A 115,343-nucleotide genomic window follows, 5' to 3' on the forward strand; every position below is an offset into this window, starting at 1 on the left:
ACCGCGCGGCGCGACATTCCGTTCCCCATTGTCGAATGGGCGTTCAGCTCGGCTTTTCACCTGCCTGCGAGGGCCTCACAGGCAACCACGAATTTCGGTGAGCACCGACACAGCAACGGTTCTTTTCACAGCGAGTTAGCCTCATTTCGAAGCTGAGCCGATGACCAGTTCAATATCGGCAAATGCCTTCGCATTTCACCTGCACCCCATCCAGTTTTTCAGGTAAAGAGGCACCGCCATGAGACGAATCATTCGTCGTTTGCCGCACACCGCCGCGATTCTGGCGGCGGCCGCGTTCGTCACACTCGGCATGAATACCGGTGTGGCGCACGCGGATTCCGGGTCCCACTCCTCCGACACCGTGGGTTACGGTCCGGAGTTCCGGGACGAAGCGGCCGCCGTGGCCTACGGCCTCGCGAATCCCGATGTCGCACCACAGGGTTCCAACGACTGGAACTGCAAGCCCGACGCGGCCCATCCGCGTCCGGTGGTGCTCGTGCACGGCACCTGGGCCAGCGCGTTCAGCGCCTACTCGTATATGTCGCCGCAATTGGCGCGGGCCGGGTACTGCGTCTTCACCTTCAATTACGGGCGCGCGAACGCACCCGGCGCGGGGCTCGTGCAGCCGACCATCGGGGCCACCGGCTACATCGAGGACTCCGCGCGACAGCTCGCCGACTTCGTCGATCGGGTGCGGGCGGCCACCGGAGCCGCCCAGGTGGACCTGATCGGGCACTCGCAGGGCGGCGTGGTGGCGCGCGAATACCTGAAGTTCGACGGCGGCGCGGACCCGGCCGACCCGAGCGACAACAAGGTGGCGAACCTCATCACCTTCGGGGCCACCAATCACGGGACCACCCTGGCCGGGCTCGGCAATCTGCTCGGGCCGCTGTCGGGACTGCTGGGCGTGAACCTCACGCAGCCGACCGAGGATCTCATCGGGCACGCCGGTATTCAGCAGCTCGTGGGGTCACCGGTGCTGACCGCGCTCAATGACGGCGGGGACACCGTGCCGGGCGTGCACTACACGATCGTGGCCGACCAGCTGGACGAGGTGTCCACGCCCGCGCCCCAGACGTTCCTGACCGCCGGGCCGGGCGCGACCGTCGACAATGTGACACTCCAGGACGGTTGCGGCGCAGACACTTCCGACCACAATTCGATGCTGTTCTCGCCGCGGGCGGTGTCGATCGCGCTGCACGCGCTGGATCCGGTCGCGCATCCGGATCTGGTGTGCTCGACCAATCCCTGGCTGCTCTGAACCGGCCGCGGGGCCGCAGACGTGATGTGCGTCTCCGGCCCTGCGGCGTATGCCGTGCGTCGCTTTCCATTGCCAGGGCCACCTGCGGTGATGTTTTCTGACTATCACGGTTGGCGCCAGCCGCTTCCACAGCTCGAGATCCTCCGTCAGGAAAGCGAGTCGATATGCGGGTTCGTACGATTGTCGCCGTCAGTGCCTTCGCGGGCCTGTCCGCCGCCGGTGTTCTCGCGGCCGGAAGTGCTTCCGCCGCAACACCTATCGCCATTCCGGAGGTGGGCGCGGTCGGAGTTGCCCTGTCCCCCGGTGAAACCCAGGCCCTGGCCAATGGCCCGGTGCCCGCGCTGGTCGAGAAGTACGCGCCCCGGGACGCGCTCTCGGTGAGCCTCGCACCCGATTCGGCACTGCCGGAAGAGGATTCGCGGATCTACGCGGACATGCCGGAGATCATCCGTGAGGCGGCCTCGCATCCGAACGGATCCATTGCCGTGGTCGCCGTGCCCGATGGCGTGGTCATCGTCCAAGACTTCTAGCACGCACCCGGGTGTGGCCCTCACCAGAAGGTGAGGGCCACACCCGTTTTCAGGGGACCAGGACTTCCAGTGCGCCGGGGAGGGCGCGGAAGGTGGCGGGGAGCATGCCCGCCGGGTCACCGTCGGCGGTGGCGGGGGCGTCCGGGGCCGTCAGTTTGATGCGGGCGGCGCGGTATTGGACGGTGGCCGGGTGGTCGATGCGTTTGCCCGAGGAGAGGGCGGGCAGCAGGCGGAGCATATCCAGGCGGGACATGGCGCCGACCACCGTCAGATCGAGCAGGCCGTCGTCGATGACGGCGTCGGGGCAGATGAGCATGCCGCCGCCGTAGGTGCGGGTATTGCCGACCGCGACCATGACGGCGGGCAGTTCGAAGACCGTGCCGTCCCGGTGATCGGGGGAACCGTGCAGTTCGATGCGGTACGGGACGGCGAGCTTGCCCGCGAGTTCGATGAGCGCGGCGGCGGTGTAGCGCAGCGGGCCCTTGGGCCAGCGCATGTGATTGGCGCGCAGGGTGACTCGCGCGTCGAGACCGGTGCCGGTGACCGTCGCGAACCAGGTCGGGGACGCTCCCGCCTCGGTTTCGACGGCGCCCAGGTCGATGGTGCGGGTGCGGCCGCCGAGCACCACGTCGATGGCGGCGTCGGTGCCGTCGGGGACGCCGACCTCACGGGCCAGGTCGTTACCGGTGCCGCCGGGCACCAGGCCCAGCGGGACGCCGGTGCCGACCAGGGCCTGCAGGACCACGCCGACCAGGCCGTCGCCGCCGGCCGCCACCACGGCGTCCGGACGGGTGACCGGGTCGGCGAGGGCCGCGCGCACCAGGCGTTCGGTATCGGCGGCGGAGTCACCGCAGAGTTCGGTGACCTCGATGCCGCGCGCGGCGAATCCGTTCGCGGCGTCGACGGCGACCAGGGCGCCCTTGCCCGCGCCGGAGAGCGGGTTGGTCACCAGGGCGATGGAGCGGATGGTGCGGTTCGTCACGGGATCAGTTTCCCCGGGTTGAGGATTCCGGTGGGGTCGATGGCCTGTTTCACCGCGCGCAGCACCCGCACGCCCAGATCGCCGATCTCGTCGGTCATCCACGGGCGGTGGTCCGCGCCGATGGCGTGATGGTGGGTGATGGTGCCGCCCGCGGCCACGATGGCGTCACCGGCGGCGCGTTTGGCCTCGGCCCACTGCGCGATCGGATCCGCGGCCTGCTTGGCGACAATGGTGAAGTACAGCGAGGCGCCGGTCGGGTAGGTGTGCGAGATGTGGCACATGACCAGGGCCGGTGCGCCGCCCTTGGTGAGCGTGTTCACCAGGGCCGCGGTGACTTCCGCCTTCAGGTGGGCGAGATTGGTCCAGCTGGTGGCGGTTTCCAGGGTTTCGCAGAGAATTCCCACGTCCAGCAGGGAGTCTCGGAGATACGGCGCGGAGAAGCGGCCGTGCTCCCATTCCGCGGCGGGGGTTTCACCGAGCGCCTTGCCACCGGCGGCCTCGAGCAGGGCGTACGCCTCCGCGCTGCGGGCGGCCACGTGCGCGGCCGTGCCCTCGAAGGTGGTGACGGCCAGGCAGCCGCCGACGGCCGCGCCGCCGATATCTCCGGCGCGGGCCAGGTTGAGGCCGGTTTCGGCCTCGTCGGACAGGCGCATGACGGTCGGGGCCGCGCCCGCCTGGATGACGGTGCGCAGGGCGTTCGCGCCGGTGGCGAAGTCGGGGAAGGACCAGGCCTGGTAGGCGGTGGTTTCCGGGACCGGGTGCACGCGCAGGGTGACCTCGGTGATGATGCCGAGGGTGCCCTCGGAGCCGGAGAAGAGTTCGCGCAGATCGGGTCCGGCGGCCGAGGCGGGGGCACGGCCGAGGTCGAGAGTGCCTGCCGGAGTGGCGATCCGGAGCCGTTCGATCATGTCGTCGAAGCGGCCGTAGCCGGCCGACGCCTGGCCCGAGGAGCGGGTGGCGGCGAAACCGCCGATGGTGGCGTATTCGAAGCTCTGCGGGAAGTGGCCGAGTGAAAGGCCGTGCGCGGCAAGCAGTTCCTCGGCCTTCGGTCCGGTGAGTCCGGCGCCGAGGGTGGCGGTGCCGCTGATCGGGTCGATATCGGCGACGGTTTCGAGGCGGCGCAGGTCCACGGCGATGACGGCGGCGAAATCCGCACGCACCGGGTCGAGTCCGCCGACCACGCTCGTGCCGCCGCCGAAAGGCACTACGGCGATGGCGTTTTCAGCGCAGTGCACGAGCAGGGCGCGAACCTCGTCGTGGTCGGCCGGGAAGACGACGGCGTCGGGGGCGTCCTGTTCACCGGAAGCACGGCGGCGCAACAGGTCCGGGGTGGACTTGCCGCCCGCGTGGCGCAGCCGGTCGAGGTTGCCGGTCGATACGTTCTCGGCGCCGAGCAGCTCGGTGAGTTCCGCGAGCTGCGCGGGGGTGAGGGCCGATGCGCGCAGCGGTACGTCGCCCTCATCGCGACGGGCCACCGGCTCACCGGACACCCCGAATACCTGTGCGAGCAGTCCCCGAATCTGATCGGACAGCGGCTTGTGTCCGGAGGGGGAGCCCCAGGCGTCCCACACCATACTCGGGCGGGCTTGCGGCTCGCCCGGGTTTGCCGCCGATGGGGAGGGTGCTGAAGTGTCGACCATGCGTTACAGTGTGACATAGAATGTCAAGCAGTAACGAACACTAGGCTCCGGTGGTGCTACCTATGGCTTCGACCGAACCCTCCTCCGCCGTCGACCAGGCAATCCTCGATGCGGCGCGCGCGTGCGTGGCCGAATTCGGCGTGCGCCGGACCACCCTCACCGAGGTCGCGCGGCGCGCGGGCGTCAGCCGCCCCACCGTGTACCGGCGCTGGGCCGACACCGGCTCCCTGGTGGCCGACCTGCTGGTGCGGGAACTGCGCGAGATCATCGCCGAGGCCGTGCCCGCCACCGGCACCGGCCGCGCGCGCCTGACCGCCGCCATCGTCGGCGGCGCCGCCACCATCCGCCGGAACCCGCTGTTCGCCAAGATCTTCCGCGCCGACGCCGACGTCATGCTCACCTACGTCTTCGAACGCCTGGGCCGCAATCAGCGCGCCCTCATCACCCTGTTCGCCGACGGAATCCGCACCGGCCAGCAGGACGGCTCCATCCGCGCGGGCTCCCCCGACCACCTGGCCACCATGCTCCTGCTCATGGCCCAGTCCGCGGTCCAGTCCGCGGGCACGGTGGCCGATCTGCTCGACTCCGACAGCCTCGACGCAGAACTCACCCACGCCATCGACAGCTACCTATCTCCACCGCGAAAGGCCACATCATGACCGCGAACTCCCTCAACTCGCGCGGCGCTCTGAACGCCGCGCAGCGGCGACGGGATCTACAGGCGCTCGGCGACGGCGCGCAGATCGATGTGCTGGTGATCGGTGGCGGGATCACCGGTGCGGGTGTGGCGTTGGACGCGGCCTCGCGGGGCCTGCGGACCGTGCTGGTGGAGAAGCATGATCTGGCGTTCGGGACCAGCCGGTGGAGTTCCAAGCTGGTGCACGGCGGGCTGCGGTATCTGGCCAGTGGCGGGGTGGGGATCGCACACGAGAGCGCGGTGGAGCGCGACCTGCTGCTGACCCGCAACGCACCGCACCTGACGCGGGCGCTGCCGCAGGTGGTGCCGCTGCTGCCGAATATCGGTGTGCTGCAGAAGCTTCTGGTGCGGGCCGGATTCGTGGCCGGGGACGTGCTGCGGCGCACGGCGGGAACGTCGTCGGCGGTGCTGCCGCGCTCGCGGCGGGTGGCGGCGGCCGAGGCGGCGCGGTTCGCGCCGACCGTGCGCCGGTCCGGGCTGCGCGGCGGATTGCTGGCCTGGGACGGGCAATTGGTGGACGACGCCCGCCTGGTCGTGGCCATCGCGCGCACCGCGGCACGGCATGGAGCCCGGGTGCTCACGCGCGTGGAGGCAACCGAGGTGACCGGCACGGGTGCGACGCTGCACGATGGTCTGACCGGTGAAAGCTTCACCGTCACAGCGCGTTCGGTGGTCAATGCGACCGGCGTGTGGGCGGATCAGGTGGATCCGAGCATCGAGCTGCGCCCGTCGCGCGGCACGCACCTGGTGTTCGACGCGGCGGCCTTCGGCGGCCTGTCGGCCTCGCTGACCGTGCCGATTCCGGGCAGCACCAGCCGTTTCATCTTCGCGTTCCCCGCCGCGCACAATCGCGTGTATCTCGGGCTGACCGACGAGGAAGCTCCCGGCCAGGTCCCCGATGTCCCGCACGCCACCGACGGCGAGATCGACTTCCTGCTCGACACCGTCAATACGGTGCTGCGCAAACCCCTCACCCGCAATGACATTCGCGGCACCTTCGCGGGTTTGCGCCCGCTGCTGCGCACCGGCGACAACAGCACCGCCGACATTTCCCGCGAGCACGCCGTCCTCACCTCCCCGACCGGCGTGATCACCGTCGTCGGCGGCAAACTCACCACCTACCGCAAGATGGCCGAGGACACCGTGGACGCGGTCATCGCCCACACCGGTCTGACGGCCTCCCCCTGCCGCACCCGCGACCTGCCCCTGGTCGGCGCGGTCTCCGGCGCGGCCCGCGACCGAATCCAGGCCCCCACCCGCCTGATCGAACGCTACGGCAGCGAAGCCACCGCCATTGTCGAACTGGCCCAGGCGAATCCGGCCCTGGCCGAACCCGTCGCCCCCGGAATGGACGTCATCGCCGCCGAATTCGTCTACGCCATCACCCATGAGGGCGCTCTCGAAGCCGACGACATGCTCGACCGCCGCACCCGCATCGGCCTGGTCGAGGAAGACCGCAAGGCCGCCACCCCCGCCGCCGAAGCCGCCTTCGACCAGATCTGACCGCACTCAGCCGAACACGTTGCAGCCGGAACCGGCGTTGACGCCCGTCTCCACGTGCACATCCACATACGGGACGACATCCGCGCCGGGCACGGACTGCTGCAGGATCTCGATGCGATGCGCGCCCGTGGTGGCGGGCATCCACTTCGCTTGCGCCAAGCCACCCGACGGCTTGGCCACGGCGAAGAGGACGCCATTGTCGTAGAACCCGACCGGAGTCGACGGGTCGTCGACGTACCCGTTCACGGTGTAGGTGCAGCTGGTCCCGTAATTCGTGGCCATGCCGAAGCTGATGCCCGGTTCCAGGCCGACCCGGGTGGCGGTCGCACCGGCCGGGGCCGCCACGGCGGTCAGGGCGGCGACCGTTCCCAGCGCCAAGAGGGTTGCCCGTGCGTGATTCGCCTTCGTGTTTTCGATGATCGTGCCCATAGGTGCTCGTCCTCATCGGTGCTGCCGGGGCCGAGTGCACCGGCGCGATTCCTCGATCCTCGCGCCCGGCAGGCCGCAAGGGAAGGTATTGCCACCAATGTGCTCACTGTGTCGCGTTTTCACACTGCCTGCGCCGAATGCCGGAACCGACCTATGCTTGGCTGCGACGTTGTGAGCGCCGGCAGAGGGAGGCGCGCATGGGCCGCATTCCGACCACAGTGGGACTGGCTCGCGGGGAGGGCCTGGTAGCCCGGTTCGGGGAGGTCGTGATCTTCCTGGCCGGTGAGAGTTCGTCCACGGAGCGGATTCTCGGCGCCGCGGAGACCGCGGCCGCCTCCGACGATCCGGGGGTGGCGATCGCGCAGAGACTCGCGGCGACCGTCTTCAGCAGCGGATCGGCGCAACCGCCCGCCTTCGGCGTGGTCGCACCCACCCAGGGCGGCATCCTCATCCTGCTGCGCGGCCCGGTCCGCGCCCTGGCCGAGGGCCCGGAAGGCGCGCACCGCCTTTCCGGCGAACGCGCCATGACCTGGACCGACGAAATTCTGCGCGACCCGGTCCGCCGCATCACCGTCACCGCCGACGGCGACAAGGCCATCGCCCACACCGATCTGCGCGCGGGCGTCGTCCCGGCGGGCGGCTTCGTGCTCCTGTCGCCGGTCAGCGGCCTTGCGGCGCAGGCGAGATCCGGCAGTGGCGCGATCCCGAAGGCCGGAGCGTCGGCGGAGTCCGGCCCGATACCGCGCTCCGGCGCCGCCGCGCGATCCGGCGGCGAGGCCCGGCAGTCACCCAGCGGCCCGATCGTGAAACCGGTCGGCTCCGACGCGTATCCCGCCCCGGACACCACCCAGCGCGCACCGATTCCGACACCCTCGCGTACGCGCTTCAATGTCCCGGGCAGCCCGTCCGAGCCGATCGACCGCAGCTCGAGCACCGGCTCCGAGCCCATTTCGCGCGGCAAGGGCAGTTCGTCCGATGCGGTTTCGCGCGGCTCGGCCGGATCATCCGAAGCCGTGTCGCACGGCTCCGGGCAGAACACCACCGCCGATCTGTCCGATGTCTCGCCCGCCTTCGCGCAGACGGTAGGGGTCTTCCCCGATTTCCCCGGCGGCGCCGCGCCTTCCGGCCCGCAGGGCACGGTGGGCACGTCCCGCGAGGACGCCACCAAGCCGGCTCCGCAGAATGGCACGGCCGCCGAGCGCGGGCAGGCCGAGCCGTCCGCCTCGCCCTATGCGGGACCGACCACCCCGGCTGTGGGAGCGACGCGGTCGCCTGGGCGCGAACGATCCGCGGGCGGAGCGAATCTCAGTAAATCCGGCTCCTCGCCGGAATACGCGACCACACAGCGTCGGACTCCGGCCGATCCGGCGTCGGGCGCCATGCACCAGCCCGTCGGCGATGCGGAGCCGGAAATCGCTGTGACGCAGCGGGACAACCGTCCCGACCCGGATGAGCAGCCGGCGACCGCCGCCTTCGATGCCAGGCGCGCTGCCGCGGAAGCCGATGAGCCCGAGCCGAAGGCGAGCCGGGAGTCCGGTCCGATCGGTGCGGGCGGGCGGCCGATCAGCAGCGGGCGCAATCCGCTGGCCGGCGCGCCGGAAACCAGCGCGCTCAGCGCGATCGGTTCCCTCACCAGTTCCGATGGCGCGGTGTATCCGCTGGATCGCCCCTATGTGATCGGCCGGGACCCCATGATCGACGAGTCGGTGCGCCGGGCTGCCGCCTCCCCCATAGTGATTCCGCGCGACCGCCATGTTTCCCGGGTCCACGCGCACATCTCGATCGAGGGCAGCGCCATCTTCATTCGCGACGCCGGCACCCCCGGCGGCACCTTCGTGGCCGCGCCGGGCGCGCAGGATTGGATCCGTGTCGGCCAGCGCCCGGTCGAGCTGAAACCCGGCTGGAGCCTGCGGATCGGCGGCCGCGTCCTCACCTATCGCGTGGAGCAGCCCCGGATCTGACTCACGAAACCCCTACCTGGTGGCCGGAATTCAGCGCCGACCAGTCGCCCGTGCGCAGAGTTGCGCGGGCGGCGGGTGAGAGAAGTCGGCGGGCTCGGACCGCTTGCTGAGCAGCGGCCACATCGGCGGGATGGTGGCCCAGAACCGTTGCGCCGACAGCCCGTTCGCGGGAGATGATGAGTCGGCGGTAGGAGGGGATGGCGGGCTGTTCGAAGACTATGACCTCGTCGCCGGGATGCGGATCCACGCGGCCGATGCCGAACAGTTCCAGGCCAACGCCTTTCAGGATGGTGGCCGGGGTTTCGAGGGTGAGGATCCGGTTGCCGCCCAAGGCGTTCACGGCGGCGGTTTCGGCTTGTTCGGCGGCGATGGGCCACAGGCCGAGGACCTGGTCACGGTGTTCGGCCACATCGCCTGCCGCGTAGACGCCGGGGACGGGGGTGGCCATGCGGTCGTCGACCAGGATGCCGCGGTTCACCGGCAGACCGGCCCGGCGGGCCAGGTCGGCGTTCGGGCGAATACCGGTGGCGGTGAGGAACAGGTCGCAGGGCAGCACGGTGCCGTCGGTGAGAATGGCGGAGCGGACAGCGGGAGCGCCGGTGAGCCGGGCGGTTTCGGCCTTGTGGCGGACGTCGATGCCGGTGCGGGCGAAGTGCCGCAGCACCAGGGCCGAGCAGCGCGGATCGAGTTGTTTGCGGAGCAGGCGGTCGCCGCGTTCCAGCACGGTGACGCGTAATCCCAACTGGTGCAGTGCATAAGCAGCCTCCAGGCCGAGCAGTCCGCCGCCCGCCACCACGGCGCGGGAGCAGCCGTGCTGCTGGGCGTAGGCGCGGATGCGCAGGGCGTCCTCGGCCTCACGCAGCACGAAACTGCCTGGGCGGCGCAGATCTTCGATGGCGGGTAAGGCAGCGGCCGAACCCATGGCGAGGATGAGCCGGTCGTAGGGCAGGAGGTCGCCGGTGCCGAGGTGAACGCGCTGGGCGCGCAGATCGAGCCCGGTGGCGAGGGTATTGAGCCAGGCGGTGACCTGATGGTCGTCGTACCACTGGTCGGGCAGCAGGTGCAGGCCCTGCATGGCGGAGCGGCCGTAGACCAGGCGGGAGATGCCCATGCGGTTGTAGAGGCCGTGCGATTCCCGTCCGATGAGGTGGATTTCGCAGTCGGGGTGCCCGCGGCGCACGAAATCGGCGGCGGTGACTCCGGCAATGCCATCGCCGATCACCACTACGCTCACGATGGATCGGTCGAAATAGGCTGGGGCGGCGCCGTTTCCGGTGCCGGGCTGCGGTGTCAACGCGATCCGGACGTCACCGCCGGTGACGCGGGCGCAGCAGGCCATGCGGGTGTTGTCGGCGAATCCCAAGCGGCGCAGGGTCTTGCGTTCGTCGGCGGCGGGTTCGCAGAGCTGGTCGGCGCCGGCGAGCACCGCCACGGGGTCGGCGCCGCACACGCCCATGCGGCAGCCCGCTTCCAAGGGGAGTGCGCCCTTCTCGGCGATGTCGAGCAGGCTCATGCCGAGGTCGGCGGCCACGCGGGTGCCGACAGGGTCGAAGGTCACCGAAGCCGCTGCGGGAACGGTTCTTTCGGCCGTGCTCGCACGGATCCCGGGCAGCGGCAACAAGACCGGTGCGGTGCGGGTGCCGGTGTGCAGCGCGTAGTGGAGTTCGCTCACGCGGGTGCGGGCCAGCCACACCACCGTGGCCGCGAAGATCGCCACGCTGAGCGGCCAGCGCAGCCACGCGAGCGGCAGTCCGGTGATGGTCGTCGCCGCACCGGCCAGGATCGGTCCGGCGAACCAGTAGAAGATGTTCAGCGCCACCGCCGCGTATCCGGCGGTGAGCATGGCGGTGCTCACCGGTGTCGTCGATTCCAGGGCGAAGAACACGCCGATCGCGGCCAGCAGGGACACGGCGAGCAGCGCATACCTGTGCCAGACCGGCACTTCCCCGTGCCCGGCGAGCAGGAAGAACCCGAGCACCACTCCGGGCAGTGTGGCCGCGAACAGTTTCCGGGGTGCGATCCACCCGCGATCCCCGCTGCTCAGATCGGCTTGATAGGCCCCGCGCGGGGAGAAGTCGTAGCAGTTCTTGGCGCAGCCGACGCACGGCGCACAGTGATTGTTGGCGACCGTCACGAACGGCGTCTGCCCGTAGGCGCGTTGCAGCGGGAACAGCGGGCAGATGCTGCTGCACCAGCCGCTCTTGCCCTTGAACACCAGACCGCCCAGGAAGGCCGCGGTGATGGCGGCGAGCAGGACGAGCCCGGTGGCGGCGCCACTGCGGTCCAGCCCCGCGAGCCTTGCCGCGACGATCCCGAAGAACAGGGTGACGGCGATGAGATACCCGCGCTCCCGCAACCATTCGGGCGGATTCAGCGCCCGCGTGAACCCGAACAGGCGGGGCGTCTGATTGCTCGCCGCCAGCGGACATGTATTGCGCCACAAGCCCGGTGCGATCAGGAACAGGCCCGGCAGCACCGGCACTATCACCTGGAAGAACACGAACAGTCCGGCGGCGGGCCGCACGAACAGCAGCAGGATCAACCCGAGATGGCCTGCGACCGTGGCGGCGCGCACCCCCTGCCACACGCGCAGCGGTACGCGCGAAGACGACCGGCCCGTCGAGCACCCGCCGCCGCACCGGCCGCCCCCACTCGCGAATCTCGATCAGTGGCTGCCCCACCATCCCCGCACCCTCCGTCCCCCCAACCGAACCTGGTGTCGTCCTGCCTATCGGCGCAAACCCCCTTTACCGCAACACCTGTCGCGGCCCGTCCCCCGGCAGCGCCGGGCTCAGGTCAGCTCACGCTGCCGATGCAGCCGCACATACCGATACCGCTTCCCCACCCGTCGGCAGCCCATGGCCAGCGCGAACCCGGCCGCCGCGCCGCCCACCGCACCCAGCACCAGCGTGGTCACGGTCGGCTCGTGCCCGAACAGAATCCACGAGACCCCCATGGCCGCCACACCCAGCAGCCCGGCCGACACCGTGAGCCCCACGGTCGCCGCGAACCGCGCACTCCCCCGCCGCAGACTGCGCGCATTCGATTCGGCATACGCGAGCGCGAACAGCGCCAGTAGCACTATCCCCGCCGCCAGCGCGGTGGTCACCGACCGCTGCGTCGACCGCACCCCGAACCGATAGGCAGCCACCTCGGATCCATTGCGAGACAACGTGAGCTCCCCCGTCAAATCCCCCGCGGCCACATACGGACTCAGCGGCACCGGCACCGCCGTCTCCCCCTGCAACGGCGTCTCCGCTCCCCCGACCCGCTGCCCCAGCACATTCCATGACAGCCGCGCCGAATCCGCATCGACCCCACTCACCGTGATGGGCACCGCCTTCGACAAATCCAACTCCACCGGCGTCCCCACCGCAGGATCCACCCCCGCGACCCGAACTGCCCCCGCCGCAGGCAAATTCCGCTCCGGCGCACCCCCGACCCCGAGCACCGCCGCCCCACCCACCAGCAGCGCCAGCGCAGCCGCCGCAAAGAACGGCATCCGAGGCGAGGGCAACTTCACCACCTGCTGAATGGGAACCAGATCGCTCCGCTCGACATCGACGAGCCGAACTCCCTGCCGCTGAATGGGTTCCAACGGCCGCACTCGCACCATCGGCCCCGCCGCCCAGCCACCCTGACCGAAGCCTGGGCCGCCCGGTGTACCCGGCGCGGTGAACCGATGCGTCGCCGCCGAACCCGCACCGCCGCGCGAGAACGCTGCAGTCGCGGCCGATCCGGCATCACCCGCGCGCATGGTCCGCTGCGCCCCACCGATTTCCGGGTCGGGCGTCGGATATCCGCGGGTGGCGGCAGCCGGTCCGGATCCCTGCGGCGGCGGCGCGTGCGGCGGCCTCCCGGGCCGTTGCTCCGGCATCGAACGCGGCGGCGTGCCGTGGCCCGCGCCGGGCACAGCATGATTCGGCCCGCCGCGAGCACTTCCCGGTGCGGGATGCTGCGGCGCAGCGTCTTCCGGCCCGGCACCGGAGAAGGCGGCAGGCGGAGTACCGCCGCTGGGCGAGGTCCCGCGGACTGTGGCCGACGTGGCGGCAGGCCGGCCCTGACCGCCTGTGAACGGTCCGCCGGGCGGGGCGGTATGCGCTTGGCTGCCCGGCAGCGGGGTTCGGTTGTCCGGGTAACCGCTTGTGCGGCCGTGGTTTTGTGGGGTGACGGGGCCGCTGGGCAGCGGGGACTCGCCGGTGTCGCCGTAGGGGTCGGGGAGGGGGCGCGGGGGTGGGGTGAAGGGGGTGGCGAGGGGGCGGGCGGGGGTGCGGGAACCGGTGGCCGCGGCGACTATGGTGTCGGCGCCTACTACGGGGATGCCCACGGGGGTGAGCCAGCCTGTGCCCCAGCAGAAGGCGGCGGGTTCGGCGAGGGCGACGCCGAAGGATTCGGCGGAGTCGAAGCGGGAGTCCGGGTCGGGGGCCAGGCCGCGCATAACGACGTCGGCGATGGGTTGGGGGATGGTGGGGGCCACGGTGTCGAGGGGGACGGGTTCGCCGTAGGCGTGGGCGAACAGCATGGCCAGGGTGTCTTCGGCGGGCGGGAAGGGAAGGGTGCCGGAGAGCAGCTGGTAGAGCATGGTGGCCAGGGCGTAGACGTCGGTGGCCGGGGAGAGTTGCTGGCCGCGAACCTGTTCGGGGGCGATGTAGGAGGGCGTGCCGAGGATTTCTCCGGCTCGGGTGACCAGCGTTTCGTCGCCGCCGACGATCTTGGCTATGCCGAAGTCGGTGAGTTTGAGGGTGCCGTTGCCGGAGAACATGAGGTTGGAGGGCTTCACGTCGCGGTGCAGAATGCCCTGGCGGTGCGCCACATCCAGGCCCGCCGCGCAGGACAGGGCCACCGCTACGGCGGCTGTCGCCTCGAAACCGGCTGTGACGAAACGCTGTTCGACCGTTCCGCCGGGCAGGAACTCCAGCACCAGCAAGCACATGTCGTCGTGCTCGATGTAGTCGTATACGGGCACCACGTGCGGGTGGTCCAGCGCCGCCATCATGCGCGCCTCGGCGACGAAGCGCCGCCGCACCGCCATATCGCCGGCGAACTGCGGCGGAATCTGTTTGATGGCGACCCGCCGGTTCAGCCCGCGGTGCACGCCCGCCAGCACCACCCCGCACCCGCCACGCCCGATCTGCCCGCCGACCTCGTATCCGGGCAGCGCGGCCCGAACTCGTTCGATGTCAGTGCTTTTCAGGTCACTCACGCTCATGTGTGCTCGCTCCCCCTGCGCGTCGTCGCACCGCGTCGGAATCCACGCCCTGCACGGTGGTGTCGTCGAATTCGGCGGGTTTGCCGATCACCACGCCGGGTCCGGTATCCCTGGCATGTGCACCCGATTCCGCTGCGCGACGCCGAATCTCACCCGAATCCAGATTTACTGTGGGCGTACTCGATCCCGCGGGTGCGGTGCGGATGGTGGGTTCGTCGTCACCGCTGCCGAAGACACGGGCCGGCCCCGTCGCGGGTCGCCCGCCCTGCGCCCCGAAGTTGACCGTGGTCCCGAATTCGCCGGAGCCGGGTGCATATCCGCGCGGCTCCGGCATGTGGTGGTAGCCGGACGGCCCGGCCGGCGAGTAATCCGGGAAGGGGGTGCCGCCGGCCTGAGCGAAGTCGGGCGCGGCGCCACCGACGGGAGCGAGATCCGGCCGGGTGCCGCCGGGCGCTGCGCGGCCGTCGAGTTCGAGGGCGGCGGCGAGTTCGTCCTTGTCCAAGCCGAGGTCATCGTCGTCGCGCGGCGTGGGCGACAGATACCCGGCGAGGAAGAACAGGGTGGCGAAAACCCCGGCCAGGGCCAGCCACAGGCCGGTGCCGGGCACCCACCAGCGGGCCACGGAGGCGGTGAAGCCGATCATCAGGCCGATGCCGATACCGGGGGCCAGCAGGCGCAGCCCGCGCTGCCAGCGGTTGACCGAAAGCCGGTGCCGCGCAACGGTCAAGGCCGAATCGGCGATGGCGAGCCCGGTCAGCACCGACAGGATGATGCCGAACAGGCCGTATACCGAGACCAGGGAGCCGCGCACATCGACGACGGTGTGCACGCTGGTGACCGGATCACCGGCGGAGTTGATCAAGGTGAGATCGGAGCCGATCAGCCCGGTGGCCTGCCCGTCGAGCCCGGCCGGATCGAGCCGATAGGTGAGTTTCTCGGTTTTGCCTGCGGCGACGGTCAATTCGACCGAGGTCGAGTAGGAGAAGAAGTTCAGGCCGAGCACGTGACCGGTGAAATCCACGCGCCGCAGCGTGACCGGATTCGCCGTCTCGTTCTTGACCTCGATGACGACCGGCGTCACCTTGTTCGGGTCCAGCCGAACCGGATTGGCGGCATTCGCGCCCGCGATCGGCTTGCCGTCGATCGTGGCGGTGGCGCTCACCGAGCCCGCCGCCGATGCGGTAGCGGCCCCGAATAGTGCTGTGCCCCAGAGAACAACGGCGGCTACGAACAGTACGGCGAACATCGGCACGAGGATCGTGTGGAAGCGGCTGCCGTTCATCGAATCCTCCGAGCGGGCAGATGGGAAACCAGCCGGTGACCGTAGAACCAGCCACCGATGAGCAGGAAGAACAGCAGCACCGTGGCGGTGGTCGTCGCGCCGCCCACCCGGCTCACCAGCACGATATCCAGCGGCGCGGCAAGGGTTTTGCCGCACGCGGCGGTCACCTGGTGATGCCCGATGGCGGTATTGCCGGTGGCGAGCTGGGCGTCGAACGCTCCGTCCGAGCGCGCGGTGGTATCCCCCACCTTGGTCCCGCCGATCGAAATCTGCACCGCCGCATGGGGATCGCAACCGGTACCGCTGGCGGTCACCGCACCGCCGGGCGCGGTCGCGGGCGGGTCGAGCCGCAACCCGGACGCGGCCACCGGTGTCGCACCGGTATCGGGCTGCGGAGCCGTGGGGCCACCGGTATCAGGCTCCGGCACGGTTACTTCCGGTGTCCCCGGAGTCTCCGGCTGCGGATTCGGCTGCACCGGATTCCCGTTCCCACCACCAGAACCGGTCCCATTGCCGCCGCCGTTCCCGCCGGGATTCCCGATATCAGGACACTTCCCCTCGGCCGGTTGGGGAGTCCCGTCAGGGCACTTCTCCACCTGCGGAGTCGTCACGCAACCACCGGCGGGCTTGGGCGTACCGTCAGGGCACTTTTCGACCTGTGGCGTCGTCACGCACACACCACTGGACGGCATGGTGCTGCCGTCCGGGCACTTGCACACCCCGTCCGAGGGCATCTCACTGCCGTTCGGGCAGTACTTCTTCACGACGCACACCCCGGTGGACGGCATGGTCGTGCCGTCCGGGCAGACGCACAGACCGCTGGAAGGCATCTTGCTGCCGTCCGGGCAGTACTTGATCACCTCGCACACCCCGCTCGAAGGCATGGTCGTGCCGTCCGGGCAGACACACAGTCCACTGGAAGGCATTTCACTGCCGTCGGGGCAGTACTGCGGTGTCACCTTGCAACCGGTGGCGGGCTTCACGCTGCCGTCCGGGCAGTATTCGATCACTTTGCAGACCCCGTTCGAGGGCATCGCGCTGCCGTCGGGGCAGTAGCAGCCGCTGGAAGGCATGACGCTGCCGTCCGGGCAATACTGCGGCGTCACCTTGCAACCGGTGGCGGGCTTCACGCTGCCGTCCGGGCAGTACTCGATGACCTTGCAGCCGCCGGGCGGGGCGATACTGCCGTCGTCGCAGGTCTGTTCGCAGGAGGTGCCGCAGCCCTGCGTGTTTCCGGGGCCGCCGTCGTGGGTTCCGCTGCCGTCGCAGCCGGGGCCGGGTGTGCACTGCCCGTTGACATCGGGCTGCTGGGTGCTGCCGTCCTGAGTGCCGCCGCCGTCCGGAACCTGCTGGGAGGTGATCAATTCCGGTGCGTAGACCGCGCCGGGCGGTTGCGCCTGGGCCTGCGGCACGCTGGTAATCACCGGTGGCGCAGCGGTTTCCGGCTGTGCCGAGCCGGGACCGGCGGGTACGGCGAGGGCGAAGGCGAGCGCGAGCGCCGCTACGGCGGCGGCCAGCAGAACACCCACGCGGCTCGAATATCGCAGGCCGCGTAGTAGTTTCGGATGCCGGGCATGCACGCCGGCACGCCGACTCTTCTGTGCACGTGTCATCATCCGGCGTGACCTCGCTCGTTCGATGGTAAGTCCCGGGTCCCCCGGCTCGGACCTTTCTCACCCAGGCGTTACACACTTGGACGCTATCGGCGGTCGCGGCCCTTGACTTGGCGCGCCGGCTACTCGGGTTCGCTGTGTTATCGCGCCGAGCGGGCGACACGTTCATCCGGGCACGGCCCCCGATCCCGGGGGCACGGCCCGGGGATACGATCCTGGAAGCGACTCAGACAGGGTCATCCCGGAAGGACACTGGTCCCATGCATCGTTCCGCGCCGAAGGACGATATCGACGAGTCCGCGCTGTCGGTCACCGAACCGAAGACCGAGGCCGCGGGCGTCAAAGCCGTCACGGTGGCCCTGGAGCGGGCCGTCGAGGAGATGGGTGTGGTGCGCACCGCCCGCACCCTGGCCCGGGTGAATCAGCGGCACGGCTTCGACTGCCCCGGCTGCGCCTGGCCGGAACCGACCGGTACGCGACGCGTGGCGGAGTTCTGCGAGAACGGCGCGAAGGCGGTGGCCGAGGAGGCCACGCTGCGCACCGTCACCCCGGAGTTCTTCGCGCGGCATCCCATCGAGGACCTGGCCGGCAAGTCCGGTTACTGGCTCGGCCAGCAGGGGCGCATCACCCATCCAATGGTGTTGCGCCCCGGCGACACTCATTACTCGCCGATCGAATGGCCCGCGGCCTACCGGATCATCGCCGACCACCTGCGCGGCCTGGCCTCCCCGCACGAGGCCGTCTTCTACACCTCCGGCCGCACCGCCAACGAGACGGCCTTCCTCTACCAGCTGCTGGTCCGCAGCTTCGGCACCAATAATCTGCCGGACTGCTCGAACATGTGCCACGAGTCCTCCGGCACCGCGCTGACCTCGTCCATCGGCATCGGCAAGGGCTCGGTGACGATCGACGACTTCAAGCACGCCGACCTGATCATCGTGGCCGGGCAGAATCCGGGCACCAATCATCCGCGCATGCTGTCCGCGCTGGGCGAGGCGAAGCAGCACGGCGCCAAGGTGATCGCGGTCAATCCGCTGCCGGAGACCGGGCTGATCGGATTCAAGGATCCGCAGACCGTCAAGGGGCTCACCGGCGGCATCAGCATTGCCGACGACTTCCTGCAGATCCGGCTCGGCGGCGATATGGCGCTGTTCCAGGGCCTGGGCAAACTGCTGTTCGAGGCCGAGGACCGCGCACCCGGCACGGTGGTGGATCGCGCCTTCGTGGACGCGCACACCGCGGGCTTCGACGACTACGAGAAGCAGACGCGTGCGGTCGATCTCGGCGTGGTCGAACAGGCCACCGGCCTGACCCGCGCCGACCTGGACCGCACGGCGAAACTGCTGGCCGAGTCCAAGGCCGTGATCATCTGCTGGGCAATGGGTTTGACCCAGCAGGTGCACGGTGTCGCCACCATCCAGGAGGCCACCAACCTGCTGCTGCTGCGCGGCATGATCGGCAAGCCGGGCGCGGGCGTGTGCCCGGTGCGCGGACATTCGAATGTGCAGGGCGACCGCACCATGGGCATCTGGGAAAAGATGCCGGAGACCTTCCTCGCCGCCCTCGACGACGAATTCGGCATCCACAGCCCGCGCGAACACGGTTGGGACACCGTCGATTCCATTCGCGCCATGCGGGACGGCCGCGGCAAGGTATTCTTCGGCATGGGCGGCAATTTCGTCTCCGCCACCCCCGACACCGAGGTGACCGAGGCCGCGCTGCGCAATTGCGAACTGACCGTGCAGGTTTCGACCAAGCTGAACCGCAGCCACGTCGTGCACGGCCGCACCGCGCTCATTCTGCCGACCCTGGGCCGCACCGACGAGGACCGGCAGGACGGTGTGCGCCAGCAGGTTTCGGTGGAGGACTCGATGTCCATGGTGCATCTGTCCACCGGTCGCCTGCAGCCGGTGAGCGAGCACCTGCGCAGCGAGGTGGCCATCGTGTGCGAGCTGGCGCAGGAACTGTTCGGGCTCGGGCATCCGGTGCCGTGGGCGCGCTTCCAGCGCGACTACGACAAGATCCGGGACGCCATCGCGAAGGTCGTGCCCGGCTGCACCGATTACAATGCGAAAGTCCGGGGCCGCAATGGTTTCCAGCTGCCGCACCCGCCCCGGGACGCCCGCGAATTCCGGACCTCCACCGGCAAGGCCAATTTCGGTATCAACGAGCTGCACTGGCTGCCGGTCCCCGAGGGCCGCCTCATCCTGCAGACCCTGCGCAGCCACGACCAGTACAACACCACCATCTACGGCCTCGATGATCGCTACCGCGGCATTCACAACGGCCGCCGGGTGGTGCTGGTGCATCCCGAGGACATCGCCGCGCTCGGATTCGCCGAAGACGATCTGGTGGACCTGATCTCGGAGTGGACCGACGGCAGCGAACGCCGTGTCGAAGGCTTCCGGGTGGTCGGCTACTCCACACCGCGCGGCAATGCGGCCGCCTACTATCCGGAGACCAATCCGCTGGTGCCGCTGGATCATGTTGCGCGGCGGTCGAATACCCCGGTGTCCAAGGCCGTCACCATCCGGCTCGAACGGCACGTGCATCACTCATGAGCGGAATCACGTAATGAGCAGAGTCACCGCCCGCCGCCGCACGCTGCGCATCTCCCCCACCGGGGTCGTGCAACGCCCCGACACCCTGGTCGTCGAAGAGCCCCTCGAAATCCGCACCGCCGGAGAGTCGCTGACGGTCACCATGCGCACCCCCGGCGCGGATATCGATCTGATCCACGGGTTCCTGTTCACCGAGGGTCTCATCACCTCGGCCGAGGACATCGTCACCGCCCGCTACTGTGCGGGCACCGACGAGAACGGCCAGAACACCTACAACGTGCTCGACGTGCAGTTCCGCAGGCCGATTCCGGTGCGGCCGCGCAACTTTCTCACCAATAGCGCGTGCGGCCTGTGCGGGAAGACGGCGCTCGACGAAGTCCGCACTCGCACGCATTTCCCGCTTCCCGCGCAGGGCCTGGAGGTCGGCACCGCCGTCCTCGCCCGGCTGCCCGGCGAATTGCGTTCCCGCCAATCGGTTTTCGACGTCACCGGCGGGCTGCACGCCGCCGGTCTGTTCACCGCCGATGGGGAGGTCCTGGCGGTTCGCGAGGATGTGGGCCGTCACAATGCCGTCGACAAGCTCATCGGCTGGGCGCTGCGCGAGAACCGCATTCCCGCCCACGACCTGATCCTCATGGTGAGCGGGCGCGCCTCCTTCGAACTGGTGCAGAAGGCCGTCATGGCCGGGATTCCGCTGCTGGGCGCGGTCTCGGCCCCCAGTTCGCTGGCCGTCGACCTGGCGGCCGAATCCGGCATGACCCTGGTCGGCTTCCTGCGCGGCGACTCGATGAACGTCTATTCCGGCTTCGACCGCGTGGCCGTCGACGGGAGCGACGCGGTGCGTTCACACTGACCCGGCCACCGGTACCGCTCATCGAGGCGACCCCTGCGCCCGCGACTACCACACTGCTAGGCTCCGACTGAAACTTGTTTCATTTTCTTGGGAGTATCGATGGCAGTGCAGCCCCGTGACGTGGCCGAACAGTATGTGAAGTTGGTGGCCACCGGGCCGACCGAGGATATCGTCAACCTGTACGCGGCCGACGCCGTCGTCGAGGATCCGATCGGCAGCGAACCGCGCCGCGGCCACGAGAAGATCCGCGAGCTGTACACCGCCCTCGAGGCCATGGAACGCGAGACCGAACTGCACACCGTCAAGGTGGCCGGCAATCACGTGGCCGTCTCCTTCACCATGGTCGGCAAGTTCAACGGCCAGCAGATGACCCTCGACCCCATCGACGTCATGGAGTTCGACGACGCGGGCAAGATCATCAGCATGCGGGCCTACTGGGGCCCGGAGAACCTGCGAATGGACCAGCTCTGAGCTGAGCCTTGTCCCCTCCCGCCCACCGAATTACCGTGAAACCGGATCGATTCGGCGAGGGACGGGAGGGGCCGATGCGGATCTCGTTGCGCGGCACCGGCGACGGCATACAGGTGCGCATGCGGCTGGAGGTCAATCGCCGCAGATGGATCGCCCTGCTGATCATGCTGGGGCTCTTGACGTTTCAAGCGCTGGTCGTCGGCTGCTGGGCCACCTTCGCCCCCGAATCCTGGTACGACAGCTTCCCCGGCCTCGGCATGCGCTGGGTGCGCGGCGACGGCCCGTACAACCACCACCTGACCGCAGACGTCGGCGCGTTCTTCCTGGCACTGGGCGCCATCACCGCGGCCGCCCTCTGGTATCGCGACAGCATCCTGGCCCGCGCCGCCGGACTGGGCTGGCTGGTCTTCGGCGTACCGCACTTCCTCTACCACCTCTTCCACCCGGCCGACGGCGTCACCGGCGTCAGCCAGGTGCTCAATGTGATCGCCACCCTGGCCATCCCCGCTCTGGGCCTGGCCTGCATCCTCGTCGCCCCACGCGAGCGCTACCCGGTCCCCGAACCGGCCCCTTTCAATGTGAAATTTCCTCGCCGGAAGCCGCCCGCAAGCCGATGAATTCTGTGGCGCCGCACCGTCGTAACAGGTGTAGCGCCCGCTCCGATTTTCGGAGCAACGGAGTAAAGGTTCAACGGCGAACCATGGGGGATCAACGAGGATCCCCGGACAGGGCGCGATCGGCACCCACCGATCGTCACCGACTCCGGAGCAGTGACGCAGCGCACAGGCGGGCACCCGTCACGTACGGCGGCCCGGTCTCGTCCAAGGGGTGAAAGCAACCGCTCGGATCGGAGACGTCATGGCCGACACTCGCATTCCCGCCGTCAGCCCACAGCAGGCGGGCCTGCTCACCCGACTCACCTACTGGTATGCCAAGCGCCGCTTCGGCGAGGTGCCCGAGCCCTTCGCGGTCCTCGCCAATCACCCGAAACTCATGCGGGCGGCCGGAATTCACGAAACCCTCGTCGAACGCGGCACGAAGGCGATCCCCGAGCACATCTACGAGATCGCCGTCTACCGGGTGGCCCGCACCGTCGGCTGCTCCTGGTGCGTCGACTTCGGCACCATGCTCATGCGCCTGTCGGAGCTGAACGTCGAGAAACTCCAGCACATCGACGACTACGCCACCTCCCCGCACTACGACGAGGACGAGCGCGCCGCCATCGCCTACGCCGACGCCATGACCGCCACCCCGCCGGAGGTCACCGACGAACAGGTCACCGACCTGAAGAAGCGCTTCGGCACCCAGGCCCTCATGGAATTGACCTACCAGATCGCCCTGGAGAACTCCCGAGCCCGCACCTACTACGCCCTCGGCATCACCGACCAGGGCTTCTCCAAGGGCGACGCCTGCCGAGTCCCCTGGGCGTAGCAAGATCAAGGAGCTCTGGTGGCGGCGAACCGGACAAATTCCCGCCACCAGAGCTCCCTCACCGGATGTGCGCTGGAAATGCGAAGCGGCCCCGCGATATTCGCGGGGCCGCTGCTCGTTCTCGCCTCCTATGCCGACTTCTCGCGGCGCTCGGGGCCGGACTGGCGCTTGCGGGGGACGATGGTCGGCAGGACGTTGTCGTTCACCGTGTCGGCGTTGACGACGACCTTGGCCACGTCATCCCGGCTGGGGATGTCGTACATGACCGGGAGGAGCACCTCCTCCATGATGGCGCGCAGGCCGCGAGCGCCGGTGCCGCGCAGGATCGCCTGATCCGCAACGGCTTCCAGCGCGTCCTGGGTGAATTCCAGGTCCACGCCGTCCATTTCGAACAGGCGCACGTACTGCTTGACCAGGGCGTTCTTCGGCTCGGCAAGAATCCGGACCAGGGAGTCCTTGTCCAGGTTCGTCACCGAGGCGACGATCGGCAGACGGCCGATGAACTCGGGGATCAGGCCGAACTTGATCAGATCCTCGGGCATGACGTCGGCGAAGTGGTCGATGGTGTCGACCTCGGACTTGGAGCGGACCTCCGCGCCGAAACCGATGCCGCGCTTGCCGACTCGATCCTGGACGATCTTCTCGAGACCGGCGAAGGCGCCCGCCACGATGAAGAGCACGTTCGTGGTGTCGATCTGGATGAATTCCTGGTGCGGGTGCTTGCGGCCGCCCTGCGGGGGCACCGACGCCTGCGTGCCTTCCAGGATCTTCAGCAGCGCCTGCTGTACGCCCTCACCGGAAACGTCACGGGTGATGGACGGGTTCTCCGACTTGCGGGCGATCTTGTCGACCTCGTCGATGTAGATGATGCCCGTCTCGGCGCGCTTCACGTCGTAGTCGGCGGCCTGGATGAGCTTGAGGAGAATGTTCTCGACATCCTCACCGACATAGCCGGCCTCGGTGAGCGCGGTGGCGTCGGCGATGGCGAACGGCACGTTCAGCATCTTGGCGAGGGTCTGGGCGAGGTAGGTCTTGCCACAGCCCGTGGGCCCGAGCATGAGGATGTTGGACTTCATCAACTCGACCGCTTCACCGCGGGAGTCCCGGCCCTTGTCGCCGGCCTGAATGCGCTTGTAGTGGTTGTAGACCGCGACCGCGAGGGTGCGCTTGGCCGGGTCCTGACCGATGACGTACTGCTCGAGGAAGTCGCGGATCTCCGCCGGCTTCGGCAGTTCATCGAGTTTGACTTCGCTGGACTCGGCCAGCTCCTCCTCGATGATCTCGTTGCACAGATCGATGCACTCGTCGCAGATGTACACCCCTGGTCCCGCAATGAGCTTCTTGACCTGCTTCTGGCTCTTTCCGCAGAACGAGCACTTGAGCAGATCGCCGCCATCACCGATGCGCGCCATCTCTTGGGTCCCTACTTCCTTGTCCGCGTGCAACCGTCTAACTCAGGCTGCCGGCGAGCTGCCACCTATAAAGCGTATGCCGTTCCCCCGTGGCTGTAACTCCCACACTTCGGGATCGGGCGATTCGGCGTTGTTCTAACCGAGGAGAGCCGACAACCACGAGCAAAGGTCCCTAGAGTGACCGTACCCGCTGAGCGCGACCGAGGTCGACAACTTGGGCACGTTTCTCGCCGGACATGTGCGTGGACTCACCCCTGCCCGGGTGGGCGGGACCGGAACCAATCCCGCCACCCGATACATCTTCACAGCACGTCGGAATGTTTACTTCTGGGCGCTGAGCTTGCGGTATTCGAAGACCGTGTCGATGAGGCCGTACTCCTTGGCCTCGTCGGCGGTGAGGATCTTGTCGCGGTCGGTGTCCTTGCGGATGACGTCCGCGTCCTTGCCGGTGTGCCGCGCCAGCGTGGTCTCCATGAGCCGGCGCATGCGCTCGATCTCGGCGGCCTGGATCTCCAGGTCGGAGACCTGACCCTGGATGCCGCCCGAGGTGGACGGCTGGTGGATCAGCACGCGGGCGTTGGGCAGCGCGGCCCGCTTGCCGGGGGCGCCGGCGGCGAGCAGCACGGCCGCGGCCGAAGCGGCCTGGCCCAGGCAGACGGTCGCGACATCGGCGCGCACGTACTGCATGGTGTCGTAGATGGCCATCAGCGCGGTGAAGGAACCACCGGGCGAGTTGATGTACATGGTGATGTCGCGGTCCGGGTCCAGGGATTCCAGCACCAGCAGCTGCGCCATGATGTCGTTCGCGGAGGTGTCGTCCACCTGCGCGCCGAGGAAGATGATGCGCTCCTCGAACAGCTTGTTGTACGGGTTGGACTCCTTCACGCCGAAGCTGGAGTGCTCGACGAAGGACGGCAGGATGTAGCGCGCCTGCGGCATCTGCATGCCATTGGAACCAGCGGCGGCGAAGGTGATGCCCGCGGCCCGGGGGTCGATCTGGTTGGACATAGATGTCTCCAAAGTCTGTGTGTGGCTGCGGACTAGTTGGCCTGGCTCGCGTGGGCGACCACGTGGTCGATGAAGCCGTAGTCGAGGGCCTCGGCCGCGGTGAACCAGCGGTCGCGGTCGGCGTCGGCGGTCACCTGCTCGATGGACTTGCCGGTGTGCAGCGCCTGCAGCTCGTTGAGTTCGCGCTTGGTGTAGGCGAACTGTTCGGCCTGGATGGCGATGTCGGCGGCGGAGCCACCGAGGCCGGCCGACGGCTGATGCATCATGATGCGCGCGTGCGGCAGGGCGTAGCGCTTGCCCTTGGTGCCGGCGGCGAGCAGGAACTGGCCCATGGAGGCGGCGAGGCCCATGCCGACGGTCTTGATGTCGCAATCGGCGAACTGCATGGTGTCGTAGATGGCCATGCCCGCGGTGACCGAACCGCCGGGAGAGTTGATGTAGAGCGAGATGTCCTTGGTCGGGTCCTCGGCCGACAGCAGGAGAATCTGGGCGCACAGCTTGTTGGCGATGTCGTCGTCGACCTGCGTGCCCAGGAAGATGATGCGCTCGCGCAGCAGGCGCTCGTACACCGAATCACTGAGGTTCAAACCAGCAGTCGCGGATGTCATGCGCACCCCTGCCTGATTGTTTGTCACGGATACCTGCCCTCTCTCAACGGCTCGGTTACAAGCCCCTACATGATCACTTAGATGTCGCAGCGCTGACACAAACCCTAACGAAGCAGGGCGGCACCGAACTCCCGGTACCGCCCTGCTTCGCTCACAGCGCAAAACTACAACGCGCTGTCTCTGATGTCTTACTTGGCCTCGGCCTCTTCGGTCGCGTCGGCGACCTCGGCGAGTTCCAGGGCGGAAACTTCCTCGGCCTCGTCGGCCGGGGTGCCGAACATTTCGGCGGTGTCCACGGTGTTGCCGGCGGTGTCGGTGACGGTCGCCTTGATCACGACGCCCGCGAGCGCCTTGCCGCGACGCACGTCGGCGAAGACCGCGCCGAGCTGGCCGGCCTGCTGGATCTGCTGGATGAACTGATCGGGCGACATGCCGTAGCGCTGCGCCTGGAAGATGATCCGCTCGTACAGCTCGTCCTGGCCGACCTGGGTGTTCTCGGCCTCGGCGACGGTGTCCAGCAGCAGCTGGGTCTTGACCGACTTCTCGGCGGCCTGCTTGGTGTCGGCCTTGAACTCCTCGAGCGAGGAGCCCTGCGCCTCGAGCGCCTCGGCCAGCTTGGCCTCGTCGTGGTCGAAGCCGTGCACGGCGTCGTGCTCGACGGCGTCGATCTCGGCCTGGACGACCTTCTCCGGCAGCGGGATCTCGGTGGCCTCGAGCAGGGCCTCGAGCACCTTGTCGCGGATCTCGCCGGCCTGCTGCACCTTCTTGACCCGCTCGACGCGGCCCTTGAGGTCGCTCTTCAGCTCGTCGATGGTGTCGAATTCGCTTGCCAGCTGGGCGAATTCGTCATCAGCCTCGGGCAGCTCGCGCTCCTTGACCGACTGCACGGTGACGGTGATGACGGCTTCCTTGCCCGCGTGCTCACCGGCGACCAGCTTGGAGGTGAAGTCCTTGGACTCGCCCTCCTTGACGCCGATCAGGGTCTCGTCCAGGCCCTCGATGAGCTGGCCGGAGCCGACCTCGTGGGACAGGCCGGTGGTGGAGGCCTCCTCGACGGCCTCGCCGTCCACGGTGGCGGACAGGTCGATGGAGACGAAGTCGCCGTTCTCCACGCCGCGCTCGACGCCCTTGAGGGTGCCGAAGCGCTGACGCAGCGAGGTCAGCTGCTCCTCGATGTCCGCGTCGGTGATCTCGATCGGATCGACGGTGACGGCGATGGAGTCGAACGCGGGGAGGGTGATCTCCGGGCGGACGTCGACCTCGGCCTTGAACGCCAGCTCCTGGCCGTCTTCAATCTTGGTGATCTCGATCTCCGGCTGGCCGATGACCTTCAGTTCCTCGGCGATGACGGCTTCGCTGTAGCGCTTGGGCAGCACATCGTTGACGACCTGCTCCAGGACCGCGCCGCGACCCAGGCGGGCCTCGAGCAGCTTGGCCGGGGCCTTGCCCGGACGGAAGCCCGGGATACGAACCTGCGAGGCCAGCGCCTTGTACGCCTTGTCGAAGTCCGGCTTCAGCTCCTCGAAGGGCACCTCGACATTGATGCGGACCCGGGTCGGGCTCAGCTGCTCGACGGTGCTCTTCACGGACATGCTCCTTGTTCGTTGTTCATTGGTTGACGTCTAGGTTCCCCCCGAACGCATCCCGACCAGGTTAGTCGAGGCGTTGCGGGGCGGTGAAACCCGGTCGCGACTTGCGGTCAGCCGACCTTGACGGCATCGGTGACGAAGACCAGCGTTTCGTTCGGCTGGATCCCGCGCCCACCTGCGCCGTACCCCAGGTCCGGCGGAATGATCAGCAGTCGGCGGCTACCCTGCTGCACGCCGACCAAACCCTCGTCCCAGCCCTGGATGACCTGGCCGCCGCCGAGCGTGAGCGTGAACGGCTTCCCCCGGTCGAACGAGCTGTCCAGCTTCTTCTTGTCCGACCAGGTGACCAGCGTGTAGTTCATCTCCAGCGGCTGCCCCACCGCCGCGGCCGGCCCACTGCCCACCTCGAGGTCCTTCACGATCAAACCGGTCGGCGGATCACAACTGTCCGGAATCGTGATGGTCGGCGCGACCCCGAACCCACCCTCGACCCCGATGTCCTCGGCCGTGCACTCCTTGCCGATCTTCTGCTTGGCCACGGTCGGCCCGGCAGCGGCGGGCACGGACGCCTTGGTGGTCGACGTGGCCGACGCCTTGTTCTCATCGCTCCCGCCACAGCCCGCCAGCACCAATGCCGCGGCCGCCACGATGCCGACCTTCCCCATGAACCGCATCCCCGCTCCTCCTCGCCGAGTCCCGGGCTGCCGCAAGGCTTTGCGGCGCCGCGGGCGAACCTACCCGACGCGGCCGAGATCATGTCGCCGACCGCCGCCTACGGTGGTCGCGACAATGGCCGATACGGAAATTGAATTGCCGGGCGGAATCACGTACGGGAGCATTTCGGGGTGCTGCTGACCATTTCTTGTACTCGTCCCGACGGCGCCGCGTGGCCGGCGTCGGATCTGGGCTACCTGCTGCACAAAAACCCTTCGCGGATACAGACTTTCGAACAGTCGTACGGGGAGGCGCAGGTGCTGTATCCGGAGGCCGGCGAGCAGCGGTGCACGGTCGCGCTGCTGCTCGAGATCGACCCGGTGCGGCTGGTGCGCGGAAAATCCAAAGGGACGCCGGAATTCAGTTTGGCGCAATATGTCAACGACCGGCCGTATGCGGCGTCGTCGCTGTTGGCCGTCGCTATTTCGACGGTGTTCGGCACCGCGCTGCATGGACGGTGCAAGCAGCGGCCGGAACTGGTGGAGGTGGCCTGGCCGCTGCGGATCGAACTGCCGGCGGTGCCGTGCCGGGGTGGCGCGGAGACCGCCGAGCGGGTGTTCGCGCCGCTCGGCTGGAATGTGACCGCCACTCCCCTGCCGCTGGATCCGGCCTTCCCCGAGTGGGGCGAATCCCATTACGTGCGACTGGAACTCACCGGCACCATGCGTCTGGCCGAGGCCCTGTCGCACCTGTACGTCCTGCTGCCGGTGCTCGACGGGGGCAAGCACTACTGGCTGGACAGCAGCGAGATCGACAAGCTGCTGCGGGTCGGTGCGGGGTGGCTGGCCGGGCATCCGGAGCGGGAGTGGATCACGCGGCGGTACCTGAACCGGCGGCATTCGCTGATTCAGGACGCGCTTGCCCGGTTGGCGGAGCTCGATGACCTCGAGCCCGAACAGCTCAGTGCCGTGGACGATCAGCTCGACGAAGATGCCGACGGCGCGGAGAACGAGGGCTCGATCACCGACGCGGCACCTGCGACCGATACGGGGGGCGAGAGCACCGACGCCGCACGCACAGGCGGCTCGGGGGCCGACGCCGCACGTGCGGTCGGAGCCGATGCGGAGGCCGAGGTGCGGCCGCCGTCGCTGGCGGTGCTGCGCCGGGCGGCTGTGGTGAACGCGCTGCGCGAGACCGGGGCGAGCCGGGTGCTGGATCTGGGCTGCGGGCAGGGTGCGCTGCTTCGGGAACTGGTGGCGGACAACAGCTTCAGCGAGATCGTCGGTGTCGATGTGTCGGTGCTGGCGTTGCGGATCGCGCAGCGGCGGATGCGGCGGGTGCCGGAGTTTCAGGCGCGGCGGGTCACGCTGCGACAGGGGGCGCTGACGTACACCGACGCCTCGCTGAAGGGGTATGACGCGGCCGTGCTCATGGAGGTGATCGAGCATGTGGATCTGCCGCGGCTGGGGGCGCTCGAGCATGCGGTGTTCGGGGCCGCCGCGCCCGGCGCGGTCGTGGTGACCACGCCTAATGGGGAGTACAACGTGCTCTACGAGGGGCTGGAGGCCGGGACTTTCCGGCATTCGGATCACCGATTCGAGTGGAGCCGTGCGGAATTCGCGGAATGGGCCCACCGGGTGGGCGAAACCTACGGCTACACCGTGCGTTTCGAGCCGATCGGAACGGTGGATGCCGAGCTGGGCGCGCCCACTCAGATGGCGGTGTTCAGCAAGAGGAAAGACGAGAAGAACGACAGCGATGAGAAAGGAGCCGCGTAATGGCTGAGCTGTCCGTACCGGCGCTGTCGCTGGTCGTATTGATCGGGAGCACCGGCTCCGGCAAGTCCACGTTCGCGCGCAAGCACTTTCCGGCGACGGCGGTGCTGTCCTCGGATGCCTATCGCGGGCTGGTCAGTGATGACGAGACCGATCAGTCGGCCACGGCCGACGCGTTCGCGCTGCTGCATCATGTGGCGGGCGTGCGACTGCGGCGTGGCCTGCGGACCGTCATCGACGCCACGAATGTGCAGCCGAAGGCGCGGCAGGAGCTGATCGCGCTGGCGCGGGCACATGACGTGCTGCCGGTGGCGATCGTCCTCGACGTGCCCGAGCGCGTGTGCGTGGAACGCAATGCGGCGCGGGCGGATCGGGCCGATCTGGGCCCGCACGTGGTGGCGCGGCATCAGCGGGATCTGCGGCGCAGCCTGAAATTCCTGGAGCGCGAAGGCTTCCGGCGGGTGCATGTGCTGCGCGGCGTCGAGGAGATCGACGCGGCGACCATCACCGACGAGCGGCTCTGGAACGACCGCCGCGACCTGCACGGGCCGTTCGATGTGATCGGCGATGTGCACGGCTGCCGCAGTGAACTGGAGTCGCTGCTGGGCGAACTCGGCTACGAGCTGGAACGCGACCTCGAGGGGCGACCGGTGAACGCCCGGCACCCGGAAGGGCGGACCGCCGTGTTCGTCGGCGACCTGGTGGATCGCGGCCCGGACACTCCGGGCGTGCTGCGGCTCGTCATGGGCATGGTGCAGGCCGGAAACGCCCTGTGCGTCACCGGCAATCACGAGTTCAAGCTGATCCGCGCGCTCGACGGCCGCAAGGTGAAGACCACGCACGGGCTGGCCGAATCCCTCGCCCAGTTCGAGGCCGAGGACGACGAGTTCCGCAAGGCCGCACACGAATTCATGCGCGGCCTGATCAGCCACTACGTGCTGGACGACGGCAACCTGGTGGTCGCGCACGCGGGCCTGAAGGAGGAGTACCACGGGCGCGCCTCCGGCCGGGTGCGCGAATTCGCCATGTACGGCGAATCCACCGGCGAGACCGACGAATACGGCCTGCCGGTGCGCTACCCGTGGGCCAACGACTATCGCGGCAAGGCGCTGGTGCTGTACGGCCACACGCCGATGGCCGAACTGGTGTGGGTGAACAACACCCTGTGCCTGGACACCGGTGTGGTGTTCGGCGGCCGGCTCACCGCGCTGCGGTATCCGGAGCGCGAGCCGGTATCGGTTGCGGCCGAACAGGTCTGGTACGAGCCGACGCGCCCGCTGGAAACACCGACGGTGATTCCGGGCGAGGGCGTCGTCTACCGCGACCCGGGCGTGCTCGACCTGGACGACGTGCTCGGCCGCCGCGTGGTGCAGACGCGCCACCTCGGCCGGGTCGGCGTCCAGGAGGACGCGGCCGCCGCGGCCCTGGAAGTGATGAGCCGCTTCGCGGTGGACCCGCGCTGGCTGGTCTATCTGCCGCCCACCATGTCGCCATGTGCCACTTCGGAATTGGACGGCTACCTGGAGCACCCGGCGCAGGCGTTCGAGTACTACCGCTCCGAGGGCGTGCGGACCGTGGTGTGCGAGGAGAAGCACATGGGTTCCCGCGCCGTCGTCGCGCTGGCGCGCTCGGCGGAGGCGGCGCACAACCGCTTCGGCGTGGACGACGGCAGCAGCGGCGCGGTCTACACCCGCACCGGCCGGCCGTTCTTCGACGATCCGGCTCGCACGGAGGCCCTGCTCGCCCGCGCGCGCACCGCCGCCGAATCCGCGGGCCTGTTCGACGAACTCGGCTCGGACTGGCTGCTGCTGGACGCCGAACTGCTGCCCTGGTCGGCGAAAGCGGTTGGCCTGCTGCGTAATCAGTACGCCGCGGTGGGCGCGGCGGCGAGGTCTTCCCTGGGCGCGGCAGCCCAGGTGCTGGCCGCTGCCGCCGAAAGGGGTTTGGACGTAGCCGAACTCACCGCCCGCACCCTGGCCCGGCAGTCCGACGCCGCCGCCTTCACCACCGCCTACGGCCGCTACTGCTGGCCCGTCGACGGTCTCGAAGGCGTCCGCCTGGCTCCGTTCCAGATCCTGGCCGCCCACGGCACGAACCATGCCGTGCGCGACCATGATTGGCACCTGGCGCTGATCGACCGCCTCACCGCGGCCGATCCGAAGTTCTTCACCCCGACCCGCCGCGTGCTCGTGGACCTCGACTCCCCGGAGTCCGAGTCCGCGGCAACGGCATGGTGGACCGAACTCACCCGGGCGGGCGGCGAAGGCATGGTGGTCAAACCCCTGGCGTCCCTGGTGGCCGGCAGCACCCGCAGCGGCCGCCCGGTCCAGCCGGGTGTGAAGGTCCGTGGCCCGGAATACCTCCGGATCATCTACGGCCCGGAGTACCTCCGCCCCGCCAACCTGGACCGCCTGCGCCGGCGCGGGCTGGGCGGCAAGCGCTCCCTCGCCCTGCGCGAATACGCCCTGGGCCTGGAAGCCCTGGACCGCTTCACCACCGGCGAACCCCTGTGGCGAGTCCACGAAGCGGTCTTCGCGGTGCTGGCCCTGGAGACGGAGCCGGTGGACCCGCGCCTGTGAGACAACAGCCCGGTCCCGCCGACAATCGACTGTCGGCGGGTCCGGGCTGTGCTATGGGGCCGGTGGCGTCAGACCGAATGAGCGGATCAGGCCGTTGATCTCGTTGCGGTAGAGCTTTTCCGGGTTGGTGGTCTGCGCGCCCAGGTTGCCGCGGATCTCCAGGTGCACCAGGCCGTGCAGGTGTCCCCAGATGCGCAGGGCCACGGCGATCACGGCCGGGGGCAGGTCGGGGAATTCGGCGCGCACCTCGTCCGCGAGGCCGGGCTCGAAGTCGGACCATTCGAAGCCGTAAGCCTCGTACAGGGGTTCGGCGGAGGGCCAGGCCCCGGCCGCCAGTTCGGTGAGCCCGGCGCAGACGCGGTGTTCGGCGTCGGGCGCGGCGCCGCCTTCCGGCGCTTGATATCCCGGCACCGGGTCGCCGTAGATGAGCCGGAATCCTGCCGGGTTGGCCAGTGACCATTCGCGAAAGGCACAGGACCAGGCCATGATTCGGCCCGCCACATCGGCCGCGGGGACGGCGTCGCGGGCGGCGAGCACGCGGTCGGCGAGTTCGCCGTAGACGTCACCGATCAGCGCGGTGACCAGTTCGTCGCGGGTGGCGAAGTAGCTGTAGACGGCATTGGCCGTCATCCCCATCTCGCGGGCGATGGCCCGCAGCGTGATGGCTCCCGGTCCGCTCTCGGCCATGAGCCGCAACGCGACCTCTTTGATCTCGGCCGTCGTCTCGGTGCGGCGGCGTTCTCGCCGGGTCGGTGTCGCTGTAGCCACGCCGCCACTGTACAGCGGCGTGAGAAAACTGGACATTGCGCGAAAATTTCACGCCGTATAGTTTTCTCACGTAGCACCGAAACCAGTCGAACCCACGTACAGGAGAACCATGTTCATCGGAGTCATCGGCGCGACCGGCAGCATCGGGCAGCGCGTGGTCACCGAGGCGCTCGCCCGCGACCACCACGTGAAGGCGTTCACCCGGGATATCGCCCAGGCGAACGCGACGCACCCGAACCTGACCTGGTCGAGCCTGGACATCTTCGACAGCGACGCCGTCGCCGCCCAGCTCCCCGGCCTCGACGTCCTCATCAGCTGCTATCAGCCCGGCAACGCCGCCAAGGATTTCGCGGATGCGGTGGCGCGGGCCGTCGCCGACCCCACGGTGTACGCCACCGCGGCCCGCTCACTGCTGGCGGCCCTCGACACCTACCCGCGCACCCGCCTCATCGTGGTGGGCGGCGCGGGCAGCCTCGAATACGCGCCGGGCCGGGTCTACGCCGACGACGAAGGACTCGCGGACAGTCTCGAAAACCTCGGCATCCCCGGCGAATACGCGGTCGCCGTGCACGGCCATCGCGAGGCCCTGAATGTCCTGCGCACCTCGAACCGCCGCTGGACCTACTGCAGCCCCGCCGCCCTGATCGCCCCCGGCGAGCGCACCGGCCGCTTCCGCGTCGGCACCGATCAGCAGCTCACCGATGCCGACGGCAACAGCCGAATCTCCATGGAGGACACCGCGATAGCGCTGCTCGACGAGGCCGAGCTCCCGCGGTTCGTGCAGCGCCGCTTCACCATCGGCTACTGAAACACTCAGCCGACCTGGGCCGACAGCTCCAGCAGCCGGTCCAGGAACGGCCGCTGTCCCGCCCCCAGCTTCTCGCGAGCGGTCTCCGGATCGAACCAGGCCGCCCGGTCGATCTCGGGGAAGACGCCGATCCGCCCGGAGCGCGGCGGCCACTCCATCTCGAAGGTGCCCGGCACCACCTGGTCCGGATCGAGATCACCCTGCACCGCCCACACGGCGACCTGTTTGCGGCCGCGGCCACTGCCGTAGACGACCTCCCCGAGATCGATCCACTCGCCGTCGGGAACGGGAAGCCCCAGCTCCTCGGCGAATTCGCGGGCGGCGGCCAGACGCGGCTCCTCCACGCCGGGCTCGTACTCGCCCTTGGGGATGGACCAGGCCGAGGCGTCCTTCTTCGCCCAGAGCGGGCCGCCCATATGTCCGATCAGGACCTGGAGATCGGGCGATCGACGGAACAGGAGGACACCCGCGCTGTACCTGAGGCTCATCCTCGCAGTCTGCCTCAGATAATTTCCGGATAATTTCCGGCATCCTCCGAGCATCCGAAACGTACTCGGAGCGAGCCGCTTCCACTAGGCTCCACAGGTTGATCCGCCCCACACCTGATGACGAATTGGATACCGCATGGAGTTCCGCAGCGCCACCGCGGCAGCCACCCTGGTGATCGGCGCACTGACGGCGAGCACCGGCCTGGCGAATGCCGAGCCTGTCTCACAACCGAACCTCGTCTACTCCACGAAGCTGGTGGACAAGACGGTGGTCACGACCCTGAAGGGCGGCACGTTCGCACTGTCGAAGACCCCGGGCAGCACGCCCGGTGAGGTGGTCGAGGTCGTGGATGTGCGCGACGGCGACGGCAATGTCCTGCTCACGCTGCCACTGGAATTCGCGGTCGGCCCGGTCGCGGTGCCGGTGCAGGCGGTGCTGGAGAAGGACGCCACCGTGCTGGCGCTCACCCCGGAACGCCCGCAGGGGCTGACCTTCGATTCCCCGCTCACGGTGAAACCGGTTGCCTCCCAGGTGGAGAACCAGCGGGCGCTCAATGACTTCACCATGCAGTTCGGCCTGGCCACCACCATCGGCACCTTCGTCGGCACCGCCATCGGCGCGACCGTCGGCTGTCTGGCCACCATCGTGGCGGGCTGCGTGGGCGGTTTCATGACGGGCGCGACCGTGGGCGGCATCATCGGCAATATCGTCGTCGGCGGCCCGACGCTGATCGCCTCCGGCATCGACCTGCTGACCACCATGCAGGCCGCCGAAGGCACCACCAGGTGGGCCGACAAACCCACGCAGCAACCGGCCACCACGACCGCGCCGCCGGCCGGCACACAGCCCGCCAATTAGGCAGCGCCGCAACTAGATCGGCACCCGCCACAGCAGACCGGTGCCCTGGCCGTCCAGACCGGGGCCCAGTTCCAGTGCGCCGCCGAGCTTCCCGGCCCGTTCGGCCATATTGCGGAGGCCGCCGTCGTGCGGTTCATCGCCCAGCCCGATGCCATTGTCGGCCACGGTGATTCGCAGTTCATCGGCATCGGCGACGACATGGACGTCGATACGGGTGGCATCGGCGTGCCGGACCACATTGGACAGCGATTCGCGCAGCACCGCGAGCGCCTGCCGACCGGTCTCCGCAGGGACGGCGTCGATCGGGCCGTACTGCCGCAGGGCCGGGGTGAACCCGAGGTGCCTGGCCGCCGAGGTCACCAAATCCGTGATGTCGCTTTGCAATCCCTTGCTCTCGGCCGGTGACTGGATGGCGAAGATGGTGGCGCGAATGTCCTGAATGGTCTCGTCCAGCGCCGTCACGACCCGTTCCAGCCGCTCGGCCACCTCCGGCGCGGGGTCGGCGCGCAAGGCGCCCTGCACGGTGAGCCCCGCCGCGTAGATGCGCTGGATGACCGTGTCGTGCAGATCGCGCGCGATGCGTTCGCGATCCTCCATGACGGCGATCGTCACATTGTCGCGATGCTTCTCCTCCAGCATGCGCACATTGGCGATCTTGACCCCCGCCATGACCGCGAGCGCTTCGATGATGCGCGCGTCCTCGGGTGTGAACGGCCCGCCGCGCTTGTTCGCCAGATAAAGGTTGCCGTACAGCTCACCCTGAATGCGGACGGGCACACCGAGAAAGCTGTGCATGAGCGGATGCCCCGCCGGCCAGCCCGCGAAGGCCGGATGCGCGCTGAGTTCGTCGATGCGGACGGGCTCGTCGCTCGCGAGCACCGCGCCGAGCACACCCCCGCCGTGCGGCCACACCCCGATCCGCTGCTCGGTTTCGTCGTCCACCCCGAACTGGATGAATTCGGCCAGCCGCCGACGTCCATCGCGGGTCTCGGGCGCGAGCAGCCCCATGGCCCCGAATTCCGCGTCCACCACCCGCGCCGCCGACACCACCAGCTGCCGCAGAATCGTGGGCAGATCCCGGTCGGTGGAGACCGCGTAGACCGCTTCGAGCAGCTCGTGCAGCCGTTCGGCCGGAGCCTGCAGCCGACGCAGCTCACCGGGCACCCCGTCCTGATCCATGCACCCCAGGCTACGCACCGGCTATCGAGAGGGGACGTTTGTCCCTGCCCCCGCGCGGCGCGATTTCCGACGATGGAGAGGCAGATTCCTGTCGACGAGGAGAGGAAGCCATGACGACCACGGAAACCCGCAGCCACACCCCGGCCTGGGAGGGTTTCGAGGGTGAACAGTGGCGCCACACCATCGATGTGCGCGACTTCATCCAGCGGAATTACACGCCCTACGAGGGCGACGGCAGCTTCCTGTCCGGTCCGACGGCGCGCACCACGGGCATCTGGCAACAGCTGAGCACCCTGTTCCCGGTGGAGCGCGAGCGCGGCATCTACGACGTGGATCCGCACACCCCCTCCACCATCACCTCGCACGCGCCCGGCTATATCGACCGCGACGCCGAACTGATCGTCGGCCTGCAGACCGATGCGCCGCTCAAGCGCGCCATCATGCCCAACGGCGGCATCCGCATGGTGGAGAACAGCCTGAAAGCCTATGGCGTGGAACCGGATCCGCAGGTCCACGAGATCTTCACCAAGTACCGCAAGACGCACAACGACGGCGTCTTCGACGCCTACACCGAGGATATTCGCGCGGCCCGCAGCGCGGGCATCGTCACCGGGCTGCCCGATGCCTACGGGCGCGGGCGCATCATCGGCGACTACCGCCGGGTGGCGCTCTACGGCGTGGATACGCTCATCGCGGCCAAGCAGGCCGACCACATTGCGCTGGAACATGAATGGGCGACCGCCGAGGTCATCCAGCAGCGCGAGGAGGTCGCCGAGCAGATCCGGGCCCTGCAGGAACTGAAGCGGATGGCCGCCTCCTACGGCCGCGACATCTCGGGTCCGGCCGCCACCGCGCAGGAGGCCATCCAGTGGCTGTACTTCGCGTATCTGGCGGCGGTGAAGGAGCAGAACGGCGCGGCCATGTCACTGGGCCGCACCGCCAACTTCGTCGACATCTACCTCGAAAGGGATTTGGCCGCAGGGATCATCGACGAGGAACGCGCCCAGGAGCTGATCGACGACTTCGTCATCAAGCTGCGCATCGTGCGCTTCCTGCGCACCCCCGAATACGACGAACTGTTCTCCGGCGACCCCACCTGGGTGACCGAATCCCTCGGCGGCATGGGCGAGGACGGGCGACCGCTGGTGACCCGCAGCAGCTTCCGCTACCTGAACACCCTCTACACGCTGGGCCCCGCGCCCGAACCGAACCTCACCGTGTTCTGGTCGCCGCGACTTCCCGAGGGCTTCAAGCGATTCGCCGCGCAGGTGTCCATCGACACCAGCTCCATCCAGTACGAGTCGGACGAACTCATGCGCCCCCGCTTCGGCGACGACACCGCCATCGCCTGCTGTGTCTCGGCCATGCAGGTGGGCAAGAAGATGCAATTCTTCGGTGCGCGGGTGAATCTCGCCAAGACCCTGCTGTACGCCATCAATGGCGGGCGGGACGAGAAGAGCGGCAAACTCGTCGCGCACGGCTTCGAACCGATCACCGCCGCGGTGCTCGATTACGCCGAGGTGCGCGACCGGCTCGACGACATGATGGACTGGCTGGCCGCGACCTACGTGGAAGCGCTCAATGTCATCCACTACATGCACGACAAGTACGCCTACGAGCGCATCGAAATGGCGCTGCACGATACGAATGTCGCGCGCACCATGGCCTGCGGCATCGCCGGTCTGGCGGTGGCCGCGGACTCGCTGTCGGCCATCAAGTACGCCACGGTGACGCCGATCCGCGACGAGACCGGTCTCGCAACGGATTTCGTCATCGACGGCGACTTCCCCAAGTACGGCAACAATGACGATCGCGTGGACGCCATTGCCGCCCGGCTGGTGCAGGTGTTCATGGACAAGATCCGCAAGCACCCCACCTATCGCGGGGCCGAGCACACCCAGTCGGTGCTCACCATCACCTCGAATGTGGTGTACGGCAAGAAGACCGGCAACACCCCCGATGGCCGCCGCGCGGGTGAACCGTTCTCGCCGGGCGCGAACCCCATGAACGGGCGCGACACCCACGGCATCGTGGCCTCGGCGCTGTCGGTGGCGAAACTGCCGTACGAGCATGCGCAGGACGGGATTTCGCTGACCACCACCGTCACCCCGGCCGGCCTCGGGCGGGCGGCGCACGAGCGAGTCACCAACCTGGTGGGCGTTCTGGACGGCTACATGGCCTCGCACGGCTTCCACATGAACGTCAATGTCCTGAACAAGGACACCCTGGAAGACGCCATGGCGCATCCGGAGAACTACCCGCAGTTGACGATTCGCGTCTCCGGCTACGCCGTGAACTTCGTGCGGCTGACCCGCGAGCAGCAGCTCGACGTCATCAACCGCACCTTCCACGCGAGCCTGTGATGACCACCCTCGCGCCGCCCACCGGGCTCGTGCACTCCTGGGACATCTCCACCGGCGTGGACGGGCCTGGCACCCGCTTCGTCACCTTCCTCAGCGGCTGCCCGCTGCGCTGCCTGTACTGCCAGAATCCGGATACCTGGCTGCGCGGCAACGGAACTCGGCAGTCCACCGACGAGGTGCTGGCCGAGGCGCGCAAATACGTGCCGTTCATCGCCGCCTCCGGTGGCGGTGCGACCCTCAGCGGCGGCGAGCCGCTGCAGCAGCCGGAATTCGCGAGCGCCCTGCTGCACGGATTCCGCGAACTGGGCCTGCACACCGCCCTCGACACCTCGGGCTACCTGGGCGGACTGGCCTGCGGCGAACTCCTCGACGCCACCGACCTGGTGCTGCTCGACATCAAGGCGGGCACCCCGGAGACCTATCGGCGACTCACCTCCCGCGCCCTCGCGCCGACCCTCGAGTTCGCGGAACGTCTTGCGACGCTGGGCAAGCCGGTGTGGGTGCGGTACGTGCTGGTGCCCGGTATCACGGACGCACCGGAGGAGATGGGCGCAGTGGCGGCGTTCGCGGCCGGACTCGGCAATGTCGAGCGAGTCGACATCCTGCCCTTCCACACCCTCGGCCAGTCGAAATGGGAGGCGCTGAACCGCCGGTTCGTGCTCGCCGACACGCCGACCCCCAGCGCGGAACAGGTCGACCGGGCGCGCGACGAATTCCGGACCCGCGGACTCGTGGCCTACTAGACCCCTGTCATTTCACGGCAGGTACAGGGGAAGCGCGGCGGGCGCGGAAGTTTCGGACCACGCCCGCCGCATCGGCCTACCCGGCGGCCGGATCGCCTCCTGAGAAGATGGTCAGGTGGACAGTTCAGGCAAGATCCGGGTCTTCCTGCTCGACGATCACGAGATCGTGCGCCGCGGCCTGCAGGACCTGCTGGAAGCCGAAGGCGATATCGAGGTGGCCGGTGAAGCGGGTACCGCCGCCGAGGCGCTGCGCCGCATCCCGGCGGTGCGCCCCGATGTGGCCGTGCTCGATGTGCGCCTCGAGGACGGGGACGGGGTGAGCGTCTGCCGCGAACTCGTCTCCGACATCCCGGATCTCAATGTCCTCATGCTGACCTCGTTCTCCGATGACGAGGCGCTGCTGGGCGCGGTGCTGGCCGGGGCCAAAGGCTATGTGCTCAAACAGCTGCGCGGGCCGCAGCTGGTCGACGCCATCCGCCGGGTCGCGGCCGGGGAGTCGCTCATCGACGCCCGCACCGCCGCGGAGGTCACCGAGCGGGCCCGGCAGCGTGCGGCCGCCGCCGATCCGCTGGCCGCCGCCGATCTCACCGAGCGGGAGCGCCAGATCCTCGCCTTGATCGGGAAGGCCATGTCGAACAAGGAGATCGCGGCCGAGCTGTATCTGTCCGACAAGACGGTGCGCAACTATGTCTCCTCGCTGCTGAGCAAGCTCGGGCTGGTGCGGCGCTCGCAGGCCGCGGTGCTGGCCGAACAGCTGCGGCAGCGCGGCGACGACCGGACCACCGGGTGAAATAGGGCATTCGCCCGATGGTGTGCCGCCCGCCGCGGCTCCTAACGTTCGCCGTATGCAGTCACGTGGCACTCACCGCCTCCGAATGATCATGGGCGCAACGGTTCTGGCGGCCCTGCCGGTATTCGGACTCGTCTCGGGGTGCTCCTCAGACACCGATTCCGGCTCCCCCAAGTCGACGGTCACCACCTCCGCCGCCGCGAAAACCACCACGGCAACGTCGAAGACGAGCATCACGCAGACCCCGCAGGCGGGCGGCGGCGACCAGAGTGGCGGCGGCACCGGTGGTGGCACCGACAGCGGTCAGCAGGGCGGCGGGCAAGACGGCGGCGAGCAGGGCGGCGGGCAGCCCGCCGGCGACCCGCCCGCAGGCGACGGCGGCCAGCCTGCCACCCCCGGGACGCTGACGCTGGAGGAGTACGAGCGCATGTACCCGGGCCAACACTGCCCCGGCAACTACCACTGCGAGAACCCGCGCGCCGGTTACCCCGACACCACGACCACCCGAACCCCCGCCCCCACCACCACTCCACAGAAGAAGTGCACCGAACGCTTCGACTACACCGGCGATCCGCGCACCGCCGCCGAGATCAACACCCTCGGTGAATGGAATATGGGCAAGTGCCCCGATCCCATCAAGCCCACCACCACGGTCGCGCCGACCACGGCCCCGACCACGGCAGCGCCGACCACGACGGCTCAGAACTGAACGCCGGGTCTTGTCCAACCCCTGTGACGCTGCTTACAGTGAGTTAGCAACCCGCTTGCATTTGTTAGCAGCGCGGTTGCCCCGAGCTCACCAGACAAAGGAGTCTGACCATGCCGGCAGCGCACCGGGGCGAATCCGCGCGGGAGGTCCGAGCTTCCGCGCCGCGGCCCATGCTGATCGACGACCGCTTCACCGCCGTCGCCGCCCGCTTCTTCACCATGTTCCGCCGCAAAAGCCAAGGCGGCGGGGCCCTTTCGGTCTACTGGCACGGTGAGCCGGTCCTCGACATCTGGTCCGGCTGGGCCGACGACGACCGCCGCTGGCAATCCGACACCATTTCGCTGTCCTACTCCACCAGCAAGGGCGTGGCCGCCACCGTCGCCAACCGGCTCATCGAATCCGGCGTCCTGGACCTCGACACCCCCGTGGCCGAGTACTGGCCGGAGTTCGCCGCGAACGGCAAGGGCGACATCACCGTTCGCGATGTGCTGCGCCACCGCGCCGGCCTGCAGCGGGTCCGCGAGCTGGTCCCCACCGTGGACGATCAGCTCGACCACGACACCGTCGCCGCCGCGCTCGCCGCCGCCGCACCCGACCCCATGCGCCTGCGCGCCTCCGGCTATCACGCCATCAATTTCGGCACCCTGGTGGCCGAGATCGCCCAGCGCGCCACCGGCCGCGACTTCCCCGACATCCTGCGCACCGAACTCCTGGAACCGCTGGGCGACAACGACTTCTGGTTCGGCGTTCCCCGGCAGCAGCGGCATCGCATCGCGCGGCTGTCCCCGCGCCTGGGCGTGGGCCGCGTCCCGATGGACCGCCTGATCGCCCCCTTCGCCCCGGTCCCCCAACTCCGTTCGGCCCGCAGCGCGGTCTACGACGGCTGGGCCGACCTGTCGATCGGCCCGCGCGCCTACGACGCCATGATGCCCGGCTGGAACGGCGCCTTCACCGCCCGCGCGCTCGGCAAGATGTACGGCGCGCTCGCCAATGACGGCGTGGCCGGTCACCGCCGCCTCTTCCGCCCCGAGACCACCGCCGCCATCGCCGAGATGCCGCTCAACTCCCGCTACGACTATGTCCTCGGCGCAGCCCCGCAGTTCGCTCGCGGCTACCACCGCGCAATCGTAGGAACACGTCTCACTCGGCGGGCCTTCGGCCACTTCGGAATCGGCGGTTCCGGCGCCATGGCCATCCCCGGCGACGCCCTGTCGGTCGCCTTCACCACCAACCGACTCGGCTACCCCGTAATGACCCTCGGCGACCACCGTCTGCCCCTGCTGGCCGCCCTGGCCCAGCGGGCCGCCCGCACCGCCGCCGAATCCCCCGGCGCCGCATCCGAGTACGAGCAGGCGGTCTGACCGGCACCGCGAAAAGGCGCTCCCGGTGGGTACCGGGAGCGCCTGCGTAATCGTCTGTCGAGCACCCTGATCAGGGTCGGAAGCCGCGAAAACTGGTCGGGGTGACAGGATTTGAACCTGCGACCCTCCGCTCCCAAAGCGGATGCGCTACCAAGCTGCGCTACACCCCGTTGCACGTCCCCGCGGGAACGCTCCCCGATGAACGGGAAAGAGCGGGTGACGGGAATCGAACCCGCACCATCAGCTTGGAAGGCTGAGGTTCTACCATTGAACTACACCCGCATCGCCGCATCGGATCCGATGCCGCTTGCGTTGAGCACTGTACCGAACCTCACTCCCGGAACGCCAATCCACCCCCGTTCACGCATGTCGGGGCAGGTCGCGAGGAGGGATCGGCGCGTCGGCGAAGACACGCGAAAATTGGGTGTAACGCATCCGTGACCGCAGCGATCAATCATCCGATCGCCATTCGCGAGACGCCGGGAACCTGTTCTTGAACAGAGGTTTTCGATGTCGGGTGGCTTGCTAGGATCCTTTTTGTCCGACGGGGGTATCGGAAAGGGGGCGGTGAGCATGCACCACACGAGGTGTGTCCGACCGCGAAGCAGTGAGCTCCACACGAAGGGTGTGCCCGGCGCGCCGTCCAGCACAGGCGACGCGGCAGCCGGCACCGACAACGCGTACACCGGGTGAGCGGCCATGCCCATCCGAATCGATACCCGAACCACCGCCATCGTCACGGCAGCCGTCCGGGAGTGGGTGCGGGCGGTGCACCCCGGCGGGATCGGCGCCCTCGGCGCGGGTCCGGCCATCTCACCGGAAGACGTGGAGCGGATCTTCCGCCGCGTCATCGACGAACTGCTGGAACTCGCGGGCTCCGAACCGTTTCCGGTGCCGGCGGCGCGCGCCGTCGGGCGCAGGCTCGCCGAATCGCCGTTCGATCGGGCCCGCATGCTCGCCCCGGCCAGCCGGGCGCTGCTCGGCCTCACGCCGGGTGAACCCGGGTCGCTGATCGCCACCCGGTGGCCGTTCATCGCCAGCCAGGCCATCGACGCCTACGCCGAGGCGTTGCAGCAGCGGGCGCTGGCCCAGCAGGAGCGCAGTCTGTCGGAGGCGGTGTCGGTGCGGGTGCAGGAGATCGCCGCGCTGCAGACCCGGCTGCGGCACGAGGCCACTCACGACGCGCTCACCGATCTGGCCAACCGGTCCCTGCTGCAGGAGCGGGTGCGGGTGATGGCCGCCGATCCCGCGCGCGGAGTGGGCTTGATGCTCATCGACCTCGACGACTTCAAGCACATCAACGACAGCTACGGCCATTCGGTCGGCGACGAGGTGCTGGTCACCATGGCGCAGCGGCTGCGCGCGGTGTGCCCGGCCGAGACGGTCATCGCCCGCTACGGCGGCGACGAATTCGTGCTCGCTCTGCCCACCCGCCGCAACAGCCTGGGCGAACTGGCCATGCGCGTGCTCGCGGCCCTGTGCGAACCGGTGCCGACAGCGGCGGGCGCGGTCCCGGCGTCGGCCAGTGTCGGCACCGCTTTCTGCCCACCCGGCCGCGACTGTGATTTCTCCGACCTGCTGCGCAGCGCCGACCGAGCCATGTACTCGGCCAAGACCGCCGGCAAACGCCAGTTCGCGGTGTCGGAACTCGACGCCGAGGAGGTCGATCCACCCGCGCGACACGCACGGTTCGCGGCGGTAGCGGGGTGAGCGGCGCACCACAGCGATAAGCCTCGGCCGCGCGGTTCGGCGCGGCGTACGCGGCGGTAGTTTCAGCCATAGCGATCGACAATCACACCAGCTACGAGCAACTGTCCGGCAAATGGCGCCGCGTAGGCTGGGTGACGTGACTACGGTAGTCGTACTGCTCATCGCCATGGTGATCGTCCTGGCGGCAGTGCTCGCGGTCAACGCGACCCGGCGCTCCCGCAACGACGCCCAGCTCGCGGACGCGAAGGCCGACGCCCGCCGCCTCATCGAACGACTGGGCGGCCAGGTCTACAACCTCACCGGCACCGACGCCCCGTCCAAACAGGCCCTCGCCGATGCCGGGGAACGCTTCAACGCGGCAGGCTCCCAGATCGAACAGGCCACCACCCTCACCCAGGCCCGTCTCGCGAAGGAGACCGCCGCGGAAGGGCTCTACTACGTCCGCGCCGCCCGCACCGCCATGGGCATGGACCCCGGCCCCGCCGTCCCCGAACTCGACGGCCAGCGCACCGCCGGCCGCGTAACCGAGGACCGCACAGTCGATTTCGACGGCCGCCAACTCGAAGCCTCCCCCACCCCCTCCGCCCGCACCCCCAACTACTACCCCGGCGGCCGAGTCGCGGGCCGCCCCGTCCCCGCGGGCTGGTACTCCGAACCCTGGTGGCGCACAGCCCTCGTCGCGGGTGCCTGGGGCGTGGGCTCGGTCCTGCTCTTCGACGCCCTCTTCAACGGCATGTCCGGCGTGGGGTACGACGCCGCCGCCTTCGAGAACGGCTACGACGACGGCTTCCAAGCCGGCCTCGACGCGGGCAATGACAACACCGGCGATCCCGGAAGCTACGACGGCGGCGATTACGACGGCGGCAACAGCTACGACCAAGGCGCCGCCGACCCCGGCTTCGACCCCGGCCTCGATCAAGGCTGGGACGCAGGCGGATTCGACGGCGGCGGCTTCGACAGCTTCGACAGCGGGTTCTGAACGAACGCTCTCGCGATACGGTTTCGTGCGCCCCTCCCCCCTTCGGAGGGGCGCACCGCGCTTCAGCCGAGGAATCGAACCGCGCACTCGAGCACCCGTTCCGGGTCCCCGGCGTCCGGGAAGTGCCCCACGCCGTCGAGCAATTGCACTTGCAGATCCGTGGCGTGCGAACCGAATTCGCTCATCGCCTCGATCGGCAGCAGCGGGTCACGGTCGCCGGAGAGGACAAGAGTCGGCACCCGCGGCCGCGTCCATCGGTACTGCCAGAGCCGCAGCGCATCCGCGACCACCCGGACGTCGCGGACAGGAACGGGCTCACCGTGTTCTGGCGATATAGCGTTCGATCCGCTCCGGAAACCGCAGTGCCAGTTGATTTCCGACTAGACCACCCCAATCGTGACCGATGAGGCGGAAGCTCCCCGTCGACGTCCAGAATCGGTGCTCCACGTCCGCGATCGGCAGGGCTCGCGCGCTCGCCACTGCGTCGGCGGTGGCCGGTGCGGTGGCGGGCGTCATCGCGGGTCTCGGCCGCGGACCTGCGATTCGCGCACGAAATTCGCGATCGCGGTGGAGAGCAGGTCGGGCTGGTCTTCCGGCGAGAAGGTGTAGGCGTCGGGGATCCATTCGATGCGGGCGTCGGGGAAATCCTGGGCCATGCGTTCGGCGTAGCGCGGGGCGAAGAAGCGGTCGGCCTGCGACCAGGCCAGCAGGACCGGCTGCTTCACTTCGGCGAAAGACCTTGCGGCGGTGAGGGTGTGGCGGTTGTCCAGGCCGCGGAGCAGGCGGCGCAGGTCGGCGCGAATGCCGCGGGATGCGGTCGCGGGCAGGGCGTAGGAGTCGCTCGCCGCCCGGCCGAGGGGGTGTTTGGCCAGCCATCCGTAGGCGAGGGGCAGGCGGCGCACGGCCGGAATCCGCAGGCCCGCAGCAATTGCCGCGACGCCGCCCGGCATCCGGGCCAGGAGTTTCAGGTAGCCGAACGCGGTGGGCGGGAAGTTCTCGTAGGCGTCGCAGGAGGTGAGGACCAGGTGCGCGACGAGATCGGGGCGGGCGATGGCCACCAGTTGGCAGACCACGCCGCCGGTGTCGTTGCCCACCAGCGTGACCGGGCCGAGCCGCAGGGCGTCGAGTGCCTGGATGACCAGCCGGGCCAGGCCGGGCGGGGTGAGATCGGAGTCCGGCATCGGCCGCGCATGCGAGCCGAAGGGCAGATCGACGGTGACGCAATGGTTTTCGCCCGCCAACCGGGGCACGACGGCGCGCCACAGGTTCGCGTTCACCACCAGTCCGTGGACGAGGACGACGGGATGGCCCGTGCCGCTCTCGAAAATCGTGATCGTGCCGTCGGGCAGCTCGAGCTCGCGCCGGGCACCGAGGGCGGGATCGCGCCAGTAGGCCCGCGTTTCGATGGTCGTATCCGTCATCTGACAACTCCCCTGATTCAGTGACTCGCTGGGTACCGCTCGAAACTAACAAACAGGCTGCCTGTTTTCAATAGGCAGCGATACCATCGCTCGGGCAGCCACCACGCCCACCAGCCGGAAAGAACCAGAAAGGCGGCAATGGCCAAACAAGCCGAGCGATCCGAGTCCACCCGCGCCGCCCTGGTGACCGCCGCCCGCGAACTGTTCGCCGAACGCGGTTACGCCGCCGTCGGCACCCCCGAGATCGTCGACCGCGCAGGCAGTTCCCGCGGCGCGCTCTACCACCAGTTCAAGGACAAGCAGGATCTGTTCCGCGCCGTCTACGAGCAGATCGAGCAGGAGATCCTTCAGGAGGTCGGCGCGGCCATGGCCGCCACCCCGCCCGCCGACGCCGTCGCCGCCCTCGAGGCCGGCCTGCACACCTTCCTCATGACCTGCGTGGAACCCGAACGCGTCCGCATCGCCCTCATCGACGCCCCCGCCGTGCTCGGCTGGCAGGAGTGGCGCGCACTGGACGAGAAGTACGGCCTCGGCCTGATCATGGCCGGCCTGCAGGCGGGCATCGCCGCGGGCGCCCTGCGCGGCGACCTCGCCATCCGCCCGCTGGCCCTGCTCATCCTGTCCGCCCTGGGTGAGGCGGCACTGCTCATCGCGAGTTCGGACGATCCCGAAACAGCAAGGGCCGAAACCGAACCCGCCGTGCTCGCACTGCTCGACGGGCTGCGAGTGTAGTCAACGGGTCTCGGCCTGCTTGCGGCGTTGCCGGAGCGCGCGCATCGACACCTGCGAGCCGCATCCGGGACTGCAGAAGCGCGCCGCCCGGTTACGGGTGCGATCGATGAAGCCGAAGTGGCACGGCGGATTGCAGCAGGCCTTGATGCGCGTCCAGTCCCCGCGCTGCGCGGTTTCGGTCACCGCCGCGAGCACGCTCCCGAGCACTCCGGGGACACCGCTGGAGCCGGCGAAGAGCTGTGCGTCCTGCGCGGTGACGACGGTCGTCAGCGGATAGCGGACACCGGCCTGCCGTAGATACCGTTCGGCCTCGGCCAGCTGAGCAGCGTCGATGTCCGGGTCGCCCGCGTGGGTCAGCAGTGTCGTGACCAAGGCGTCGCGGAGCTCGCGCGCGGCCGCCGCGTCGGAGTCGGTCACCACGATGGCCGCGTCGAGCAGACCGCGCTCGACCGCCCACTCCGCGAATCCCGCTGCCGCGCCGAAGATCTCGACGCCGCCCGCGCCATCGGCCCTGGTGTTGACGAACGACAGCACCAGGGCGGCCGCGTCATCACCCCACTGCGGTACCTCCATACCGTCACTCTACCAATGCCATCCCCAGGCTAGCTCGTTCGGTCACAACTCTTTCCCATCAACTACTTGAAATGTTGCGAGCTAACCAGTTACGGTCGCAACATGACGAATGAAGGACATACCTCGCGAGTCTGGTTCATCACCGGCGCTTCCTCGGGCATCGGCCGTGAACTCGCGATCCAGGCGATGACAGCCGGCGAAGCTGTCATCGCGGTGGCCCGGAACACCGAAAACCTCACCGCCCCGGCACAATCCGGCGAGCTGCTCACCATCGAGGCGGACGTGCGCGACGAGGCCGCCGTCGCGAAAGCGGTCGAGCAGGGCGTGGCGCGCTTCGGCCATATCGACGTCGTCGCCAACCTCGCCGGATACGGGCTGTTCGGGGCGGTCGAGGAAGCCTCCGACACACAGGCACGAGCGATCTTCGACACCAATGTCTTCGGCGTGCTCAATGTCCTGCGCGCGACCCTGCCGGTACTGCGGAACCGGCGATCCGGGCACATCGTGCAGGGCTCGTCCTACTACGGCCAGACCGCCGACCCCGGCGTCGGACTGCTCGCCGCCACCAAATACGCCCTCGAAGGACTCTCCGACGCACTCGCCGCCGAACTCGCACCCCTCGGCATCCACGTCACGCTGGTGCAGCCGGGTCTGACCGCGACACCGTTCCTGTCGAACCTCGACGCGGCCACGGCCACGCACGCCGACTACGACCAGACGGTGCGTGCCGTGCAGCAGGCGATCGGAGCGCTGCCCGCCACGGCCTTCTCCGCTGTCGATCGCGTCGCGGCGGGCATCCGGACCGCCGTCGCCAGCGACAATCCGCCCCGCCGTCTCGCCCTCGGCACAGCGGGATCCGACAGCATGCGCACCGCGCTCACCGCACGCCTCGACGAGCTCGACGCCTGGGCCGCCGTCACCAACCTGGTCGACGCCCACGCGGGATAGCCACCGCCGCAGCGTGTTCGGATCCGAGCGCGGGACCCGGCATCACTCCCGCGTCTCGCCCTGCCTGGCGCGCGCGGCGGTCTCCAGATAGTCGCTCAGCTCGCTCTGCAGCACCCGATCCAGGGCCTGATCGAGGCTGCTGCGGACGGCGCGGGTGCCGAGGTCGCGCCAATTGTTGAGCATGGCGGTCGTTTCGGCGATCTCGGCATCGGATTCCGGCAGCCAGCCGGGGCCGTGCTGGGCGACGATGTGGTCCTTGGCGGCCACCACCATGAGCCGCGCGATGTCCTCGAGTCGCGCGACCACCCCGGCGTAGAGGTCGATGAGGCCGGGCAGTTCAATGCCGTAGGTGTGCAGCTGGGCGAAGGTCTCCAGCAGTTCGGGACGGGTGAACTCGACCGTGTCGTCACGGACGCGCGCCAGGCCCAACTGCACCAGCCGATCCAGCTGATCCTCGTCGACGGGTGCGCGTTCGGGATCGCCGAGAAAGGTGTCGACGAGTTCGCGCGGAACCTCCAGCGGCTCTTCGGTTCCGCCCCAGGTGGCGGTGACGGCCTGCTGCAGGCCGAGGATCTCGGTGAGGTCCTTGCCGGTCTCCCAGCTGGTGATGAAGTCGGCGATGTGCGCGGTGGTGAAGCCGCGCTGCAGCAGCGTGTCGATGATCTTGAGCCGGGCCAGGTGCGATTCGTCGTAGATGTGCGCGCGCCCGCTGCGCCGGGTCGGGGCGGGCAGCAGCCCGCGCTCCTGATAGGCGCGCACATTGCGGGTGGTGGTGCCGGCGGCGCGAGCCAGATCGTCGATGCGGTATTCCGCCACCTGCGTCGCACCCACCCTTTCCGCCAGCCGCTCGCCCACCACGCGCAGCACCCGTGCCCCGATGCCGGTGAGCATCGCGGGCACGGGCAGCGCACCTGGTGACGACATTAGCCGAGCCGGGCGGTGGTCCGGTCCCCGGCGCTCACCGGCGCCGCGTCGCGCGGCGTGAGCGTGTAGTCGGCCGGATCGAGGGCGGCCAGCTGTCGCACGTACTGGGTGCCGAAGCCGGGGTACATGGTGGCATTGAACCCGTCCTCGGTGAGATACCAGCTGCGGCAGCCGGAATTCCAGGTGGTGGCGGTGAGGCGGCGCTGCAGGCCCGCGTTGTAGCGGTCCTGCCGGTCGCGGCGCACCTCGAGCATGCGCAGATCCTTGCGCAGCAGCAGATCGATTGCCTCGGTGAGGTATTCGATCTGCGCCTCCATGTAGACCAGCGCCGAATTGTGCCCGGGACCGGAGTTGGGGCCGAAGGTCAGGAACAGATTCGGATAGCCCGCCACCGCCACGCTCTTGAAAGCGTATGCGCCCCGCTGCCATTCCTCGCTCAACCGACGGCCGTCACGCCCGGTGACGGGAATCGGCGTGCCCTGCTTGGATACCTCGAATCCGGTGGCGAACACGATGCAGTCGAACCGGTGCTCGATCCCCTCCGCGGTGCGGATGCCGTGCGGGGAAATGCGGGCGATGGGCCAGGTGACGAGCGTGCAGTTGTCGCGTTGCAGGGCCGGATAGTAGTCGCTGCTCATGAGCAGCCGCTTGCATCCGGCCCGGAAGTCGGGCGTGAGCTGACGGCGCAGCCACGGGTCCTCGACCTGGGTTCGCAAGTGCAGCAGGGCGATCCGCTCCACTACCCGGGTCAGCGGGGTGTTCCACACCACCCCCAGCGCCACCGATTCGTGTCCCCAGAACCAGGCGTCGCGCGCCAGCGTCTGACTGATCGGGAACTGCCGGTACAGCTTCTTGGTGAGCCCGTGGGTGTTCCGGTTCACCCGCGGCAGCACCCAGCCGGGCGTGCGCTGGAAGACCTTGACCGCAGCCGCCTTTCGCACCAGCTCCGGAATGATCTGCACCGCACTGGCTCCCGTGCCGACCACGGCCACCTTCTTGCCGGTGAAGTCGTAGTCGTGATCCCAGCGGGCACTGTGGATCTTGTGCCCCTCGTAGTCGTCGATGCCGGGAATCTGCGGGAAGCCCGCATTCGACAGCGGCCCCGAGGCCAGCACCACGGATCTGGCTCGCAGCCGAGTCCGCTTGCCCGCCAGTGTGATCGACCACAGTCCGCTCACCTCGTCGAACTCCACGCCCGTGACGTTGTGCCCGAAGCGGATGAACGGCCTGATCCCGAACTCGTCGACCATGGACTCGATGTAGCCGAGGATCTCCCCGCTGCCCGAATAGGTCTGGGACCACTCCGGGTTCGGCGCGAAACTGTAGGAGTACAACCGCGACGGGATATCACAGGCCGCGCCCGGATAGGTATTGTCCCGCCAGGTGCCGCCCACGTGGCTGTCCCGCTCCAGAATCGCGAAGTTGCCGATCCCTTTCTGCCGCAACCGGATCGCGGTACCGATCCCCGCGAATCCCGCCCCGATGATGGCCACGTCCAGTGGCTGCGTCGCGGCGCTCATGCGACCGGCTCGTAGGTGAGTTCCTTCGACCACGTGGGCTGCGCGCCCAGGAAGCGGTCCGGAATCCGCGCGGTCAGTTTGACCATGGCGTCGGCGAACAGGTGATACGGGTGCTCGCGGTTGATCACCCAGTTGCCGTGCATCTTCACGATGCGGTACATGGGCACCCGGTTCGCGATCGGCGTCCGCTCCCCGACCGATTTGAACCGGCGCATGGCCGCGTACAGCTTCTCCTCGTCGACGCCCATGTCCACGATATTGTCGCGCATCTTGTTCAGCAGCGGCACGTAGCTGAGCACGCCCACGATGAACGATGGCTTGGCCCAGCCGCCCACCAGATCGATGGCCAGCTTGCGCACACTCGCGTGGCCGAGCAGCTCCATGACCGCGTAATCGGTTGCCAGATGCCGGGATTCGTCGGCATTGATCTTCTTGAAGACCTCCTGCGCGACCGGGTCCTCGATCTCGTCGGTGATGAACTTGATCAGCGCGCCGTCGAGGGCCACCTCCAGCATGGGGATGACGGTGCCCAGGAACGACAGCGACATCTCGTCGGAGTGCTTGTCCAGGAAGTCGATCACCAACTTCACATTGATGTTCGGCTCCGGGATCTCGTCCCCGTCGAGCATGCCCCAGCGCCGCATGAGCGCCAGTTCGGCATTGGCGTGCCGCTGCTCCTCGGCGTGGAAGTACCGGTAGATCTCGCGCAGCGTCTCGGTGGGGGCCTTCTTGGCCATGGCCGCGAAACCGCGGGCGCCCACGTTCTCGATCCACATGAGATCGGCCATGAACGGCTTGAGCTTGGCGTGCAGGGCGGGGTCGATGAGCTCGGTTCCCGGTGCGTCCCAGTCGATGTCGGCGAGCGCCCACTGCCGGGCCTTGATCTTGCCGAGCATGGCGTCGAAGTCGAAGGACATGATCAGACTCCTGTCTTCACGAAGTTTTCCGGCGCGGGTGCTGAATCGTCCTGCGGGAGGACACGATTGAGCAGGCCGAGCGCCTGGGTGTAGGTGGCGGGAAAGGTGCGCTTGAGCTGCCAGACCAGGCGGGCATCCCACTGCGGCAGCACATACAGCCGGCCGTGGTCGTGCGCGTCGAGCGTGCCGCGGGCGACCCGCTCCGGGGAGAACCCGGACATGCGCATCAGCCCCTCCGCCAAACGCGAAGAGCCCGAGGTGATCCGGCCGTCGGCGACCACATTCGTCTTCACGAAGGTCGGGCACAGGACGGTCACCGCGACACCGCTGCCCGCGAGTTCGGCGGCCATGGTCTCCGACAGCGACAGCACCGCCGCCTTGGACGTGTTGTAGACGGCCATCCCCGGCGCGGCCGCGAATCCGGCCGCCGAGGCCACATTCACGATGCCGCCCCGCCCGGCCGCCCGCAGGCGCGGCGCGAAGATCTCACACCCGTGGACCACACCCCACAGGTTGATGCCCAGCGCCCACTCCCAATCCCCGAACCCGATCTCCCCCACCGGTTTTCCGCCGATGCCGACCCCGGCATTGTTGACCACCAGCGTCGGCGGCCCACCGAAGATCTCCTCCGCCCGCGCCGCCAGCCGCTCCACGTCGTCACGCTTGGCGACATCACAGAAGAAGGCGTGCGCGGCCCGGCCGTGCGTGCGCTCGATCAGCCGCACCGTCTCATCGGCCCGCTCCTTGTCGATGTCCGCGCACAGCACTTCCCCACCGCGCGCGGCCAATTCGAGCGCGAAGGCCCGCCCGATGCCGCTGCCCGCGCCGGTGACGACCGCCCGTGCGCCATGACTGCGGCGACTCCCACCGAGCGCCGTCCGCACCATATCGATCGACCACATGATCACACCGCCTCGGTCCGCAGTGAAAGGTTGGTCTCCGCCAGCACGCCGGTGACGAAGGCAGCCGCCCTCCGCAGTGCGGGCGCCGCCTCCGGAACCAGCAGCGGCAACGCCTGGAAAACGTGTATCCGCCCGGGCCACAGCTCCAGTTCGCAGCCGACTCCGGCGGCCTCGGCCATATCCCGCAGGTGCCGGGCATCCCCGGCGAGCATCTCACCGGTAGCCGCCTGCACGAACAGCGGCGGCAGGTTCGCACCCGCCGGAATGCGCAACCGCAGTCGCGGCGAATCCGCGGGCTCGGCACCGGTGTAGTGCCGAATCAGCCTGCGCCCCACCCATGCCGGAGCCATGGGATCGGGCGAGCGGCGGTCCTGCTGCTCGGCCAGGTTCATGGTCAGATCCATGAGCGGCGAGAACATGAACGCCCCGGCCGGTTGCGGCACGCCCGCACTGTCGTTGCGCAGCAGGAGATCCAGCGCGAGATGCCCACCGGCCGAATCCCCGCCGAACACCAGATCCTGTGCCCGGTAACCGTTTTCCAGCAGCCAGCGGTAGCCCGCCGCGACGTCGTCCGCCGCCGCGGGGAAGCGGTTCTCCGGTGCCAGCCGGTAGTCCACGACGAACACCGGCACCCCGGTGGCCCGCGACAACCGCGAGGCCAGCGCCCGGTGCGTCCGCGCCGAGCAGACCACGTACCCGCTCCCGTGGATGTAGTAGATGGCGCGATCACCCTGCGCGACCCCGGCCGCCCGGACCCATTCGCCGCGCACGCCGCCGGACCGGACCCGCGTCACCCGCGTGCCGCCCGGCACCGGTCCGCCCGCCGCCATGATCCCCGCGATGAGTGCCCGCCCGGCCGCGATACCGGCTCGGTTATCGGGAAGTACGCCGTTGAGTTGCCGCAGACCCAGCACCGACGCCGCAGCCGCTACCCGGGACCGCACGGATGCGGCCGCCGGAATCGCGGGTGCCAGCGTCGGCGGGAAGGTCGCCATTGACCCTATTTTCGCCATGCCTCAAAGAATCATCCCCCAATGCGCCATTTGTCAATGGCACATTGAAATCCGGCCGGATAGAGCCCGTGCGGCAGGCACGGCTTTTAGTGCCGCTCAACAGTGCGTTGTCGAAACACCGCTTGATGAGCCGCTTTTCGAGCCAGGATGCTGAAGCGGACGATCTACACCGACCGGAGGGTATCCATGCGTCGAATCATCGAATCCACCTTCGTCACCACCGACGGCGTCATCGGCGAACCACACAAATGGGGTGGCCCCTACTGGGATGCCGAGCACAGCGGCTACGCCTCCGAACTCCTCTTCGCCTGCGACGCCCTGCTGCTCGGCCGCGAAACCTACGCGAGCTTCGCGGAGGTCTGGCCCACCCGCCCCAACGACGACCCGTACACCGCGCGCATCAACGCCATGCCCAAGTACGTCGCCTCCCGCACCCTCACGCAAGAGGACGCCACCTGGAACGCCACGATCCTCCAGGGTGACGTCACCGACGCTATCCGCACACTGAAAGCCGAAGCGGGCGGCGACATCCTCAAATTCGGCACCGGTTCGCTCTCACACACCCTGCTCGAGGCGAAACTCGTCGACGAGTACCACTTCTGGATCTTCCCCACGATCGCCGGCAGCGGCGACCGCCTCTTCGAGGGCTACGCCGACCTCACCCACCTCGAACTGCTCGGCACCACAACCTTCAAATCCGGCATCGTGGTGCACCGCCTCGCCCCGCGCTGAATCACCCGGGTCCGGTCGGCGGCGTACGACAGCGCCCCACGAGTCACGCGACCGCGCAGACTATCGCTGTGAACGCGGACGAATACTGTTCGTTGGTCTGCTCGGTGTTGACGCTGATGGTTGCCGCGGTCCCCGTGCTCGTGGCTATCGCCATCGTGCTGAAACCGGGGATCCCACCGGAGTGCCCCCACGCCTCCTTCACCTCGTTCCCGCAGGGCACCTGGAATCGGACCAAACCGAGGCCGTAAGTCATCTCGGTGAAGGGCGGCATCGGCATCGTGTCTTCCATCTGCGCGAGTTGCGCTGCCGGTAGCAGTTTTCCGGTGACCAGCGCGATGAAGAACCTGTTCACGTCGGCTCCGGTGGAGACGATCGCGCCGGCCGCCCCCGCCCATGCCACCTCGGCCTCGGTGACGTCGACCCACTTGTCGTCGACCTTGCGATAGCCCAGCGGGTGCGGATCGCGCAAGCCGGTGTCACCGCGCGACGGAATGTAACTGTCGCGCATGGCGAGAGGATCGAAGATGCGGCTGCTGATCTCGGCGGCGAACGGGCGGCCCGTGACGTGTTCGATCAGCATCGCCAAGAGCGCGTAGTTGGTGTTGGTATAGCGGAATTGCGCTCCGGGTTCGAACTGCGGCGGCATGCTCGTCGCGATACGCACCAGGTCTGCCGACGTGAAATCGCGATAGGCCCGGCCGTCGGTCGTCTGATCGAGTTGCTGAGGCAGCTTTTCGGAGCCGCCTTCGGGAGCGAAGTCCGCGAGTCCACTGGTGTGCTGGAGCAATTGGTGCACCGTGATCCGGTTGCCGTCATTGCCGTTGTCCTGCACCACACCCGGTAGATACCGCTCGATCGGAGCCTCGAGATCGACGGCGCCCTCACCGACAAGTTGCATCACCACCGTGGCAGCGAAAGTCTTTGTGACGCTGCCGATTCGAATATGGGCCCCGTCCGCATAGGGTGCACCGGTGGCAAGGTCACCAGCACCGGCGGTGAACGCGTGCTGCCCGTCCGGTCCGCTGATAATCGCCTGCGCGCCGGGCATCCCGGAGCGGACCAGGCCGGTCAGCGCGTCGGTAACTCGAGTGGACATCGATACATCGGCACTCCGATTCGCTGTGCTGTCGGCCGCAGTGCTTTCCTCGCAACCCACCGCGGCCAGCACCGCCGCGGCGACGATGAGGTACCGGCCGCGTTCCCGAAATATGCCCCAACCCACGCTGTTGTCCCTCTTTCCACCGGATGACGATTTCCTTCTCGAACTGACCGTTCCGACGGTAGAGACGGGATCCATCCACGCCTATCCGGTAACGCCCGGAATTCGCTGTACCCCCAGGGTGGTACATCCGGCGTTACGGGTGCCGGTGATCGGTCGGCGGGAAGGGCGTGATCAAGCCGCTCTCGTAGACGGCGACGACGACTTGCGCACGGCTGGACAGCCCGAGTTTGCCGATAATCCGTTTGACGTGGGTTTTGACGGTGGCTTCGCTGAGTTCCAGGTGCCGCGCGATCTGGGCATTGGTCAGGCCATTGCCGATCAGCCGTGCGACCTCGGTCTCGCGAGGAGTGAGAGCGCGCAGCCGAGGGCCGGCGGCAGCCCTGGTCCGGTGCTGGTGTGCATAGGTTTCGATCAGCCTGCGCGTGATGACGGGGGAGAGGAGCATGTCACCGGCGACGATGGCCTGCACGGCGGTGATGATCCGCTGCGCCGGAGTGTCCTTGAGCAGAAATCCGGACGCTCCGGACGCGAGCGCGGCATAGACGTATTCATCGAGGTCGAAGGTGGTGAGAACGACAACCTGCGGTCGGTTGTCGGCTGGAACATCCAGAAGCTGTCGGGTAGCCGCGATCCCGTCGAGCACGGGCATCCGGATATCCATCAGGATCACATCCGGGGAAGTGCGGGTCGCGAGTTCGACGGCCTGGCGACCGTCGGCGGCTTCGCCCACGATCTCGAATCCGGGTGCGGCGCTGAACAGGGTGGTCAGCCCGGCACGGATGAGCGCTTGGTCATCGGCGACGAGTACGCGGATGGTCATCGAACCCCGCTCGTCGGCAGCCGCAGTTCGACAGCGAATCCGCCGCTGGTGCGCGGGCCTGCGGTCAGGACACCGCCGTACAGCTCGGCGCGCTCGCGCATCCCCGAGATACCCTGCGGCACAGCAGAACTCGTCGACGGTACGCATGCATGGCCGTTGTCGATCACCCGCACCGTCAGCGTGTGTTCGCCGTAGTCGAGATAGATCCGGGCCGCCGCGGGGCCGGCATGTTTGAGGACGTTCGTCAGCGCTTCCTGCGCAATTCGGTAGGCGCACAGGTCCATTCCCGGCGGCAGCGGCCGAGCTCGCCCGGTGCGGATGAGTTCGATGGGCAGACCGGCCGCACGAGTGCGGTCGGCCAGTTCATTGAGCTGCGCCAGGCCCGGCTGCGGGTGGTAATCCGCATGATCATCGGGGTCGGTCCGTAACACCGCAAGCATCCGTCGCATCTCGGCCAGCGCCTGGCCACCGGAATCGGCGATCGCGGTGAGCGCCGTGCGTGCGGCCCGCGGATCGGAATCCAATACGTACTCGGCCACTCCGGCTTGCAGAGAGATAACCGATATGTGATGGGCGACAATATCGTGCAATTCCCGCGCGATCCGCGCCCGCTCCTCGGCGGCGGCCTGCGCCGCCCGCTGGTCGGCCCGCTCGGCCCACCGCCGGAACGCGTCGCCCAGCGCCCACGCACCCACCGTCTGCAGTACCGCGTTCACCGCATCCGGCCAGCTCAATCCGGCAGCCGTCGGCAGGTAGGCGAATAGCGCGGCGGCCAACGCCAGCACCCAGATGATCGCGGCGACCCGGGTGGGCCGATGCTGCGCCACGCTGAACATCCCGACCAGTAGGCCGATCCCATAGAGCGGGAAGTCCCCGCCGTGGCCGAGCAGGAGGTACGCGACCACCGCACCGCTGATGATCACCACGCATGCCACCGGCGCATAACTGCGCACCACGACAGGTGCTGTCGACAATGCCGCCAATATCACCGCCGGCCAACTCGTACGATCCGACGTCGGCATGCCGACCACGGTCAAGGCTGTCAGCGTCACCGCGAGCAGCGTGTCGATCAGCAGTGGCCGATGATTTGCCCACACCCGCCCACGATAGCCACGCCGACGCGCAAGCCACCACCGATCGAACCTCAGTGAGCCTGACAGGTGGGGCACCAGAACAGGTTTCGGCCCTCCATCACCGTGTGCAGCGCGGCGGTCCCGCACAGGCGGCAGGGATCGCCGGCCCGGCGGTAGACGTAGGTACGCGGACGGTCGGCGGCGTAGGACGGGGCGCCGTGATCGTGCTCGGGACGCACCACGTGCATCAGGCCGCGGCGGACGCCGATCTTCATGAGCTCGACCAGGTCGTCCCAGATGGCCTGCCACTCTTCACGACTCAGCTGCTTGCCGGGGCGGTGCGGTGAAATGCCGTGGCGGAAAAGGACTTCGGCGCGGTAGACGTTGCCGACCCCGGCCAGGACCTTCTGGTCCATGAGCAGCGCGCCGATGGGGCGTTGGGAGCGGGACAGGCGGTGCCAGGCGCGGTCCGGGTCGGCGTCGCGGCGCAGCGGGTCGGGGCCCAAACGTGCTGTGAGGGCGTCTACTTCGGGTTCGAGCAGGACTTCGCAGGCGGTGGGGCCGCGCAGGTCGGTGCCGAATGCTGCGCCGGAGCGGCCGGCGCCGATCATGCGCATGCGCACCTCGCCGACCGGATCGGTCAGGGGCGCGGGGGATTCGGTGAACTTGCCGTACAGGCCGAGGTGGACGTGTACGACCAGGCCCGAATCATAGTGGTGCAGTAGGTGTTTGCCCCAGGCGTCGGCCTTGGTCAGGACCTGGCCGTCGATGAGCGCCGCACCTTCGGCGAAGCGGCCCTGCGGGCTCCAGACGCGGACCTGACCGCCGGCGAAGCGCTTGTGGTGCAGCTTCGCCAGGCGGTGCAGCGTATGGCCTTCCGGCACAGGTCAGTACGCGGGGACGGCGGGGGCGACGCCGGTCTTCTCGTACTCGGCGAGGATGTCGATGCGACGCTGGTGGCGCGGCTCCTCCGACCACGGGGTGGACAGGAAGGCGTCGACGATGGCGAGAGCCTCCTCGGTGGAGTGCATGCGGCCGCCGATGCCGATCAGCTGGGCGTTGTTGTGCTGGCGGGCCAGCTGTGCGGTCTCGACGCTCCAGGCCAGGGCGCAGCGGGCGCCGGGGACCTTGTTGGCGGCGATCTGCTCGCCATTGCCGGAGCCACCGAAAACCAGGCCGAGCGAGCCCGGGTCAGCGACGGTGCGGCGGGCGGCCTCGATGCAGAAGGCCGGGTAGTCATCGAGGGCGTCGTATTCGAGGGCGCCGCAATCGGTGACCTCATGGCCCTGGCCCTCGAGGTGAGCCTTGACGATGTTCTTCAGTTCGAAGCCGGCGTGGTCGGCACCCAGGTATACGCGCATGCGGGAGATTCTGTCAGGTGTCGGTTCTGGGTGGGGGTGAGGGGCGGCAGTCTTGGTTCGGGATGAGGGGGGCTCCGGCTCTATTTTTCCCAGGGGCTCCGCCCCCGGACCCCCGGTATCGGGGGCGCTGCCCCCGGCCCCCGTTACTGGGTGGGAGTTTCTTGGGGTGCTGTTATTCAGTGCCGAGCGATTAACGCGGAGTCATGGCTCGCGCGAATAACAGGGTGCTCCTGTCGCCGAGGTCACGGTCGGCGGGAAGTGAACCCAGTCGCCAGGGCCGTCCTGTTCCCGCTACAGAAACGTAGAGTTCACGCCATGACGTCGGACGATCAATCACCGCCGCCGAACGCCACTTCGGGGGAAACGCCTGGCGGGCAGCAGCCCGTCGCAGAGTCGCAGCAGCCTGCTGCGCAATGGAATCCGGTCACCGGGATGTCGGGGTGGAATCCGCAGGTCGGACCGCCCGGATGGGGTGTGCAGGCCGCGTACACGCCGCCGGTGATCCCGCCGCACGACAAGACCCGCGGGCTGTCGCCGTTCGGGATGCCGGCACGGCACAGCTGGGAGATCCCGCTACTGGTGGTGGTCGTGGTGATCACCTTCTTCGCCTACCTGTTCGCGCTGGTGGAACTGTTCTTCGGGGACAGCATCAACGACTATCTGCTGATTCTGATCCTGGCCCCGCTGATCCTGTGGTTCGGGCGAGGCACCAACTACGCGACCATGCGGATCAATGGCGTGAAGATGTCGCCCACCCAGTTCCCGGAGGGGTACCGGATGGTGCAGGAGGCGGCGGCGCGGCTCGGTATGAAGCAGGCGCCCGACGCGTTCGTGATCACCGGCAATGGGCAGATCAATGCCTTCGCCTCCGGTCACGGGTTCCGGCGGTTCGTGGTGGTCTACAGCGATCTGTTCGAAATCAGCGGCGCGGCACGGCAACCCGACGCGCTGGCCTTCATCATCGGGCACGAGGTCGGGCACATCGCGGCCGGGCATGTGTCGTACTGGCGGCAGCTGGGCATGTTCGCGGTGCCGTTCCTGCCGATCATCGGCAGTTCGCTGGTGCGCTCGCAGGAGTACACGGCCGACAACTACGGCTACTGCAACCGGCATGTGGGCGCGCAGGGCGCCATGCAGACCCTCGCCGCGGGCAAGTACCTCAATACGCTGGTCGGATTCGACGAGATGGCCGATCGCGCACCGCAGGAGAAGGGCTTCTTCGTGTGGATCGTGAACGCGCTGTCCAGCCATCCGGTGCTGACCTGGCGCATGTGGGCGCTGCGTGATCGCAGCCGCCACGGCAAGCTGTTCCTGCGCCCGGACGCGCCCATGATGCCGCCGCAGCCGCCGCCGGGCTTCCCGCCGCAGGGCGGCTACCCGCCGTACCCGGGCGGGCCGCAGCAGTATCCGACCGGCGGTTTCCCGCAGCAGCCGCCCTTCCCGCAGGGCGGTTACGGCGACACCACGCAGTTCAAACGGCCGATCTGAGCCGCGCGCCGGCCGGCGCTAGGCCGTGCCCCCGTCCGAAACGACGGGGGCACGGCCATTTTCAGCTCAGTCGAACTCCGGGTCCTCGGTGCGGGTCCGCTTGAGCTCGAAGAAGTGCGGGAAGGAGGCCAGCGCCACGACGCCGTCCCACACCTTGCCCGCGACCTCCCCGCGCGGAATGCGCGAGAGCACCGGCCCGAAGAACGCCACGCCGTTCACATGGATGGTCGGTGTGCCGACATCCTTGCCGACCTTGTCCATTCCGGCGTGGTGTGAGGCCCGCAGCGCGGTGTCGTAGTCGGCGCTCTCGGCGGCGGCCGCGAGATCGGCGGGCAGGCCGACCTCGTCCAGCGCCTCGGCGATGGCGACCTTCAGCAGCTGATCCCCGTGCTCGGCCTCGAGCTCCGCGCGCCGGTTGTGCAGGCGGGTGCCCAGCGCGGTGTACAGCGGTGCGAGCACCTTGTCGCCGTTGGCCTCGGCGGCGGCGATGGCGACCCGCACCGGGCCCCACGCGGTCTTCATCAGTTCCCGGTACTGCTCGGGCAGGTCGTCGCGGCCCTCGTTGAGCACCGCGAGGCTCATGACGTGGAAGTTCACGTCGATATCGCGTACCTGCTCGACCTCGAGGATCCAGCGGGAGGTGATCCAGCACCACGGGCACAGCGGATCGAACCAGAAATCGACCCGATCCTTCTTGGCGTCGCTCACGAGCGCTTCCTTTCGCGTATGGGGGTTACGGCCGCGCCGGACACTCTTCGCACACAGGACACGGCCGTACTCCATGCGCAACAACGAACAATCTTGCCGATATTTCCGCCGGTGCTCCGCGCACGAGGGCTAGGGTCGAAACAGGGGCTCATCGGTGCAGGGAGGTTCGGCATGACCACGGCATCCAGGTTCGTCATCGCGGGCGGTGGGCTGGCGGCAGCCAAGCTCGCGGAAGCCTTGCGCGCCAATGATTTCGACGGCACCGTGAGCCTCATCTGCGGGGAGGAGCGGCTGCCCTACGAACGCCCGCCGCTGTCCAAGGAATGCCTGCTGGGCAAGAAGACGCCCGACGACTGCATCGTGGACCCCGCCCAGTGGTACCGCGACCATCACATCGAGATCCTGGTCGGCACCACCGTCACCGGCGTCGACCGCAGCACCAAAACCGTTGCGCTGCCGGACGGTACGACCCTGCCCTACGACAAACTGGCCCTGGCCACCGGATCTCGCCCGCGCCGGCTCCCGGTGCCGGGCGCCGACGCCGCCGGGGTGTACACGCTGCGCAATGCCGAGGACACCGAGGCGCTGCTCGAAATGTTCCGCACCGCACGGCGATTGGTGGTGGTCGGCGGCGGCTGGATCGGCCTGGAGGTGACGGCCGCGGCCCGCACGGCCGGGCTGGAGGTCACCGTCCTCGAGGCGCTGCCGGTGCCATTGCAGACCGCGCTCGGGGCCGAGATGGGTCAGGTCTTCGCCGACCTGCACCGCGAGCACGGGGTGGATCTGCGCTGTGCGGCGAAGGTCGCCGAGATCACGGTCCGCGACGGCCGCGCCACCGGCGTGCGACTGTCCGACGACACCCGGATCGAGGCCGACGCGGTGCTGATCGCGGTCGGCGCGCGACCCAATATCGATCTGGCGGTCGACGCGGGCCTGGCCACCGCCGACGGCGTTCTGGTCGACGAGAGTCTGGCCACCAGCGACCCGGATATCGTCGCGGTGGGCGATATCGCCGACCAGATGCATCCGGTGCTGGGCCGGCGGATTCGCGTGGAGCACTGGGCGAATGCCCTCAACCAGCCCGCCGTCGCCGCGGCCACCATGCTCGGCAAATCGGCCGTCTACGACCGCCTGCCCTACTTCTTCACCGATCAGTACGACCTCGGCATGGAGTACACGGGCTATGTCGCGCCGAAGCAGGACGCCCGCGTCGTGGTGCGCGGCGATCTGGGCAAGCGCGAGTTTGTGGCCTTCTGGCTGGACTCCGGCAATCGCGTGCTGGCCGGAATGAATGTGAACGTGTGGGATGTGACAGACCGGATCAAAGCCCTGATCCTGAGCGGCGAACCGGTCGATCCGGACCGCCTCGCCGACCCCGCCACACCACTGTGACCACCGTCACATGACTGCACTCGAAACTACGTCGAACCCGCCGACGCCGCTCCGACCTGTAGGTGAGAGCGCCGCTGGGGCGCTACCCCTCCGAAGGAGCACACCGTGAAGTACATGCTGATCAAGACCTACTCCGCCGCCGCCTACTGCGACACCCCGATCGACCAGTGGGCGCCGGAGGACATCATGGCGCACATCGATTTCCAGCGGCTGCTCGGCGAGGAGCTCGCCAAATCCGGCGAACTCGTCGACGCTCAGGGCCTGGCCGGGCCCGACGAGGCCCGCATCGTCACCTCCGACGGCCGCTCCGCCCCGGTGGTCACCGACGGCCCCTTTCCGGAAACCAAGGAACTCCTCGCCGGCTACTGGATCATCGACGTCGACTCCCCCGAACGCGCCGTCGAAATCGCCGCCAAAGCCTCCGCCGCCCCCGGCCCCGGCGGCAAGCCGATCGGCGAACACATCGAGGTCCGTCAGATCATGAGCGCCCCCACCCCGGATCAGTGACACTGTCCGGGTGAGCGAATCGACCTCGAGGACGGCCGCCGCCGCCCCTCGACCGCGAATCCCGGCCGACACGGAGGACCTGCTGCGCGACCTCGCGCCGCAGGTCCTCGGCGTTCTGGTCCGCCGCTACGGCGATTTCGACACCGCCGAGGACGCCGTCCAGGAGGCCCTCCTCGCCGCCGCGCTCCAGTGGCCCGAGGAAGGGCAACCGGACAACCCCCGCGCCTGGCTGATCGAAGTCGCCAAACGCCGCTACATCGACATCGTCCGCTCCGAAGCGGCGCGGCGAAATCGTGAGAGCGCCAACGCATTCCGCGAGGGCGGTCCGGGATACAGCGCCACCGGGGTCCCGGACAGCGGCGCCCAGGCGGCCCACCACGACGGCGGAGCGATATACGGCGAAGCCGCAGCCGGACATGGCGAAGCCGGAGCCGAAACAGGGCGTGGTGCGGCGGCGGACAGCGGCCGGGTAGGAGGCGGCGCCAGCAGCACGTCGAGGGCCGATTACGGCTCGAGCGTCAGCGGATACGGCGTACCCGGGGGCGGCGCGGATGATCGGGATGACACCCTCACGCTCTTCTTTCTCTGCTGCCATCCGGCGCTGTCGTCGGCGAGTGCCATTGCGCTGACCCTGCGCGCGGTCGGCGGGCTCACCACCGAGGAGATCGCGCGCGCGTTCCTTCTACCGGAATCGACTATGGCGCAGCGTATTACGCGCGCGAAGAAGCGCCTTGCCGCTGTCGACCGGCCGTTCGCCACTCCGGGAGAGGCAGCGGAGCACGGCTATGTGGGTGAATGGCGGGAGCGCGTCGCGGCGGTATTACATGTGCTGTACCTGATTTTCACCGAAGGCCACACCACCTCGGGTGCTCGGTTGCGCCGGGCAGATCTGTCGGCGGAGGCAATCCGGCTGGCCCGCGCGCTGCACGGCCTACTGCCCGATGAGCCGGAAGTCACCGCACTGCTGGCACTGTTGCTGCTCAACGACTCTCGCCGGGCCGCGCGCATCGGATCGCGCGGTGAATTGATCCCGCTGGCCGAACAGGACCGGCGGCTGTGGGACCACGTGGCCATCACCGAGGGGGTGCGGCTCGTCACCACGACACTGTCCAGCGGGCTCAGTGGGCCGTATCAGATTCAGGCCGCGATTGCCGCGTTGCATGCGCAGGCGCTGCGGCCCGAGGACACGCAGTGGGATCGAATCCTGCAGTTGTACACCAGACTCGAAACGCTGCAACCCAATCCGATAGTCACGCTGAACCGTGCGGTGGCCGTTGCCATGGTCGACGGTCCGCGTGCGGGGTTGAAGGTCACCGAGCAGCTCGACAAAACCCTCACGGGCACACATCGACTCGATGCCGTGCGCGGTCACCTACACGAGATGGCAGGCGACACAGCGGAGGCCGTCACCGCCTACACCGCTGCGGCGCGGCGCACCACCAGCGTCCCCGAGCGCGACTACCTCATGCTTCGCGCTGCTCGTCTGCGCCGGGGATGAGTTCGACGCGGCACGGCCTACCGGAACAGCTCACGCTGCGGCGCGAAAAGCGCTGGGGCTCAGCCCTTTGTGCCGTTTGAAGGCGGCGCTGAACCCGAACGGGTCGGCATAGCCCACAGATCTGGCTATCTGCGCGACGGTGAAGTCGGTGCCGCTCAACAGTTCCTGGGCCTCGTCCATGCGGAACTCGGTGAGGTAGGTGAGCGGCGGCTGGCCCATCAGCGCGGCGAAGCGCTTGGCGAACAGGGCGCGGGAGACGCCCGCCTGCGCGGCCAGCGAGGCGACCGTCCATCCGGCGGACGGCTGATTGTGGATGGCTTCGAGGGCCGGGGCCACCACCGGATCCCCGAGACCGCGGAACCAGCTCGGGGCATCGGCGCCCGCACGGTCGAACCAGGTGCGCAGGGTGCAGACCAGTGCCCAGTCCAGCAGCCGGTCCATCAGCGCCTGGGATCCGGCGATCTGAGCGGCCGCCTCGTTCGCGACCGACTCCATCCAGGCGCACTGATCCGGATCCTCGGTGATGACCATGGCGGGCGGGAGCACGCGCAGCAGTCGTTCGTGCCGGTTGCCGGTGGCCTGATACGCACCGACGATGAGCGCGGTCGCGCCGTCCGAGTCATTGCCCCAGCTGATTCCGCCGAGCGATTCCGCCTCGCACTCGGCATCGGTTGTGAAGCAGGCGATTTCGAACTCTTCGTGCGGGCCGTGCAGGGAATCGGCCTCATCGGCCAGGTGGAAGGGTTCGGGGCCGCGCACGATGACGGTGTCGCCGCGATTCACCCGAATATTGTTGTGCCCCGGCAGGATCAGCGTGCCGCCGCCGTGCAGGACGGTGATCATGGTCAAGGGTGCGCGGTCGGCGAAGCGGATGGTCCACGGGGCCGCGAGAACGGCGTGACTGACCACCGACCCTTCGGCGCGGATACCGCTCAGGAGCGAACTCAGTGGATCCATGCGAACCACTGTAGACGAACTCCTATCCATCGAAGCTTTTCTCCCATGGATCGTCCACACGATCCCGGGTCTACTGGAGCCAATCGATTCGAGCAACCCGATCATCGAGGGGAATCCCATGCAGCACAACGGAACTCAGCAGAACGACAGCTCGGCCCCGGTCGCGCTGGTGGTGGTCGCCCACCACCGCGGCGATTCGCTGACCGCGCACATCGGCCGCAATACCGTGGCGCAACTGGAGGCGGCCGGCTACCGCGTCGACCTGCTCGACCTGCATGCCGAGGGCTACGACCCGCGCATGAACACCGAGGACCAGCCCGATTGGGGCAATCGCGACAAGGCGTACTCCACGGAAACGCAGGACCACATGCGCCGCATCCTCGCCGCCGACATTGTGATCGCAGCCTTCCCGGTGTACTGGATGAGCGTTCCCGCCATCCTCAAGGGCTGGATCGACCGCGTCTGGAACTACGGATTCGCCTACGGCCGCAGCAAGCCGCGCCTGGCCGGCAAACGCATGCTGTGGCTGGGTCTGGCCGGCGCCACCGCCGACGACGCGATCGTTCCCGCCATGACCGAGGCCCTCGACGCCCAGCTCAGCGCGGGCATCGCCTACTACTGCGGCTTCGCGCACTCGAGCGTCGCCCTGCTCCCCGATGCCGAGGAGCGCCCCCAGCGCGTGGACGACGCGGGCAACCTGTCCATCGGCGACGCCATCAGCGGTGACCTGCGCGAGCAGCACTACCGCGAATTCGACCGCAAGGCAGCCGCATTCGTCGAGGAATTCCTCGCCGCCGACCGCGTCCCCGCCTAGCCGGACATCGAGCGGGACCTGGTGGCGTGGCCTACTCGGCCGATGCCGCCATCAGGTCCCGTTGATCTTGTGGGGCTATGCCCAGGACTTGCCGGTGATGAGTTCGTAGGCCTGCATGTACTTCTGGCGGGTGACCTCGACGACCTCGGCGGGGATCTCCGGGCCGGGGTACTCCTTGTTCCAGCCGGTGGAGGTGGACCAGTCGCGCACGTACTGCTTGTCGAAGGACTTCTGCGGGCGGCCGGGCTCATAGTCGTCGGCGGGCCAGAAGCGCGAGGAGTCCGAGGTCAGCACCTCGTCGCCGAGGGTGAGAACGTCTCCGTCCCAGCCGAGTTCGATCTTCGTGTCGGCAATGATGACACCGCGCGCGGCGGCGTGCTCGGCGCCGCGGGCATACACGCCCAGGGTCAGGTCGCGCAGCTGCTCGGCGACCTCCTTGCCCTCCTGGTTCACCACATCCGCGAAGCTGATGGGCTCGTCGTGGCCCTCGTCGGCCTTGGTGGTGGGGGTGAAGATGGGCTCGGGCAACTTGTCGCCGTCCCGCAGGCCGGGCGGCAGCGCGATGCCGGAGACGGTGCCGGTGGCCTGGTACTCCTTGAGGCCGGAGCCGGTCAGGTAGCCGCGCGCGATGCACTCGACCTTGACCATCTGCAACGGCTTCACCCGCACGCCGCGGCCGGCGAACTCGGCGGGCACATCGGTGGTGGAGATGATGTGGTTCGGCACATCGGAGAAGAATTCGAACCACCAGTTCGACAGCTGGGTGAGCATCGCGCCCTTGTCCGGAATCGGGGTGGGCAGCACCACGTCGTACACCGACACGCGATCGGAGGCGACCAGGATCAGCGAATCGCCGTCCTCGTACAGGTCGCGCACCTTACCGGCGTGGATGTGCTTCAACTGGCTGCCTCCTGTGTCTACCCGCGACTCTCGCAGCCACCACCCTACCGAGGGCGCTCTCCGGCCCTGAACAGGGTGTGAACGTGGCATTCTGGTCACCGCACGACACAGTTCTCCCAGAGCTAAGGAGCCCTCTTGTCCGCACCGAATCTCACCCGCGAGCAGGCGATCCAACGCGCCGCGACGGTCCAGGTGGAGAACTACCGCGTCGAATTGGATCTGACAGGGCAGCCCACCAGTGCCGAGGCCGCGCGGAGTGAGCACTTCCATTCGAAGTCGACGGTGACCTTCACGGCGACGCCCGGCGCGGAAACCTTCATCGACATCGTGGGCGCGGGCGTGCGGTCGGCGGTGCTCAACGGCACGCCGATCGATGTGAGCGACTACGACGAAGCCGAGGGCCTCACCCTCACCGGACTCGCCGAGCACAACACCCTCGTCGTCGAGGCCGACTGCGAATACTCGCACACCGGCGAGGGCCTGCACCGGTTCGTCGACCCCACCGACAACAAGGTCTACCTGTACTCGCAGTTCGAAACCGCCGACGCCAAGCGGATGTTCGCCTGCTTCGACCAGCCGGACCTCAAGGCCACCTACGACATGATCGTGACCGCGCCCGAGGACTGGGAGGTCATCTCCAACGGCGCGGCGACCGGCACCCGCAAGATCGGCACCGTGGTCGAGCACACCTTCGCCACCACCCCGCGCATGAGCACCTACCTGGTGGCGCTCATCGCCGGACCGTACGCGAAATGGACCGACTCCTACTCCGATTCGCACGGGGAGATCCCGCTCGGCATCTACTGCCGCGCCTCGCTGGCCGAATTCATGGACGCCGAACGGCTTTTCACCGAAACCAAGCAGGGTTTCGAGTTCTACCACACCAATTTCGGTGTGCCGTACGCCTTCGGCAAGTACGACCAGCTGTTCGTGCCCGAATTCAATGCGGGCGCCATGGAGAACGCGGGCGCGGTCACCTTCCTCGAGGATTACGTGTTCCGCTCCAAGGTGACTCGCGCCTCCTACGAGCGCCGCTGCGAGACCGTACTGCACGAGATGGCGCACATGTGGTTCGGCGACCTGGTCACCATGAAGTGGTGGGACGACCTGTGGCTCAACGAATCCTTCGCCACCTTCGCCTCGGTGCTGTGCCAGGTCGGCGCGACCGAATACACCAATGCCTGGACCACTTTCGCGAACGTGGAGAAGTCCTGGGCGTACCGGCAGGACCAGCTGCCCTCCACCCACCCCATTGCCGCCGACATCCCGGACCTGGCGGCCGTCGAGGTGAACTTCGACGGAATCACCTACGCCAAGGGCGCTTCCGTGCTCAAGCAGCTGGTGGCCTACGTCGGCCTGGAGCCGTTCCTGGCTGGCCTGCGCGACTACTTCACCGAACACGCCTACGGCAATGCCACCTTCGACGATCTGGTGGGTGCGCTGGAGAAGTCCTCCGGCCGCGACCTGTCCGACTGGGGTGCGCAGTGGCTCAAGACCACCGGGCTGAACATCCTGCGGCCCGAATTCCAGGTGGCGGACGGCAAGTTCACCTCCTTCACCGTCGTGCAGGACGGCGCGGAGCCCGGCGCGGGTGAGCGGCGCGTGCACCGCATCGCCGTCGGCATCTACGACGATCAGGACGGAAAGCTGGTGCGCACCAAACGCATCGAGCTGGACGTGAACCCGGCCGAGCGCACCGAGGTGGCGGAGCTGGTCGGTGTCGCCGCGGGCAAGCTGGTGCTGGTCAACGACGACGACCTCACCTACTGCTCGCTGCGCCTGGACCCGGAATCCCTTGCCACCGTGGTGGATCGGATCGCCGATATCGCCGAGCCGCTCCCCCGCACACTGTGCTGGTCGGCGGCGTGGGAGATGACCCGCCAGGCCGAGATGAAGGCTCGCGACTTCGTGGCCCTGGTCCAGCGCGGCGTCGGCGCGGAGACGGAAATCGGTGTGGTGCAGCGCCTTCTGATGCAGGCGCACACCGCGCTGTCCGCCTACGCGGATCCGGCGTGGGCGGATCAGCACGGCTGGCCCGAATTCGCCGACCGGCTGCTGGAATTGGCGCGCGCCGCCGAGGCCGGTTCCGACTACCAGCTGGCCTTCGTCAACGCGCTCACCGGCGCCCGGCTCTCGGCCGCGCACACCGAGGTGCTGCGTCAGCTCCTCGACGCCGACCCGTCGACCGTGGGACTGGCGGGCCTCACCGTCGACACCGACCTGCGCTGGCGGCTCGTCCAGGCGCTGGCCGCCGCCGGTGAGATCGACGCCGACGGCATCGAAACCCCGTTCATCGACAGCGAATTGGAGCGTGACCCCACCGCCGCCGGCCGCCGCCAGGCCGCCGCCGCCGGTGCGGCCCGCCCGCAGGCCGCCGTCAAGGACGTCGCGTGGGCGACCACCATGGGCGACGACTCGGTCCCCAACATCACCGCGCGCGCGATCGTCACCGGCTTCGCACCGGTGGGCCAGGCAGAACTGCTGTCCCCCTACGTCGAACGCTACTTCTCCGAGGTGGCGGGCGTCTGGGATCGCCGCTCCAGCGAGGTCGCGCAGACGGTCGTCGTCGGCCTCTACCCGCACTGGGCCATCACCGACGAGGCGGTCGCGGTCGCCGACAAGTTCCTCTCCGACGACCACCCGCCGGCCCTGCGCCGCCTGGTGGTGGAAGGCAAGGCGGGCATCGAACGCTCCCTGCGCGCCCGCGCCTTCGACCAGCAGTAGCCGACCGTCGTAAACCGCAGTGCCGCACCCTCTTCCGCTCGGCCGGAAGGGGGTGCGCGCATTTCCGGACCCGCCTCGAACTTGCCCGGCTCAGGTGGACCTACTGAAGCCGGAGTCACGAAGTTGCACCGTCATCCCGGCCAAAAGCGCGCCGGGATGACGAGCGATCACCTCGAGCCGACGACGTCGGTAACCCCTCCTCAGCGCCACCTGGCGTCCCCGGGGCGGGGTGTCGCAGCGGACCGCCGAATCCACGCTGCTGTGAGCAGATCCGCTCAGGGCAGCGTGGGGCGAAATCCGTGGTGCGGCTGCGGCACGGTGGATGCATGGCACAGGACAACAAGACGCCGATGTTCAACTGGCGCACCCGGGAACAGCTTTTCGCGCGGCGGATTCTGGTGTTGGACGGTCCGCTGGACGACGACAACGGAACTCTGCTCATGACGCAGATCCTGAGTCTGGCGTCCGAGGATCCGGAGACCGGCATCTCGCTGTGGATCCACTCGCCGGGCGGCTCGGTGCCGTCCATGCTCGCCATCCGCGACGTCATGCGGCTGGTGCCGTGCGAGGTGTCCACCCTGGCCCTCGGATTGGCGTGCAGCGCAGGACAATTCCTGCTGTCGGCCGGACAGAAGGGCCGCCGCTTCGCGCTCCCGCACGCCCGCGTCCTCATGCATCAGGGTTCGGCCGGAATCGGTGGCAGCGCAGGCGAAGTCGAGGTTCAGGCCGACGATCTGCGGCACACCGTGCAGACAGTGCTCGGCCTCATCGCCGAGGACACCGGCCAGCCCTACGACCAGATCTACGAGGACTCCCTGCACGACCGCTGGTTCACCGCCGCCCAGGCCCGCGACTACGGCTTCATCGACGGCATCGTGGATTCGTTCTGGCAGGTCGTCCCGCAGCGCCACAAGATGGGAATGTCGGCATGAGCGGTCAGGCGCGGAGGAGGCAGCGCAGCGTCACCACGCAGCGCCCCGATCAGGCCGGAAAGGACAGAGCATGAGCAGCTACACCATCCCCAATGTCATCGCCCAGAACCCGCGCGGCGAACGCATCATGGACGTCTACTCGCATCTGCTCAGCGAGCGCATCGTCTACCTGGGCACCCCCATCGACTCCGGCGTGGCCAACGCCCTGATCGCCCAGCTGCTGCACCTGGACGCCGACAGTCCCGGCCAGGAAATCAACCTCTACATCAACTGCGAGGGCGGCGAACTGCCCGGCATGCTCGCCGTCTACGACACCATGCAGCACATCTCCTCCCCCGTGGCCACCACCTGCGTAGGCCAGGCCATAGCGGTGGGCGCGGTGCTCCTGGCGGGTGGCGCGAAGGGCCGCCGAGCCATGCTCCCGCACGCCCGAATAGTCCTGCACCAGCCCGCAACCCGAGGCCAGGGCACCATCCCCGATCTGCTGCTGGAAGCCGAGGAACTGGTCCGCATGCGCGCCGAAATCGAGGGCATCCTGTCCCGCCACACCGGCCAATCCCAGGAAACCCTCCGCCGCGACACCGACCGCGACCGCGTCTTCACCACCCAGGCAGCCCTCGACTACGGCCTCATCGACCAAGTCCTGGGCCCCCGCTCCGACTGAGCACCCGGCCTGAGCGCACACTTTCGGCGGGGTTTCTGCCATTCCGACAGAATTCGCGCCGAAAGTGTTGGCTCAGGCCGGATACCACCTGAAAATCACCTGTAGCCGAGGCCGTCGCGGTGCGAGCAGGGCGTCAGGCCGCGAGGGCCAAGAGCACCGGGCTGGAGGCGTAGCCGCGAGCCGAAGGCCGCGAGAGCGCGGCCAGGCGCTGCCGCTGCAACTCTTCGACCACCTGCTGGGTGAGTCCACCCAGTGTGGTCCCGAGCGCACCGGCCAGTGCCGCGATCATCTCGCTGGAAGGCTCTTTGCGCCCGCGCTCGACCTCGGACAGGTACTGCGGCGAAATCCCGGCCCGCCCGGCTGTTTCGGTGAGCTTCTCCCCCTGATCGAGCCGCATGGCCCGCAAGCGCTCCCCGAGCACTTCCCGCCACAGCGGCTCACGCACGGCCTGCTGCGGCTCACCCGCCCGGCGCGCTGCGGACTGTTCATCACGCCCGCCGGGAATCGAACGAAGTCGCGGTTGCTCGGACATACACCGAGCCTAAAGTCAGCGCCCCGGAATCGCGCATCCTTACGCTCTGGGCGAACCGCGACCACGCGGGCGTACGCTGTCCCGCTGGGGGTTTGGGGGCTGGGCCCCCAAGCCTCCCTTGGGGTTTCAGGGGGCAACGCCCCTGAGAGTCCTCCCGAGAGTTCCGGGGGAACTCAGACCCGGCCGATGGCCGCGGCCATGACGCGCACGGCGGAGACCAGTCCGTCGATGAGTTCGCCCTGACGGAACGAGCTCAGCGCGGCGGTGGCGCCGAGCTGGCAGACCCGGTCGTTGGCGCGCTCGGCGACATCGCGGCCGGAGCGGACCTCGACGGCCTTGGCATTGGGGTCGACGGCGATGAGCACCGAACGCGCGGCTTCCGGGGTGCCCGGGAAGATGGCGTCCGCGCCGTGGGCGGAGTCCGAGCCGAGGTCGCCGATGAAGATGTTGAACCGCACCTTGGTGGCGCGGGTGGCGTCGGTGAGCGCGTTGTCCATGAGCAGGCGCTCGTGATCGGTGAACGGCACCTCGGCGAAGTAGTCGCCGGCCTCGTGCACGCCGGAGACGCGTCCGCTGGTGGTGATGGCGTAGCCGTGCGGTAGGTCGGCTTCGTTCACCGCGGGCCAATTAGAACTTGCCACTTGCCCGGCCTCCGATCAGGTCCGCCTCGGCGGAGTCGATAGCTGCATGGTTGCCATGCGATGCCTCATGGGTGTCGTGGTGCCCGGAACCGGTCACCTCGTCCATGGCGCTCCACAGCACCGGCGGCTCGGTCCACTGCGCACCGAGTTCGAAGTGTTCCGGCTTCTTGCCGGGAAGCGGCTTGCCGAGGAACGACAATCCGGCGATCACCAGATAGATCGCAAGCGGGATGCCGACGTAGATCAGCACTGTCTGGAGAATGCTCACGGCACAACGGTAATCGATGGTCGGATCGACCACGCCGACCGGTAACCGTGCACGTGCACGTGTCGTGACAAACCGCTTCAGATCAGCCAGGCCGTTGAGTTTGCCGGAAGTTTCCTCGCACTAATCGGCGCACTCGCGAGCAACACCTCCCCCGCGGGCAGCGAGATCTGCGCGTCGGTCGCATTGAGCACACACAGCAGCCCGCCCTCCCGCCGGAAGGCCAGGCAGCCGGGCGGCGAGCCGTACCACTCCAGCCCCGGACCAGCGAATTCCGGCCGCACGGCCCGCAATTCGATGGCCATCCGATACAGCGACAGCATGGAATCCAGCCGCTCCAACTGCTTCTCCACCGTCACATTGGCCCACTCCGGCGGCATGGGCAGCCACGGCGCACCGGTGGTGAATCCGAACGGTGGCCGCTCGCCCTCCCACGGCAGCGGCACCCGGCAACCGTCCCGGCCGCGCTCGACGCCCCCGGATCGCGCGAACGCCGGATCCCGCAGCGCCTCGTCGGGCAGGTCGTCCACGTTCGGCAGCCCCAATTCGGCGCCGTTGTAGACGAATACGGCCCCGGGCAACGCCATCTCCAGCATCATCATGGCCCGCGCCCGCGCCTGTCCCAACGCGCCGCCGCCGTAGCGGGTGACCTCGCGGGCAATATCGTGATTGGACAGCGTCCAGGTGGGGCTGGCGGCCACCAGCGCCACGGCCTGGATCGAGTTCTCGACGGCCGCGCGGATCTCATCGGGCTGGAACGGCGTCTCGGCCAGCCGGAAGTTGAAGGCCAGATGTAGTTCGTCGGGCCGCACGTACTCGCCGAAACGATTGTTGTCGTTGACCCACACCTCGCCGATGGCCACCGCGTGCGGGTACTCGTCCAGCACCTTGCGCAGCCGCCGATGAATCCGGTGCACACCGGGATTGTTGAAGCGCGGGTCACTGTCGTCGTGCACGAGCATGCGGGTGTCGACGACCTCCATATCGGGCAGCCCGGCCGGTTTGGCCATGCCGTGCGCGACATCGATGCGGAAGCCGTCCACGCCGCGATCCAGCCAGAACCGCATGGTCTGCTCGAAATCCTCGGCAACCTCCGGGTTCTCCCAGTTCAGATCGGGTTGCTCCGGCGCGAAGATATGCAGATACCACTGGCCCGGCCGACCGTCGGCCTCCCGGATCCGAGTCCACGCCGGCCCGCCGAAGACGCTGGGCCAATTGTTCGGCGGCGCACCGCCATCGGGCCCGCGGCCGTCCCGGAAGATATACCGCTCCCGCTCCGGGCTACCCGGCCCCGCCGCGAGCGCCGCCCGGAACCACGGATGCTGATCGCTGCTGTGATTGGGCACCAGATCCATTGTGACCCGCATGCGCCGGTCGTGCGCCTCGGCGATGAGCTCGTCCATGGCCTCGAGCGACCCGAACAGCGGATCGATGTCACGCGGATCGGAGACGTCGTATCCGCCATCGGCCATGGGCGAGCGCATGATCGGGCAGATCCACAGCGCGTCCACCCCCAGCAGCTCCAGGTACCCGAGCTTGTCGCGCAGCCCACCCAGATCGCCGATGCCGTCCCCGTCGGAGTCCGCGAACGAGCGCGGATAGACCTGGTAGAACACGGCGGATCGCCACCACGGCGCGCCCTTCTCGTCTGTCACAGCGGTAATGGTGCCAAAGCAGACCGGTTCGTGCGGGCGCGTCGGCGACACTTGTCCAGATTCAGCAAATGATCAGCTGACGTTCACTTGAACCGGAAACGCTGTGGGGGCCTGCGACTTCTGCGAAACGAATTCAGAAGGGCGAGTTCATGAGCGAATTCGCCGCCATCTCCAGGTAGTCGAGCAGCTGCTTGCGGTGCTGGTCGTCGAGCACCTCGGGCTCGATCTCCGCGACCGCGATGTGCATGGCGCGCAGCCAGGCATCGCGCTCGATCGGACCGACCTTGAACGGCTGATGCCGCATACGCAGCCGCGGATGCCCACGCTCGTCGGAGTACGTGCGCGGCCCACCCCAGTACTGCTCGAGGAACATGCGCAGCCGCCGCTCCGCCGGACCGAGATCCTCCTCCGGATACAGCGGCCGCAGCACCTCGTCGTCCTTCACCTCGCGGTAGAACGCCGCCACCAGCCGCTGGAACGTATCCGCCCCGCCGACGGCCTCGTAGAAGGAAGTCGCAGTCTGCTGCTCACCCGAAGTCACGTGTCCATTGTGCCCACACGAGCGAAAACATCGAGACACGAGCCCAAGGGTTCGCGGCCGTCCCGATTCTGGACTGACGGAGCGGGGGAGCGAAGCGGAGGAGCGGAGGAGCGGAGGAGGGAAGAATCGGGACTTCAGGGCCGCGAACCAGCCCGTAGTGAAACGGAGGGCAAATCGAGCACAGAATGTGCCCGACAATGTGTGAAATCACCTCGCAAAGTGGCGCGTTCCATGGTCAACTGGGTGGCAGTCTGCCGAGATACCACACCATCGGACCGAATTGAAACCGGGGTATGCGCATGAAGCAACGGCACGGCGGCCGTCACGGTCACCCGACAGCGCAACACGAGGCGCGCACGCATCGACAACTCCAGCCCGCCGACGTCCACAATCGTGGGTCGGGGGCTACTCCGCTGCATGTCTTGTCCGACCATTCGTATCCGGGTGCGCACCACGATCATGGTCATCACGATTCCGTCCATCACGCGCATCGCCCGCCCGAGCCGGCTCCCGGCTCCACCTGGTCCAAACGCCGCGTTCTGCTGCTGAACGCCACCTACGAGCCGCTCACCGCCCTGTCCGCGCGTCGCGCCATCGTGCTGCTGATCTGCGACAAGGCCGATACCGTGCACGACAATCCCGAAGGCCCGGTTGTCCATTCCGCCGGCACCTCGGTGGCGCTGCCCTCGGTCATCCGGTTGCGCACCTATGTGCGTGTCCCCTACCGCGCTCGCGTGCCCATGACCCGTGCCGCCCTCATGCACCGTGATCGTTTCCGCTGCGCCTACTGCGGCGGCAAGGCCGAAACCATCGACCATGTGATTCCGCGCAGTCGCGGGGGCGCGCATTCCTGGGAGAACTGCGTCGCCTCCTGCGCCCCGTGCAATCACCGCAAGGCCGACAAACTGCTGAGCGAACTCGGCTGGCAACTGCATCACCCGCTCGAATCCCCCAAGGGTCCGCACTGGCGGCTGCTCTCGGCCAGCTCCGAACTGGATCCCATGTGGTTGCAGTACCTCGGCGAGGGCGCGGCCTGACGGTCTAGGTGGATTCGAGCACCATGGTGGCCCAGGTGCCCGGCTCCAGCGCCTGGAACAGATGCGGCAGATCGCCGGGATAGGCGATGTAGTCACCCGGGCCGAGCTCTTCGGGAGCCTCACTCAGGCCGACGAGAGCCCGGCCCGCACCGAGCACCACATGCTCCATGACGCCGGGCATGTGCGGCTCGGACCGCCGGGGTTCGCCGGGTTCGGCGGTGATGCGGTAGAAGTCGCGTCGCACATTGGGCGGCGCGGCCGACAGCAGAATCGACCGGTAATCCGCGTGCTCGGAGAAGACCACCGTCCCCTCATCGGCCCGGATCACCTGCACGCGCGGCCGCGGCGGCAGCTCGAACAGCTGCGCGAACTGAATCCCCAGCGCCACACACAGCGCCCACAGCGTCTCCACACTGGGATTCCCCGCCCCCGACTCCAGTTGGGACAGAGTGGATTTCGCAATGCCCGCCCGCTTGGCCACCTCGGTCAGCGAGAGCCCGGCACGCGCCCGCTCCCGACGCAGCGCGGCGGCAATATGCTCCTGCGGATTCGCAGCAGCGGTCGGAGTGATGTCGTCGGCAGTCATGATCGCCCCAGACGCTACCGTCCCGAGGTCACGAATGCCGCTACGGCAGGCGGACACTCGCCGCGCGGTCACGCACACCGATGAGGGGTTGCTCACCACTCAACGCGCTGCGGCGACCGTGTTCGCCCCGCTCGCGCGGCCGCCGACACCGGTCCAACGTGCGAGGACCAGCGCCGCACAGCAGGGAAGAATGACCAGAGCGCACACCAGGGGCCTGGCGTCATGCGGCCCGGCAATGCCGACCATCGGCGCGATCATCCCGCCCAGGACGAACTGCGCCAAGCCCAGCAGGGCCGATGCGCTGCCCGCCGCCGCGGCCGGCACGGTGGACAACGCGAGCGACACGGTGTTCGGCATGATCACACCGATCGATGCGACGACCAGAAAGAACCCGGAAAGCAGAAGTGGCAGACCAACGTTGGCGAACACCGCGACGGCCGCGAGCACGCCGCCGACCACCGAGATCACCACACCGAAGGCCAGCACAGTGCGAGATGACCAGCGCTGGATGCTGTTCGCCACCCGACCGGCGACGATAATGCCCAACCCATTGACTGCGAAAACCACGCTGAATGCGGTAGGTGACAGCCCGTAGATCTCGCACAGGACGAACGGGGAACCCGCGATGTAGGCGAACATCGCCGCGAAGGACAACCCGCCGACCAGGGCGTAGCCGGCGAAGGTGGGTGCCGCGCTCACTCGCAGCAGTGTGCGGAGCATCGGAGTATCGCCGCGACCCGGATTCGTTTCCGGCAATCGCACGACGGCGACGACCAGCACGACGCTCAATCCCGCCATCACCAGGAACAGCCCACGCCACGAGGTCGCCTTCAGCAGCAGCCCGCCTGCCAGCGGCGCGAGAATCGGTGCGACTCCACTGATCTGCATCAGCGTGCTGAAAAGGCGCGCGGCGCGAGCCCCCTCATGGAGGTCGCGCACGATCGCGCGGGCGATCACGATCGCCGCTCCGCCGGCGAGCCCCTGAATCAGCCTGGCGACGATCAGCAATTCCACGCTCGGCGCAACCGTGCACAGCAGTGCGGCGAGCGCGTAGCTGCTCACCCCGATGAGCAGGGGCCGGCGTCGTCCGAAACGGTCGCTGCACGGACCCGCGATCGCCTGGCCGAGAGCCAAGCCGATCAGACACGCGGTCAGGGTCAGCTGAACCGAGGACGCCGCGGTGGCGAGCTCGCGGCTCAGGTCTGGTAACGCGGGCAGGTAGAGGTCGATCGACAGGGGACCGAGTGCGGTCAACGCCCCGAGGATCAGCGCGAGGCCGGGGACGGCCGGCCGGTGGACCTTGGTGGTCACGGTGAGCTCCTGGCGAGCCTGCCCGCGGGTGCGGGCAGGCTCTGGGTCCGAGGTCAGTAGGAGACGGTGAAGCGTTCGCCGATGAACGAGCCTTCTTCGAGCGCGTCGACGATGGCGCTCGCGTAATCGCCTACGCTGATCCGGCTTTCACCGTTCGCATCGGCGATCGGCGTGTCGCGTGCCTGCGCCCGGTAGGTTCCGGTGGCCTCGCCGGGAACCAGGTGCACCGGCGGCGGGCTGACGTAGGACCAGCGGACCGCCGAGCCGGAGCGCCGGAAGATGTCCAGCGCCTCGGACTGGTCGCGTGCGGTCTCAAAGTATTGGGCGGGGAAGTCGGGAGCGTCGACGAAGCGCTGACCGGGCGCGTACTCGAGGCTGCCACCGCCGCCGAGGAACACCAATCGTTGCACCCCGGCCAGCGGGAGCGCCTCGAGCAGTGCCTCGGCGCCGCGGGGGACCAGCCGGTCGGCGCCTTTGATCGCGGCGACCACTGCGTCGTGTCCGGCGACCGCGCGGGTGATCGAGGCGACATCGGTCACGTCCATGGTGTCGCGGTCGAGCAGGGTGATCTGGATTCCGCGGGCCGCGGCTTCGCGGGCGACGGCACTGCCGAGGTTTCCGCGGCCACCGATGATGGCGAGTTTCATGGGCTTGTCCTCGAACAGGTCACCGACGAATACGTCGATGAGGGGGGCGATCTCGGGCAGGTTCTCCTCGAGCGCGAAGTGCCCGGTCTCGAAGAGATGCACCTGAGCGGCGGGTAGGTCACGCAGGTAGGCATGCGCGCCTGCCTCAGGGAAGAAGGCGTCGTTGCGGCCCCACAAAATCAACGTCGGCGGCTGATGTTCGCGCAGCCAGCTCTGCCACTCGGCGTAGTGGGCGAGGTTGGTGTGGTAGTCCAGCGCGAGGGCGAGCTGGGCGTCCTTGCGGCCGGGTAGGTCGAGGAAGTGCTGGTCCAGGGTCCATCCGTCGGGCGCGATCAGCTCGGGTCGGGTGGTGCCGCCTTCGTACTGGCCACGGGTGACCGGCAGGGTGAACAGGTCACCGAGCGCGTCGGCGGGCGCGGCGATCGTTGCCCGGGCCATATCGGACAGGCCCTCGTCGTAGACGTTGGCGTTCTGCACGATCAGCCCGGCGATCGCCGCCGGGTTGCGGGTGGCCAGGCGCAATCCGATCGGGCCGCCGAAGTCGAAGGTGTAGAGCACGAATCGGTCCACCTCGAGTGCGGCGAGGAAACCTTCGACCACATCGGCGAGACGGTCGAAGGAGTACACGAAATCGGCCGGGGCTTCGGTGTGCCCGAACCCGGGATAGTCCGGGGCGACCAGGCGATACCGGGATCCGAGGGTGTCCATGAGGCGTCGGTACTGGTGTGAGGCGCTCGGGAAACCGTGCAGCAACAGCACGGGGATGCCGTCCTGGGGGCCGGTGTCGCGGTAGAAGACGCGGACCCCGTCGACGTCGACGAACCCGTGGGTGATGCGGGCGATGTTCATGGATGGTTTCTTTCTGTCGATCACCGCTGGAGAACCGGTGAGCAGTGGATCGCCGACAGCGGTGACCTGGCCGGCGCTGTCAGTTGCCGCTGAACGGCTAAGGCGCACAGCGGAACTCGTTGGGAGGTGTGGGCCGATCCGCTTGTCGCGAGATCGTGTGTGTCAGGAGCCCGGCGCCGTGTTCTCGGCGGCAGCGGCCGGCACGAGGTGGCGTCGGCGACTGGGCTTGAGCATGGTCGGGTGCACGACGCACCAGGCGGCGATCGAGCAGATCAGTTCCTTGAACCGAGCGCCCTTGCGTCCGGTGACGACCTTCTCGGTGGGCTGATCCTCCGGCGTCACGACCTGACGGATACCGTCACGACGGCCCAGGCTGATGAACTGACTCTGGTAGCCGATCGGGGCGTCGGGAACCGCGCGTCCGGTCAAACGCGCGGCGATCGCGTCGGCGCCGAGCCATGCCATCGGCGACGCGACGGCGCAACCCATCCGCAGCGCTTTGCCGCCGACGCCGATCGCGTGTGCGGCGTCGCCGATGGCGTAGACGTTGGGGTGCGAGACCGAACGCTGGGTCGCGTCCACGACGATGCGTCCCGTGTCCGACAGTTCCAGGGTTGTGGCCTGGGCGAGTGGGTGTGCGGTGAAACCGGCCGTCCACACCGTCATCTCGGCGGGGATGAACGCACCGGCGGCGGTGGTCACGCCGTGGGCGTCCACTCGGGCGATGTCGGTGCCCTCGTGAATGGTGATGCCCAGCCGGTCGAACGCGCCCAGCAGGTAGCGCCGGGCCTTCTCGTCGAGCCAGTCACCGACACCGCCGCGCGCGGCGATGGCGACGTCGAGATCGGGTCGAGCTTCGGCTATCTCGGCGGCGACCTCGATGCCGGTCAGGCCCGCGCCGGCGATGAGCACCTGCGCGCCCTCGCCGAGCTCGTTCAACCGTGCTCGTAGCCGCAGCGCCGCCGGCTTTCCCGCGACGTTGTGGGCGTATTCGGCGACACCGGGCACACCGTAGTCGGCGATGGTGCTGCCCAGGGCGTAGACGAGGGTGTCGTAGCCGAGGGTCTGGGCTCCGTTGTCGTCGGTGACGGTGACGATCTGGCTGTCGGTATCGACGGCGGTCACCCATGCGATCCTGACCTGCACGCCGGAGTTGGCGAAGATCTGGTCGAGCCGGCGTGCGGGCAGGTCCTGGCCGGCCGCGAGCTGGTGCAGGCGCACTCGCTCGACGAACTCGGGGTCGGCGTTGACCACGATGATCTCGACGTCGTCGCGGTGCAGCCGCTTGGCGAGGCGTCCGGCGGCGGTGGCTCCGGCGTATCCGGCGCCGAGGACGACGATGCGGTGCTTCATGGTCTCGCTCCTGTCTGAGTGGTTCGTATCCAGAACCGAGCAGCACCGCGAATGCTGACAGGAGATGGCTGTGACGTGAGTCACCAGGATTCGACGAGGGGGTTCCCGTGTTCGATATCGGCCCACCACTGGTTGGCTCGCACGAGTTTGCCGGGGTTGACCTGCCCGTGGAAGGCCGCGATACCGTCGGTGGTCACCTCCAGGCACAGCAGGCCGACGACCCGGCCGTTGACCGTGATCACCACCGCGGGCATCCCGTTGACCACCGCGGCGAACATGACGGGCGCACCGCCCAGGTTCGTGCGCTTTTTCTCGGTCGGTCTGACGAGCAGCCGCAGGAACCGGGCGACCCGGTCGGCGCCGACCAGCGGCCGCGACAGCGTCGACACGAAGGCGCCGCCGTCGCCGATGCTGATGACGTTCTCGGTCAACAGGCTGATCAGGGTCTCGGTATCACCGTTGATGGCCGCGTCGAGGAAGCCTTCGACGATTTTGGTGGCGGCGGCTTGATCGACCTCGATGCGGGTTCGGCCGGTGGCCATGTGCTGTTTGGCCCGGCGAAAGATCTGCTGGCAATTGGCCTCGGTGATCTCGAGTATCTCGGCGATCTCGCTGTGCTGGTAGCCGAAGGCCTCCCGCAACACGTACACCACACGTTCGTTCGCCGAAAGCCGCTCCATTACCGTGAGCATCGCCATCGACACCGATTCACGCTGCTCGACGGTGTCGGCCGGGCCCAGCATCGGGTCACCGGTGAACACGGGCTCAGGTAGCCACTGCCCCACATAGGTCTCGCGCCGGGCACGAGCCGAGGTGAGCTGGTTGAGACAAATGTTGGTGAGCACCTTGGTCAGCCACGCTTCGGGCGACTCTACATAGTCGCGCTCGGCGCTCGACCACCGAAGATAGGTGTCCTGCACGGCGTCCTGGGCATCGGCGGCCGAGCCGAGCAGGCGGTAGGCGATCGCCTCCAGCCGACCCCTGGAGCTCTCGAACAGATCGGCCTCGGACGCACCCGCAAACATCAGGCCATTATTGGGCAAACGTCCATCAGCAGTTCGGGTGGCCCGGCGAGCCGACCTGCGGCCGTCCGACTCGATGGCACGCGCGTACCGAGCCGGGCGCCGCCCACACCGGGATCGCCGCCGCCGCTCGACAGCAAAACAGCACGTCAACGGCACTCGCGACACCTGCGAACGAATAGCGGAGACCTTTGACGGCGAAGCCGATTTCGTTCACTATAGACGACATGCGTTCGATATGGCGAACACTGGATCGGGGTGTGCTCACCGGTATCGCGGCGATCTGCCTGGCAGTCGCCATGATCGGCGTGTCCTATGGCGCTACCGCCGTGACCTCCGGCCTGCCGGCCTGGCTGCCCGTGCTGCTCAGCGTGGCGGTGCTCGCGGGCGGGTCCGAGTTCGTGTTCATCGGCATCATCACCGCGGGCGGCGGCCTGATCGCAGCCGTCATGGCCGGTTTGCTGGTGAACGCGCGCCATCTCCCCTACGGCCTGTCCGTGCCCGATGTGGTCGGTTCCGGGTGGCGTCGACTGGTCGGCACCCACGTCATGAACGACGAGTCGGTAGCCCTGGCCATGTCCCAGCCCGACCGCGACCGCCGCCGCGCCGCCTACTGGCTCTGCGGTCTGGGCGTCATGATCTCCTGGCCGCTGGGCGCGGTGATCGGCGCGGTCCTGGGCTCGATCGTGCCCGACCCCAATGCCTTCGGCCTCGACGCGGTCTACCCCGCGGTCCTGCTCACCCTGGTGATCCCCGCCCTGCGCGAACCCGTCACCCGCACAGCGGCCTTGGCCGGAGCCGCGGTAGCCGCGATCAGCACCCCGTTCGTCGGCGCAGGCGTCCCCGTACTCCTGGCGCTGACCGCGGTCCTGCTGGTCGCCCGCCGCGCCGATGCCGGCGAAGCCACCTCCGCGCCCGAAACCCCCACGGCCGAAACGGCGGCAGCGACCATTACCGCAGACGACATCGCGCAGGCGAGCGGCGATGCGCGGGTGGGCGGCACCGCATGATGCGCAGGCCACCAGCGCTCCGGCCGAAGCAGTCGATTCGGCCTGTGACCCAGCGCATCACCGCAGGCGTCGACGAGGCAGCCGGGTCGCTCCCCACCTTCGAGAGCCGGACGAGCCGATGACGAAAGCCCTCCTCTACGGCACCCTCGCACTGGCGTTGGGCACCTTCGCATTCCGCTTCGCCGGACCTGTATTGCGCAGCCGCGTAAAGGTTTCCCCGCGCGCGATCAAGCTGCTGGAGATCTCCTCGGTCGTGCTGCTGACCGCCCTGGTGGTCACCACGCTCGTCCCGTCCGGCGGCGCGGACTTCGGATTCGCCCTGCCTGCAGGCGTTCTCGTCGCGGCCGTACTGGCGTGGCGTCGCGCGCCGATCCTAGTAGTCCTGATCGCCGCCGCAGTCGTCACGGCGGGCCTGCGCTTGCTCGGCGTCCACTGACCGCCCTCGGCCCTGCGTCGATCATGTTGGCGGGCAACGCCGCCGGGCTCGACTGCTCGGGCGTGCAGCGAGATGCGCGCGCAGTCCGCTCTCAGCGTCGGCGTCAGAGCTGGGTCAGCGAGGCCAGCAGCGCCAGCGCGGGGACGGCTCCCTGCTTCGTAGCCGCTGCGGCGTAGCTGCGGTCGCCGGCGATCAGGACCAGGGCGGCGGCCAGCATGGAGCCGCAGCTCATGATGATCAGGGCCCAGCCCGCGGCGGGCTCGCAGCGGACCAGTGCGGCGCCCGCGAAGGCTCCGAGGGCCAGGAAGAGGTTGTAGAACCCTTGGTTGAAGGCCCAGGGGCGGGCTGCTTCCACATCTGCCGCGGGGACTCGGAAGACGCCCTGGTGGATTTTGGGGTCGCGGAACTTGATCGACTCCATGAAGAAGATGTAGCAGTGCACCAGTCCGGCCAGGACTGTCAGGATCTGTACGACCGCGAGCACGCCGACCCCTTCCGTTCGAGGACACCGATGCTGTCGAGGACACCGGTGGCCTGAACCGTAGTGGTGGAAGCGGGTGAACAGCGGGAGCTGCGGTGCGTGTTGCGCGGGTGCGCGGTCAGGGGTGCAGCAGGGCCTCGAGCTTCGACCAGGTTTCCTCGGCGTATTCCTCGCGGTATGCGGGACGTCCGGGGAGGGTGAAGCTGTGTGGGGCGTCGTAGATCAGGATTTCGTGGTTCACCCGCTGTTCGGCGAGGGAATTCGCGATGACGGCGCGGGCATCGGCATCGACGAGAGGGTCCTGGCTGCCGAGGATGAGAACGAGTTTGCCGGTGATGGTCGCGGCGGATTCGATGGTGGGTTCGGGGGTGGACAGAGGGACGTCGGTGTTGGTGAGCCAGCCGGGGCTGAAGGCCGTTACCGTGGCGAAGGGGAGTTGCGTGGCGGCGTAGACGGCGGCGTGGCCACCGGCGCTGAAACCCACCATGTGCACGGATGTTGCTGCGCGGCGGTGCAATTCGCCGAGGCATGCGGTGACATCGGCGACGACATCGGATCTGGTCAGGGTGCGCAGCAGCGCGAGACCACGCTCGCGGCCCTCGGCATTCCATTCCAGGCGTTCACGGGGTGCGGCACGATGGAACAGGTCGGGCAGGATGGCGATGACACCCAGGCCCGCGAGCCGCTCGGTCACCGCGAGCAACGATTCGTGCTGGCCGTAGATCTCGTGTCCGACAACGACTCCCGGATACTCCCCCGGCCCGTCCGGTCGCGCCACGTAGGCGCTCAGCACGCCGTCGCCGACGGCCAGTTCGATCCACTCGGTCACGATTCCGGTGTCGCTCATGCGATCACGCTAGTGAGCACCGACCGTCCCGGCCAATCGGTACGGTATCAGCGCGGCATGAGCGGCAGGCCCGGGCCGCGCCGCCGCGCCACCGAACCGTAGCGGGCGTCGATGCGAAGCCAGGTGCGCGCCGCGCGGATTCGGACGATCTCGTCGACCGAGATGCGCCGCGAGTCGGTCTTCTCCCCGCCGTGCGGGATGAAATCCATTGCGGCGAGCGCGAAGACGACCCGCATGGGGACTTCGACCTCTTCCCCGCCGCCGGAGACGGTGAGCACGGTCTGGTCCAGCAGCGAGGCGGGCGGCCCGTGGCTGCTGCGATGCTCCTGCGCCAATTCCGCTCCGCGCTCGGCCAATTCGACGAGCATGCGGGCGGGCACGTCGTCGACGTGGACGAAACCGGTTTCCGGGGGCAGGGCGGTGCGCCAGGACGAGTCCATGGTGAAGCCCAGGCCGAAGGGTGCGCCGGAGTCGGGGCCGTGCAGGCCCGCGAGCACGGCGTCGGCGGCGACGGTGACATCGTCGGTGCCGAGCGCCGCGACCACGGTGCGCACCGCGAGCGCCTCGAAACCGGTTGCGGCCCAGGCGGAGACGTACCGGTCACCGCGGCGGCGGAGCCGGATCACGGCGGCGGGGTCCAGGCGTATCGCATGATTCACGAAGGTTGCCAGGTTCTCCCGCTCCGCCGGATCCGGAACATGCAGGGTGAGTTCGCCGAAGGTCACAGGTGCTGTGCTCGCGTCACGCGTCCTGCCACAGGGACAGGTAGTCCCGTTCCTCGGTGGTGAGGCGACGCAGGCGCTGGGTGTCGATGTCGAAGGCCGCCAGCTGGGTGGAGGCGATCACCGCGGCGGGCGAGTCCGGGGCGGCGCCGGCCGCCCGGACCTCGTAGCCGACGGTGAAGTCCACCGCGCGCAGGCGTTCCACCCACATGGAGATGTCCAGCGGCGAATCCTCGTGCCGCAGCTGGCCTTTGTACTGCACGCGCAGGTCGGCGAGCACACAGCCGGACTTGAGCCCGACGGTCGGCCGATCGTCCAGGAACAGCCAGGGGATGCGCGCCTCTTCCAGCAGGGTCACCATGCGGGCATGGTTGATGTGCTGGAAGGCATCCATATCCGACCAGCGCACCTCGACCTTGGTGTGGAAGCGCTTGGGTGCGACCGGATGGTCTTCTCCCAGGCTCGGCGCCTTCCCATGGCCATTGAGCGATCCGACACTCGTCAACGCGGTACCTCCGATTGCGCACCCACCCCGCTCACCATGCTGCGCACCTGCCGCGCCGCAACCGACAGCGTGGCCAGGTCGTGGGTTCCGGACTCGAACAGTTCCGAGAGGGCCGCACGGGCGCGACCCAGCCGGGACTGATTTTTCGACTCCCAGTATGCAATTTTCTCTTCGGCCGTCTCCTCCGGGTCACCGGCGGAGAGCACGTCGAGGGTGAGCGAGCGCAGCGACCCGTACATGTCGTCGCGCAGTGCGAGCCGGGCCAGCGCGTGCCAGCGGTCGCCGCGTTCCAGGTGGCTGACCGCCTGCAACAGCCAATCGATCTTGAGGTGATCGTTGAGCGCGTAGTACAGCGCGCCCACCTCGTCGCCGCTGCGATCGGTGATGTCGGCGATATCGATCACATCCAGCAGCGGGAAGAGATTGAGCAGGCCGAAGACCTCGGTGGCCAGCGCCGACGGCGTGCCCTGGCCGATCAGCGCCTGCGACTGCTCGTTGAGCGTGTCGATGTGATGCCCGCGCAGCCAGCCCGACACCTTGGGCGCGAGCTTGTGCACCTCCTGCGAATACCGGTGGATCTCGGCGCCGACCGCGATGGGCTGCGGACGATTGTTGAGCAGCCAGCGCGAGGCGCGGTCGAGGGTGCGCTTGGTCTCGAGCTCGAGCACATCCTTGGTACCGGTCGAGATCTCGGCCTCCCGGATGCGATCCCAGATGGAGTGCAATCCGAAGATCTGGGTGGCGGCGGTGAAGGCGCGCACGGCGTCGGAGGCCGTCGCGCCGATCTCCTCGTTGAGCCGGTGCGCGTAGGTGATGCCGCCCAGATCGACGACCTCGTTCACCAGCATGGTGGTGGTGATCTCGCGGCGCAGGCGATGCCGTTTGATGGCCGGGGCGAAGCGGGTGCGCAGCGGCTTCGGGAAGTACTGCGGCAGCCGCGCCGAGAAGTAGGCGCTGTCGGGCAGCTCCCCGGCCAGCAGATCGGCCTTGAGCGAAAGCTTCACGTGCGCCATGAGATTCGACAGTTCCGGCGAGGTGAGGCCGGTGCCCTGCTCACTGCGCGCCTTGATCTCGGCGTCGGTGGGCAGTGCCTCGAGCTCGCGGTCGAGCCCGCGGCGTTCCTCCAGATCCTCGATGACGCGCGCGTGCACATTGAGCATGCGCGGCGCCTCGGCCCGGGACATGCCCATGAGGAAGTTCTGGGAGATATTGTCCTGCAGCACGAGTGCCGCGACCTCGTCGGTCATGGACGCCAGCAGCGGATTGCGGTCGGCTTCGGGCAGTTCGCCGCTGGATACCACGCCGTCGAGCAGGACCTTGATATTGACCTCGTGGTCGGAGCAGTCCACACCGGCGGAGTTGTCCAGGGCGTCGGTGTTCATCTTGCCGCCGTTGCGGCAGAACTCGATGCGGCCCAGGGCGGTGGCGCCCAGATTGCCGCCCTCGCCGATCACCTTGACGCGCAGGTCTTTTCCGTTCACCCGGACCGCGTCATTGGACTTGTCGCCCACATCGGCATTGGTTTCGGTGCTGGCCTTGATGTAGGTGCCGATGCCGCCGTTCCACAGCAGCTGCGCCGGGGACTTCAGGATGGCGCGAATGAGTTCCGGCGGGGACAGCGCGGTGATGTCGGCCGCCAAACCCAGTGCCTCGCGGGCCTGGTCGCTGATCGGCACCGATTTCACGGTGCGGTCGAAGATGCCGCCGCCCTCGCTGATCAAGGTCTTGTCGTAGTCGGCCCAGGAGGAGCGGGGCAGTGCGAACATGCGCTCGCGTTCGGCGAAGGACGACTCGGCATCCGGATTCGGGTCCAGGAAGATGTGCCGGTGGTCGAAGGCTGCCACCAGGCGGATGTGCCGGGACAGCAGCATGCCGTTGCCGAACACGTCGCCGCTCATGTCGCCGACGCCGACGACGGTGAAATCCTCTGTCTGCGTGTCGATGTCCATCTCGGCGAAGTGCCGTTTGACGCTCTCCCAGGCGCCGCGGGCGGTGATGCCCATGGCCTTGTGGTCGTAGCCGGCGCTGCCGCCGGAGGCGAAGGCGTCGCCGAGCCAGAAGCCGTACTGGTTGGCCACGTCATTGGCGATATCGGAGAAGGTGGCGGTGCCCTTGTCGGCGGCGACCACCAGGTAGGTGTCGTCGCCGTCGCGGCGCAGCACCCGGGCCGGTGGGATCACCTCGCCGGTGGCGCGATCCACATTGTCGGTGACATCGAGCAGGCCGGAGATGAAGGTGCGGTAGCAGGTGATGCCCTCGGCCTGCAGGGTCTGCCGGTCGGCCACCGGGTCGGCGGTCGCGGCGGGCGGCTGCTTCACCACGAAGCCGCCCTTCGCGCCGACGGGCACGATGACGGCGTTCTTCACCGCCTGCGCCTTGACCAGGCCCAGGATTTCGGTGCGGAAGTCCTCCAGCCGGTCCGACCAGCGCAGGCCGCCGCGCGCCACGGGGCCGAAGCGCAGGTGCACGCCCTCGACCCGCGGCGAGTACACCCAGATCTCGAATTGCGGTCTGGGCTTGGGCAGTTCGGCGATCTCCTGCGGTTCCACCTTGAACGACAGGTAGTCCCGGACTTGGCCGTGGGCGTCGGTGACGTAGTAGTTGGTGCGCAGGGTGGCCTTGATCAGGCCGAGGATGGCGCGCAGGATGCGGTCGGCGTCCAGGCTGACCACTTCGTCGATGCGGTGGCGCAGCGCGCCTTCCAGATCGCGGGCGTGTTCCGGGTCGGCGGAGTCGGGGTCGAAGACGGCGGCGAACAGGTCCACGAACATCTGCGCCGCCTCCGGGTAGGCGAGCAGCACGCGGGTGATGGCGGCCTGGCTGTAGGGAAAACCGGCCTGCTGCAGGTACTTCGAGTAGGCGCGCAGGATGGACACCGCACGCCAGTTGAGCCCGGCGCGCAGCACGAGTTCATTGAGCCCGTCGGCCTCGGCGCGGCCGAACCACAGCGCCTCGAACGCCTCGGTGAAGCGTTCCCGCAGCCCGCGCACCTGATCGTCGAGCACGCCGAGCCGGACCGAGGATTCCACCAGTTCGGCGTCCATGTTGCGGTCCAGCGAACTGCGCAACAGCTCCGGCCGGGCCAGCAGGCCGAAGTCGTAGATCCATTGCTCCGGACCGTGATCCAGCTCCACCTGGTGCGGGCGTTCGTCGATGACCTCCACGCCGAGGCTCTGCAGCACCGGCAGCACCTGGCTCAGCGAGATGCCGCTGCCGCCGATGTAGAGGGTGAAGCGCCAGGAGCCGGGCTCGGAATCGGGCCGCCGGTACAGGTGCTGGTCGATGCCGCCGTCAGGAATCCGTTGCAGCCGGACGATATCGGCCAGTGCGCGGGTGGAGCCGAAATCCTCCTTGTAGCTTTCCGGGAAGGCGTCGGCGTAGCGCTGCACGGCGGCCGGATCCAGCACGGTGGAGGTGGCGGCTTCGTCGCGCAGGTGGTCGTCCCAGGTGCGGCTGGCCTCGGCGAGCAGGTGCTGGATGCGCAGCCGGTTGGCCTCGGAGGTGTCGGCCGAGATGCCCTGGTCGGGCAGGCGGACCGTGAAATACACACTGGCGAGGTCGCTTTCGGACACGCGCGCGGAGTAGTCGATGGATTCGGCGGCGAGTTCGCGGACCAGGATGTCCTGCATCTCCAGGCGCACCCGGGTGGTGTAGCGGTCGCGCGGCAGATAGACCATGCAGGCCACGAAGCGACCGTAGCCGTCCATGCGCATGAAGAGCCGAACCTGGCGGCGCATACCGACATTCAGGACCGCGGAGGCGGTGCGGCGCAGGGTGTCCGCGTCGGAGGAGAACAGTTCGGTGCGCGGGAAGGACTGGATGACCTCGAGCATCTCCTGGCCGGAGAAGGAGTCCAGGTCGAAACCGGCGGCCTCGATGATGGCGCGCACCCGGCGTTCGATGACGGGGATGTCGAGCACGTTCTCGTGCATGGCGGTGACGGTGAAGACGCCGATGAACAGGTGTTCGCCTGTGACAGTGCCGGTTTCGTCCAGCTCGGCGACGCCGACGAAGTACGGGTACACCGCCCGGTGCACGGTGGCCGGGACCAGGCCCTGGGTGAGCATGAGCAGGGGCTGATCGCCGCCGTTGTCGGGGACGCGGAAGTCGGTGCCGACATTGGGGCGCAGCACGCCGAGGCTGGTGTCGGGCAGGATGACGGACTTCTGCTCGCCGTCGACCTGGCTGCGTTCGTAGCGGGCGTATCCGAGCACGGTGAAGTGGCCGTCGGCGAGCCAGCGCAGCAGTTCCGCGCAGTCCCTGAGATCCGTTGCGGGGAACGGGGTCATGCCGGTTTTGGCGGCGGCGTCCAGTTCGTCGGCGACCCGCTCCTGCGCCTCGCGCATGGCGTCGGTGTCCTCGATGACGCGGCGCACGTCGGTGAGCACGTCGGGCAGCGCGGATTCGATGAGCCGCAGCTGTTCGCGACTGGTGGAGGGATGCAGCTGCACGTGCATCCAGGATTCGCGTAATCCGGTGGCGCCGTTGCCGTCCACCTCGTGCGGCACGGCCGTCTCCAGGTTGCCGCCGGCGTCGCGGGTGACCTCGAAGATGGGGTGCACGACCTCGGTCACGCTGATGCCCATGCGGCTCAGCGAGGAGGTGATCGACTCGACCAGCATGGGCATGTCGTCGGTGACCATCTGCACGGCGGCGCCGAGATCGGTCTCGTCGTCGGGGTGGTAGACCCGCACATCGGCGGTGGCCGGTGCGCGGTGTATGCCGAGTTCCATGTGGCGGCGGAAGATCTGGGTGGAGGTCGCGGGAATAGCGCAGTCCGCATCGCCCGCGTCCACGTGTCGGAAGTACGCCTCCTCGAGGGACACGAGATTGCCGCGCAGCGTAGCCGGCAAACTCGCAGCCCAGGCCGCACTGGACAATTCGGACGAGACGGTCATTTCGCCAACTCCCTCGGATTCGGTTCCGTAACAAAGTGACGCCGGGTCCGAGAGTAGCTGGGCGCTGGAGACGCCGGGCTGAATTCCTCTCAATGCCGCGCCGCGTCGCACACTTCGGACAAACCAGACGGTACGGCGCATGCCGTACCTGACCGGAATGACCAGGTGACGTACGACAAACCTTGCACCAAAACGGATTTCACGCAGTATTGCGCACGCGAAATCTACGAGTTCGCTCAGCGATCGCTGTTCACGCAGCGGCTACCTATGACTGCACAGCAAACGTTGAGCTGTCCAGCTAACGACCGATTGCTTGCACGCAGACAGCAGTGCCGCTGCGCGCAATCAAACAGCCGAGTACTACCCCAACGCATCCCCCACCCGAAGTGAGGGATGCGCGGACCGCTTCCAGCGGCCCGGTGGGGTTCCGGGGCGAAGCCCCTCGAGAGCCTCCCGAGAGTTCCGGGATTACCCGCGGGTGAGCTTGCGGTGGGTGACCCGGTGCGGGCGAGCCGCTTCCGGACCCAGGCGCTCGATCTTGTTGGCCTCGTAGGCTTCGAAGTTGCCCTCGAACCAGAACCAGGCGGCCGGGTTGTCGTCGGTGCCCTCCCACGCCAGGATGTGCGTGCAGGTGCGGTCGAGGAACCAGCGGTCGTGGGAGATGACCACGGAGCAGCCCGCGAAATTCTCGAGCGCGTTCTCCAGCGAGGACAAGGTTTCGACGTCGAGGTCGTTGGTCGGCTCGTCGAGCAGGATCAGATTGCCGCCCTGCTTGAGGGTGAGCGCCAGGTTGAGGCGGTTGCGTTCACCACCGGAGAGCACGCCGGCCGGCTTCTGCTGATCCGGGCCCTTGAAACCGAACGCCGAAACGTAAGCGCGGGAAGGCATTTCCTGGTTGCCGACCTGGATGAAGTCCAGCCCGTCGGACACCACCTGCCACACCGTCTTGTTCGGGTCGATGCCGGCGCGGTTCTGGTCGACGTAGCTCAGCTTGACCGTCTCGCCGACCTTCACCTCACCGCTGTCCGGGCTCTCCAGGCCGACAATGGTCTTGAACAGTGTCGACTTACCGACACCGTTCGGGCCGATGACGCCGACAATGCCGTTGCGCGGCAAGGTGAACGACAGATCCTTGATGAGCTGGCGGTCGCCGAAGCCCTTGTCCAGGTTGTTGACCTCGACCACGATATTGCCCAGGCGCGGACCCGCGGGGATCTGGATCTCCTCGAAGTCCAACTTGCGCATCTTCTCGGCTTCGGCGGCCATCTCCTCGTAGCGGCCGAGGCGGGCCTTGTTCTTGGCCTGCCGCGCCTTGGCGCCCGAGCGCACCCACGCCAGTTCTTCCTTGAGGCGCTTCTGCAGCTTCTGGTCCTTCTTGCCCTGGACCTCGAGCCGCTCGGCCTTCTTCTCCAGGTAGGTGGAGTAGTTGCCCTCGTACGGGAAGGTCTTGCCGCGGTCGAGCTCGAGGATCCAGCCGGCCACGTTGTCGAGGAAGTACCGGTCGTGGGTGACGGCCAGCACGGCGCCCGCGTAGTTGGCGAGGAACTGCTCGAGCCACAGCACGGATTCGGCGTCGAGGTGGTTGGTGGGCTCGTCGAGCAGCAGCAGGTCGGGCTTGCTCAGCAGCAGCTTGCACAGCGCGACACGACGGCGCTCACCACCGGAGAGGTTGGTGACCGGCTCCTCCGGCGGCGGGCAGCGCAGTGCGTCCATGGCCTGCTCGAGCTGGGAGTCGATATCCCAGGCATCGGCGTGGTCGAGGTACTCCTGCAGCTTGCCCATCTCTTCCATGAGCTCGTCGGAGTAATCGGTGGCCATGAGTTCGGCGATCTCGTTGAAGCGGTCCAGCTTCACCTTGACCTCGCCGAGGCCCTCCTCGACATTGCCGCGAACCGTCTTCTCCTCATTGAGCTCCGGCTCCTGCATGAGGATGCCAACGGTGGCGCCCGGCGCCAGCCAGGCATCACCATTGTTCGGCTGGTCCAGTCCCGCCATGATCTTCAGCACGCTCGACTTACCGGCACCGTTCGGACCGACGACACCGATCTTCGCGCCCGGAAGGAAGTTCAAGGTCACATTGTCGAGCACGACCTTGTCGCCATGCGCCTTTCGAACCTTCGTCATCTGGTAAATGAACTCAGCCATATCGGCAAGCCTATCTGTGTTCGATTGCCGGATCTCCGGCGCGGTCATCATCGGTCGGCGGGTGTTGCACGGGCTCCGGGCGAGGCGGCTCACCGAAGTGTTTGCGCTGCACCGGGGCATGGCATCGCCCCAGGTCGGGCCCCAATGCCAGCGCCCGCATCTCGAGGTCCACCCGCTCCACCCCAGCGCGGCTGGTGTACTCGTTCGAGCGCAGCTGACCATAGGCGATAACCGGATCACCGCGCTGCAGCGACGCCTCCACCCCGTCCACCAACTTGCGCCAGCAACTCACCGTCAGATACAGCGTGCCAGCATCGGCCCACTCCCCACTGTTCTGATCGTACCGACGCGCGGTACTCGCCAGCCGGAAACTGATCACCTGCTCCCCGTTCGGCAACTGCCGCCGCGTCGGATGAGTGACCACCCGCCCCACCACCGCCGTATTCGCCTCGTACATCGCTGTCCCCCTTGAATTCTCGTCTGTCCTTCAAGGGTGACGGGGCCACGAGGCACACAACAGCCCCAGTTCCGGCAACTGTGGATAACTCGCGGATGTGAATAACGGCTATAGCGTGGCGAGATCGGTATTGGCCCCGCACAGGACGACCACCGGCCGCTCCCCCGGCTGTGGCTGGTACGCGCCGCTCTGGATGGCGGCCACGGCGGTCGCCCCGGCCGGTTCGACCACGATGCGGAACTCCCGCCACAGATATTCGCGAGCCATGACGATCGCGTCGTCGGTCACCAGTAGCGATCGCACGTCGTACCGCTGCGCGACCTCCATGGCGATGTCGCCGATCCGGTTGGCTCCCAAGGCATCCGAGGCCACACTGGCCACATGCACGTCGACCGGGTGACCGGCGGAGAGTGCCGCGTGCAGCGTGGGCGCGCCCTGCGGTTCGACGCCGATCACGCGCCCGCGCAGCCCCAAGGCCACCGAGACGCCCGCGACGAGGCCCCCGCCGCCGACGGCCACCAGCACCGGTGGTCTCCCCCGCACCTGCTCCTCGATCTCCAAACCGACCACTCCGGCGCCGGTGACGATCGCGGGCTGGTCGTAGGCGTGCAGTTGCATGGCGCCGCGTTCGGTGGCGAGCTGCGTGGCGTACCGGTGCGCTTCCGCGTAAGTCGTTCCGTGCCACAGCACTTCGGCCCCGTGCGACCACATGGCCGCCACTTTGGTGTGCGAGGCCGATTCCGGGACCACGACGGTGCAGGTCAACCCGCGCACCGCACTGGCCAGCGCGGCGGCGATGCCGGCGTTTCCGCTGGACGCCACCACCACGCTGCTGGTCCCGCGCTGCGCCTGCAGCAGGGCGTTCAAACATCCGCGCACCTTGAAGGTCCCGCCGTGCTGCAGATGCTCCATCTTCAAGGTCACCGGAACCAGCCCGCGCGGGCCGAGGATCTCGGTGTGGAAGACCGGTGTCTTGCGAATGTGCCCGCGCAGCAGCCGTCGTGCCTGCCGGACGTCGGATCGATACAGTCGCTTGGGTTTCCGGGTCGCCGGGGCGACGTCAATCACTTGCGTACCTCTCGATCACGCCGGGCCAGCTCGGCGTACATGGCGTTGTACGCGGCCAGCTCCGCGTCGTCGTCCCGGTCGGCGGCGCGGTCGAGCCGGGTGGCCAGGCGGTTGTCGCTGCGCGACCATTGGATGAGCAGGGCCAGCATGACCACGACGAGCGGGATCTCACCACTGGCCCAGGCGAGGCTGCCGCCGGTGTGCTGGTCGTCGAGCAGGTTGCCGTTCCAGCCGAGGTCCAGCGAGCGGTAGAACCAGCCGCCCAGCACGGTATTCATGCCCATGAGCGCGATGCCGAAGAAGGCGTGGAAGGGCAGCGACCCGAACACCATGCCCACCTTGGTGAGCGGCTCCACCTGACGCGGCTTGGGGTCGATGCCGATGACCACCCAGTAGAAGAGGTAGCCGCTGAGCAGGAAGTGCGTGTTCATCAATAGGTGCGCGCCGTGCGAGTCGACGAATTTGTCGAAGATGCCGCCCAGGTACAGCGCGTAGAACCCGGCCACGAAGAACACCGACGCCACCACGGGCTGAGTCATGAAGCGCGACACCGGATTGTGCACGGCGGCCAGAATCCATTCGCGCGGTCCGGGCGGCTGTCCCTTGCCCGCCGGCTTGATGGCTCGCAACGCCAGCAGCACCGGTCCGCCGAGCGCGAACAAAATCGGCGCGAGCATCGACAGCATCATGTGCTGCACCATGTGCATGCTGAACATGGCCGGCGCGTAGCGGCCGATGCCGGAGCTGGTGGCGATGAGCAGCACCACGCATCCGGAGAGCCAGGCGATGGTCCGCCCCACCGGCCACGCGTCGCCGCGGCGGCGCAGCCGGAGCACGCCCCGCAGATACAGCACGGCCAGCACGATGGCGAGCGTGCCGAAGATGAGGTCGAAGCGCCAGTCGAAGGCCACCCGCGCGGCGGTCGGCGGCCCGGCCAGGTTGTAGCCGATCTCGACTTCCGCGGGCGTGGGCACGGTCCGCAACTCCGGCGGCGGGGTGCGGCCGAGACCGACGGCCAGTCCGATGGTGGCCGCGAAGATCAGTGCCTCGACACTCGCGAACCGGATCAGCGCGCCGCGATCCTGCGGGTCGGCCTCCAGCGCCGGAAGCGCCTTCTGCCGCTGCGCGAATCCGATGATGCCGAGCACCGCCAGTGCCGCCGTCTTGGCCAGCACCAGCTGCCCGTACGTGGTGGTGAACAGGTCGTCCCACGGCACCCGGACCCAGGCATTGATGACGCCGCTGATCGCGATCACCACGAATGCCACGGTCGCGACCTTGGAGAATCGGCGCACCGCCAGCGCCGTGTACTTCCCGTCCCGGAACGCGTAGGCCAGTACCGCGAACAGTCCGCCCACCCAGAAACACGCCGCCAGCAGATGCAGGATGAGGCTGTTGGTCGCCACATCGTGCGACCCGCCCGCCGCCGAATGCCCGGTCAGCGCGACCGGCAGCAGGCAGATGATCGACCACCACAGCAGCACCGGAGTCCAGCCCCAGCGCAACGCCACTCGGCAGCCGATGGCCAGCGCCAGCACGAAAAAGATTGTCAGCCGCCAGGATCCGGCCACATCGACCTGATCCGCGGCACGCCACACCGCCTCGGGGCGCAGCGAGTCGAGGAAAGGTTGCCCGGTGGTGTCCGACAGCGTGAGCGGCACCAGCAGCGCCGACGCCCCCGCCCACACCAGCGCGAAATTCCCCGCGCGCCGCAGCGCCCGGAACCCGCCCACATCGAGCAGCCCGTTCTCCTGCGGCGGCACGAAGAACGCCGCGAACACCAGCGACCCGACGCTCAACGCCGCCGCGAGGTCAGCGATGGCCCGCACCGCCGGCAACCCGTACGTGGTCAGCGGCCCCGGATCCGGGATCCCCAGCAGCGTCAGCGCCTGCGACGCCGACAACCCCACCACCAGCGCCGCGACCACCGCAGACACCGCAACCCCCATCGCGGCGAGCACCGCGAACGTCCCACCGGACCCCCACCGATTCACCTCGACACGTGTTTCAGCGGACGGGTCCAGCGACGACGACATCCCACCAGGGTAGTTCGGAGCGCCGGTCCGGACTCCCCTGGGGTTTCCGGTCGCCCGGTCTGTCCCACCGCCCCGACGCGCCGAACAGTTGCTAGACGACGCCGCTTTACGTATCTGGACGCTCGCTATACTCAAGTCGCTGGACACCACGATCGGAATCGGTCAATGTGGTTGGTGGTCATCACCCGATGCCCACATGCCTCCGTAGCTCAGTTGGATAGAGCAAGGGCCTTCTAATCCCTAGGTCGCAGGTTCGATTCCTGCCGGGGGCGCTTTCGGGCAGTGACCTGTGCGCACAGCGCCAGGTTCACTGATACCCATGCCGAGCAGCTCTCAAACCGCCGCCGTGTGAGACCGCTCCTATTCCTTTTATATGTGCATTACTGCGCGCGTGAACACGCCGCGGAAGCCCAAGGGGATGTGGTGGTCGAGCCGAGCCGGTATCACGGGCGTCGAGGACAACCTGCTGGGAGAGGGCTGCGGCTCCATCCAACCCCTTTTCGGTCCTCCCAAGGAACCTCGAATTACGCTGCAGCCGAATACTATCGGCTTCGTACCAGGTGACGTCGCCCGCAGTCCGGCCCGTGTTCCTCGCCTCGGTGACTCGTGTTGTCGCCATGACGCGGTGGTCGGTAGCATCGCGGCATGGGTAGTGGGGGGACACCGAACGCTGGGCAAGGATTTTCCGTTGTGCCCGACGAAGTCGTCGAACTTGGTCGGCAGATGTCGGATGCGGTGCAAGCGTTGAGGTCGGCTGGACCGGGACAGCGGCTGACAATTTCGGCAAAGAATGGGCCACCGTCCCCGCGACGGCGACGCAGTTGATGAACTCCCTTGCCGGTCTTGCCGGCTCGCTCGGTGTAGCCTGCCGACGGCTATCGGCAGCAGGATGACACGTCCGCCGCAGCTCTGGATTCGTCAAGCCTGGATCTATGAGCCGCAGGTTCACCGTCGACGTCGATCATCTCGATCGAGCCGCACTTCAGCTGACAGGATTGGCCGATTTCGTCGAAGACCAACTCGACGGGCTCGACGGCCAAGTATCGGCTCTCACCGGAAACTGGAACGGCGCCGCCGCCCAGGCATTCGACGACGCGTACGCCCAATGGGTCACAGCAGCACGGGAATTCGTCGCCAGCATCCGCGCTGCCAGTGACACAGTGCGACAAGCCCACGACCGGTTTATCGCGGCCGCTGAGCTCAACCGCCGGATGACGTAGGGGTCGGGTGTGGGCTGGGAGATCGATGCCAAAGACTATGAGCGTGCAGCTAAACAGTGTCACGATCTCGCGACGACCGTGCTCAGTCGCGTCGGCGGACTGCACAAGGAGCTCACCGGCTCGTGCACGGGTATGGCAGGCGACTACTCGACGACGCTGCAGTGGATCTCGGACTACGAGAGCGCCACAGTGAAATGGGTGTCGACCGGCACGTTGTTGTCGGACGCGCTGAACCACTACGGCGATGTCCTGGCGGCCATGGCCTACAACTGGGATATCGTCAACCAGACGCTGCCTGTTCCCGATCCTCCGGTCCCTACTGCCCCGAGCGGCAACCCGTATACGCTTCCGCACACCGCCAAGGGGTCGAACGGCGACGGACTGGAGATCAAGGGCGTCGGACTGTCGAAAGTCGAGCCGATCCCGAACGGCGACACCGACAAGCTTCTCAAAGCGAAGGACCAGGCATGGCTCTCGCAGGCGGTCCAATCCGAGCTGGCCACCGCCGGCGATCGCATCAAGGAAATTGGATACAACTTCGATCATTCCGCTGAAGACAATGTGGATGACATCAAGCAGAAGCTGAAGGCGCTGCAGAACGCTGCGGAGGCCCTTGCCGATGCCTCGGAGCTCATGGAGTCCTCGGTCGGGGAGTACGGCACGACCTTGGGGAATCTGCGGTCTTCGATCAAACAGAGTCTCGAACAGAAGATTTCGAGCGTGACGGTCACGGTCGAACCGGCCAAGATCCGCGTCGTCTGTGCTGCACCGATTTTCAGCAAGGATCTCGAGGATCCGGTCTACACGACCGTGACAACCAGCAAGTTCTCGGTGGTGGTGATCAGTCTGCCGTTCGCCAAATTGCCCGATCTCGATTTTCATGCGTCGCAGTTACAACAGGTTATCGCGGTTAAGATCATCTTGACGGAAGAGAACTCCGGCGCGGGCGACAGCGGGGGCGGAAGCAGTATCCCCCCACCAAGCCTGAATGCCGAGAGCGAGGCGTATGTGCGGTCGAAACACTATCCCGGTGGTTCGCAGAACACCGTAAGGAAGAGTACTTTTCATGCCGACGAGGACCCCTATGCGCTGGTCGCAGCGGCGGCGAACAGCCCGGCGATCGATCAAGGCGATGGCAGCTACATGCGGGTGGTCACGGTCCCCGACAGATACATCGGAAATGAGTCGAAAATGCGAGGCGCTGCGGCGACGCAAACATACGTCGTGATTCAGGACAGGTTCGGTGGAGTGCTGACCATGCACCCGGCAGGAGATGGGTAGAGCTATGGGGCTGGATATCGTGGTACAGAACATGAACCATGAAGAGAAGTACCATTTCGGTGACGACGCGGAAGACACGTTGTACAAGCTGTGCGCAGCGCAGCCCACAACCAGCATGGTGCGCAATGTCTCCCGCTACGGCGACACCATGTTCAACCGATACCAACTCGGTGTGATCTTGGAGCAGATCGACGGGATCGAGATACGAACCGATGCCGAGCGGCAGGCTATCGACCAGCTGCGGGAGGCGGCGTCGATCGCGCGTCGTGCCAATGGATATCTCCTGTTCATCGGCGACTGACACGTTCCGACCACGCGAGCGGCACCAGCCTTCGGCCGACGACAGGCGGTAGCGCGCGGGACACTCTGAACGAGCTGGCCAGTGCGAGGTTGGATGGTCTTCTGCCGATGGCATTCCGATGCTCGGACGGACGCCGGACATGCGGCATGATCGGCTTCATGGCTGGTCACGCATGAGCGATTCGGTACACGATGCGGTCCGAACAGCGCACGAGCTGTTCGGACCGGTTGCCGAGGTCTCGGCAACCGAATTCCCCTCTGGTGCATTGGATCTTGTCATCCGTCGGTCAGGACGCATTGTGGTGATCCAAGGACTGAATGGTGTATGGGGCGTATCGGTCGACATCTCCCGCGGGGAGGAGTTCACCGGCCACCAGCAGGCGTTCAGCTCGCTCGATGAGGCTCTGCACGCGGCGAAGAACTCGATCGACAACCCCAAAGCCTCCGGTGCCGCCGACAGCGGCAGCGGATGGCTCACGAGCCGGCTCAACGAATCAACCGACTCTTCACCGAGCGCGGCAGAAACACCATAGACGTTGCCGGCGAACGCATGACAAAGGATTACGGTCGGCAGACCGCATGATGATCAGTATGGGCTTACCCTCCACTGACCAACTCGACTCGGCCGCTCTACGATTCGGGGCGAGGTGGGTCCGGTCGGCCGGCGGTCATGATCGCGAACCCACAGGGGTTGGTGGGGGCGCTAGCGCGCGTGTGTGAAGGTGCCGTGGAAGCCCCAGGGGATGTGGTGGTCGAGCCATGCTGTGGCGAGGGGGCCTGACTCGAGGTCGCGGGCGTCGAGTATGACCAGTTGGGAGCGGTTTTCGGGGAGGTTGTGGTTGAGGGTGAGGAGCCAGCCGTCGTCTTCGGGGGCGGTGCGGGTGCGGGGGACGAAGAGGGGTTCGCCGGTGGAGCTGGAGCCTAGGTCGCAGGTGGTGGTGCGGCCGGTGTGGTGGTCGATTTTGAGGATGGTGTTGAAGAGGCCGGCGGGGCCGCCTGCGCCGGCGAGGTAGGTGTAGCGGTGTTGGCGGGTGCCTCGGCGCCAGTCGTATTGGGGGAATTCGCCTGGGCTGTCGGAGAGTTGGCGTTCGATGATGGTGCCGCGGCGGGTGATGCGGTATTGCATGAGGCGGGAGTCGGGGAATTGGGGGGCTGCGGTGTCGCGGTTGACCATGCCGGTCATGGCGCGGAAGGGGTCCCATTCGGTGTCCAGGCGGACGAGTTCGATGACTACGTCGTCGCCGTCGTCGTAGGCGTTGGTGAGGTGGACGTGGAGCAGGGCCTCGTGGTCGATGATGCGGGGGCGGCCGCCGGATCGGGGGACGAGTAGGAAGCGGGTTCCCTTGGCGCGCTTGAATTCCAGGGAGTCGATGAACGAGTCGGTGGCCAGGGCGATCTTGGTGAGATTCGGGAGGATCGGGTCGAGGACGAAGACCAGGTACTGCGAAGTCAGGGCGAAGTCGTGGTTCCAGGGGAGGTCCCACATGGGGATGGTGGCGAGGCGGTGCAGGCGGCCGGTGCGGTCCACCCGGTAGGTGCGGATGCGCGGGGTGGGCAGGAGGTCGAGGCCGAAGTTGTACATGTCGCCGGTGACGGGATCCCATTTCGGGTGGGCGGAGAAGGCGCCGAGGAAGCCGAGTCGGCCGCCGAAGTCGGTGGGGCCCAAGGTTTCCAGCGAGTCGGGGTCGATGCGGTGTGGGTTGCCCATTTCCCAGAGGGCGAGCAGGCCGCCCGCATAGTTGACGATATTGGTGTTGGCCACATTGGCGGGGAGGCGGCCGATATTGGCGAGTGGCCCGCCGGGGATCTGGTCGCCGACGCCGCGGTAGCGGATGCGGTCGGAGTGCCGGCCGTGTTCGTAGTGGCGGGTGCGCACGTAGCGGTTGCGGAAGCGGACCGACGAGCCGTCCAGGGCGAATCTGGAGATCATGCCGTCACCATCGAAGATATTGTGCAGCAGGGTTTTTCCCACCTGATGCTTGCCGGGGCCGATGCGGTAGAGAGTACCCCTCAGGTCTTCGGGCAGGCGGCCGTCGATGCGGGTGATCGGGTAGTCGTGTTCGTCGAGCAGGGGTGCGGTGGCTGCGTGATAGGCGCCGAGGCTGATGGTCATCGCGGATTCTCCCTCGAATCGCTAATCTGATGACGACTGTCATCTGATGACGTATGTCTGCCAATTTAGGGAAGGGCCTAGAGTGTTGTCAATGCCCAGACCAGCGACCGCGCGCAGCTACGGCGGCGTCAGCGCCGAGGACCGCCGTGCCGAACGCCGCGCCCGGCTGCTCGCGGCTGCCCGCGAAACCTGGGGTGAGGCAGGGCTTTTCGCGGTCACCGTGCGCGGCGTCTGCAAACAGGCGGGTCTGACCGACCGCTACTTCTACGAGCACTTCGCCAATCGGGACGAGCTGCTGGCGGCCGTGGCCGACGCCCTGAGCGAGGAACTGCTCACGATCCTGGTGCAGGCCGGGGTCACCGCACCCGGCAGTGCCGAGGACAAGCTGCACGCGGCCCTGCGAGCATTCCTGGAAGCCGTCGCCGGTGATCCGCGCATTCACCGAATCATCTCCACCGAGACGGGCACGGTCCCGGCGCTGGCGCAACGCCGCCGCGAAGTGCTCACCACCATCGCCGATCTCGTGGTGCAGAACGCTCCCGAGGCGTTTCCGGGTGACCACGATCCGGACAGTCTGCGCCGCGCCGCGCTGTTCGTCACCGGCGGCGTCAATCAGCTCATCGACGGCTGGCTCGACGGCGCCATCGACCTGAGCGCGGACGAACTGGCCCTCGACTGCGCCCGCCTGTGCGTCAGCGTCCTCGAAAGGGCCACGCGGACTGGATCATTCGCCCGCGACCGGCGGTAATGCTCCGCGGCCGGTAGGTGGCTAGGCTGGTCCGATGCCCTTGGTCGAGGTGACTTACGCGCCGCACGTTCCCGACTCCACCCTGCGCACGCTCGGTGATGTGCTGCCGCATCTGGTTTCGCTGGCGGTGGAGTGCCCGGAGGAACCGTACGACGGCGATCTGCAGCCGGGTGATGTGGAGATTCGTTTTCGCCCGCTCGGCCCGTTCGATCGCAGCGGCATGGACGCGGTGATCGAGATTCGCTCCAAGTTCTTCGAGAGCCGCGCCGGCAATCGGCAGGAGCGGATCGATCTGTTGCACGAGCGGATCGAGGACGCGACCTCGCTGGAGAACTTCGGGATCTACCTGTCGATGCCGGTCGCGGCTTGGGCGCAGAGCGAATAGCCCTCTCCCCCAGTCGATTCGGGAGCTCAGCTGATCTCGACCACGATGATGGCGACAGCCAGCACGGTGTCGAGGACCATGCAGAACTCCGACATCGATCGCGCGACCACCCGGTCGGTGCGGAAATGGTGGATGTCCCAGGCGGTGTGTCCCAGCAGCCCGGCCGCCACCAGGTAGGCGCCGACCGTCTCGTCGATCAGCAGCGCGATCACGGCGACCGCTCCGAACGCGAGCATGGCGGCCCCCTGGAGGCCGATGTCGCGCCGCCGGGTCAGACCGTAGATCGCCAGTGGCACGGCCAGCGCCAGCAGTATCCAGGTCCCGTCGAATCCGATCGCCTTGGCCGCGCCGATGACGACGAACGTCACGAGGAAGACCGGCCAGGCGGTGTTCTGATTGCCCAGCGCGGCGCTGCCGAGATAGACGATGGCGGAGGCGGCGATGATCTGCGCGAGATCGACGCCGCTGGTCAGGTCGTAGGCGGTGGCCGCGGCCAGGATCAGCGCGGCGAGGGCGGGCCAGATGGCGGCCCGTCGGCCGGTGTGCGGGTGCGTCGGTGTGTCCTGCATGCCAATCACCGTCGCGCCGCACACGAACCCTGACCACACCGCCGTCCACTCATGGCGGAACCGCTGGGAATCGTGTCGGTTTCACCAGGATTCCCGGCACCGGCAGGGACCGACACGCGGATTGTCCGGTATTAGGCTGGTCGGCGTGGACGGACGACTTGTGGTCGTGGTCGGCTACCACGGGGTGGAGCTGCTCGACATCGCTTCGGTGACATCCACATTGGATATGGCCAATCGGATGGGCGCGACGCCGCCCTACCGCATGGTGCTGGCGACGCAGGGCGGCGCTGCGGTGGAGTGCGATTCGGGTTTGACGCTCACCGCCCAGCAGGCGCTCGAACAGATCAACGAGGTCATCGACACACTGATCGTCTCCGGCGGACTGGGCCATCTGGACGTCGCCGCCGACGAGCGCTTCGTCGGTCATGTGCGGCGGCTGGCCCGGCAGGCGCGCCGGGTGGCGTCGGTGTGCACGGGCGCGAGCGTGCTGGCGGCGAGCGGTCTGCTCGATGGCCGGCGCGCCACCACGCACTGGTTCTACGCGAAGCAGCTCGCCGCGGCCTATCCCAAGGTGCACGTCGATCCGGAGCCGATCTTCGTGCGGCACGGCCATGTCGCGACCTCGGGCGGTGTCACCAGCGCGCTCGATCTGACGCTGGCGTTCATCGAGGAGGACCACGGCGCGGAGCTGGCGCGCCGGATCTCCATGGGCCTGGTCACCTATCTGCGCCGGCCCGGCGATCAGGCGCAGGTGAGCGTGTTCGTGGGGAACCCGGAACCCGCGCACCGGCTGGTGCATCGGCTGGTGGAGCACATCCAGGCACATCTGGCCGGTGACCTGAGCATCGAGAAGCTGGGCGCGGCTGTGGGTTTGAGTCAACGGCATCTGACCCGCCTGTTCGTGGCCGAACTCGGCGACACGCCCGCCCGCTATGTGCGACGCGCCCGGGTGGAGGCGGCTGCGCGGCTGCTCACGTCGACGGGATTGCGATTGGACGAGATCGCCGTCCAGTGCGGGTTCGGTTCGGCCGAGACCCTCCGGCAGGCGTTCTCCGCGCAATTCGGTACCGCCCCTTCGGTTTATCGGACACGCAATCGATCCCGCGCAACACCGCCCGCATAACCGTTTGCCGCCGATAAACTGAATGCTGGTCCACATCAGGGTCTGAAACGCGGGGATCTATCATTCGCTGTGCCCCGGTAGCGGCTTCGAGACATGATGGGGAGATCCCGTTAATGGTCAGTGAACACACCTCCGCCGTGGAAGACGGCATCGAGCGGATGCGCGCCGAGTACCGCGCCCTGCTGCGTAGCGACCGGCGCTGGTCGCTCCGCGAGCTGTTCAGCGCGCCGGGCGCCGATATCGCGGAATACTGCCGGGCCTTCCGCCCGAATCGTTTCGGCGAGGCCGCGTGCGCGGCCGTGGAACAGTTCTGCCGTCGGCATTCGCTGTGGCTGGACGCCGGCGGCGCGCACTACAACAGCATGACGCCGTACTTACATCCGGGCGCGATCACCGTGGAGCGGATGACGGCGATCGGGATATACAACGCGATTCTGTTCTGGCTCAACGACACTGTCGGCCGCGAGAAATTCGGGCATTTAAGCCGAAGCGGTCAGCGTGCGGCGGGCGTGGCGGTGGAGCGCATGGTGCGACTACTGGAAACCCGTGCGGCGCCGGACGATCCGACCCCCCTCGAGGCGGCCTGCGGCGAATACCTGGCGATGATGACCGGCCTCGCGCAGCCGGAGTGGTTGGAGCGCTTCCTCACGCAGACCGTCGAGCATTTGCTGCCCGCCATTCAGGACCAGAACGCGCGGGCTCGCGGCTCGCTGCTGGATGTGGACGAATACATCGAACTACGCGCGCATGTCTCGGGCATGTATCCCGCGATCGCGCTGTGCGAGTTCGGCCAGGACAGCTATCTGGACTGGGCCGACATCGAGAGCGCCGGACTGGCGGACGAGCTGCGCCGACTACGCGTGCTCACCGTCGACATCGGCGCACTCATGAACGACGTCTTCTCCTTCGAGAAGGAGTGCATCACGGATCTGGCCGATTTCAACCTGATTCCACTGTGGCTGCTGAACCATCCCGGAACCGATCTGGTGCAGGCCATCGAGGGCGCGGCGGCGATCGTGCGGGACCGGCTGACCGAGTTCCGCACCCTGCACGAGCGGGTGCTCGCGGACTGCGATCGATTACGGGCAAATGCCCCGGAATCGGCGAAGACCATCGCCCTGCACGCCGCCGATCTGGCCGATTGTGTTCAGGCGACCTGGGTCTGGCAGATCACCACGCAGCGGTACAAGGGCGAGTCGATCTTCATCGAGAATTGCCTGGTCCGCGCATGATTGCGAAAGCCTTTCCGAGCGTCGCGATTTCAGTGTCGCCGCAGGTTGATACCATCGAGCAAGCCGTAAGCCGCACGGTCGGGGTGCCTCGGAGCAACGCTTGAGGGGGACTGGTGGACGAAGTCGAACAGTTCGGTCTCGCACGAAAATGGTGGCTTGCACTTACTGAAGCCTGCTTTCTGCCGCTACCGCCGGGTGCGGTACAGAGTTTGCTGACCGGTCTCGTCGCTGACCTACTGGCCGGTCTGCATAGTGAGCTCTTCGATCCGTCCGTCGGCGCGAGCACGGGCGCGGCCCTGGTCGACGCCCGGCTGACAGCCGATGCGGTGCTGCCGGTTTCGGCCGGCGTGCTGGCGGGGCTGGCCGCCTACACGAGCCACCCCGAGGCCACGCCGCGCCTGGCCATGCTGCTGGCCGCCTTCGGGCAGGGCTACGGCAGGGCCCTCGCCGATGCGCGGTGGGCGGGCCGAAAGTCCGTGGAGCAGGCCATGTCCGAGGCGCAGCGCGCGGCGGACGAACGCTTCCGGGTGGTGTTCGACAATGCGGCCGTGGCCATCGCGGTCGGCGATATGGACGGCTGCCTGGTGGATGCGAACCGCGGCCTGGCCGACATGATCGGCGTCCCCGTCGAGGCCCTGCGCGGCATCTCGGTCTACGACTTCGCGCACCCCGATGATCGCGACGGCATTCGCGCCGTGATCTACGACAAGCTGGTGCCGGCCGGTGCGGGCACGGTCAAACTCGAGCAGCGCATTCAGCGCGCCGACGGCTCGTACGGCTGGGCGTCGTTCGCCATCACCTTCGTGAAAGGCGCTGCCGGACATGCCGATTACCTGCTCGCGGTCGGTGAGGATGTCACCGAGCGGCATCGCATGGAGGACGAGCTGCACTGGCAGGCCCGCCACGATCCGCTGACCGGCCTGCCCAATCGGCGGCAGCTGGTCGAGCGGCTCGAGGGCGCCATCGGCTTGGCGGGCGACGACGATCAGGTCGGCCTGTGCTTCCTGGACCTGGACGGTTTCAAGAACGTCAACGACCACTACGGCCACGGCGCGGGTGACCGCCTGCTGACGGCCGTCGCCACCCAATTGCGCGCCAGCGTGCCCGAACACGGGGTGCTGGTCTCACGGATCGGCGGCGACGAATTCGTGGCGCTGATCCCACCACCGGCCGATCAAGACCGGGTGGCCGCGGTGGCGGATAGCCTGCTGTCCTCCCTGGAGGAGCCGATCACGGTCGGCCACAACAGGTTACGACTGTCCGCGAGCATCGGCGCGGTGGTCGCCCCGGTATCCGGAGCCGACGCCGAGGCCCTGCTCGACGCCGCCGACACCGCCCTGTTCCGCGCCAAGGCGGACGGCAAGGGCCGCTGGGTATTGCGCGCCCACAGCGCACGTCCGGGCGCACTGGCCATCTATTCGGACGAATCGAGCGCCTGAGCCGCGAATGTAGTACCGCACCGGATCGTGTGGATTCCGGCCAAAAGCGCGCCGGAATGACGGGGAGGACCTTCGACCAGGCGCTCAGCGGCAGCGTGGCCTGGTCAGGCCGACTCCGCATGCACGGCAGCGGGTTCTACCGCCGGGTAGAGGCGATGGACTGTCAGCGCTGCTGCCAGCAATCGCGAATCGTGCGGGTCGCTCGGGTCGAGGCCGGTGAGTTCGGCGACGCGGCGCAGGCGGTAGCTGTGGGTGTTGGGGTGCACGTGCAGCACCGCGGCGGCGGCCTTGCGGTCGGAGCCGTGGCGGATGTGGGCGTCGAGGGCCTCGAACAGGTGCGGGTGGCCGAGGATGGGGGCGATGCGTTCGGAGAGCCGGTCGCGGGCGGGGCCGGGGCGGGTGAGCTGGTATTCGAGCAGTAGATCGTCGAGGCGGTAGATGCCGGTCGGGCGGCCCAGCAGGCGGGCCAGTTCGGCCAGATCGGTGACATGGCGGGCCGCCTCGGGCAGATCGGCGCGGGCCACGCCGGAATACTCGGCCATGTGCACGTCCAGGCCGAACTGCTGGGCGAAGGTGTCGGCCAGATCGTCGTAGGCTCCGGATCCGCTGGGCAGCAACGCTATTCCGGCACTGCCGTCGAACACGTACAGCGGCGCGCTGCCCGTGCGGGCGGCCAGCGCGCGGTGCACCAGGCGGATGCGGCGGCGGGTGGCCAGATTGTCAGCGATGGGCACCAGCGGGCCGGTGCGGGCGTGGATGGCGAGGACGTCGTAGTGCTCCTCGAGGGTGACGTCGGCGCGGGCGGCGAGGTCCTCGGCGGGTGCGCCCCGCAGCAGGGCCGTGGCGAGGGTGCGGTGCGCCTCCCGCTCCACGGTGTAGACGGTTTCGCCCACGTCGGCGTGCACCTCGGCCATGGTGATGGTCAGGTGCATGAGCAGGTCCAGCGCGTAGGCCCCGAGGGTGATCAGCTCCTCGAGGTCTTCGGGCCGCGCCTCCCCCGCCATCTCCAGCCAGCCCCGCCGGGCGCCGACGAAGACCGTTGTCATCAACAGCCGCAACGGGATTCGATCCTCGGCATTGCGCTCCACCACCGGCACCACGAACTCGGCGACCTCCTCCGCGGTGAGCGGACGGCGTTCCTCGATGACCCGCAGGAAGTTGATGAAGCCGGAGACCATGTGCGGCAGCACCTCTTCGGCGAAGTGCTCATAGGGCAGATCGGCGGTGGCGGGCACCGTGCCGAGCCCGGCCTCGAACACGTTCTGCGCGATATCCCCCAGTCGCGCAAGCAATCTCGTGAGAATCGGTGAGTCCAGACCGGGCAGCGCTTCAGGGTGGGGCATACCCCGATTGTGAACAATACGACGGGCTCGCGCCAAAGATTGTGACGCGACCACAATGGTCGGCCGCTGAACCTTGGCACAGAAGACAAAACGAGATCGCGGTCACTGCACGCGAACTGCGGCTATGGAATTCCACGGGTGGTGACCCGGGCCATAGCCCTCGTCTCGCACGACAATTTCATCGCCTGTTCTTGTCGCCTAAAATAAAGGCTCGCAATGCAATTCGCCGAAACTCGAATTCGCGGATACGCTGCGCAAGGTGTCCGCCTCCGCACCTTTTTCCGGCACCGCCTTTTCCGACTCCGCACGACGGCTGTCCGTGGACGACCTGCCGGGGCCCGGCGGATGGCCGGTGCTCGGCAATCTGCCGCAGATGCCGCCCGCCGCCATGCATCGCCGATTCGACTCGTGGGCAGATGAATTCGGCCCCATCTATCGGCTGAACGTGGCCGGTAAACGCGTTGTGGTGGTGAGCGACCCCGATCTCAACAAGGAGATCCTGCGCAATCGCCCCGGCGGATTCCGGCGTCAGTCCTCGATCGAATCCATCATGGACGAGATGGGTTCCAACGGCCTGTTCTCCCTCGAGGGCGAGGCCTGGCGGCGACGCCGCAAACTCGCCATGCCGGCCTTCAACGCCTCCCATCTGCGCGGTTTCCATCCCACCCTGGAAGCCATTACCGAGCGGCTGCGCAAACGCTGGGAACGGCAGGCGCCGGACGATATTCGCGCCGAGCTGACCCGCTACACGGTCGATGTCACCGCGAAACTCACCTTCGACTACGACATCAACACCATCGAGCAGTCCGGTGATGTGATCCAGCGGCATCTGGAACTCATCTTCCCCACCCTCAACCGCCGCCTGGGCATTCCGATCCCCTACTGGCGCTATGTGAAGCTGCCGCAGGACCGGGCCCTCGACCGGGCGCTGGCCGCGCTGCGGGAGGACCTCACCGGCGTCATCGCGCGGGCACGCGCGAATCTGCCCGAGCGGCCGACGAATTTCATCGAAGCCTTGCTACTGGCGCAGGACAGGCAGGAATCCTTCACCGACGACGAGCTTTTCGCCGAGGCGCTCACCATTCTCATCGCCGGGCAGGACACCACCAGCAATGCCACCGCCTGGCTGCTGTACCACCTGGCGGGCAATCCCGCTGTGCAAGAGCGCATTCGCGCGGAGATCGCCGAGATTCCCTCCGTGCTGGACCGGCAGCCTTACCTGGAGGCGGTGGCGGCCGAATCCATGCGGCTGCAACCCACCACGCCGCTGCTGGCCATGGAAGCGGTGCAGGACACCGAGATCGGCGGGGTGCGGGTGCCCGCCGGCACCTGGGTCATCGTCAATGTGCAGCATGCGGGTGTGCAGGATCGGAACTTCAGTGACCCGCTGGCTTTCGATCCGGAACGCTGGCTGGGCGGCGGGCACGGCAATCACCGGCCGGACGCCTCCATCCCGTTCGGCTCGGGTCCGCGGTTCTGCCCCGGTCGCGGCCTGGCCATGCTGGAGATCAAGAGTGTGGCGAGCATGGTGTGCCGGACCTTCGACCTCGGCCTGCCCGCCGACGCCGAACCGCCCACGGACCAATTCCATTTCGCCGTCATCCCGATCGGCATGCGCCTGGATCTGCAGCGTCGCAGGGCCTGAAAACCACGGTGCCTCAACCCAGCTCGAGGAGCATCATGTCCATCAAGCGGTTGTCCGCGACCGACGGCATCTGGCTGTCGCTCGAATCACCCGATATGCCCATGCATGTCGCGTTCCTGCTGGAGTTCACCGCACCCGACGGTGACGCCGCCCGCTACGTGCGCCGCTGGCGGGCACAGTTCACCGCCCCGGTGCCGGTGCCGCAGCCGTGGAACCTCGCCCCGGTGCCGGGCCCGCTGGGCCGGCTGCTGGCGCTCGTGCGCGAGACCGACGAGATCGACCCGCTCCAGCACATCCACAGCCGCCGGCTGACCCGCGTCGGCGACCGGCAGGAACTGGTGGAGCTGGCCACGCGCATCCACCGCGAACAACTGAATCCCGCACGGCCGCAATGGGAAATCCACATCGTGGAGGGGCTCGCGGCGGACCGGTTCGCGGTGATCCTCAAAGTGCACCACAGCCTCTTCGACGGGGCCTCGCTCATGCGGCTGTTCACCGACACCTACTCGGAGGACCCGGAGGATCGAGATACGCCGGAGCTGTTCAGTATCGGAAGAGCGCAGTCGGCCGGAGAACCACACCCGGACGCTCCAGCACCCGCTGAGCAGCCATTGCCGAATCCCCTCACCTCGAAGCCGTACTCCGCGAACCCGCTGTTCTCGTCGAATCCGCTGCGTGCCTTGCTGATCGCATTGCGCGGCGTGCTCGAACTGGTCCGCGGCATCGGCAGTGCGGCACGGGATGCCCTGCGCCGCAGGCGCGGCCGGCGCGATCTCCCCCAGCGGGCGTACCAGCAGCCGCACTCGATCTTCGACGGACCCATCACCGGCGGCCGCGATCTGTCCCTGCGCCGCTACGATCTGGCCAGATTCAAGCAGCTGGCCAAGGCCGCCGACTGCACCATCAACGACATCGTGCTGTATCTGGTCGGCACCGCCCTGCGCGAATACCTCGGCGAGCACGCCGAATTGCCGCAGGAGTCCCTGACCGCCGGTGTGCCGATGGACCTGCGCGAGCAGGACGACGATCGGGTTGGCACCCGTGCGGGCATGATGTTCACGGCACTGGCCACCGATGTCGACGACCCGCTGGAACGCCTGGCCGCGGTACGCGCGTATATCGGTGCGGCCAAGGGACATATGGCCGACATGTCCCCGAATGCCGTGATCGGCTACGGCCTGGGCGTCACACTCCCGTGGATCCTCGGACTCAGCTGGGGATTCGACCGCACCCCCGCCTCCCACCCCATGGGCATCTCCAATGTCCCGGGCCCCCGCAACCCCCTGTACTGGAACGGCGCCCGCCTCGAAGCGCTCTATCCGATCTCCCTGCTCATGCACGGCAACCCGTTCAACGTCACCTGCGTCGGCTACAACGGCGCACTGCACTTCGGCGTGCTGGGGGCTTCCGATTCACTCCCGCCGATGGAATACCTGACACAGAGCCTGGACGCCGCACTCGACGAACTGACAGCACTGCTGCTACCGGCTGAGGAGCGGGTCATGCCGTCTGCCGGATAGGCCGCCGTCGCCGAGACCTGAAACAGCAACGCTCCCGGCCATTCCGGCCGGGAGCGTTACTTTGGTTTGCCCGGCAGTGGTGGTCGGCCGGGTGGAGATGGCGGTCAGCCGAGCAGGGCGGGCAGGCCGCCGATCGAGTTGACCCACTCGACGTAGCGATCCGTGCCTTCGCGCAGCGACACCGTTGGCGTGTAGCCGAAGTCCCGTTTCGCGGCAGACGTGTCGTAGGTGTTCGAGACCGTGAGCGCGGCAACTGTCCAGCTCGACAGCGGCGGGGCGATCCGCTCCTGCAGTCCGGGAATCTTCCACACGGTGTCGAAGACGCCGATCACCGCGTCCAGCAACGGTTTCGGAATGGTTCGGGTCGGCGGGGTGAGGTCGAAGGCGGTGGCCAGGTCCCGTGCGAAACCCCAGAGGTCCACGTCCTCGGCGTCGGCGAGGAAGTACGCCTTGCCCGCTACCGCGTCCGACCGGGAAGCCTGCACGCACGCCTGCGCCGCGTGCTCGCAGTAGGTGATCGAGACCATGACCGGCTTGCCGCCGGAGAGGTCGGGCAGCCGACCGGAGCGAATCTTGTTGAGCAGCAGTGTCATCCAGCCGCCCGAGCGCGGGCCCCAGATCATGCGCGGGCGCAGCGCGCAGGTGGTGAAGTCGCCGCTGTCGGCGGCCAGCACCTCGCGCTCGGCGACCGCCTTGGTTTCGACGTAGTAGCTCTTGGGGTTGCGGACGTACGGTTCCGACTCGTCCATGCCGAAGCGGTCGCGGTCGTATTCGGTGGCGACGCTGGGGCTGCTCACGAAGACGAACCGGCCCACGCCCGCACCGCGCGCGGCGTCCATGAGCCGGCGGGTGCCCAGCACATTGGCGTCCCAGAATTGGTCGCGGCTGCCGGTCTCCTCCACGCGGCCGGCGCTGTGGTGCACCACGTCCACGCCCTTGCAGGCGGCGGCGAGGGATTCGGCGTCGCCGAGATCGCCGTGCACCACCTCGATATCGGGCAGAGTGCTCAGATGGCCGAGATTGCTGGTGGGCCGGGCCAGGACGCGCACCTCGTCACCGGCCGCGAGGCAGTGGTCGACGATATGGCTGCCGAGGAAGCCGGTGGCTCCGGTGACGAGGACTTTCATCGCTGCTTGCTGACTTTCATCGGTGTTGGATTGCCGAGTTCGCTGTCGGCGCTGGGTTTGTCGGCACTGGGTTTGTCCGCACCAGCCTTGTCGTACCCGAGCCGCTGCGCCGCCCACACCGCGAGCTGCTCGCGGCCGATCTTGGCGTTGTGCCTGATGTCGACCGGAAAGCCACTGTGGTGCAGGAAGGTTCGGATGGGCGCGGTGAGTTCGCGGGTCGCCGCCAGCCGCCACAGTTCCCGCTCGACGCGCGGGGCCTCGGCCGGATCGACACCCTCGCGCAGTTCGTAGCACAGCACCGGCACCTCGGCGCCCGGTCGGCCGACGCCCACCAGCGCGGTACGGTGCACGTCCGGATGCGCGGTGAAGACCTGCTCACAGCGCACGGTGAACATATCCCCCGCCGCCGTGCGCACCCGCTGAGAGATTCGCCCGCAGAACCACAGTGCACCGCTCGCGTCCCGCCACGCCAGATCGCCGACGCGATGCCAGCGACGCACGGTGCCGTCGGGCAATCGCTCGTCGATCTTGGCGCGGGCATTCGCCGCCGGATTCCGGTGATAGGACTTGCTGACCTGCCCGCCGGTGGCGACGATCTCGCCCACCTCGCCGGGCGCGACCTCCAGATCATCACTCCAGTACGGGATTTCGTCATCGGTGATGCGGATGAGCCGGACCCGCGTGTCACTGTCGGTCTCCGGCAGCGCACGGCCGACGCAGGTGCCCGCGCCGTCGAGGGTGCGGGCGCGCATCTCGTCGAGTTCCGACCATTCCAGCGTGGTCAGCGGCAGCGCCTCGGTCGCGCCGTAGGTGGTGAACACCCGCGCCCGCGGTCCGAGCGCCGCACGCACGCCGCCGAGGGCGGACAGGTTCGCGGGCGCGCCCATGGAGATCACGGTGGTGAGATCGGGCAGCTGTACGCGCTGCTCCGCCGGCGTGGCACCGCGTGCCGGAGAAGCACTGTGCCGCAGGTGCTCTCCGAGCGGCCCGAGCAGGGCGGGTGAAGCGGTCAGGTCCGTGACCCGGAAGCGTTTCGCCACATCCACCAGCAGCGCCGGATCGGCCTGCGCCACCCGCACCGGGTCCACCGGCCCGAGAATGAGATGCGCGCCCTGCAGCAGGTCGAAGATCCCGAACAGCGGCACGGTCACCAGGGAGGTGAATCCGTCTGTGCGCCCGTGCAAGTCGGTGACCACGCGCAGCGAGGCGGCGAAGCCCGCGCGGGTGAACTCGACGCCCTTCGCCGGTCCGGTGCTGCCGGTGGTGAAAGCGATCATGAGCAGATCGTCGGGCCGATGCGTGATCCGGACCGGCGCGGCCGTCTTGCCGCGCTCGGCGAGCTCCTCGAGCGTGTGCCCGCCCCAGAACGAGCGGCCAGCCGTCACCTGCACCCGGATCTCGCGGAAGGTCCGCCTTGCCGCCAGCCGCACCGCATGCGCGCGCGGCACCCCGATGAATGCCTGCGCGCCCACACTCTGGAAGCAGTGCAGCATGCGCCGCACCCCCATGCCCGGGTCCACCACAACCGGCACCGCACCGACCCGGAACAGCGCGAAGATCACCGCGAACAGGTCCGGGTCCGGGCGGACCATGACAATCGTCTTGACGCCCTTGCCGATGCCGATCTCGACGAAGGAGCGCGCATAGGCGTCGATCCGCTCGCCCAGCTCCCGGAAGGTCAACTGCGCGAAGTCGAGCGCCTCGGCCGAAGGAGCGCGATCGGCATTGCGAACCGTCGGATAGGTCACTGCGGGCATGGCTGCGTACTTCTCGACCTGCCGCTGCAACAGGATGTCGAGATCCTCAGCGGCTGAGCTGGTTGCCCTGCCTTCGGACGCCGCCGTCACGCGTTCCCGGCCATCCGGTAGCCGGCGGCCGCCGCCATCGGGCCCGAACCCGCTGCGAGCAGGACCAATTCCGAGTCGGGTGCGATCTCGCCGCTCTCGCGCAGCTGATGGTAGGCGATCGCCAGTCCCGAGCTGCCCGCGTCGCGGTCACCGGTCATGGCCTGATAGCCGCGTGCGAAGCCGAACCGCTCTGCCAGATCGGCAGCCAACTCCGGAATCGGATTATTGGTGACGAGAACAGCTTTGGCGGAGTCCAGGCCGGTGCGGTCCAGATGCTCACGCAGGGTGTCGGCGGCGGTGGCGGCCAGCACGCTCTCGTAGTCCTCGGCGACATCGACCGTAATCGTCTGCTGCCCAGCGTTTCCCATGGACTTCAAGTCCAGGTATCCGCGCACCCCGGGATTCGTCCCGGCGACCCGGCCGCGCACCGGCGTGATGGTGATGGGACCGAAGCCCGCGTCGACGCCCTGACTCAGCAGCCAGGCCGCACCGACGGTGGCACACCGGAAGTCCTGCGGCGCAGCGTTATTCCCGCCCGGATGCGCATCGCTGCCGACGATCAGCACCCGTCCCGCGGTCCCATTGGCCAGCAGGGCGGTGGCCGCCTGTGCGGCATTGAGCACCCCGCAGGCCCCATTGCGCAGATCGAGCGAGAAGGTGGAGCGTCCCGACCCGGCCACGTAGTCCGGGTGCATGTCCAGCCCGAGCTGGATGAGCGCGGAGTTGGCCGGTTCCACCACATTGCCGTCGCGGTAGACGCCCACATTGATGAGCACGTCGATGTCGTCGGGCCCGATTCCGGCCCGCTCCAGGCACTCTCGTCCGGCGGCGACGGCGTGGTCGATCGAGCCGGTGCCTTC

At 68.0% G+C, this 115,343-nt stretch carries 102 protein-coding genes and 3 tRNA genes (1 of these 105 only partly in view); 47 read left to right on the forward strand and 58 right to left on the reverse strand.

Annotated elements, in window-relative coordinates:
- Positions 1-238: 238 nt before the first annotated feature.
- Positions 239-1,261, forward strand: a complete 1,023-nt coding sequence (locus H0264_RS34680; protein WP_181581440.1) for an esterase/lipase family protein — start codon at positions 239-241, stop codon at positions 1,259-1,261.
- 164 nt (positions 1,262-1,425) lie between these two features.
- Complete coding sequence (locus H0264_RS34685; RefSeq protein ID WP_181581441.1) at positions 1,426-1,791, forward strand: hypothetical protein; 366 nt, start codon at positions 1,426-1,428, stop codon at positions 1,789-1,791.
- Between the two features lie 49 nt (positions 1,792-1,840).
- On the opposite strand, the gene H0264_RS34690 is transcribed toward H0264_RS34685, so the two are convergent.
- Both H0264_RS34690 and H0264_RS34695 read right to left on the reverse strand, forming a co-directional pair.
- Positions 1,841-2,773, reverse strand: a complete 933-nt coding sequence (locus H0264_RS34690) for a diacylglycerol/lipid kinase family protein (protein ID WP_181581442.1) — start codon at positions 2,771-2,773, stop codon at positions 1,841-1,843.
- Positions 2,770-4,347 carry an FAD-binding oxidoreductase gene (locus H0264_RS34695; RefSeq protein WP_181586058.1) on the reverse strand — a complete coding sequence of 526 codons (1,578 nt, stop codon included), beginning with the start codon at positions 4,345-4,347 and terminating at the stop codon, positions 2,770-2,772. Before H0264_RS34695 ends, H0264_RS34690 begins: the two co-directional genes overlap by 4 nt.
- A gap of 128 nt (positions 4,348-4,475) precedes the next feature.
- Between H0264_RS34695 and H0264_RS34700 the strand changes: the two genes are divergently transcribed.
- Both H0264_RS34700 and H0264_RS34705 read left to right on the forward strand, forming a co-directional pair.
- Positions 4,476-5,072: a TetR/AcrR family transcriptional regulator gene (locus H0264_RS34700; protein ID WP_181581443.1), complete on the forward strand. Its 597-nt coding sequence runs from the start codon at positions 4,476-4,478 to the stop codon at positions 5,070-5,072.
- Positions 5,069-6,613 carry a glycerol-3-phosphate dehydrogenase/oxidase gene (locus H0264_RS34705; RefSeq protein WP_181581444.1) on the forward strand — a complete coding sequence of 515 codons (1,545 nt, stop codon included), beginning with the start codon at positions 5,069-5,071 and terminating at the stop codon, positions 6,611-6,613. The genes H0264_RS34700 and H0264_RS34705 overlap by 4 nt, the downstream gene beginning before the upstream one ends.
- A 6-nt stretch (positions 6,614-6,619) precedes the next feature.
- On the opposite strand, the gene H0264_RS34710 is transcribed toward H0264_RS34705, so the two are convergent.
- The gene (locus H0264_RS34710; protein ID WP_181581445.1) at positions 6,620-7,042 is read right to left on the reverse strand and encodes a hypothetical protein; all 423 of its coding nucleotides are present in this window, start codon (positions 7,040-7,042) and stop codon (positions 6,620-6,622) included.
- 197 nt (positions 7,043-7,239) lie between these two features.
- Here H0264_RS34710 and H0264_RS34715 point away from each other — a divergent pair, with 197 nt between their 5' ends.
- Complete coding sequence (locus tag H0264_RS34715) at positions 7,240-9,003, forward strand: FHA domain-containing protein (RefSeq protein ID WP_181581446.1); 1,764 nt, start codon at positions 7,240-7,242, stop codon at positions 9,001-9,003.
- 1 nt (position 9,004) lies between these two features.
- On the opposite strand, the gene H0264_RS34720 is transcribed toward H0264_RS34715, so the two are convergent.
- From H0264_RS34720 to H0264_RS34735, 4 genes are all read right to left on the reverse strand, one after another.
- Positions 9,005-11,578, reverse strand: a complete 2,574-nt coding sequence (locus tag H0264_RS34720) for an FAD-dependent oxidoreductase (protein ID WP_244976036.1) — start codon at positions 11,576-11,578, stop codon at positions 9,005-9,007.
- A 216-nt stretch (positions 11,579-11,794) separates the two neighbouring features.
- Positions 11,795-14,212, reverse strand: coding sequence for a serine/threonine-protein kinase (locus tag H0264_RS38875; protein ID WP_181581447.1), 2,418 nt, complete (start codon positions 14,210-14,212; stop codon positions 11,795-11,797).
- The gene (locus H0264_RS34730; RefSeq protein ID WP_181581448.1) at positions 14,199-15,494 is read right to left on the reverse strand and encodes a hypothetical protein; all 1,296 of its coding nucleotides are present in this window, start codon (positions 15,492-15,494) and stop codon (positions 14,199-14,201) included. Before H0264_RS34730 ends, H0264_RS38875 begins: the two co-directional genes overlap by 14 nt.
- Positions 15,491-17,023 carry a hypothetical protein gene (locus H0264_RS34735; RefSeq protein WP_181581449.1) on the reverse strand — a complete coding sequence of 511 codons (1,533 nt, stop codon included), beginning with the start codon at positions 17,021-17,023 and terminating at the stop codon, positions 15,491-15,493. Before H0264_RS34735 ends, H0264_RS34730 begins: the two co-directional genes overlap by 4 nt.
- 344 nt (positions 17,024-17,367) lie before the next feature.
- Between H0264_RS34735 and H0264_RS34740 the strand changes: the two genes are divergently transcribed.
- The 5 genes from H0264_RS34740 (at position 17,368) to H0264_RS34760 (ending at position 22,423) form a co-directional block, all read left to right on the forward strand.
- Positions 17,368-19,668, forward strand: a complete 2,301-nt coding sequence (locus H0264_RS34740) for an FdhF/YdeP family oxidoreductase (RefSeq protein ID WP_181581450.1) — start codon at positions 17,368-17,370, stop codon at positions 19,666-19,668.
- A 13-nt stretch (positions 19,669-19,681) separates the two neighbouring features.
- Entirely contained in the window at positions 19,682-20,521 is an 840-nt protein-coding gene (fdhD, locus tag H0264_RS34745; protein ID WP_181581451.1) for a formate dehydrogenase accessory sulfurtransferase FdhD, read from the forward strand.
- Between the two features lie 99 nt (positions 20,522-20,620).
- On the forward strand, positions 20,621-20,992 hold the full coding sequence (locus tag H0264_RS34750; protein WP_181581452.1) for a nuclear transport factor 2 family protein: 372 nt from the start codon (positions 20,621-20,623) through the stop codon (positions 20,990-20,992).
- 74 nt (positions 20,993-21,066) lie between these two features.
- Entirely contained in the window at positions 21,067-21,609 is a 543-nt protein-coding gene (locus H0264_RS34755; RefSeq protein ID WP_244976037.1) for a hypothetical protein, read from the forward strand.
- A gap of 241 nt (positions 21,610-21,850) precedes the next feature.
- Positions 21,851-22,423 (forward strand): carboxymuconolactone decarboxylase family protein, encoded by a 573-nt coding sequence (locus H0264_RS34760; protein WP_181581453.1) that lies wholly within the window; start codon positions 21,851-21,853, stop codon positions 22,421-22,423.
- Between the two features lie 128 nt (positions 22,424-22,551).
- Here H0264_RS34760 and clpX read toward each other — a convergent pair whose 3' ends face one another.
- The 5 genes from clpX to H0264_RS34785 all read right to left on the reverse strand — a co-directional run bounded on the left by clpX (position 22,552) and on the right by H0264_RS34785 (position 27,714).
- Complete coding sequence (gene clpX, locus H0264_RS34765; RefSeq protein WP_181581454.1) at positions 22,552-23,835, reverse strand: ATP-dependent Clp protease ATP-binding subunit ClpX; 1,284 nt, start codon at positions 23,833-23,835, stop codon at positions 22,552-22,554.
- A 321-nt stretch (positions 23,836-24,156) separates the two neighbouring features.
- The gene (locus tag H0264_RS34770; protein WP_420832015.1) at positions 24,157-24,843 is read right to left on the reverse strand and encodes an ATP-dependent Clp protease proteolytic subunit; all 687 of its coding nucleotides are present in this window, start codon (positions 24,841-24,843) and stop codon (positions 24,157-24,159) included.
- Between the two features lie 32 nt (positions 24,844-24,875).
- Complete coding sequence (locus tag H0264_RS34775; RefSeq protein ID WP_181581455.1) at positions 24,876-25,451, reverse strand: ATP-dependent Clp protease proteolytic subunit; 576 nt, start codon at positions 25,449-25,451, stop codon at positions 24,876-24,878.
- Positions 25,452-25,639: 188 nt separating this feature from the next.
- Entirely contained in the window at positions 25,640-27,037 is a 1,398-nt protein-coding gene (tig, locus tag H0264_RS34780; RefSeq protein ID WP_181581456.1) for a trigger factor, read from the reverse strand.
- Positions 27,038-27,150: 113 nt separating this feature from the next.
- On the reverse strand, positions 27,151-27,714 hold the full coding sequence (locus H0264_RS34785; RefSeq protein ID WP_181581457.1) for an FKBP-type peptidyl-prolyl cis-trans isomerase: 564 nt from the start codon (positions 27,712-27,714) through the stop codon (positions 27,151-27,153).
- A gap of 171 nt (positions 27,715-27,885) precedes the next feature.
- Here H0264_RS34785 and H0264_RS34790 point away from each other — a divergent pair, with 171 nt between their 5' ends.
- Both H0264_RS34790 and H0264_RS34795 read left to right on the forward strand, forming a co-directional pair.
- Positions 27,886-29,472, forward strand: coding sequence for a 3' terminal RNA ribose 2'-O-methyltransferase Hen1 (locus tag H0264_RS34790; protein ID WP_181581458.1), 1,587 nt, complete (start codon positions 27,886-27,888; stop codon positions 29,470-29,472).
- On the forward strand, positions 29,472-32,048 hold the full coding sequence (locus H0264_RS34795; protein WP_181581459.1) for a polynucleotide kinase-phosphatase: 2,577 nt from the start codon (positions 29,472-29,474) through the stop codon (positions 32,046-32,048). The genes H0264_RS34790 and H0264_RS34795 overlap by 1 nt, the downstream gene beginning before the upstream one ends.
- A gap of 51 nt (positions 32,049-32,099) precedes the next feature.
- Here the strand turns inward: H0264_RS34795 and H0264_RS34800 are convergent, their stop codons facing one another.
- Positions 32,100-32,816 carry a TetR/AcrR family transcriptional regulator gene (locus H0264_RS34800; protein ID WP_231084407.1) on the reverse strand — a complete coding sequence of 239 codons (717 nt, stop codon included), beginning with the start codon at positions 32,814-32,816 and terminating at the stop codon, positions 32,100-32,102.
- Positions 32,817-32,925: 109 nt separating this feature from the next.
- Between H0264_RS34800 and H0264_RS34805 the strand changes: the two genes are divergently transcribed.
- A complete protein-coding gene (locus H0264_RS34805; protein ID WP_181581461.1) occupies positions 32,926-33,624 on the forward strand; it encodes an NAD(P)-dependent oxidoreductase in 699 nt (232 codons plus the stop codon).
- 5 nt (positions 33,625-33,629) lie between these two features.
- Here H0264_RS34805 and H0264_RS34810 read toward each other — a convergent pair whose 3' ends face one another.
- The gene (locus H0264_RS34810) at positions 33,630-34,112 is read right to left on the reverse strand and encodes an NUDIX hydrolase (protein WP_181581462.1); all 483 of its coding nucleotides are present in this window, start codon (positions 34,110-34,112) and stop codon (positions 33,630-33,632) included.
- Between the two features lie 136 nt (positions 34,113-34,248).
- Here H0264_RS34810 and H0264_RS34815 point away from each other — a divergent pair, with 136 nt between their 5' ends.
- Positions 34,249-34,971: a DUF8020 domain-containing protein gene (locus H0264_RS34815; protein ID WP_244976038.1), complete on the forward strand. Its 723-nt coding sequence runs from the start codon at positions 34,249-34,251 to the stop codon at positions 34,969-34,971.
- 12 nt (positions 34,972-34,983) lie between these two features.
- On the opposite strand, the gene H0264_RS34820 is transcribed toward H0264_RS34815, so the two are convergent.
- Positions 34,984-36,150: a GAF domain-containing sensor histidine kinase gene (locus tag H0264_RS34820; protein WP_181581463.1), complete on the reverse strand. Its 1,167-nt coding sequence runs from the start codon at positions 36,148-36,150 to the stop codon at positions 34,984-34,986.
- A 110-nt stretch (positions 36,151-36,260) separates the two neighbouring features.
- Here H0264_RS34820 and pflB point away from each other — a divergent pair, with 110 nt between their 5' ends.
- From pflB to H0264_RS34845, 5 genes are all read left to right on the forward strand, one after another.
- Positions 36,261-38,513 (forward strand): formate C-acetyltransferase, encoded by a 2,253-nt coding sequence (gene pflB, locus H0264_RS34825; RefSeq protein WP_181581464.1) that lies wholly within the window; start codon positions 36,261-36,263, stop codon positions 38,511-38,513.
- Complete coding sequence (gene pflA / locus H0264_RS34830) at positions 38,513-39,256, forward strand: pyruvate formate-lyase-activating protein (RefSeq protein ID WP_181581465.1); 744 nt, start codon at positions 38,513-38,515, stop codon at positions 39,254-39,256. Before pflB ends, pflA begins: the two co-directional genes overlap by 1 nt.
- A gap of 115 nt (positions 39,257-39,371) precedes the next feature.
- Positions 39,372-40,046, forward strand: a complete 675-nt coding sequence (locus H0264_RS34835) for a response regulator transcription factor (RefSeq protein ID WP_181581466.1) — start codon at positions 39,372-39,374, stop codon at positions 40,044-40,046.
- 55 nt (positions 40,047-40,101) lie between these two features.
- Positions 40,102-40,755 (forward strand): hypothetical protein, encoded by a 654-nt coding sequence (locus tag H0264_RS34840; RefSeq protein WP_181581467.1) that lies wholly within the window; start codon positions 40,102-40,104, stop codon positions 40,753-40,755.
- Positions 40,756-40,865: 110 nt separating this feature from the next.
- A complete protein-coding gene (locus tag H0264_RS34845) occupies positions 40,866-42,116 on the forward strand; it encodes a serine hydrolase domain-containing protein (protein ID WP_244976039.1) in 1,251 nt (416 codons plus the stop codon).
- 93 nt (positions 42,117-42,209) lie between these two features.
- On the opposite strand, the gene H0264_RS34850 is transcribed toward H0264_RS34845, so the two are convergent.
- Both H0264_RS34850 and H0264_RS34855 read right to left on the reverse strand, forming a co-directional pair.
- Positions 42,210-42,286, reverse strand: a tRNA-Pro gene (locus H0264_RS34850).
- A gap of 41 nt (positions 42,287-42,327) precedes the next feature.
- Positions 42,328-42,398, reverse strand: a tRNA-Gly gene (locus H0264_RS34855).
- A gap of 417 nt (positions 42,399-42,815) precedes the next feature.
- Between H0264_RS34855 and H0264_RS34860 the strand changes: the two genes are divergently transcribed.
- Together H0264_RS34860 and H0264_RS34865 are read left to right on the forward strand one after the other, a co-directional pair.
- Positions 42,816-43,826 carry a GGDEF domain-containing protein gene (locus H0264_RS34860; RefSeq protein WP_181581468.1) on the forward strand — a complete coding sequence of 337 codons (1,011 nt, stop codon included), beginning with the start codon at positions 42,816-42,818 and terminating at the stop codon, positions 43,824-43,826.
- Positions 43,827-43,962: 136 nt separating this feature from the next.
- On the forward strand, positions 43,963-44,805 hold the full coding sequence (locus H0264_RS34865; protein ID WP_181581469.1) for a DUF1542 domain-containing protein: 843 nt from the start codon (positions 43,963-43,965) through the stop codon (positions 44,803-44,805).
- 62 nt (positions 44,806-44,867) lie between these two features.
- Here H0264_RS34865 and H0264_RS34870 read toward each other — a convergent pair whose 3' ends face one another.
- Together H0264_RS34870 and H0264_RS34875 are read right to left on the reverse strand one after the other, a co-directional pair.
- Positions 44,868-45,044: an alpha/beta fold hydrolase gene (locus H0264_RS34870; RefSeq protein ID WP_181581470.1), complete on the reverse strand. Its 177-nt coding sequence runs from the start codon at positions 45,042-45,044 to the stop codon at positions 44,868-44,870.
- Between the two features lie 273 nt (positions 45,045-45,317).
- Complete coding sequence (locus tag H0264_RS34875) at positions 45,318-46,226, reverse strand: alpha/beta fold hydrolase (RefSeq protein WP_181581471.1); 909 nt, start codon at positions 46,224-46,226, stop codon at positions 45,318-45,320.
- 138 nt (positions 46,227-46,364) lie between these two features.
- On the opposite strand from H0264_RS34875, the gene H0264_RS34880 reads away from it, so the two are divergent.
- Complete coding sequence (locus tag H0264_RS34880) at positions 46,365-46,958, forward strand: TetR/AcrR family transcriptional regulator (RefSeq protein WP_181581472.1); 594 nt, start codon at positions 46,365-46,367, stop codon at positions 46,956-46,958.
- On the opposite strand, the gene H0264_RS34885 is transcribed toward H0264_RS34880, so the two are convergent.
- Positions 46,959-47,531 carry a CGNR zinc finger domain-containing protein gene (locus H0264_RS34885; protein WP_244976040.1) on the reverse strand — a complete coding sequence of 191 codons (573 nt, stop codon included), beginning with the start codon at positions 47,529-47,531 and terminating at the stop codon, positions 46,959-46,961. It abuts the gene before it with no gap.
- A gap of 102 nt (positions 47,532-47,633) precedes the next feature.
- On the opposite strand from H0264_RS34885, the gene H0264_RS34890 reads away from it, so the two are divergent.
- Entirely contained in the window at positions 47,634-48,479 is an 846-nt protein-coding gene (locus tag H0264_RS34890; RefSeq protein WP_181581473.1) for an SDR family NAD(P)-dependent oxidoreductase, read from the forward strand.
- 42 nt (positions 48,480-48,521) lie between these two features.
- Here H0264_RS34890 and H0264_RS34895 read toward each other — a convergent pair whose 3' ends face one another.
- The 5 genes from H0264_RS34895 to H0264_RS34915 are packed head-to-tail and all read right to left on the reverse strand — an operon-like array spanning position 48,522 to position 53,737.
- Entirely contained in the window at positions 48,522-49,370 is an 849-nt protein-coding gene (locus H0264_RS34895) for a MerR family transcriptional regulator (protein WP_181586065.1), read from the reverse strand.
- Between the two features lie 32 nt (positions 49,371-49,402).
- The gene (locus H0264_RS34900; RefSeq protein WP_181581474.1) at positions 49,403-50,923 is read right to left on the reverse strand and encodes a flavin-containing monooxygenase; all 1,521 of its coding nucleotides are present in this window, start codon (positions 50,921-50,923) and stop codon (positions 49,403-49,405) included.
- On the reverse strand, positions 50,920-51,840 hold the full coding sequence (locus tag H0264_RS34905; protein ID WP_181581475.1) for a ferritin family protein: 921 nt from the start codon (positions 51,838-51,840) through the stop codon (positions 50,920-50,922). The genes H0264_RS34900 and H0264_RS34905 overlap by 4 nt, the downstream gene beginning before the upstream one ends.
- Positions 51,841-51,842: 2 nt before the next feature.
- A complete protein-coding gene (locus H0264_RS34910; protein ID WP_181581476.1) occupies positions 51,843-52,742 on the reverse strand; it encodes an SDR family NAD(P)-dependent oxidoreductase in 900 nt (299 codons plus the stop codon).
- A 2-nt stretch (positions 52,743-52,744) separates the two neighbouring features.
- The gene (locus H0264_RS34915; protein ID WP_181581477.1) at positions 52,745-53,737 is read right to left on the reverse strand and encodes an alpha/beta hydrolase; all 993 of its coding nucleotides are present in this window, start codon (positions 53,735-53,737) and stop codon (positions 52,745-52,747) included.
- A gap of 204 nt (positions 53,738-53,941) precedes the next feature.
- Here H0264_RS34915 and H0264_RS34920 point away from each other — a divergent pair, with 204 nt between their 5' ends.
- Entirely contained in the window at positions 53,942-54,487 is a 546-nt protein-coding gene (locus H0264_RS34920; RefSeq protein WP_181581478.1) for a dihydrofolate reductase family protein, read from the forward strand.
- A 43-nt stretch (positions 54,488-54,530) separates the two neighbouring features.
- Here H0264_RS34920 and H0264_RS34925 read toward each other — a convergent pair whose 3' ends face one another.
- From H0264_RS34925 to H0264_RS34945, 5 genes are read right to left on the reverse strand one after another with little or no spacing between them, the layout of a single operon-like run.
- Positions 54,531-55,784 carry a serine hydrolase domain-containing protein gene (locus H0264_RS34925; protein WP_220139902.1) on the reverse strand — a complete coding sequence of 418 codons (1,254 nt, stop codon included), beginning with the start codon at positions 55,782-55,784 and terminating at the stop codon, positions 54,531-54,533.
- Between the two features lie 58 nt (positions 55,785-55,842).
- Positions 55,843-56,529, reverse strand: a complete 687-nt coding sequence (locus H0264_RS34930; RefSeq protein ID WP_181581480.1) for a response regulator — start codon at positions 56,527-56,529, stop codon at positions 55,843-55,845.
- Positions 56,526-57,626 carry a sensor histidine kinase gene (locus H0264_RS34935; RefSeq protein WP_220139903.1) on the reverse strand — a complete coding sequence of 367 codons (1,101 nt, stop codon included), beginning with the start codon at positions 57,624-57,626 and terminating at the stop codon, positions 56,526-56,528. The genes H0264_RS34930 and H0264_RS34935 overlap by 4 nt, the downstream gene beginning before the upstream one ends.
- Positions 57,627-57,673: 47 nt before the next feature.
- Positions 57,674-58,486, reverse strand: a complete 813-nt coding sequence (locus tag H0264_RS34940; protein ID WP_181581481.1) for an Fpg/Nei family DNA glycosylase — start codon at positions 58,484-58,486, stop codon at positions 57,674-57,676.
- 3 nt (positions 58,487-58,489) lie between these two features.
- On the reverse strand, positions 58,490-58,963 hold the full coding sequence (locus tag H0264_RS34945) for a ribose-5-phosphate isomerase (protein WP_181581482.1): 474 nt from the start codon (positions 58,961-58,963) through the stop codon (positions 58,490-58,492).
- A 432-nt stretch (positions 58,964-59,395) separates the two neighbouring features.
- Between H0264_RS34945 and H0264_RS34950 the strand changes: the two genes are divergently transcribed.
- Positions 59,396-60,451 (forward strand): M48 family metallopeptidase, encoded by a 1,056-nt coding sequence (locus tag H0264_RS34950; RefSeq protein ID WP_181586067.1) that lies wholly within the window; start codon positions 59,396-59,398, stop codon positions 60,449-60,451.
- A 66-nt stretch (positions 60,452-60,517) separates the two neighbouring features.
- On the opposite strand, the gene H0264_RS34955 is transcribed toward H0264_RS34950, so the two are convergent.
- Complete coding sequence (locus H0264_RS34955) at positions 60,518-61,159, reverse strand: mycothiol-dependent nitroreductase Rv2466c family protein (RefSeq protein ID WP_231084391.1); 642 nt, start codon at positions 61,157-61,159, stop codon at positions 60,518-60,520.
- 171 nt (positions 61,160-61,330) lie between these two features.
- Between H0264_RS34955 and H0264_RS34960 the strand changes: the two genes are divergently transcribed.
- From H0264_RS34960 to H0264_RS34975, 3 genes are all read left to right on the forward strand, one after another.
- Positions 61,331-62,551 carry an NAD(P)/FAD-dependent oxidoreductase gene (locus H0264_RS34960; protein WP_181581483.1) on the forward strand — a complete coding sequence of 407 codons (1,221 nt, stop codon included), beginning with the start codon at positions 61,331-61,333 and terminating at the stop codon, positions 62,549-62,551.
- Between the two features lie 105 nt (positions 62,552-62,656).
- Positions 62,657-63,058, forward strand: a complete 402-nt coding sequence (locus H0264_RS34965) for a YciI family protein (RefSeq protein WP_181581484.1) — start codon at positions 62,657-62,659, stop codon at positions 63,056-63,058.
- A gap of 10 nt (positions 63,059-63,068) precedes the next feature.
- Positions 63,069-64,556 carry an RNA polymerase sigma factor gene (locus tag H0264_RS34975; RefSeq protein WP_244976041.1) on the forward strand — a complete coding sequence of 496 codons (1,488 nt, stop codon included), beginning with the start codon at positions 63,069-63,071 and terminating at the stop codon, positions 64,554-64,556.
- A gap of 30 nt (positions 64,557-64,586) precedes the next feature.
- On the opposite strand, the gene H0264_RS34980 is transcribed toward H0264_RS34975, so the two are convergent.
- Positions 64,587-65,513, reverse strand: a complete 927-nt coding sequence (locus H0264_RS34980; RefSeq protein WP_220139904.1) for an AraC family transcriptional regulator — start codon at positions 65,511-65,513, stop codon at positions 64,587-64,589.
- Positions 65,514-65,631: 118 nt separating this feature from the next.
- Between H0264_RS34980 and H0264_RS34985 the strand changes: the two genes are divergently transcribed.
- Positions 65,632-66,327 (forward strand): NAD(P)H oxidoreductase, encoded by a 696-nt coding sequence (locus tag H0264_RS34985; RefSeq protein ID WP_181581486.1) that lies wholly within the window; start codon positions 65,632-65,634, stop codon positions 66,325-66,327.
- Between the two features lie 75 nt (positions 66,328-66,402).
- Here H0264_RS34985 and H0264_RS34990 read toward each other — a convergent pair whose 3' ends face one another.
- A complete protein-coding gene (locus H0264_RS34990) occupies positions 66,403-67,227 on the reverse strand; it encodes a phosphoribosylaminoimidazolesuccinocarboxamide synthase (RefSeq protein WP_231084389.1) in 825 nt (274 codons plus the stop codon).
- 135 nt (positions 67,228-67,362) lie between these two features.
- Between H0264_RS34990 and pepN the strand changes: the two genes are divergently transcribed.
- The 3 genes from pepN to H0264_RS35005 all read left to right on the forward strand — a co-directional run bounded on the left by pepN (position 67,363) and on the right by H0264_RS35005 (position 71,547).
- Entirely contained in the window at positions 67,363-69,951 is a 2,589-nt protein-coding gene (gene pepN, locus H0264_RS34995; RefSeq protein ID WP_181581488.1) for an aminopeptidase N, read from the forward strand.
- A 326-nt stretch (positions 69,952-70,277) separates the two neighbouring features.
- Positions 70,278-70,883 carry a ClpP family protease gene (locus H0264_RS35000; protein ID WP_181581489.1) on the forward strand — a complete coding sequence of 202 codons (606 nt, stop codon included), beginning with the start codon at positions 70,278-70,280 and terminating at the stop codon, positions 70,881-70,883.
- A 70-nt stretch (positions 70,884-70,953) separates the two neighbouring features.
- On the forward strand, positions 70,954-71,547 hold the full coding sequence (locus H0264_RS35005; RefSeq protein ID WP_181581490.1) for a ClpP family protease: 594 nt from the start codon (positions 70,954-70,956) through the stop codon (positions 71,545-71,547).
- A 133-nt stretch (positions 71,548-71,680) separates the two neighbouring features.
- Here H0264_RS35005 and H0264_RS35010 read toward each other — a convergent pair whose 3' ends face one another.
- The 5 genes from H0264_RS35010 to H0264_RS35030 all read right to left on the reverse strand — a co-directional run bounded on the left by H0264_RS35010 (position 71,681) and on the right by H0264_RS35030 (position 75,181).
- On the reverse strand, positions 71,681-72,079 hold the full coding sequence (locus tag H0264_RS35010) for a helix-turn-helix domain-containing protein (RefSeq protein ID WP_181581491.1): 399 nt from the start codon (positions 72,077-72,079) through the stop codon (positions 71,681-71,683).
- A gap of 173 nt (positions 72,080-72,252) precedes the next feature.
- Complete coding sequence (locus H0264_RS35015) at positions 72,253-72,720, reverse strand: DUF5130 domain-containing protein (protein WP_231084388.1); 468 nt, start codon at positions 72,718-72,720, stop codon at positions 72,253-72,255.
- On the reverse strand, positions 72,707-72,988 hold the full coding sequence (ctaJ, locus tag H0264_RS35020) for an aa3-type cytochrome oxidase subunit CtaJ (RefSeq protein WP_181586071.1): 282 nt from the start codon (positions 72,986-72,988) through the stop codon (positions 72,707-72,709). Before ctaJ ends, H0264_RS35015 begins: the two co-directional genes overlap by 14 nt.
- Before the next feature lie 77 nt (positions 72,989-73,065).
- Positions 73,066-74,640 carry a glycoside hydrolase family 13 protein gene (locus H0264_RS35025; protein ID WP_231084387.1) on the reverse strand — a complete coding sequence of 525 codons (1,575 nt, stop codon included), beginning with the start codon at positions 74,638-74,640 and terminating at the stop codon, positions 73,066-73,068.
- A 133-nt stretch (positions 74,641-74,773) separates the two neighbouring features.
- On the reverse strand, positions 74,774-75,181 hold the full coding sequence (locus H0264_RS35030) for a globin (protein WP_181581492.1): 408 nt from the start codon (positions 75,179-75,181) through the stop codon (positions 74,774-74,776).
- Between the two features lie 539 nt (positions 75,182-75,720).
- Between H0264_RS35030 and H0264_RS35035 the strand changes: the two genes are divergently transcribed.
- The gene (locus H0264_RS35035; RefSeq protein ID WP_476703700.1) at positions 75,721-76,218 is read left to right on the forward strand and encodes an HNH endonuclease; all 498 of its coding nucleotides are present in this window, start codon (positions 75,721-75,723) and stop codon (positions 76,216-76,218) included.
- A gap of 4 nt (positions 76,219-76,222) precedes the next feature.
- Here H0264_RS35035 and H0264_RS35040 read toward each other — a convergent pair whose 3' ends face one another.
- The 5 genes from H0264_RS35040 to sigJ form a co-directional block, all read right to left on the reverse strand.
- The gene (locus H0264_RS35040) at positions 76,223-76,804 is read right to left on the reverse strand and encodes a helix-turn-helix domain-containing protein (protein ID WP_181581494.1); all 582 of its coding nucleotides are present in this window, start codon (positions 76,802-76,804) and stop codon (positions 76,223-76,225) included.
- Between the two features lie 99 nt (positions 76,805-76,903).
- Positions 76,904-78,115: a multidrug effflux MFS transporter gene (locus tag H0264_RS35045; RefSeq protein ID WP_220139905.1), complete on the reverse strand. Its 1,212-nt coding sequence runs from the start codon at positions 78,113-78,115 to the stop codon at positions 76,904-76,906.
- 53 nt (positions 78,116-78,168) lie between these two features.
- A complete protein-coding gene (locus H0264_RS35050) occupies positions 78,169-79,611 on the reverse strand; it encodes an alpha/beta fold hydrolase (protein ID WP_181581495.1) in 1,443 nt (480 codons plus the stop codon).
- Between the two features lie 162 nt (positions 79,612-79,773).
- Entirely contained in the window at positions 79,774-80,964 is a 1,191-nt protein-coding gene (locus H0264_RS35055; RefSeq protein WP_181581496.1) for an NAD(P)/FAD-dependent oxidoreductase, read from the reverse strand.
- Positions 80,965-81,044: 80 nt separating this feature from the next.
- Positions 81,045-81,989, reverse strand: a complete 945-nt coding sequence (gene sigJ, locus H0264_RS35060) for an RNA polymerase sigma factor SigJ (RefSeq protein ID WP_181581497.1) — start codon at positions 81,987-81,989, stop codon at positions 81,045-81,047.
- Positions 81,990-82,213: 224 nt separating this feature from the next.
- Between sigJ and H0264_RS35065 the strand changes: the two genes are divergently transcribed.
- Positions 82,214-82,996 (forward strand): AzlC family ABC transporter permease, encoded by a 783-nt coding sequence (locus H0264_RS35065; protein WP_181581498.1) that lies wholly within the window; start codon positions 82,214-82,216, stop codon positions 82,994-82,996.
- 118 nt (positions 82,997-83,114) lie between these two features.
- Positions 83,115-83,432: an AzlD domain-containing protein gene (locus H0264_RS35070; protein WP_181581499.1), complete on the forward strand. Its 318-nt coding sequence runs from the start codon at positions 83,115-83,117 to the stop codon at positions 83,430-83,432.
- A gap of 103 nt (positions 83,433-83,535) precedes the next feature.
- On the opposite strand, the gene H0264_RS35075 is transcribed toward H0264_RS35070, so the two are convergent.
- The 9 genes from H0264_RS35075 to H0264_RS35115 form a co-directional block, all read right to left on the reverse strand.
- On the reverse strand, positions 83,536-83,916 hold the full coding sequence (locus tag H0264_RS35075; protein ID WP_181581500.1) for a DUF1304 domain-containing protein: 381 nt from the start codon (positions 83,914-83,916) through the stop codon (positions 83,536-83,538).
- Positions 83,917-84,031: 115 nt separating this feature from the next.
- Positions 84,032-84,760, reverse strand: a complete 729-nt coding sequence (locus H0264_RS35080; protein ID WP_181581501.1) for a dienelactone hydrolase family protein — start codon at positions 84,758-84,760, stop codon at positions 84,032-84,034.
- 47 nt (positions 84,761-84,807) lie between these two features.
- The gene (locus H0264_RS35085) at positions 84,808-85,485 is read right to left on the reverse strand and encodes a DUF8185 domain-containing protein (RefSeq protein WP_231084382.1); all 678 of its coding nucleotides are present in this window, start codon (positions 85,483-85,485) and stop codon (positions 84,808-84,810) included.
- Positions 85,486-85,501: 16 nt separating this feature from the next.
- A complete protein-coding gene (locus tag H0264_RS35090) occupies positions 85,502-85,942 on the reverse strand; it encodes an acyl-CoA thioesterase (RefSeq protein ID WP_276514564.1) in 441 nt (146 codons plus the stop codon).
- 41 nt (positions 85,943-85,983) lie between these two features.
- Complete coding sequence (locus H0264_RS35095) at positions 85,984-90,885, reverse strand: NAD-glutamate dehydrogenase (RefSeq protein WP_181581502.1); 4,902 nt, start codon at positions 90,883-90,885, stop codon at positions 85,984-85,986.
- A 468-nt stretch (positions 90,886-91,353) separates the two neighbouring features.
- Positions 91,354-93,030, reverse strand: a complete 1,677-nt coding sequence (gene ettA / locus H0264_RS35100) for an energy-dependent translational throttle protein EttA (protein WP_181581503.1) — start codon at positions 93,028-93,030, stop codon at positions 91,354-91,356.
- 10 nt (positions 93,031-93,040) lie between these two features.
- Positions 93,041-93,487, reverse strand: coding sequence for a single-stranded DNA-binding protein (gene ssb, locus H0264_RS35105; protein WP_181581504.1), 447 nt, complete (start codon positions 93,485-93,487; stop codon positions 93,041-93,043).
- A gap of 108 nt (positions 93,488-93,595) precedes the next feature.
- Positions 93,596-94,555 carry a threonine/serine dehydratase gene (locus H0264_RS35110; RefSeq protein ID WP_231084380.1) on the reverse strand — a complete coding sequence of 320 codons (960 nt, stop codon included), beginning with the start codon at positions 94,553-94,555 and terminating at the stop codon, positions 93,596-93,598.
- Positions 94,552-96,591, reverse strand: coding sequence for a bifunctional copper resistance protein CopD/cytochrome c oxidase assembly protein (locus H0264_RS35115; RefSeq protein WP_181581505.1), 2,040 nt, complete (start codon positions 96,589-96,591; stop codon positions 94,552-94,554). The genes H0264_RS35110 and H0264_RS35115 overlap by 4 nt, the downstream gene beginning before the upstream one ends.
- Before the next feature lie 198 nt (positions 96,592-96,789).
- On the opposite strand from H0264_RS35115, the gene H0264_RS35120 reads away from it, so the two are divergent.
- The 5 genes from H0264_RS35120 (at position 96,790) to H0264_RS35140 (ending at position 99,925) form a co-directional block, all read left to right on the forward strand.
- Positions 96,790-96,863 (forward strand) — tRNA-Arg (locus H0264_RS35120).
- Between the two features lie 660 nt (positions 96,864-97,523).
- Positions 97,524-97,811 carry a WXG100 family type VII secretion target gene (locus tag H0264_RS35125; protein WP_181581506.1) on the forward strand — a complete coding sequence of 96 codons (288 nt, stop codon included), beginning with the start codon at positions 97,524-97,526 and terminating at the stop codon, positions 97,809-97,811.
- Between the two features lie 9 nt (positions 97,812-97,820).
- On the forward strand, positions 97,821-99,092 hold the full coding sequence (locus H0264_RS35130) for an apolipoprotein A1/A4/E family protein (RefSeq protein WP_181581507.1): 1,272 nt from the start codon (positions 97,821-97,823) through the stop codon (positions 99,090-99,092).
- Positions 99,093-99,096: 4 nt separating this feature from the next.
- Positions 99,097-99,393 carry a hypothetical protein gene (locus tag H0264_RS35135; protein WP_181581508.1) on the forward strand — a complete coding sequence of 99 codons (297 nt, stop codon included), beginning with the start codon at positions 99,097-99,099 and terminating at the stop codon, positions 99,391-99,393.
- A gap of 172 nt (positions 99,394-99,565) precedes the next feature.
- The gene (locus tag H0264_RS35140; RefSeq protein ID WP_181581509.1) at positions 99,566-99,925 is read left to right on the forward strand and encodes a hypothetical protein; all 360 of its coding nucleotides are present in this window, start codon (positions 99,566-99,568) and stop codon (positions 99,923-99,925) included.
- A gap of 170 nt (positions 99,926-100,095) precedes the next feature.
- On the opposite strand, the gene H0264_RS35145 is transcribed toward H0264_RS35140, so the two are convergent.
- On the reverse strand, positions 100,096-101,505 hold the full coding sequence (locus H0264_RS35145; RefSeq protein WP_181581510.1) for a carotenoid oxygenase family protein: 1,410 nt from the start codon (positions 101,503-101,505) through the stop codon (positions 100,096-100,098).
- Between the two features lie 91 nt (positions 101,506-101,596).
- Between H0264_RS35145 and H0264_RS35150 the strand changes: the two genes are divergently transcribed.
- Entirely contained in the window at positions 101,597-102,253 is a 657-nt protein-coding gene (locus tag H0264_RS35150; RefSeq protein ID WP_181581511.1) for a TetR/AcrR family transcriptional regulator, read from the forward strand.
- Positions 102,254-102,287: 34 nt separating this feature from the next.
- Positions 102,288-102,638, forward strand: a complete 351-nt coding sequence (locus H0264_RS35155; RefSeq protein ID WP_181581512.1) for a hypothetical protein — start codon at positions 102,288-102,290, stop codon at positions 102,636-102,638.
- A gap of 26 nt (positions 102,639-102,664) precedes the next feature.
- Here H0264_RS35155 and H0264_RS35160 read toward each other — a convergent pair whose 3' ends face one another.
- Positions 102,665-103,207: a hypothetical protein gene (locus H0264_RS35160; protein ID WP_181581513.1), complete on the reverse strand. Its 543-nt coding sequence runs from the start codon at positions 103,205-103,207 to the stop codon at positions 102,665-102,667.
- A 145-nt stretch (positions 103,208-103,352) separates the two neighbouring features.
- Between H0264_RS35160 and H0264_RS35165 the strand changes: the two genes are divergently transcribed.
- The 3 genes from H0264_RS35165 to H0264_RS35175 all read left to right on the forward strand — a co-directional run bounded on the left by H0264_RS35165 (position 103,353) and on the right by H0264_RS35175 (position 107,001).
- Positions 103,353-104,330 (forward strand): GlxA family transcriptional regulator, encoded by a 978-nt coding sequence (locus H0264_RS35165; RefSeq protein ID WP_244976042.1) that lies wholly within the window; start codon positions 103,353-103,355, stop codon positions 104,328-104,330.
- A gap of 113 nt (positions 104,331-104,443) precedes the next feature.
- Positions 104,444-105,562, forward strand: a complete 1,119-nt coding sequence (locus H0264_RS35170) for a terpene synthase family protein (RefSeq protein ID WP_181581515.1) — start codon at positions 104,444-104,446, stop codon at positions 105,560-105,562.
- Between the two features lie 113 nt (positions 105,563-105,675).
- A complete protein-coding gene (locus H0264_RS35175) occupies positions 105,676-107,001 on the forward strand; it encodes a diguanylate cyclase domain-containing protein (protein ID WP_181581516.1) in 1,326 nt (441 codons plus the stop codon).
- A 104-nt stretch (positions 107,002-107,105) separates the two neighbouring features.
- On the opposite strand, the gene H0264_RS35180 is transcribed toward H0264_RS35175, so the two are convergent.
- Complete coding sequence (locus tag H0264_RS35180; RefSeq protein WP_181581517.1) at positions 107,106-108,344, reverse strand: PucR family transcriptional regulator; 1,239 nt, start codon at positions 108,342-108,344, stop codon at positions 107,106-107,108.
- A 259-nt stretch (positions 108,345-108,603) separates the two neighbouring features.
- On the opposite strand from H0264_RS35180, the gene H0264_RS35185 reads away from it, so the two are divergent.
- Together H0264_RS35185 and H0264_RS35190 are read left to right on the forward strand one after the other, a co-directional pair.
- Positions 108,604-109,989: a cytochrome P450 gene (locus H0264_RS35185; RefSeq protein ID WP_181581518.1), complete on the forward strand. Its 1,386-nt coding sequence runs from the start codon at positions 108,604-108,606 to the stop codon at positions 109,987-109,989.
- A gap of 35 nt (positions 109,990-110,024) precedes the next feature.
- The gene (locus H0264_RS35190; RefSeq protein WP_181581519.1) at positions 110,025-111,509 is read left to right on the forward strand and encodes a wax ester/triacylglycerol synthase family O-acyltransferase; all 1,485 of its coding nucleotides are present in this window, start codon (positions 110,025-110,027) and stop codon (positions 111,507-111,509) included.
- 104 nt (positions 111,510-111,613) lie between these two features.
- Here the strand turns inward: H0264_RS35190 and H0264_RS35195 are convergent, their stop codons facing one another.
- The 3 genes in view from H0264_RS35195 to H0264_RS35205 are tightly spaced (each overlapping or abutting the next) and all read right to left on the reverse strand, a layout consistent with a single transcriptional unit that may run on beyond the window.
- The gene (locus tag H0264_RS35195) at positions 111,614-112,636 is read right to left on the reverse strand and encodes an NAD-dependent epimerase/dehydratase family protein (RefSeq protein WP_181581520.1); all 1,023 of its coding nucleotides are present in this window, start codon (positions 112,634-112,636) and stop codon (positions 111,614-111,616) included.
- Positions 112,633-114,483, reverse strand: a complete 1,851-nt coding sequence (locus H0264_RS35200) for a fatty acid CoA ligase family protein (RefSeq protein WP_181581521.1) — start codon at positions 114,481-114,483, stop codon at positions 112,633-112,635. The genes H0264_RS35195 and H0264_RS35200 overlap by 4 nt, the downstream gene beginning before the upstream one ends.
- Positions 114,480-115,343, reverse strand: partial view of a beta-ketoacyl-[acyl-carrier-protein] synthase family protein gene (locus H0264_RS35205; protein ID WP_181581522.1) — the 3' portion only. The gene runs 42 nt beyond the window's last position; the window shows 864 of its 906 coding nt (coding positions 43-906); its start codon lies beyond the right edge, outside the window — the gene reads right to left on this strand; it ends in the stop codon at positions 114,480-114,482. Before H0264_RS35205 ends, H0264_RS35200 begins: the two co-directional genes overlap by 4 nt.

This window comes from Nocardia huaxiensis, assembly GCF_013744875.1.
GTDB lineage: Bacteria > Actinomycetota > Actinomycetes > Mycobacteriales > Mycobacteriaceae > Nocardia > Nocardia huaxiensis.

Coding starts and splice junctions, on each gene's coding strand:
- H0264_RS34680 (WP_181581440.1), top strand. CDS start 239: ATGAGACGAATCATTCGTCGTTTGCCGCACACCGCCGCGATTCTGGCG.
- H0264_RS34685 (WP_181581441.1), top strand. CDS start 1,426: ATGCGGGTTCGTACGATTGTCGCCGTCAGTGCCTTCGCGGGCCTGTCC.
- H0264_RS34695 (WP_181586058.1), bottom strand. CDS start 4,347: ATGGTGTGGGACGCCTGGGGCTCCCCCTCCGGACACAAGCCGCTGTCC.
- H0264_RS34700 (WP_181581443.1), top strand. CDS start 4,476: ATGGCTTCGACCGAACCCTCCTCCGCCGTCGACCAGGCAATCCTCGAT.
- H0264_RS34705 (WP_181581444.1), top strand. CDS start 5,069: ATGACCGCGAACTCCCTCAACTCGCGCGGCGCTCTGAACGCCGCGCAG.
- H0264_RS34710 (WP_181581445.1), bottom strand. CDS start 7,042: ATGGGCACGATCATCGAAAACACGAAGGCGAATCACGCACGGGCAACC.
- H0264_RS34715 (WP_181581446.1), top strand. CDS start 7,240: ATGGGCCGCATTCCGACCACAGTGGGACTGGCTCGCGGGGAGGGCCTG.
- H0264_RS38875 (WP_181581447.1), bottom strand. CDS start 14,212: ATGAGCGTGAGTGACCTGAAAAGCACTGACATCGAACGAGTTCGGGCC.
- H0264_RS34730 (WP_181581448.1), bottom strand. CDS start 15,494: ATGAACGGCAGCCGCTTCCACACGATCCTCGTGCCGATGTTCGCCGTA.
- H0264_RS34740 (WP_181581450.1), top strand. CDS start 17,368: ATGCATCGTTCCGCGCCGAAGGACGATATCGACGAGTCCGCGCTGTCG.
- fdhD (WP_181581451.1), top strand. CDS start 19,682: ATGAGCAGAGTCACCGCCCGCCGCCGCACGCTGCGCATCTCCCCCACC.
- H0264_RS34750 (WP_181581452.1), top strand. CDS start 20,621: ATGGCAGTGCAGCCCCGTGACGTGGCCGAACAGTATGTGAAGTTGGTG.
- H0264_RS34755 (WP_244976037.1), top strand. CDS start 21,067: ATGCGGATCTCGTTGCGCGGCACCGGCGACGGCATACAGGTGCGCATG.
- H0264_RS34760 (WP_181581453.1), top strand. CDS start 21,851: ATGGCCGACACTCGCATTCCCGCCGTCAGCCCACAGCAGGCGGGCCTG.
- clpX (WP_181581454.1), bottom strand. CDS start 23,835: ATGGCGCGCATCGGTGATGGCGGCGATCTGCTCAAGTGCTCGTTCTGC.
- H0264_RS34770 (WP_420832015.1), bottom strand. CDS start 24,843: ATGTCCAACCAGATCGACCCCCGGGCCGCGGGCATCACCTTCGCCGCC.
- H0264_RS34775 (WP_181581455.1), bottom strand. CDS start 25,451: ATGACATCCGCGACTGCTGGTTTGAACCTCAGTGATTCGGTGTACGAG.
- H0264_RS34785 (WP_181581457.1), bottom strand. CDS start 27,714: ATGCGGTTCATGGGGAAGGTCGGCATCGTGGCGGCCGCGGCATTGGTG.
- H0264_RS34795 (WP_181581459.1), top strand. CDS start 29,472: ATGGCTGAGCTGTCCGTACCGGCGCTGTCGCTGGTCGTATTGATCGGG.
- H0264_RS34805 (WP_181581461.1), top strand. CDS start 32,926: ATGTTCATCGGAGTCATCGGCGCGACCGGCAGCATCGGGCAGCGCGTG.
- H0264_RS34810 (WP_181581462.1), bottom strand. CDS start 34,112: ATGAGCCTCAGGTACAGCGCGGGTGTCCTCCTGTTCCGTCGATCGCCC.
- H0264_RS34815 (WP_244976038.1), top strand. CDS start 34,249: ATGGAGTTCCGCAGCGCCACCGCGGCAGCCACCCTGGTGATCGGCGCA.
- H0264_RS34820 (WP_181581463.1), bottom strand. CDS start 36,150: ATGGATCAGGACGGGGTGCCCGGTGAGCTGCGTCGGCTGCAGGCTCCG.
- pflB (WP_181581464.1), top strand. CDS start 36,261: ATGACGACCACGGAAACCCGCAGCCACACCCCGGCCTGGGAGGGTTTC.
- pflA (WP_181581465.1), top strand. CDS start 38,513: ATGACCACCCTCGCGCCGCCCACCGGGCTCGTGCACTCCTGGGACATC.
- H0264_RS34840 (WP_181581467.1), top strand. CDS start 40,102: ATGCAGTCACGTGGCACTCACCGCCTCCGAATGATCATGGGCGCAACG.
- H0264_RS34845 (WP_244976039.1), top strand. CDS start 40,866: ATGCCGGCAGCGCACCGGGGCGAATCCGCGCGGGAGGTCCGAGCTTCC.
- H0264_RS34860 (WP_181581468.1), top strand. CDS start 42,816: ATGCCCATCCGAATCGATACCCGAACCACCGCCATCGTCACGGCAGCC.
- H0264_RS34875 (WP_181581471.1), bottom strand. CDS start 46,226: ATGACGGATACGACCATCGAAACGCGGGCCTACTGGCGCGATCCCGCC.
- H0264_RS34880 (WP_181581472.1), top strand. CDS start 46,365: ATGGCCAAACAAGCCGAGCGATCCGAGTCCACCCGCGCCGCCCTGGTG.
- H0264_RS34885 (WP_244976040.1), bottom strand. CDS start 47,531: ATGGAGGTACCGCAGTGGGGTGATGACGCGGCCGCCCTGGTGCTGTCG.
- H0264_RS34890 (WP_181581473.1), top strand. CDS start 47,634: ATGACGAATGAAGGACATACCTCGCGAGTCTGGTTCATCACCGGCGCT.
- H0264_RS34895 (WP_181586065.1), bottom strand. CDS start 49,370: ATGCTCACCGGCATCGGGGCACGGGTGCTGCGCGTGGTGGGCGAGCGG.
- H0264_RS34900 (WP_181581474.1), bottom strand. CDS start 50,923: ATGAGCGCCGCGACGCAGCCACTGGACGTGGCCATCATCGGGGCGGGA.
- H0264_RS34905 (WP_181581475.1), bottom strand. CDS start 51,840: ATGTCCTTCGACTTCGACGCCATGCTCGGCAAGATCAAGGCCCGGCAG.
- H0264_RS34910 (WP_181581476.1), bottom strand. CDS start 52,742: ATGTGGTCGATCGATATGGTGCGGACGGCGCTCGGTGGGAGTCGCCGC.
- H0264_RS34915 (WP_181581477.1), bottom strand. CDS start 53,737: ATGGCGACCTTCCCGCCGACGCTGGCACCCGCGATTCCGGCGGCCGCA.
- H0264_RS34920 (WP_181581478.1), top strand. CDS start 53,942: ATGCGTCGAATCATCGAATCCACCTTCGTCACCACCGACGGCGTCATC.
- H0264_RS34925 (WP_220139902.1), bottom strand. CDS start 55,784: ATGGATCCCGTCTCTACCGTCGGAACGGTCAGTTCGAGAAGGAAATCG.
- H0264_RS34930 (WP_181581480.1), bottom strand. CDS start 56,529: ATGACCATCCGCGTACTCGTCGCCGATGACCAAGCGCTCATCCGTGCC.
- H0264_RS34945 (WP_181581482.1), bottom strand. CDS start 58,963: ATGCGCGTATACCTGGGTGCCGACCACGCCGGCTTCGAACTGAAGAAC.
- H0264_RS34950 (WP_181586067.1), top strand. CDS start 59,396: ATGTCGGGGTGGAATCCGCAGGTCGGACCGCCCGGATGGGGTGTGCAG.
- H0264_RS34960 (WP_181581483.1), top strand. CDS start 61,331: ATGACCACGGCATCCAGGTTCGTCATCGCGGGCGGTGGGCTGGCGGCA.
- H0264_RS34980 (WP_220139904.1), bottom strand. CDS start 65,513: ATGGATCCACTGAGTTCGCTCCTGAGCGGTATCCGCGCCGAAGGGTCG.
- H0264_RS34985 (WP_181581486.1), top strand. CDS start 65,632: ATGCAGCACAACGGAACTCAGCAGAACGACAGCTCGGCCCCGGTCGCG.
- H0264_RS35000 (WP_181581489.1), top strand. CDS start 70,278: ATGGCACAGGACAACAAGACGCCGATGTTCAACTGGCGCACCCGGGAA.
- H0264_RS35005 (WP_181581490.1), top strand. CDS start 70,954: ATGAGCAGCTACACCATCCCCAATGTCATCGCCCAGAACCCGCGCGGC.
- H0264_RS35010 (WP_181581491.1), bottom strand. CDS start 72,079: ATGTCCGAGCAACCGCGACTTCGTTCGATTCCCGGCGGGCGTGATGAA.
- H0264_RS35040 (WP_181581494.1), bottom strand. CDS start 76,804: ATGACTGCCGACGACATCACTCCGACCGCTGCTGCGAATCCGCAGGAG.
- H0264_RS35050 (WP_181581495.1), bottom strand. CDS start 79,611: ATGAACATCGCCCGCATCACCCACGGGTTCGTCGACGTCGACGGGGTC.
- H0264_RS35055 (WP_181581496.1), bottom strand. CDS start 80,964: ATGAAGCACCGCATCGTCGTCCTCGGCGCCGGATACGCCGGAGCCACC.
- sigJ (WP_181581497.1), bottom strand. CDS start 81,989: ATGTTTGCGGGTGCGTCCGAGGCCGATCTGTTCGAGAGCTCCAGGGGT.
- H0264_RS35065 (WP_181581498.1), top strand. CDS start 82,214: ATGCGTTCGATATGGCGAACACTGGATCGGGGTGTGCTCACCGGTATC.
- H0264_RS35070 (WP_181581499.1), top strand. CDS start 83,115: ATGACGAAAGCCCTCCTCTACGGCACCCTCGCACTGGCGTTGGGCACC.
- H0264_RS35080 (WP_181581501.1), bottom strand. CDS start 84,760: ATGAGCGACACCGGAATCGTGACCGAGTGGATCGAACTGGCCGTCGGC.
- H0264_RS35095 (WP_181581502.1), bottom strand. CDS start 90,885: ATGACCGTCTCGTCCGAATTGTCCAGTGCGGCCTGGGCTGCGAGTTTG.
- ettA (WP_181581503.1), bottom strand. CDS start 93,030: ATGGCTGAGTTCATTTACCAGATGACGAAGGTTCGAAAGGCGCATGGC.
- ssb (WP_181581504.1), bottom strand. CDS start 93,487: ATGTACGAGGCGAATACGGCGGTGGTGGGGCGGGTGGTCACTCATCCG.
- H0264_RS35115 (WP_181581505.1), bottom strand. CDS start 96,591: ATGTCGTCGTCGCTGGACCCGTCCGCTGAAACACGTGTCGAGGTGAAT.
- H0264_RS35125 (WP_181581506.1), top strand. CDS start 97,524: ATGAGCCGCAGGTTCACCGTCGACGTCGATCATCTCGATCGAGCCGCA.
- H0264_RS35135 (WP_181581508.1), top strand. CDS start 99,097: ATGGGGCTGGATATCGTGGTACAGAACATGAACCATGAAGAGAAGTAC.
- H0264_RS35140 (WP_181581509.1), top strand. CDS start 99,566: ATGAGCGATTCGGTACACGATGCGGTCCGAACAGCGCACGAGCTGTTC.
- H0264_RS35145 (WP_181581510.1), bottom strand. CDS start 101,505: ATGACCATCAGCCTCGGCGCCTATCACGCAGCCACCGCACCCCTGCTC.
- H0264_RS35150 (WP_181581511.1), top strand. CDS start 101,597: ATGCCCAGACCAGCGACCGCGCGCAGCTACGGCGGCGTCAGCGCCGAG.
- H0264_RS35155 (WP_181581512.1), top strand. CDS start 102,288: ATGCCCTTGGTCGAGGTGACTTACGCGCCGCACGTTCCCGACTCCACC.
- H0264_RS35160 (WP_181581513.1), bottom strand. CDS start 103,207: ATGCAGGACACACCGACGCACCCGCACACCGGCCGACGGGCCGCCATC.
- H0264_RS35170 (WP_181581515.1), top strand. CDS start 104,444: ATGGTCAGTGAACACACCTCCGCCGTGGAAGACGGCATCGAGCGGATG.
- H0264_RS35180 (WP_181581517.1), bottom strand. CDS start 108,344: ATGCCCCACCCTGAAGCGCTGCCCGGTCTGGACTCACCGATTCTCACG.
- H0264_RS35190 (WP_181581519.1), top strand. CDS start 110,025: ATGTCCATCAAGCGGTTGTCCGCGACCGACGGCATCTGGCTGTCGCTC.
- H0264_RS35195 (WP_181581520.1), bottom strand. CDS start 112,636: ATGAAAGTCCTCGTCACCGGAGCCACCGGCTTCCTCGGCAGCCATATC.